Genomic DNA, 115,343 nt, shown 5'->3' on the forward strand with positions numbered 1-115,343 from the left:
TGGGTGATGTCTTGACAGAAATGCGAACTGAGAAGTGCTGAAAAGGAGAGAATCATGAAAGGTTTCAGAGGCATACGCCAACCGGGCAAGAACCGGGAACACGAACAATCCGGGGAACACCGGACGGCCGAAGACAAAAACAACATGAGCATGTCCAACTTCAGTAGTAACAAAAAGCGCGTTCTGGCCTCGCGCAAATGGATCATTACAGCAGCATGTGGTTTATTCATCGCTGCATCGATCGGATTCGCAGGCAAACAATACGTTGCTGCAAACACCGTCCCATATTATAAAGTGATGGTTAAAGGAAATGAGATTGGCACCATCACGGATGAGACGCAATTACAGAAATTATTTGCAGACAAAACTGAGGAATTCCAAAATAAATATCCAGAAGCGGAAATGGTGCTGAACACAGATGGCATCACGACCGAAACCATTAAAGCATACAAACCCGTAGTAAACAGCGATGAGACGCTGGACAAGCTCGGCGACATGCTTACCGCCTATGCCAAGGGTGTAGAGCTCAAGGTAGACGGTGAAGTAATCGGCATTGTGAAGGATCAGGCAACAGCAGACGCGATTCTGGAACAAGTGCAGAACAAGTACATATCGGCATCGGCTGTGCGCAGTTCGCTCAAGACGAAGTCGGTATCGGCAAACTCTTCGAAGAAAGCCGAGGGGCCAAGTACTACGCTGAAGTCGGTGGGTATCAAGGAAGATGTAGCGACAGATGTGGTGAAGGCTGATCCAAACAAAATATGGGATGTATCCGAGGCGGTTGAAGCTTTAACCGTTGGTAAAGACGCGCCTGTAACTTATGTCGTGCGTGAAGGAGATACGATCTCTTCCATTGCTGCCAAATACGAAATTACGCAAAGTGAGATTCGCAAACATAATCCTGGCATCAAAGAAACGTCACTGCAAATTGGGGACGAGCTTACACTGACGGTGCCAAAACCAGCTGTTACTGTCAAATCGGTAGAGCAGGTTGTTGAACAGATTGAGATTAAACCGCAGGTGGAAGTACGCAAAAGTGCTGAGCTCAAAGCAGGCACAACCAAAGTGGTGCGTCCAGGTCAAAGCGGTCTGAAAAGCATGCAATATCGGATAACGAAGGAAAATGGTGAGGTCGTTCAGGAGGAATGGCTTGGCCAGGAAGTCATCAAGTCAGCAGTTACTGAAGTGGTTCTGAGTGGAACCAAAGTGGTCGGTGAAGGTACAGGTGAATTTGCTTGGCCGGTATCAAACGCTACGATGAGCAGCAGCTTTGGACAACGCTGGGGTCGCCAGCACAAAGGTGTCGATCTTGTCGGTAACCGTGACGTGAAAGCGTCTGATGAAGGCGTGATTACTTTTGCAGGACAGAAGAGTGGTTATGGCAATGTTATTATTATTAACCATCGTAATGGATACGAAACACTTTATGGGCACTTGAACAGCATTGGTGTTAAGGTTGGACAAGTGGTTGAAAAAGGTGAGAGCATCGGCGTAATGGGTAACACGGGTCGTTCGACCGGAACGCATCTGCATTTCGAGATTATCAAGAACGGAACGGTGGAAAATCCGTTGACATACTTGAACTAGTTATATCGCAATCCAGGGCAAGGTTGGCAGTTGATGCTGGCCTTGTTTTTTGCTGCTGTAAAAATTTTTCAGTTTGGGCTGCACATTGGCCCTGATCGGGATGTGACGGTGCTTCAGGTATGTTAAACTATAGACTATAGGCAACAAGCCATATGATATGAACTATATTCAATGAAAACGTAGGAAACACAATTTATATAAGTTGATTAAGAGAGATAGACCGCTAAGGCGGATCAAGCAGGATATAGGGGTGAAGACAGCCGATGCAGGGGAAGATTTTGGTGGTGGACGATGAACAGCCCATTGCGGACATTCTGAAGTTTAATTTGGAAAAAGAGGGGTACGAGGTCATCTGCGCATTTGATGGCATTCGTGCGGTTGAATTGGCGTTATCCGAGAAGCCGGATCTGATGCTGCTGGACCTGATGCTGCCAGGTAAGGATGGTATGGATGTGTGCCGCGAGGTGCGTGCCCATCTGGAGATGCCGATCATTATGCTGACTGCAAAGGATGGGGAGATCGACAAGGTGCTCGGTTTGGAGCTAGGTGCGGATGATTACGTGACGAAGCCTTTCAGTACGCGCGAGCTGCTCGCCCGGGTGAAAGCACAGATGCGCAGACGGCAGAAGCCTGCCATTACGGCTGAAGCGCCGGAAGACGAAGAGAAACAGGTCATGCGTTTATTTGATCTGGCGTTTGATATGGACATGTATACAGCTTACAAAGGCGGCGAACCGCTGGATCTGACTCACCGTGAGTACGAACTTCTCTATTATATGGCGAAGCATTCCGGCAAGGTCATGACACGTGAACATCTGCTGCAAGCTGTATGGGGATATGAATATTTCGGGGATGTACGTACCGTTGATGTTACGATTCGTCGTCTGCGTGAGAAGATTGAGGAGAACCCGAGCAAACCAGAAACGATTCTGACTCGCCGCGGGCTGGGTTATCTCGTGCGCAGTCCCAAAAGCGTGGGGATATAATGGGGCGTTTCTCGCGATTTTCGTTCTTTCGAACGATTCAGGCGAAACTGATTATTATCTATGTACTGCTGATTCTGATTGCGATGCAATTGATCGGCGTTTATTTTGTGAGTGCGATGAAGAACTCGTTGACCAGCAACTTCACTGAGGATTTGCAGGCGCGGGCTGAGATGCTGTCTGTGCTTGTGGGAGAGACGATGGCTGGTGGAGAAGCCGAGGCTGGCGAGGACAAAACGGAAAACCTGCGTGTGTTGGTAAACAACCTGTTCAACATCAACGGAGCGGAGATTCAGGTGCTGGATGCCAGCGGCAAAGTGCTGACCACCTCGCTAAGTTCCCATTCAGACTATGTTGGACGCAAAAACACCCAGACCGTTGTCAGCCGTGCGCTGCAAGGCATTCGGGACAATGAGGAATATATCGTGGACGAGGATAATGTTCGCAAAAAGGTCGTTGCCAAGCCGGTGCTGTCCGGCGGCAAGATTATCGGCGCGGTCTACATCGCCGCCTCGATGAATGAGTTATATGCCACAATGGAGGGCATTAACAAGATTTTTATCTCAGGCATTTTGATTGCCTTGGTATTAACCGCAGTGCTTGGTGTCATTCTGTCACATACGATAACGCAGCCTATCAAGGAAGTTACCCGAAGAGCGACGGCGGTCGCGGAAGGCAACTTCGATCAGCAGACGCCTGTATTCGGAACGGATGAGATTGGACAGCTCAGTCGGGCGTTCAACTATATGACTAGCAGATTGCGGGATGCGCTCTCCCAGAACGAAGAGGAGAAGGAGAAGCTGACGTCCATTCTGACCAATATGAGTGATGGCGTGGTCGCAACGGACGAATATGGCAAAGTCATTCTGGTGAACCGCCGTGCTAGCAGCATTCTGGGCATGCGTCCGGCGGACATTGAAGGAAGGCACTTTGCCGTATTGCTGGGCATTGATCCGGAAGATGCTGAAGCGTTAGCCAGTGGTTTTACAGGCTCGACGCTGCTCCAGATTGCGCCTGCGGGACAGGAAGATCCCGTTGTCATCCGCATGACGTTTACACCGGTCCATCGTCGCGAGCTAGGCATTACAGGTACGATTGCTGTGCTTCAGGACGTTACAGAGCAGGAAGAACTGGAAGCTTCACGGCGTGAATTCGTGGCGAATGTCTCTCATGAGCTGCGTACACCGCTGACTACCATTAAGAGCTACGCAGAAGCGCTGGATGATGGAGCTCTCGAAGATCCCCAGCTCGCTGGACGATTCGTTGGGGTAATCCAGAATGAGACGGAGCGTATGATTCGATTAGTTACGGATTTGCTGCATCTGTCCAGGCTCGATTCCAAGGAAGCGATGCTGCGCAAACAGCCAACCGACATCATGGAGATGTTGGAAGAAGTGTCGGATCGTTTTTCGTTCCAGATGCATCAGAAGGATATTCAATCTGTGCTTTCTGTAGAGAACGGGATTCCAGCGGTTCCATTGGATCGCGACCAAATTGATCAGGTGCTTGATAATGTTGTGTCCAATGCGCTGAAATACACGCTTGAAGGTGGCACGATTACAATCGCAGCCAGACGCAATGATGATCATACTCTCGCCATATCAGTGACCGATACGGGGATGGGGATTCCACAGCGGGATCTGGACCGCATTTTTGAACGGTTTTATCGGGTAGACAAGGCTCGCTCCCGCAGTATGGGCGGTACAGGGCTCGGATTGTCCATTGCCCGGGAAATTGTGAAGGCCCATGATGGCAATATCTCACTGGAGTCCGAGGTGGACGTGGGGACGACGGTAACGTTCACACTGCCCATGCGTGAGGAAGGAGGTGAGCACCTTGAAAGAGCGGATTAAATCTCTGGTGCTTGCTTCCCTCGTCGTTGCCAGTTTGGTACAAAGTTACTTCTTGATCTATCGTTTGCCCGGTGGGGGCGATTCGATTGTGACGTCAGAGACGAACTATGTGAAAACCGAGAATATGGGCCAGGAGCGCAATATTGAAGATTTAATTTTCCCTGATCAGATGGTTATTCATCTGGGAGAGGACAAACATACGGTGTTTTATCCGGGCAATACGTTCTATCAGTTGATCTATTCACGGTTGCAGGGACGTACGTTTGATGATTTCCAGCGTCGGAGTGTGCAGTCGGTCAACTGGAATCAGATTCGTAAGGAGAATCCTGGCTTTGAGCTGTCGTTCAAGGAAGGCATCCCTGTAGCGTTGTTACAGCGCGTGATGCGACTCGGGACAGACTCTCTCTTCCAGGGGGAAACGATTAACCGGATCTCGATCTATACGGCCAAAAATGAAACAAAGGCACACGCACTGTTCTTCAGCGCCAAAGGCGACGTGGTCTACGAGGCGACGCAGGCGGATCTGACAGTACAGGACGTGCAGCAGCATGTCGACTTCGGCAGCAGCTGGACACCTTATACGCTGATGGACGGCGGATATTATATCCCGGCTGAAGCACTGGAAACGATTGAGGCTGACGTGCCTACAGGCCAGTTCACTGTCGAACAAATGCAGCGCAGCCTATTCTTTGATCCAAGCATGACCCGAAACATTCGGGAAAAAGATGGCTCGGAGATCTATACAGACAGCAAACGCAGTCTGCAAGTGAAGCAAGAGCAGCGCTGGATTAGCTACACCGATCCAGCGGCGCCGCCTGCGGGACAGATTGACGCAGCGAAGGATGCGCTGTCCGCGGTTGATTTTGTGAATCAGCATGGCGGCTGGAAAGGTCGTTCGCGCATGATGCTGGATACAACCGATACAAAGACGAAACTTCAGTTCCAGCAATATTACAGCAGCTTCCCGATTATGGACTCGATGCAGTTCCGGTTCGGCACGATCAGCATGGAGATGCAGCAGGAGACGGTATCCAGCTATGAACGTTCGCTCGAATATCTGAACGAAGGCGCGGAGACGAAGAAATCGGTCACCCTGCCCGGTGGGGACAAGCTGAAGGCGCTCATCCAGAAGGTGGCGGGTACTAATCGTAAGGTCGTAGACGTGTATCCGGCTTACCGTCCATTCAGCATTGAGGATGGACTGAAGCTCATCCCGGTATGGGTAATTCGATTTGGAAACGGGGAGGAGACCACCGTTTCTTGATGGGTTATAGTCATTAAACATAAGGTGGGCTGCACTATCCACTCCGCGGTCAGAACAACCTTCCGATCGCTGTTATTCCCAGATTTCATTGATTCCCTTTAGTTAAAGGGAGAAATCCGAGAATAAAGGCGAGCACTACGTTTCTCCAGGTTTTTTCTGCCCCCCTCGTTATCGTGGAGCTTTATGTTCAAAGTCTATAAAAGACTAAAGTAGCGGTGGCAGGTTGGGCAACTTTAGAAAGTATTTCAAGAAGTCTAATGATGGAGGTGGATGTTTTGGATTGGGGACGGGCGAAAAATGTATTGATCTATGCCTTCCTGCTGCTCAATCTGGTGCTGGGATACCAGATCTGGATGGATGCGCGGGAGACGGCCGGAGCCAATCTGGACTTCACCTCGCTGGCGGATAATACACAACAGGCAATGGAGGAGAAGGGCATTCAAGTGCTGGCTCCTATTCCGAATGAGACGCCGAAGCTGCCGAAGCTGTCGTATGAGTTCATTGAAGATAACAAGACAGGCATAGAGGTTGAACTGGAAAATAAAGTGGACAGCAAGCTGATCTTCTCGCAAAGCGAGCTGGAGGATGCACTACAGGACGAGATTCCCCAGATTGGTACGTATCGATGGGATCAGCTGATGGCGGAGGATGGGGCATTTGTGCTTCATCCGTTGGTGGATGGCAAATGGCCGCTCTTCAATGTTAGTCTGGAGCTATTCTACAGCGATCAGAAAATTACGGGTTATCGTCAGACTCCGGTGCGGATTACGACAGCGGAGGAAAGCGATCAGCAGGTGCTTCCGGCGTCGAAGGCGCTGGGTACGCTGATCGAGAACTTTTTGCCAAATGATGCGATTGTCAAAGATATTCAGTTGGGCTATTACGGCCAGTTGTTCAATTCAGATATGCAGGTGGCGATGCCGGCATGGCGGTTCGTGCTGGAAAGTGGCGAAGTGTTGTACGTGCAGGGCATCAGTGGGGATGTATTCAGTCCCAAGACAGACAAACCAGGGGAGTAATGCGTTATGGGGATTTATTTTACCGTGTTATCCAGCGGTTCGACAGGGAATGCCACGGTTATACAGCATGGGGGCACATCCCTCATGATTGATGCAGGTCTCAGTGCGAAGCGGCTGGAGGCATTGTTTCTGGAACGGGAGATTTCGGGAACGGAGCTGGACGGGATTCTGGTTACACATGAACATTCCGATCACATTAAAGGACTAGGCGCGATGTCTCGGAAATATAATTTACCAATCTATGCAAATACGAATACGTGGGCGGCACTGGAGAAGTCCGTTGGGGCGATTCCAGAGGAAAACCGAAGGGTATTTGAGACGGGTGAAAAGCATGATTTTGGCTCCCTGCGCGTGGAATCCTTCGGCATCTCCCATGATGCAGCGGAACCGGTAGGTTACACATTCGATGATGGCAGTGAGAAGCTGTCCGTTGCGACGGATCTCGGATATATGAGCGACAAGGTTCGCGATGCGATCTCGGATTCGGATGTACTTGTGCTGGAGGCGAATCATGATGTCGAATTGCTGCGTATGGGGCGGTATCCATGGAACACCAAGCGCCGCATTCTGAGCGACATTGGGCATTTGTCGAACGAAGCGGCGGGAGCTGCGCTTAGTGAACTGATGAACGGACGCATCAAGCGCACGTATCTGGCACATTTGAGCCGGGATCATAATATGATGGACTTGGCGAAAATGACCGTGCGTGATGCGATGGAGAGCCGTGGTTGCTTTTATCGGGATCATGAGTTCAAGCTCTGTGATACGTATTATGATCGGCCTACGCCATGGGATAGGGTGGGTGAGCCATAAAGCTGTCGAGTTCGGTAGCTTTGCGCTCTACTTCTTCGCGGGTCAGAATGCCTTTGTCGACGAGCAGTTCAATAATCGTGCTTAGGGCAAGGGTGTTGCGGTAATGCTCTTCCTTGAGATCGGCCAGCTTGGCCGCCATATGAACTTCATCCATGGCTGTGAGTGTACGCGTGCGATCCATAATGTGAATCCTCCTTCTATGAAGCTTCGAATTGTCTTTTACTATTATTGTAGTCAGGCTTGATGGAAAACATTCCTCTTTTTGCCGCTATAATTACACGTAAGGGACGTGTATGCTGAACCAGGGGCTGCATTTTGCTTAAGAAGATGAAAAAGTTCACGGGAATAGGCAAAATTGCGCTTAGCCAACTGGATTTTGTGGTGATAGATACTAGGGACCTTTATTGTTAAGCGCGTTATAGCGGAAATTTCCGTTAATCTTCGTAATTATGCAACTTTTTAAGATTTGGCGTGTTTAGTATATAAGGAGCTTTTATAGTAGAGGCTGTTTTGCGCGCAAAAAGGCATGTCGTAGAATGCGAGAGCATTTCTGATAGAGTCACAGACAGAATGGGATATTCGTTCTGTTGTACATAGACGCTTCATTCCGAGTTAATGGGAATGGCAGCGATATGCAAAACGATTTTGTATGCAGGAACGCATGGAAGAATGAGTTGGTATTTACGGTACACGCGTAACGGAGGACACAGAACGAAGCTGGAGAAGCGAAGCGTTCGCCTTTATGAACAAATTTTCACCTTATTTAGAGGGTAATTAATAAAATTTGTGAGTAACAGCGATCGGAAGCTCGGCTGTGGCCGGAGTGGGGTAACGTAAGGACACAGTCGTTGGCCATGCGACAACGATCGGGCGGCAGTCAGGGTCTTGATGCGTGACAACGAAGGGGAGAGGATCACGATGGGATTGTTTGGAGACGATTTTTATTCAACCAAAGTATCAAGACGCGCCGAACCTGAACAGAAAGGTAAACTTCAGATCATTCGCCCTGGAGGCAGGGGACGGGACCGCTGGCAGAATCCACGCAAGTCACGCTCGGGTTTTAGCTCCACGGTCAAGGTAGCCGTGATCAGTTCGGTAATCAGCTCCATCGTGACCGTTACGCTGTTCAGCTTTATTATGCAGCCTGCATCATTACCTCTAGCGAACGCTGCAGGGAACGGCGGAGGCGGTACACAGACAGCGCAGGCGGCTGATCCGTACGACCGGATTATCCAGGCAGCTGCGAAGGTTCGCCCTTCCGTGGTGAGCATCGTGAACCATAGAACGGGCAGCAGCCTGTCGATGGAAGATTCTGCGCTGGGATCAGGGGTCATTTTCAAAAAGGAAGATGGCAAAGCCTACATCATGACCAACCATCACGTCGTGGAGGGTGCGAGTGATCTGGAGATTGTTACGGTGGACGGGGAAACGCATAAAGCGAAGCTGGTGGGCAAAGACCGGGTTAGTGACATTGCGGTATTGTCTGTGCAAGATGATAAGGGCATCGGTCCAGCCGCAGAGCTTGGTGATTCCAGCAAACTTCAGCGCGGTCAAACGGTGCTGGCGATCGGGAATCCGCTCGGTCTGGGCGGTACGCTAACATCCGGTATTGTCAGTTACACAGATCGGATTCTGCCGGTATCCATTAATCAGGACGGTGTGTATGACTGGGAACAAAACGTGATCCAGACGGATGCGGCGATTAACGAAGGCAACAGTGGCGGGGCACTGGCCGATCTGAACGGCAAACTGGTCGGCATCAACACGATGAAGATCTCGGATACAGGCGTTGAAGGCCTCGGCTTTGCGATTCCGATGAACGAAGTGATGAAAACGGTCGATTCCCTGCTGCTGAATGGCAAAGTATCTCGTCCATATCTGGGCGTATATACCGTCGATCTGAGTAATCCATACGCCCCACTGGATGACGAGCAGCGTAAAGACCTGAAGCTCCCATCCCACGTGGACAGTGGTGTGGTTGTGCTGGAAGCGTCCGGTCCGGCATCCGATGCGGGTATGAAGCTGAATGACGTCATTACGGAATTTGATGGGCAAAAAATTACCTCTACGCTTGATCTGCGGAAATATCTGTACGATAAGAAGAAGATCGGCGATACGATTGAAATCACCTTTTACCGGGACGGCAACGCCGAGAAGGTGTCGGTGAAGCTGACGGATAAACCGGAGTAAAGGGAATTGCTTTCATGTACATGGCACACAGAAATAGGGTAATAAAGGAGAGTCGATCAACTTGTTGATCCGCTCTTTTTTATTGCACTAATCTTGATTTACATATAAACCACATTCATGAGGTTACAGTGGGGATTTTGTCGTTTCCCAATGATAGGTTAGGACCAGAGCCAAAGTCTCTGTTATAAAGGGTTCCAGTTATGGTAAACTGTTGGGAATGTGTTGGTGATGGGCGGCTGTGCGAGTAACATCTGTTTGTCGATCTGTATTCTCAATCTGGAGCGGAAGGGGTTAATTCAATGAAACGGTTGACGAAAACCATGGTGGGGGGAACAAGTCTGGTATCTGCACTGTTTGTTTTGTCCGCATGTACTTCTGAGGTGTCCCCGTCAGGGACTGCTGATGTTAGTGGTTTACAGGAGCAGATTACAAGTCTGGAGAAGAAGCTTGCGGACCAGAGCGAGAAGAATAGTCAACAGAACAAGAAGATCGCGGATCTGGAGAAAAAGCTGGAGGAGCTGAGCACCACCGTGATTGCGGTGAATGAGCCTGGAGGTAAAGCACCTGTTGGCTCGGGAAACAACGGATCGGCTGGAAAGGGAGATGGGGTGCTGATTACGTTTGCCCAGTATGAAAAGCTAGAGGTTGGCATGGCGGTAGAGGAAGTTATCGATATCCTTGGTGGTGAAGGCGAGGCATTGAGCGAAGCAGAAAATATGGTGGTCTACAATTATAAGGGTACCGGCGGTTCTGGTGCCAATGCGGTTATTGCGTTTCAAGGTGGCAAGCTGCTGACGAAGGCGCAGTCGGGGCTGGAGTAAGATACAATATCCATTGAATATGGATTCGAATACAATAGGACGATGGCTTTCATATGTGCGGTAATATGAATAGTAACGAATGAGTGGGATAGATTAGGAATTTGGAGAAGTGTTACTTTGGGATGCTAACGGGGTGTCGAGAAGTGACGCTTTTTTGGTTTTATTTGTGCTGAAATGAGAGGATTGGTGGAAGTTGGACACGATAAATGGGGGCTAGGGGTTTCTTTTCCGCTGCAGGTGTGATAGAACAGAGAAGTGGCTATCCTGTATGGATAAGCGGTTGTGAATCGGGAGCATAGCTGGATACAGAAAGGATGCTTGAACGGATGTACGTTGTATGCAAAGAACACGTGGACATCGCCATCGACATGTTTGTTGATGAGTATGAGGACGCTCCAGATATCGTTGATCTGAAGGAGACGGAATTTGCCGATTGGGACCCGCCTGCGAAGTGCGCCGAGTGCGAACAAAAGGCCGAGTATCTAGTCGTCTAGCGTACTGTGTAGGCATCCGCAGTTGGTGCGTCTGTCATGGATGCACTCGCTCGCCTGCCATCCGGTATGAACATCACAGGCAAGAAGCAAAGAGAGCGTGTCGGAGCGCTCTTTTTGTGTTTTTGGCGTGTTTTGCCTGAAATAGGGTGTCTCATTTATTTAGATACTACGGTAGCCATAATGGGGCTGGATAAGGTGTGTGGAGTTCGTTAGCTTTAAATATTGGAACAAACGATGTGTTGAAGCATCTTACTTATAGATTATCTCGCAGGACGATTAGGAGGAATGAATCTTCATGTTGATTCAGATTATTGGCGTAGGCAAACTGAAGGAAAAATATTTGACGCTGGGCATTCAGGAATATGCCAAGCGGCTCGCCACGTACATCAAGTTTCAGATGATCGAGGTCGCAGACGAAAAGGCGCCCGACACCCTGAGCGAAGCTGAGGTGCGGGCGGTGAAGGAACGCGAGGGTGAACGCATCCTCGCGCATGTGAAGAGCGAGGCGCATGTGGTTGCGCTCGCATTGGACGGCCAGCTCTGGAGTTCCGAGGAGCTGGCAACAGAGATCGACAAGCTCGGCACGTATGGGACGAGCCATGTCGTGTTTGTCATCGGAGGAAGCCATGGGCTCTCCGATGAGGTGCTGCGCCGCGCGAAGCAGCGCTTGAGCTTCGGGCGCATGACCCTGCCGCATCAGCTCATGCGGCTGGTGCTGGTGGAGCAGATTTATCGCGCAGTGAAGATTAACCGGAATGAACCGTACCACAAGTGACGGCGAAAAATTAAGTGAAAAAGTTAGTCTCGCCATATATTCGCCCTGTTCCCAGTCTTCTTAATCAGTGATAATTACTCTAAAGGGTAGATGAGCGTTAATCAGGGAAACTGTATGCCATAAATGAAAAAATTAGTATATATCGTTACTACATTTTTAAAGATAATGTATAAATGAATTTAAGAGTGAAAGAGGCGATTGTTATGGAGATACAGATTAATTATCCATGGACTGATGAAGAGAAGGCTATTATTCGAGAAGGAATAACTAAATTAGTCGATTCGGTTAGACCTGCACTTCAGTTAGATTCACTCAAACTCATACACATTCCACATGACTTCGGTGTAGGGTTAATTGATTTTCAAAAGAAGAATGGAATGCGTACCGGACATACTGACAATGGTTTGGGACTTGCGGTAGCCAAGGTGCTTAACTATGTCGAAAATGAAGCACTTGTTTGTAACATTATTATCAACCCTGCTATTGTTTTATCTATGTTTAACGAGGAAACGAGTTCAGAAGCGGTACATATTTTTCATCATGAGTTATGCCATGTGCATGATGAAAGTCTAAAATTCGACCTGTTCCATGTGGCTGAGATGGAGGAGCTGTTTGCTGGGGAAAACAGTACTGTTCGTCAGATATCCTATTCACACTCAGATACTATCTGGAGTGAGTATATAGCAACTAGACTATCATCAACTTCTAAGCCATCTGATCATCATATGTATGTTGAATCATTTCTGGAAGCAATTCCTGAGACATTGAATCGTTGTAAAAAAGCCAAAGAAGATTATCAAGAACATCTAGACGTAGGGAAGCTTTTTAGAGAAGTTCAAGGTCATATTTCATATCTCTTAAAAACATATGCATATTTCCTTGGCTATTTCCACAGTATGAATGAGAGTTTTTCAGAAGAACATTATAAAAGGATTCTTGAGTTTTCCCCCTACCTTGAAGGAGTAATAGATGCAATCCCTTTAGAATTACAAAAGTTATATACTAGTTACGGGTCATGGGACGATCATGTAGTATTTCAAAATTTAGCGAATATTGTATTAATTTCTTGGGGGAAAGTGGGTATCCATCCTAGTGACGTATCTGATGGGAGACTATACATTGGTGTCACATATGATGTTTAAGTTCGTTAGTAGTATGATGTTAAATTAAAGCACATAAAGTATTATAGAGTTATGCTCAATCTAAAAGGAGGGGATGGCATGGAAACAAGATACATTGTCTCAGGAGCGGGACTGTCTAAAGAGGAGTATATTGAAATCAGCCGAGAGGAAATGGAAAGGCTTCACGATACCAAAACTCGACTAATTAATCTGATGTATTTTGAGGAGAAGTTCGATATATTGATTGAAAACTTCTTGGAGTATGAACAAGAGGTATTTCGGGCAACGTTAAATAAAATATACTATCCAGCAAGCTCACTAGACTGGAATACAGGTATAGGGGACATTCATGCTGTAAACCGCAGACTCATAAATCTTTTAACAACCACTAAATTGTATTTAGATCAAGCAAAGCATGATTTGAATTCTGTTTTCATGGGAGCTAGTACTACCTTTACTGAACTTACTAGAATAGAATATGACAAAGTGTTAGGTTATAGAGTCTTGGAAGCCCTAAGAAATTATGTACAGCATAGAGGATTACCTATTCATATCTTGAATTATAATGTTTTTCGAAATGAGAAGCGTGTTGAAAGAAGCATGCTACATAGCGTTTCGATACATATTGACTTAAACAAACTTAAAGAGGACGGCAAGTTTAAAGCAGGAGTCCTTAATGAGCTAGTCAATATGGAAGAAGAGGAAGGGCTAAAGAAAAAGCATCGAGTAAATATAGGCAAGCTCCTCCGTCAGTATGTTAGTTCACTTGGAGTCATACAAAATACTATGAGGACAACCTAGCTGAGCAGTTGTGTGAGTTGGATGCTGTGCTTGAAGATCTTTATAAGGGGATAGAAGAGCAGTATAGAAAAACTGAGATGGTGTATGTGGCAGAGATACACCCATTAGGCTTTCATGAGAATAAAGTTTTTATTTCACTCACTCCTATAAATAGAAGAAGATCATTGATGGAGAAGAATAGGGACTTTGATACAATAGATAGCCATACTGCAACTATGGACAGCTGAATATGCCGTTAGTGCTTCACGTGGTTGAAAACCAACCGATGAAACTCGACCATACTAAAAGTTAAAAATGGTTTTTAGTGTGGGAACTTATGGCAAATTAATATATAAAAGTACTGAATATAGGTTATCACTATAAAGTGCAGGGTGGTACCGATTTCTACTAGTAATCCTTTCCTTCGTTCTTGTTCCAAGCCAAATGTGGCGGGGGACATGCTCTTCTGAAGTAGGAGTATCGGACAAGTAGTGTCAGAAGTGACGAAAAAACTGGGAGTAAGAGATTATAAGCAGGGAGTGGGGCGTTTGGCAAAGAAAAGGCCAAAAAAGAAGGATAAAAAGCGCCTTCGTGAGATTGCAAGTATGAAAGAGCTATCCTCGAATGCAACAAGTTTGGTTCATTTAAAGCAGGCTATGCCAATTTTAATGCCACTTCTTAAGGAATTTGGAGCTGAAGTTGATAAGATGGAAGACGCCTTACAAAATGTAGATGGAATGGCTAGACAAACAAGTGAACTTGTTAGTATACCCGACAGATTTAACAACTTTTTTGCCGATCATGGCTGGATAATGTACGGCATGATGAATTTTGAAGTTGCGAAAGAGGCAGTACTAAAAGCCGAAAAAGGTAACTTTAAGGAAGCGCTTAATCAGATCATACAATATTATGATTTAGAGACAATAAGATTTCAGTTAAAACGAATGAACTCGATTAAAGCTTTTCAGTCAAGAATGGAATTGGCTTCAAAAGCATTACTCGATTATGAAGAGAAACGTTACCACGCATGTGTTCCAGTTGTATTAGCTTTAACGGATGGTCTTGTAAATGAATTGCATGAAGATCATAAAGGAATTTCGGCGGGATCAACACAATTAGAGGCCTGGGATTCCATTGCTGCTCACAGTCAAGGATTAGGTAAGCTGGTAAAAATTATACGTAAAGGTCGTCGGAAGACGACAACCGAGCCGATTAGTCTCCCATATCGAAATGGTATCTTACATGGCACAGACCTGAGCTATGATAATGAAACTGTAGCTGCGAAAACATGGGCACTTCTTTTTGCGGTTGGTGAGTGGGCTTCAAAGGTGGAAAGAGGAGAAACCGCAGCCCCGGAAGATAAGCCAGAGGAGTCATTCCTAGATATATTTGAAAAGGTACAAGAAATAGAAAACTTCAAGCAAGAGATTGAAAGTTGGAAGCCACGTGAATTCATCTCTATAAAAAAAATTTATTCATCCAAGGTACTCCTGAATATACATTGAATGAATTTTTAGGGTACTGGTTGCAGAAAAATTACGGAAAAATGACCATGATACTACCACACAAAGTATTTGATACAAAAATAGCCCCATTAAAGATACGAGAGCACTTTAAGAGCGAGTTATTAATTTCATACGAGTTTGTTTCAGTTATTGATGTGGGTTTTTCTAATACGACAGTCTCAGTAAAATTACAAGTTGAAGAGTTTGGACGTCAGTTAGAAAAGGTTCATGATTTTGTAATGATTTGTGAAGATGACCAAGGTAATCTTGTTAGTCGTAATGCGACCAGATCGAAATGGATTAGCTATACGTGGCGTGTTTAAATTTTATAGTGATGTTATCCTATGGAGCAGACAGAGGGTAGTATTCTTTAACTTATCTAATTGCAAATGGAGTTTTCATTCCATAGGAAAAGGACTGGAGAAGTTACCCATAATGTTATAGGTCGGGCTGCCATATTATAGGTGATGTATCTTTATCGCAGCCCCACACGCGCTCCATCAAACCAATACAAAGGAGAATGTCCATTACAGGCGTTCTCCTTTGTATTGTCCTCACGATCTTCCAGCTCCTATCTGTTACTTGTCCCTTAAACTGAGAGTATAAGCGAAACTGTTTTTATAAATTCAGATGCAGATTTCAATTTTATCCCGCCTCCTTACATGTTTAGGCCAAAGTGAATCCCCCGCCGCTACTGCGACAGGAGAATTGGAGAAAGAGGAATCAACGTTTTCGTCGAAGATTAGTTCAATTGTCTCGATCTTCTTGTTTGTATCCATCGTAATTCGCTTGATGAACAGGTGCAGTAACGTTTTTCGTTGTTCAAATGGCGCAGTGGTGAGAACCTGATGGAATCCATAAATCAGCTCCCGCACTTGTTCGAAAACGACAGGAGAACTATTGTCTTCGGTTAGTTCAAGCTCTAACTTGGACCTTTCGGCTTGGAACTTGATTAAATCATCTTGAATCTCTTGCATTCTTCCAGTAAAGAACGATTTGTCCACGTTCCCAAGCTCAAACAGATCGAGGTATTTCTGCTTTCTAGACACAGCTTGTTCTAATTGGCTTCTAATGTGTTCTAGCTCCGATTGGAGCGGTATTGTCCGGGTTGAGAGTCGATGGTTTATTTTGTCCACGATAGCTTTTAGAATGCGGTCTTCAGACAGCACCCGTGCTAACCGATTCATGACTTCTTCTTCAGCTTCCTGTTTACGAATACTATTAGCGGAGCATACACTGCTTCCCTTACTGCGGAACGCTCCACACGAGTAATATAAGTGATTTTTTATTTCTCCAGACTTTGATTTACTTTTAGTACGACTTGCCACCATTGCTGCCCCACACTGGGGACAACGAATCAATCCTGTTAATAGAAATTCTCCATCAAAGATACGAGAGGGTGTAATGCTTCGCTTTTGAATTAGAAACTGGACTTTATTCCAAAGGTCGGCCACTTTGGGTGAGGACATCCCTGTATCCATAGGCAAACAAAAAGCGACCTAGCTTCAGAGAAGCCTGATCGCCAAGGATCGATTGTGTCTTGGGAAGGAGTTGACGGTAAAAGTCACAGTATTTCTCCACAGATGTAGCCACGTCTTTAAGCTCTATGCATTCGTCTGTCAGTTCAACTTCTATGAGTAGGTCGTTCCTTCCCTTGACTCGGCGAGAGTCGGTAAGTTCGATTTGCTCGAAACATAGAAGATGAGCAAGAAAGGCAACGGTATTGAAGGCATATTCACCTGTTCCGAGTAAGTCTGTCCAGTATGTTATGATAGTTGACGGTTCTGGTGTGTACTGCTCTACAAAGTTCTTCCAATTACTAATAACCTTCAGATGAAGCTTTTTGTATGGGTATGGGATGCTTTGTTGTTGCCATTTGCCACAAGACCATGAGAGGGCAGAACGTAGGGTGTGAGCCTCGATGGTGGCAGGATCAGTGAACTGTTTCTTCCAAACCTCTAATGTTTCAATGGGATACTTGGCAAAGGGAAAGCGGCTAAGGCGCTGCTCATGATGTGTTTTGACAAGCACAGCGAGTGATTTTTTCTTGGTATCAGTCAATTGCAAAGACATTTGAAAGATGCTCCTTTCGATAATAGAGTAGGGTTAATCGGTGTTGGCAATGAGCCATTGTTCTGTTTCTACTGAATGGATTCCTTGTAACGTGAAAAACGTCATCCTGCACTCATTGTCCAGCATGACGTAGATTTTATACAAACTGAGTTCTTCTTCATTAAAGGTATATCGTTCGATGTATTCAGGGTAGTAGGTACCTGTTAGGCATGAGAATACAGTTTCATCGTGTTGAATAGGAGTAAGCTCATCGGTAGTTTCTAGGATGAACCATTCACCAGAGGGAAGAAATGCTTCACCTTCATGTGCATCGCGAAGTTTTTGCATGTAATCATGGATGAATGTAAGGCAGTCTTTAGGAAATGAGTTGGTTTGGATTAAGGTAGCGAACTGCACATCAGATGTCAGGTCGATCATTTTTCTGATTCCTCCTGAGGGCTGTTGCCCTCCAGGTTATTATTGTATCTTGGATAGTTGCTAGATTTGGCTGCTGTAAGAGCTTCTCGCGAAACATAGAATGGCTCAGCCAGTTCTGATACCCAACCCAGGGCAAACTCAGTAGGGCTTCCTTCGATTGTTGGAGGCTCTTCCACCCAATCCTTTTCAAGCGCGAATTGGATATTGTCCTCTCCTATGGTTACAAACAGATCTGTACCATTATAATAAGGATTTACTGTGCCTCCTTCCTTAAATGTAAGAGCTACCCGCTCTTGATGCACGGGTAGCTCTTTTTCATTAATTTGTATTTCCTTTTCTGCAATGGCCAGGAAGTGGATATCGTCTTCTGAATTAAAGGTTGACTCCAATAGTGCTAAGAGTTTTCTTTGTGTAATGTTCATTTGTATACCTCCATAGATTGTATTCAAAGGTATGATATAAAAATGAAAATTGGTTTATTACATATTAATATGTATTCATGGTCGATTGAGTATAAAATCAGTAATTGGGACTTATTTTCTTGAATGTAAGTTTTTTATTCATAAAAATGAAAAATGGGACTGGATAAATAGCATCATTTCCTTTGCATTCTATAGGAGGTTTTGTCGAAATAAATGAATAACAAATTTTATCATGTTATCTTTATTTAGATATTATATAAACTGGATCAAAAAATAGGATTGGGCAAAGAAGTGTTAATATTCTTTTTATAGGATATGTAAATTATTTTTTTTATTTGATATATAAACCAATATATAAATAAAAATTTCAATATTAATTATAAATTTAAATTTATTACCTTATTATTGAAATTTAATATAATGTGTGATACCATAAATTTGAACTTAAAATCTACTTTTTGGAGGTAATACCATTTTGAAGAAGAGTATAGTTTCTGGTTTTTTGTCTTTATTCATGTTCTTTGGTTTGATGTCATCCGTAGGTGCCCAATCGAGCAACGAAATCAATGAGGGTATTGTTCCAGCTTTGACTGAGGCAGTAACTGCAAGTGAAGATACAATCGATAATCACCTAAAAGAAATGGGATTCTTTACGAATGAAATCTCAACTATGTCAATTGATATGAAGAGAGAAATTGCTTCTAATGACGGAAAGAAAGTAGCCGCTCAAGAATTAAATACGCTTGTAACAGTTACTGATGAATCAGGTGAAACTACAGTAGGTGTTGCTTCGACTAATCAGTTGAAAGCTGCCGCGAGTGCAACCCCAACCATCTCTGGCTATGCTGTCTATGGAGGCACGTCTAATAACGGAAAAGAGCGGATTTATCAAGTTTATGCTACATATAGATGGAGTAGCAGTCCATTTAACTTCTACACGGATTATCTAGCAATGGCTTGGCAGGCTAATGCAACCCCTACAGGTACACCGAATGGTCAACACTCTGTTCTAGGAAGTACTGCACCTAATAAAGTTGACAAAGAAGAAGTAAGTGGAACTTCATGGAAAGTGGACATTAAGGCTGGAGGAGATACTACAGTTCAAGAAGGCTGGGGACGTCAAGAACTGAGATACCCTACTACTTCGCAAGGGATCAGTACAGCAATTGCAGTAGGTTATTCGCATAGAACCCTTCCTGGATTTACAACAGGAGTAAGTTTGAGTTTTGGAGTCGTATCCTTCTCGGGTACAGGAAAAGTTGATTACACTGGTCGATTTACATTTACTATCTAATATTTATACTTGGATGAAAAAAGCCTAATAAGAAACGAGCCTTAGAAGTACTCTAAAGGCTCGTTTCTTATTAATAATCACAATGACCTAAGTATAGATATTTGAAATTAGGTAGTTTTTCAGTAGATAATTAATGAGATGGAGAGTACTATTTAAGATATCCTATCTTTATGGTTTTTGTTAGCTTATTATAAAATTAGATAGAAATGAATTGAAAGGAGATTTATTTATGGTGTTCCTTTATATTATTGGTAGTTTTATTGGTGTTTGGATACTATCCTGGATATTTTCTATTATTGGTATTAATATCTTCGAGGGGCCCTCCGCAAGTGCATTTTTCTTTTATGGGTCGATAATAATAGGGATTTTGTTATGTATAAATGATAAGATTAAGAACAGTGTTAGAAACGAATAGATCTCGGAAAATTAATTTAGGATCTCGATCTATAGACTGCGGAGTCATCATCTCGAGCCTTTCTTGTTTAAGATTGTATAGACAAGGCAGGGATTATGTATCGGGTCAGTGAGTTATTTGATTCCTTCCCAAGTATCCATACTATCATAACAAGGATCTACTGCTCCTCCTTCCTGAAATGTAAGAGCGACCCACACTTGACATAAGGGCCGCTCTTTTTGTGTGGATTTTTATTCCCTATTATGCAATGGCTAGGGAATAGATGTCGCACACGGGGTTGAAAACCTGACTCCAACAGTGCTAAAAATTGTTTTTGTAATTTATTCGTCTACCTCCAATCAAAAGTGTGGCAGTTTGTTACAACTAAAGAATGAAAAAGGGAGATGCTGTAGCATCTCCCTTTAATTTTCGCCGATAGACCCGTTAAGCTGAACCGTACCACAAGTAGGGCGAAAAGATCTGGTTTAGCCTCTGGTTAATAGAAATATCTTTAATTGTTGATTTTTTTAAAGAAACGCTCCGGTCCCCTTGTTGTTAAGCATTAAAAAGAGCCCCAAATTTGGACTACCCCCTCGTTTGTTAGACAGGGATCCAAGTCTAAGTAGCCAGTTATCGGAAATGAACCGGCGACTGGTTACTTTGTTTCGCATTTTCTATGTTTAGCAAGAATATCGTAATTAGTTTCTTTATAACAGTCATTACAATAATTCATATATTGCCCCTATTCATAGAATATTTTTGCTATCGCTTCGTTATTGTAAATGGGCTTGAAAAAATGAAAAGCACTTATTTATAGAAGAAAGTTCGTGTTAAGGGTGTAGGTACTTTAATTTATTGCAATCGCACATTAGTTGCTTTCCAAGACTCCGCATTTTTCTTTTTATCAAAAGAAGGAATACTATCAAATATGACAATATCATTGTCTTTTATATTGGTTGGTAAGTCTGATTTATAACAAAAAATAGATTCATTATTCGTTAAAAATATGAAACAGAATGGTTTATCATTGTGATTAATTTTTACTCTACCAGATAGGTTGGTTCTTTTATTTTTAATGGCAGGAGTGAGCGTTTTTGTTTCTTCAATGCCATGGGCAGTCTTCCATACATCTCTACATAATTTCAAAGCTTCACTTAATGAATTTGGTTTACTGTTATTACCTATTTGATTATTAATATTATTAATACGAGACAACAAATCTTCAGCTATTTTCCATTCGTATTTTTCCCTAACATAAAGGGTTAAGTATAGATGATTTCTGGAGATTTCAAGATTGTTGTTTTCTTTACAAAGGATACTTATATCTAGAAACAGTGTTACCATTGACTCTAGTCTAGAATTGTTGGCAGCGGCTTTATACATCAGATTTATTGCTTTTGAAGGTTCACCTTTATCTCTGAGAACTTTTGCATACTCATGTAATAACCACCAGTCAGGATTAGGATGAGAACATAATTTTTTATATCGTTCTTCAGCTTTATCATATTCTCCAAGAAGGTAGAAAGATAGAGCTGCAAGTCTTCTGAAAAATTTCTGCTGTCCGCGTGGTATTTCCGGTAAAAGTATATTTAATAATTCAATTGCTGGAGAATAGAGTCCTAATTTGATTAGAGCATTGATTTTATAGTTATACCAAAGTGTGTAATAACTCCAACCTTCTCTTTTACTTTCTAGAATTGGTTCTTTGCTTAATGTTGATGGATCAATTTTAGTAACCCAGTCATTAACTATATCCCATTTATTCGAACCTTTTGCAGATTTCAAAACAGAAAAAACAACTTTATTTAATGCAAAGTCCTCAGGTTGTAAGCTTAAAATTTCATTTGCCACCTCTAATACGTTTTCTAAAGGCTCTTTATCTTTAAATTGTTCTAACTTACCCTCTATATATGTCCAAGTTATCTCAATTCTACACCAGTTAAAGTCTTTGTATTTTAATAGTAACTCATCCGCTAAAGGTAATGCTTCGTCAAATGACTTGAGTTTTCTAAGACAATGTAAAAGACCTGCTCCATCGAACTTATCATTATTTTTACTCCATAATGTTCTATAAATATGAAGAGCGTCCCTAATCTCACCTGCTTTACGAAGTCTGTTTGCTTCTATTTTGAGTTCACTTTTAAAAGCCATAGTTATATTACTCCCAGCTTATTTTTAATATATTTTAATGGTAATATAGAAAATGTAATTACAGTAGTTATACTTTCCGGACCCTCCCGCTAATCCACATATATCCATATTACCACAAGTAGGTAGTGCTAAAGTAGCATTTTTGAGTGGCATATGGTTCACGATATCCAGACTAACAAATATTAAAAATCCCTAAATCTAAGAGGTTCTATCAAACTACAGCTAAAATGTTGCCTAGCAAGAAGTTATGATTTAGATGAGTAGCAATAGTCATTTCACTTAGTTCTAAGTATAACAAAAAAGAATTTAACAATATTATTAATGTTTAATAGTTAAAGTAGGCAAAACCTACTTGATAATAATCATTCCAGCTTTTTCCTGTACAATATTTCCAATTTACATTACTATAGTTATGATAGAAATACGTCTATGCTATATTTAAGTGTTAATGTTGAATTAATAAAATGTAGTGGCATTATCTCTTACTAATGTACATATTTTTTATAGGGTGGTAATTTTTATGAGTAATTTCATGAAGGATTTAAATTTGGATCGATTAAAGATAAAAGAACAAATAATCTCATATTGCCAAGATGAATATAAAGTGTTTGCGGTTAACGATGTTAAACATATGAACAATACACAGTATAGATGTGAATTTGTCGGAGATAATAAAAAAATAATGATTGATTTTTATTTTAAAGGAAATGGAACAACAACAATCAAACCTATTGGTCAAAACTTGGATGATTCTTTTAAAGCTGCTCTAAATATTAAAACAAATCTTTGTCATACAGATATTAAAGGATCTTCATACTCAATACCAAATGTAGAAAATGAAACCGTTAACTTACTTATTGAATACCTTTTAGAATTAGAAGGTGTTAATAAAATTAATGAAGACGTTGTGGAAAGCTATACCCTTTATAGATTAAAAGGTATGGATGGAGACAAAGTAGTAATTAAACACTTCACAAATAGAAGGCTACAGATACAAGGTAAACCATTATATCTTTATCAAGAAATAACTTGTTTTTTGGCTGAGCTCTCACCGTTTGAAGACATTGTTAAGGCGCAATCAGAATTTTATAATGTTTCCGTAACAAAAGAAGAAATCCAAGACGAATTTGATTCTTTGCTACCTAGAGCAAAGGGATTTATAGGTAACAGATTAAAAAGCGTATTATCACCTGCTTTAGCGTATAGACAGATTGATATTACGTTACCTGATTATTCTGGATTTGTATTCCCTGTATTACGTGCATTAGAAGGTTACATTAAATTATTATTCTTGACGAAGGGTATCCGAATTGCTAAGAGAAATGGGTTTGATAATCATATATTTTGTCATGATCAGAAATATTTTTTAAGGCCAGAGAAAAGGACCCTTATAAATTGTGAGGCTACGTGTGCAGCAATTGAAAGATCATTTAATTATTTTAACGAACATAGAAATGGACTATTTCATGCTGATGGAATTGACGCAAATATTCGACTTGTGGAAACAAAACAAGAAGCGGATCGTATCATAAATATAACATTTCAGATAATTGAGGAAACTTATAGTAAACTTCCGGTGGAATCAGCAGTTAGTTAAAAGGAGGGTTGGAAATGAAGACTTATGAGATACAAAAAATTGGTCATAACTCAACTTATTCATTTCTTGTTCTCTCAACAAGTTATTTTAGCCCTCTTGATTATTTGGACGAAGTAGCAGATACATTAGGTAGTGAATGCGAAGGGAAAATACTTTTTGATTTGTTACTTTCTAATGGAAACTCCTCTAATCGGTATATAGAAGCAACATTTAACGGACGGGAATTTGATTATTTCAGCTTTAAAATTCCATCGAATATTGATCTTGAAACCAAAGGGATTTCAGTGTGTTTTTACAAAGATCATAAACAGTTTTGGGAAAGCAACATTGTCAGTAACTCTTTCAAATTTTTGTTAAAAAAAGGTATGCTTTCGTAGGGTTAGCTAAAAAACATCAAGAACAGTACTTATGTTCTTGATGTTTTTTATTATGGAACAATATATATTAGGCCTTGTTGAACAAAAAAATAAAATATTTCTTTCTATTTATGATACGGTAGTTTATTTGATTTTCAGTTTACAACTACCTACTTATTCTTAGATTTGGGAGTATATTGATCCATTACAAAAAGGAACTAATTACTTTGCATAGGATATTTTTTAATAAGATCCAAATACGATTAACGGAGGAGTCCAAGGACTATATGATACACCATTTAACGATTCGAGTTCCATGGCATGATAGTAAATGGAGTGGCAAGGTTTGTGAGGATCCAGAGAGTAATGTGTTTTGCTCAACATTAAAAAGAATCCGAGAGACAAAAAAGCTCAGAGGAGCCACTCTTTTCCGGGAAAAGTTGGAGTGACGTAAGTACCAATGATTTACCGCCCTGTGTTGCTGAATCTGGTGGATTTATGAATTCGAGGGTGTGGGACCGATGGGTTGAGCATCCGTACCAAAAGATTAAATCAACTCGTGATACCCATGGTAATTTGCGAAAGACAAGAATTCCTGTGCCACCTTTTACGACTTTTGCAGTACCTTTTGCATATATGCTGTCAGAGAATCAGAGTGACCTAGACAAACGACAACCCAATAGATTCCCGGAGGACAAGGTAGCCCCGTTTCCAACTGCATGGGTATTCGGTCGAGAAAGGCAGAAGGAACTATTACGCCATTATTTTGAGAATCGCTATTTAAAGAAGGAGCAGTCACTAGTATTTTTTTATACCAATGAAGGACACCCGCTAGGTGATTCGATCAGCCGACTATTAGTTGGGGTCGAAACTATTATGAAAATAGGAGCCCTAGAAGAATATGATACTTTAGAGGAAGGGCAAGAAAGTTATCCACTCTGGGACAGACTTATTACGCACTCAATACGAGAAGAAGGTGAAGAGGGTTTTCTTTTGCCTTACCATGAGTATCTAACGTCCACTGGCGACGAAGCGGAAGATCAACGTAGGGCAGCATTGCTTGAGGAAATTATTGTTACTCCAGACTTGGCTCATAATCGTACATTCTCATACGCTTCAGAGCATGCCACACCAGACGTTGCGCTTTCAGTGCTAGTTCGATGTCTTCAGGCGGTAAAAAAGATTCGGGAGCATGGTATTGCAGAAGGCCCTTGGGAAAAGCGGGAAGATTGGTTAAACCAACAGATTGCAAAAGCCTGGGTTGAGAGAGGTGCATTTCCAGGGTTAGGATCGGCATTGGACGCACTTGGCATGCGGCTTGGTACGGCAATGGCTCTAGAACTAGCAGCCTCAGGTAGAGTGCCGAGTGACGAAGATCCTTGGCCAATAGTAGAGGGTATTTTAAGTGGAGTAATTCCACCACCCCAATCGGTATATGAAGAGAATATAGAAGTAATACGTCCTGTTTGGAGGAGTCTAGAACCATATCGCAAAGAGCTCCTGAGTTTGTTGTCCTGCTTTGCGCTAACCCCGGAGCAATGTTTGCACTGGTACCATCCTGAGAAACGTATTCGTATTACAGGAATGCTAATTGAAGATATAGACATTTTATCAAACCCTTATTTAATAGCGGAGGCGGACCTAGACAACGCTGATCATACTGCAGTTTCTATTGGTATGATTGATCGAGAGTATTTCCGGAGAACCAGTTAAGAAAGAAGCACCCCCTTCCGGAACGATCTAAAGTTGACTCGTATTCGGACATCCGTAGATTAAGAGCTGCAATTGTAAAAGTGCTTCGTGTTGCAGAAGATCAAGGCGATACTTTGCTTGGTGTTTCTGAGGTGGTCGAACGGTTGGGAGAAATTGATATTACCCAGTCATTTGATGTTACCTTAGAAATGGTGGTTGCATTTGTTCAGCAGATGAAGGACACAATCGTGACTGTCTCGGCTAAGGGAAGGCAAGGACAAAGTGATCTGATGGCTCTTCAGTTAAAAGGAATGAATGAGCGGGAGTCGTTATTGGGAAATCGATTGTTAGGTAGAGCGCAGGCAAAGCTACCAAGTCTTGAAGCAGATTGGCCAAATCTAATTAAGCAGGCTATAAGCTCAGCAAATGGGGTTTTTGATGATAGTAGCTCACGACATAGAGAAGCTCTAGAAGATCAAGCACTAGCACTTGAGCGAGTTACTTGTAGCAAGTTGTCAGTTCTTGTAGGGAGAGCAGGAACAGGAAAGACTTCGGTTCTCGGGGCTTTGTTAAGTTGCGAATCTCTAAAGAAGGATGGCATTCTTTTATTAGCACCAACTGGTAAGGCGCGAGTAAAGTTAAGTAAATCTACGCAGAAAGATAGTATGACTATTGCACAGTTTTTAATGCTGTGCAAAAGGTATGATACTCTGCGCCAGCGGCCTTTACTTGAGGTGACAGCTAGTGAAAAGTACCGTAAGGAGAAGACAATCGTTATCGATGAAAGTTCAATGTTAAATACTGAGGAGTTGTATACAGTATTAGACTCTCTAGACTTAGCACATGTACAACGTTTTATTCTTGTTGGTGACCCAAATCAGCTGCCCCCGATTGGGGCGGGGCGACCATTTGCGGATCTTGTCTCTAAGTTGGAAATCGATGGTGCAGATGGAAGGTTTGGCCAAGCTCTAGGGAAGTTGAATGTGGAAGTGAGGTCTCGAACAGGGGACAGCCAATCAGATACACTTCGTTTGGCATCTTGGTATACAAGGGAACTTCAGACAGTCGATGCAGACAAGGTGTTCGGTGATCTAGAACTTGGCGTAGAGTTTAACGATTTAGAGATCTGTCTTTGGAAAAATGCTGATGAACTTCGAGTCCGGTTATTAGAGCAGATGCAAAAGAATTTGGGTCTTAAACATCAAAATGATACGGCTGGTTTTAACAAAACGCTCGGTATGGTATCTGTCCGTCATTCTGACGTTGAATTTCATAACTCTGATTTCTCAGAGTACTTTCAAATACTATCACCCGTACGCAACCATCATTATGGTGTCGGAGAGCTGAACCGATGGATACAAGGGCAATTCCGTGGTGAACAGCTGAGGCGAGCAAAGAAGAAATTAGCCACTGTGCTTGGTGATGAAAAAATAGTACTGGCGGATAAGGTCATCCAGATAAGGAATGGATACAAGGATGGTTGGAACTTATCGTCGAATCGAAAAAATGATTCAATCTATTTAGCCAACGGAGAAATCGGTACGGTTGCAAGAGATAAAAATGGTTACCTGAATGTTATTTTTAACGGTCGCCCTGCTCAAAGTTTTGGGTATAACCATCGCGATTTCCCAATGGGTACTGGTGACTTGGAACTGGCTTACGCGCTCTCCGTGCATAAATCCCAAGGAAGCGAGTTTAACATTGTCTTGTTTGTGATTCCAAAAAAAATGTAAGCTTCTTTCACGGGAATTACTCTACACGGCATTGACTAGATCGAAACAAAAGACAGTGCTTCTTATAGAAGGTGAAGACGCTTCAACTTTGTTTGAATACACGAAGCCAGAGCATTCAGCGAGTTTAAATCGGAATACGAATCTTTTTGACACTGCGGTTGTTAGAGCAAGTCGAGAAAAGATCCCTTATTCTGAGCATTTATTGCACTTGACCGAGAAGGGACACTTGGTTAGAAGTAAATCGGAACTTGTCATTGCAACGAAGTTGTATAATCAGAAGATAGATTATCAGTACGAGAGAGAGCTAGAGGGCATTGATGTATTGGGTAATCGTTCTCGGATTCTGAGGCCAGATTTCTCAATTGAAACAGTAGCCGGTGATCTTCTCATATGGGAACACTTGGGGATGATGAATCGTGAGAGTTATAGGAAGGGATGGGAATGGAAAAAGGCTTGGTATGAACATAATGGATACACGCTGGGAAACAACTTATTTATTACGATGGACGATGAAAAAGGCGAATTAGATGCAAATGAAGTTGAACGTATCGTAACGGTAGTAAAGGAACGGATGAATGAGTTTTAGTTTTGGGCCCTTACGGGAAACCGTAAGGACCTTTATTTAAGGTTCTAAATTTTTACATCAAAGCCATGGAATTTGCCGTAAAGATGTTACGCTGAACCCTACCATAAGTAAGCTGGAGCGACAATGATCAATACAGCTGCTGTGCAGGGTCTCGATTGTTCGGTTTCCTTTCAGTGGCTTCAAGCAAACTGGTATTGGCCGTGAATACGGCGCGAAAGGTATCCTCACTTATACAGAAAAGCATGTCTTCAACGTTCCGAAGACAATGGATCTTCCTTATATAACAGAATAAATCTTATAGCACACAACTTCGACATCGTACAGGGAATGTACATGTGAAATTGAATGTAGGCTCTAACTTTGCGCTTTGTTTACTGATCTTTAGCATCAGTAGACAGGGCGTTTTTTTGTCAGATAAGTTTGACAGTAGCAACTTTTTAGAGAAAAAAATTAACCCATATCTGATGAAGGTGACCCTGACGCTTGATCTTGAACGAATAAGTAGGGAACGCTAGGCTTATTGACGAAGCATGAAGAAAATAAGAATTTGGCGCTAAGACGGTGGATAATGGGTGCTAAAGAGTGAGATGAAATCTGGTGACAATCAAAATAATAAGAAATAAAGAAGCCACTCCATTTTACTGGAGTGGCTTTGTACTCAGCTATTATACGGTGAACGGTATAATAGCGATCGTGATAAAGCAAAGGGTCGAGTTAAAGTTAGAATGTTAAATCAGCCCGATGGAGACTGTCCAAAGTCTACATTGTAGCCTGCACGGCGGCTATCTTCTACCTAGTGTCTCCCAAATTCCATGGAGCCAGGAATCGAACTCAGCATCTTTGTCGCCCTCGTAAGTATCATAAATATCCACACGTGTCTTTTGCAGTTTTTCCTTAAATTCCTCAAATGTGTGACCTTCAGGAAGGCTTTTTTTAATCCGTAGCAAAATTTTGTTAAGACCTTTAAACAGATCGCCTTTGTTTTTAGCAGGCATTTGTACATCTTCATCCAACTGCTTGAGCTTGAGATATGCGGCTTCGCGCACTTGAAACACTTGATCATTTTTCAAAACATAATGTAGCAACTGTATGGTAGGGACTGTATCCCAGTTTCCCAATTCGTTCACCGCATTCAGTCTGTCTCTCCAGCTTGCCGACCGATTAGCCGCTCGTTTGAGCTCTTCAAAGTTTTCCGGTAGTTCGTTAACTGATCCAATATCATGGTTGTTCGTCAAAGTTCAATCTCCTTAATCATCGCCTTCTCGGCAGAATGATGAATGTTAATCAGGTAAACACCATTATAGCACGAACCTGGCTAAACTACTTCATTAAAGCCGAGGTCGGGTAGACGGGGGAAGCCCCCAGTCTCTCACCGAACAAAACTGAAAGGCTCCCTTGCAGCAAAGTTTATGATATTCATCCGGATATGCCGATTATTGCCTTCGAGTTTGTTCATCATGATACCGCGCCCTCCACGACAGTCTTTTTCTCTGCTATAGATGCACCCTAGTGCGCTCCATCCATGCTGTTGCCCAGTCGATCAACGGTCTTTGTTCCAAGAACCGGACATCAGCGTCTCCAACTTTATGAATCTTCACGTTTTTTTCGGTATCGTAGTGCTGCCCTAATTCAATAAAATCTTCGTCGTTTACGGCTTGGGTCTTGTAAGTGACCCATTCGCGCTTGCCGTTAATCATCATGGCGCTACTTTCCTCGGAGTACTTCTTGCCAGGGAAATTTGCCCTTGTTTCCGCCAAATGCAGCGACGTGTTTTTTTCGTAGCCGACGCCAACCAAAAGCACATGGCCGTTTAACTGGTACAGCTTATCCAACGGGGAGCCATCTCCAAAAATGTTGCTTAAATCATGATTTTCCGTTATATATGACGCATGATTGCCCACCGCTGCTATGGAACGCGCAGGATGGTGTGACCTATGAGCTCCCGGCCACTTGCGAAACATCTCGGCTACGACACCCATACCGATTGCGGGGGTAACCTCCTTATCATAAGCGGGCCAGTGTTCTCTAATGGTAGGCCACCACTCTACGGGCTCCTCCCAATGCACACCTGTGGAAGGGTCGAGATTTTTCCATGTTTGGGATGGCATGATCAGAGTTCCTTTTTCTCCAATGATTTCAAGAAGGGATCGAATGAACGTCTCTGCTCCGCCTACAACAAAACCGAGCTTGCTTAACGAAGTATGAACCATGATGGTTTGTCCCTCCATGAGTCCGCAGCTTTTGAACTTGTGAATGAGGTCTTCTTTGGTTAGGATCGCTCTTGTTTCCTTCATGATCATCATTGGAATCTCCACCTTGTCATTTTAATAAAAAAACAAAAAACAACCCGGCTACAAGTAGCGGGGTTGTCTCTAGCAATGCTAGTGAAGCAGTGCCCTAATATTTCATTATATTGTACCAATCCTGTATCTATGCGGCAATAAAATTTACTTTGTTTCAGGAAGGCTGAGAGTGTTTATGGTGATTTTGAGCGTTTTAATCTATGGATACCTTTAATTACTTCGACTCAGTGAGTCGGCCCACAAGCAATCCGTACATCACTAGTGCGAACAAGGTAATGATTGAAAGGATCCATAATACCGTTCCAAAAGATACTACATCCATAAGAGATGCGGTATAGGTGATGCCTATGGAAGCGGATACATTTAACACCAAGTTGTAGAATCCAATGGCTGTTCCTGACTTTTCTGCAGGGATGGAGCGTACACAGGATTCAAGCAAAGGCGCGTACATGAATGCGAATGACCCCGAGAACAGCAGCATGGAGAGAACATATACAGGAATCGAGCCTCCAATAAGGCCGGGTAAAGCCAAGCTGAATACGATTATGCCCATAGCAATGGAAACGGCTTGCTTATTGGTCAATACTTTTGCTATTTTCCCAGACAGCGAACCGACTATTATCGCCGTTACATAGCCTGGTATCAGCAGCAGTGAGATCGTATCGAGCTGAAGATCATACAACTTTTGAAGCAGGAATGGGAAAATAAAGATGTAGCCCAGTTGAACGGAATAAATCACAAAGGCTATGGCAAGTACGGATGCAAACCGTTTATTTTGAAAAAAGGAAATCCCAATGAACGCCTTCTTACTTTTACTGATATAGCCAAGAAAAAGTGCTGCAGTGGCTACGAAACTCATAATAAAGATCCAGTTGAAATCCGTTAAATACATCAACACAGAAGTAGTAATGGCCGATATGAGAATCAGACCGATGAGATCAACATGGCTCTTCCGAGATCGTTCCTTCGGCAAATATTTAAGAATGAAGGGAATTAGGAGTAAGGACAGCAGCGGAATTAAGAATAATGTTGACCAACTTAAATAGGTGGACACGTACCCCCCGGTAATGGAACCGATAACAAGAGAAAGTGAATAGCTGCTTGTGCTGAGACCCAGGAACTTCTTCTGTTCATCTTTGGGCAGGTGTTTCATTACATAGATAACATATAAAGTTTCAGCTGCGGCCAGACCTGCAGTCTGGATCATACGAGCAATAACAATGATTAGATAAGAGTCTTGAAAAATATACCCAATAATCGAACCTATGCAGATTAATATAATCCCTGCAACCAACAGCTTTCTGATACTAATGGAGTCGGCCAAAGAGGCATAGATGACGGCGCCAATCCCAATCACAAGTCCCGCTAATGAAGCTTGCAAGCTAACCATAGTTGCCGAGATTCCCAGATCATCGCCTATTGCTACTGAAACCAACTTGAATGAGTTATCGATGATTAAGGCAAAGACGAAAAAGAGCAGAATGACAGGGACTGCCCTTTTGGCTTGAAAGGGCGGGGTATTTTGCGGTGTATGTTCATTTATTGTAGCCATTCGCCACATTCCTTTCCGGAATCAGATGATCAAGCAAGTTCCAGTGCAATTTCCATCATTTTAGTAAAAGCGGTCTGTCTCTCTTCCGAGGTCGTGGATTCATGTCTGAAAATATGATCGCTGATCGTCAAAATACACAGGGCGTTAACGCCCGCATGTGCTGCGTTCATATACAGGCCAGCAGATTCCATCTCGGCGCATAGAATTCCCATCTCGCTCCATCTCTTCAGCGCCGTTGGGTCCGCATTATAGAAGATGTCACTGGAGAGCACATTGCCTACATGAACCTTCTGCCCCTGCGCATCGGCTATTTTCTTGGCTTTTTCCAAAAGTTCGAATGATGCCGTAATCGAATAGTGACCCGGAAGGTTGTACTGGTGTCCATAATTGGAATCGGTTGCAGAACCCATCGCGAAAACAATGTCATACAGGTTCAAATGATCTTGAATCGCCCCTGCGGAACCAATACGAATGAGATTCTTCACACCGAATACATGAATCAGCTCCCATGAGTACAGACTCATGCTTGGTGTTCCCATTCCAGTACCCATCACTGATATTTTTCTATCCTTGAAAGTTCCCGTATAGCCCAGCATACCGCGAACATTATTGAACTGGACGACATTTTCCAAATAGTTCTCTGCAATAAACTTTGCTCTTAAGGGATCGCCTGGCAATAGAATCGTCTCTGCGATTTCTACTCCTCCAGGTTGAATATGCGGCGTTTCTTTAGGGGATGTGCTCATTTCAAATCTCCTCTTCTTTATGAATTGGTATAGTTGTATAAAAAGTTGTCTAATTGGTATGAGAATAAAGTACCACACATCGCATTCTCTATCAACTAATTTTTTATGGAATAAATTCCCGCATTCTTTCCTGGTAGTCGATCTTGTATGCAAAAGGGCAGTGACCTCTCCTATATGGAGAAGTCACTGCCCTGCAATGATAATAAGTCCTATGGTTTCGAAGCATTAATTACAATCTGGCTAAATTCTTTAGGAATATAATATTTATTGTATACAATAGGGTACTGTTCATTTACATATAGACTTTCCAGCAGCAAATCGCACCCCTCGCCGGCATCCAGTTTATATTTTTGAGATGAGGCATTCATCACGGTGGAATGTCTGACCTCTACCGTTGCAGAGTTAGCCAGCTCATATACCTTGTTCTCAAGCATGTCCAGCAATTGTTCTTCATTCTGGAGATCCAGGTTCAATTCTGTTACGGCCTCAATGGCCATAAAGGTAAATCCGTAAGCCACCGCTTGTCCTTTACTCATATACCAACGTTCAATGGCTACTACAGCTGTGGCTTTTCTTTTCAGAACCTCTTTCGTGTAGTCACTCTCAAGGTCCAGTCTGAACTGGATGTCGACATGATCAATGTCCTCTGTATGGCACTTATAAATAGGATTTCCGATTTTCTCCAGCCCAACATTCCTCTGCACCATTCGAGTTCGGGTAACAAAGTTCCCTTTACCATGAATACTCGTCACCAGACCGTCATCTTGCAATAGAGCTAATGCTTGTCTCAACGTCATTCTGCTTACGTCGAACATTTTGGCAAGTTCAGGTTCAGCAGGCAATTGACTATTGGAGGGGAACACACCACTCATGATCTTTTTGAATAGTTCATCGTATACGGTAAGGTATAGCGGTTTTTTTTCTTTGGGTAGATGTCCCGGCTTTATTTCCATCGGTTCACACACCTATTCTCTTAATTCATCAGTTAGAGCATATTATAGCACACCTGTAATCGTTGAGTTTGGGCGAATCTTATGTCCGAAATTTTGTTTAATCCGGTTCTTACGAAGTAGTGACATATAAAAGTAGGTTCCTTCTCTATCAATCTTTAAAATTTTTTACATCCATTTGATATATTCTACGACTTTTATGAATTGAACTATGGTAAAATATTTCAGGATCTATAATTGGAGAGGGGTTTTGTTAATTCATGTATTGGAAAAAAGTTCTGGGCCAAAGCACAATTCGTGTGGCAACTGCTGCACTACTACTCACCCAACTATTGGGCGCAGCAGGTTCTGTCTCTGCCGCAGGCAAAGATGTAGAAGTACACTTGATTGGTATCAATGACTTCCACGGTCAGTTAGATACCACATCGATCGTTAGTGATAAAAAGGCAGGAACGGCTCCAATTCTAGCAACCTACTTAAAAGAAGCTCAAGCAAAATATGAGCATTCCCTACTCTTCCATAATGGAGACTCTGTGGGTGCATCTGCTCCAGTCTCATCTCTCGATCGTGACGAGCCTACCATGGAATGGATGAATATGATGGGCTTTGATGTAGCTTCTCTAGGCAATCATGAATTCGACCAAGGTGTCGCTGCTTTGAAGGCACAAATCTTTGGTGGCCTTGATCCAAAAGAAGGAAAAGTAACTCATGCTGGTGCAAAATTTGATTACGTCAATGCAAACGTCATTGAAACTGCCACTGGCAAAACATTGATTAAGCCGTATGTTATTAAAGAAGTAGGCGGAGTCAAAATCGGATTCATCGGATTAGTGACGAAATCCACACCTGCCAAAGTATCCCCATCTGGGACAGCTGGTGTGCGTTTCTTAAGCGCAGAAGAAGAAGTTGAAGCCGTTAATAAATATGCAAAAGAATTACAAGATCAAGGTGTAGAAACGATCATCGTTTTGGCGCATGATCCAGCAACAACCAAAGAAGGCGTAACCACTGGAGAAGCGGCTGATTTAGCAAAAGCTTTGCCAGCAGATTCCCCTGTTGACGTTATCGTTGCAGGTGACAATCATGCCTTAGCTAACGGTGAAGTGAATGGAAAATTGATCGTTCAAGCGTATTCTTATGGTACGGCATTTGAAGATATTAAATTGATGATTGACCCTGCAACTGGGGATGTAACCGAAAAATCAGCTACAGTTACATCGACTTTCCAAGAGGGTGTAAAAGAAGACCCTGAATCTTTAGCTATTATTAAAAAATCATTAGACAAGCATCCTGAGCTGACTAAGCCAGTAGGTACAACGGATGGTTCTGTTACCCGTACAGATGCTTATAATAACGAAGCCGCTCTGGGCAACCTCATTGCAGATTCAATGCGTGAAGCAGACTTTGGGGATAAGGCAAGTGCTGCTGACTTTGCATTTATGAATCCAGGTGGTATTCGTGCGGATCTGCCAAAAGGCGATGTGACCTTTGCTGATCTTGCTAAAATCCAACCGTTTGGTAATACTCTAGTGAAACTGGAGTTGACTGGAGAACAAATTAAAACGTTGTTGCAGCAACAATGGGGTACCAACGCTGACGGTACACCAAATACCAAAACTCTACAGATCTCTGGCTTGAAATATACTGCAGATTTCAATAAACCAGTGGCGGAACGTGTTACTGGTCTCACTCTTGAAGATGGCTCACCTATTGATCCTGCAAAAACATATACGGCTGTAGTTAACAACTTTATGGCTGCAGGTGGAGATAACTATAAAGTGCTAGTAGATGCTAAATCATCCTTGGCTGGTCCTATCGATCTGGATGTATTCTACCAGTACATTGTAGATACGTATAAAGGCGCTGACATTGTGGCTAAAACGGAAGGACGTATCACGAATCTAGCTGCATCTAAAGAAGAAACAGAAACACCTGCAACAACAGAATTTATTTCCCGTGCTGAATTTGTTAGTGCTCTAGTAGACCTGTTGAAACTGAACGAAGTAGCTGCAGCACCTGCATTCAAGGATGTTGCTGCTAACGCTTCATATGCAGATGCAATCGCTGAAGCGATTCATGCTGGATTCATTCAAGGCTACGGTGGTAACTTCAATCCTGATCGTGATATCACTCGTGAAGAAGCAGCTACCATTCTTGCTAAATTGGTGAAAGATCAAGCTTCTGACAAAAATGCGGCTACGATTATTGCAGGTTTTGAAGATGGCAAAACCGTTTCTACCTATGCGGTGAAACCTATGGCAAAACTGATTGACAAAGGTATTCTTAGTGCAGCAGAGAAAAATCTGCTTCAACCTAAACAAGGTCTTTCTACTAACGATGCAAAAGCTTTAATTCAAAAAGCTGTTGCAGCAAAAGCTTCATAATTTAAAAAGAATCTATCATTCTCGAACCACCTGTGTAACAACACAGGTGGTTCTTTTTGTTTTGATGACAACCTTATAAGGCCCCTCAGGCCACCGGACAAACGCACTTTTTGTTCCTTGTCCACATTTATACCTTACCAAAACATTTGAAATGCATTTAATAAAACTATCAATAATAAGGAGGTTTTGATAATGGGAAATAGAAGACCTGGAGGACCAAGAGGTGGTTATGACCCTGTTCAGATCTATAACTCTACTTCGTTTAATGCGTCTGGAAAAGTTGAATATGCATCCATCTTTTGTAGTGACGACAACTATAGTGTTTTGCGTGACGAGACTTGGAGAGCTTCCAGCCGTGGAGTCTGCTTGGTAACTAGAATCACCGCAACGGTTAGAACGCCAAGTGGAAATATTGAAGCCGAGCCGTATACTTCTTCCGGTACCTCTTACAGCCAGTTTGCCATTATACAGGTAGGAGTAAATAAATTCCAAGTGACACGTGTTACAAGTGCCACGAGACGCCTCAAGTAATAACTGAAGCGATCATGATCATCATAAGCATCAAAATTTAACCTAAAGAGACGACTGGCCGTAGAAAAAGGCTGGTCGTCTCTTTTTTGCTTTAATGTTTCTTGTACCATAATATTTTGCGATGCATTGAGGAATCTTTTAAAAGCCGGAAAGGCCGTAGGTCGGGTTTATAATTACCTTCGATGATCCAAATTCGATGTTTCCTGTCGATACCTATATCGAACCCGACTTGTCTAAGCGTAGGGTAATGCTCTCCCAGTCGTTTGGCAGAAGATAGTGCAATGTGTTCCGCTTTGACAAGCAAGCTCGGATCTTCGATTCGAGCTAATTTGAGAGCCTCCAGCACTGGAATGGTGCGGCTAGTCACATTCGTGACTAGATATCCCTGCGCCGCAACTTTAGCGTAGGAGCCGGTAACGTTCCAATTGGCTGAAGAGCCTTTTTTGCGCTGAACAATGATTCGAATGTCGAACGGCTTGTGCCCAATTTGGGCGAGATACAGACGTTTTTGGACAATGTATCCATCACTTTTGTTTCTTTTGTGGAGCCATTGGAATACCTTATCGGTGTCTCTCATGATGACCACATTATTTTCATTTTGAATACGATAGGATTTCCCACCGTTACGTTTGATAAAAATGATATCCCTTCCATAACTTCCGTTACGAGGTTTCAGTACGATGCTTTGATATTGAAGCAGCATCTTCGTTAAAGTGTCCTTTTTAAGTAACTGTGTTTCGGGTAACCGTCCGGCGAGAGAGGATGCATTGCGGAGAATGCGATACTGCAGCCACTTATCTCTTTTGATTAACATTGGAATCACAGCCTTTTTCCAGACTTCTACGGTAATTCTAATTCAAATTAGGGATCAGCATAAGCGGCCATTCGTCTATATTTATGAGAAAATGCTAGAACGTTAAAAGGCTACTGACATCACGTTGTCAGTAGCCTTTTTGTATATTAAGAGCATGCGAATAGCGCAGTGCTTTGGAGATAGGGCGACCTTTCTCATCATATGATTATAGAGGTGGAATTTATTTATGAGCAATGTCAAATGGGAAGTGGATCCGGATCACAGCTCTGTTGAGTTTTCGGTGACGCATTTAATGATTAATAAAATCAAAGGTGTATTCGAGCAGTTCGAAGCGGTTTTAAGTTTTGACCCCAACGATGTAACAACTATGGGTATTCAGGCTTCCATCGACACAAATAGTATCACAACTCGCCAGTGGCAACGAGATGAACACCTGAGGAGCGATGAATTCTTTCATACTGCCAAGTATCCAGCGATTACGTTTCAAAGTACCAACTGCGTTCTTACTGGCGAACGGCAATATGAACTTGCAGGCAATTTAACGCTGCATGGCATAACAAAACCTATCACTTTTCATACCGTTTTTGAAGGGTTTAATAAAGACCCTCGAGGCCGGGAACGTGTGGGATTTCATTCGACTGCCAGTATCGATCGTAATGAATTTGGCTTGAGCTTCAACTCTCCTCTGGAAACGGGTGGAATTGTCGTCGGAAATGAAGTAAGCATCGAGCTTTATATCGAAGCAATTCGAATAGAATAGCATTGTTACATGATATCTGAACATGCACTCGCCATAATTATGGCGAGTTTTTCGTTGTGTATACCACAGTCCTATTTCTAGTATTTTTTGCCTATACATTAATGCGAATGTGTATACAACTTTTTTACCAAAATATATACAAGTTGTTCGTTTACTGTATACTCTTTCGATGTTATACTCTCAGTATTCAAAAAGAATTTGTGAAAATATGTCGAATTGAGGCTTAACTAGGATGATTATAGATAAAAGTGAAGACGGCAAAACGATCATCCTTATTCCATCGCTTGAGCCAGATGAGAGACTTCTAGCCTATGTACGGCAATTGCGAGAATATGGCTTGACCCATATTGTCATTGTAGACGACGGATCTGGTGAGGCGTATCAGTCGATTTTCGAAGAGCTGAGTGAGGACGGGTGTGTCTTGCTTCGGCATGCGGAAAATCTAGGAAAGGGTGCTGCACTTAAAACCGGATTTAAGTATATCGGACAGCAGTTCGATGCATCTTCGTTCGTCGTCACTGCGGATTCAGATGGGCAGCATGCAGCAGAGGATGTATACAGACTTGCGAAAGAAGCCAGGCAGCATCCTGATGCATTGGTTCTCGGGGTAAGGAACTTCAGCGAGGGAGGCATACCGCCGAAATCTTTGCTGGGCAATCGGATGACGTCCTTTATTTTTGCTATGCTTTACGGTAAAAAGCTGTCAGATACCCAGACCGGACTGCGAGCTTTTGGCCCCGGACTACTTGCTTTCATGCAAGATGTTCGCGGTATCCGGTTTGAATATGAGCTGCAGATGCTCATCTCGTGTATTCAGTCCGGTATCCCGATTCATACCATGCCGATTCAAGTCATCTATGAGAATGGAAATGCAGGGACACATTTTAAAGCGATTCAGGACAGCGCTCGGGTGATGGGTGTGCTGTTCTCCAACTTCCTGCGGTTTATTTCCTCTTCCGTTGCGAGTTCTGTCGTTGATTTGGGAATTGCATGGTTTTTGATCGACTTTTTGCGGCCTATATTGGGTCAGCAGGATTATCTAAGAATTCTGCTCGCAACCGTGATTGCGAGAATTATTTCTATTGTCGTCAACTATGCACTGAATAGGCACTTTGTATTCCGTAAAGAGGATAGTCAGGGCAGTCTATGGCGCTATTTGACGTTGTGCGGATTCGTGATTGTGCTTTCCAGTACGGGGGTATATTTGTTCCATACGGTTTTCTTCGTGGATGAGAAAATCGCGAAATTTGTCTGTGATGCCTTGCTGTTCCTGCTCAGTTTTCAATTGCAGCGAAGATGGGTATTTGCAGCAAGGAGGAAGCAGCTGTAGTGCAAAACGAAAAAAGGCAACATATTTTCTTTGTCATCACCATGATCTTGATGTCGATTTATTTGCTATGGCGGATGTTCTTTACACTGCCATGGGGCGAAGGCGTTCTGAACGTCATCTTCGGCATGCTCTTAATTGTGGCTGAGACGGTAACCGTACTGACCACCTTTGAATTGTTTTTTCAAAAGATGCAAAAGGAACGTACGCAGCTCGACTTTCCCATCGTCCCTCCCGATTTTTATCCTCATGTGGATGTGTTCATTGCCACCCATAACGAGCCGGTTGATCTTTTGTATAAAACCGTCAATGCTTGTACATTCATGGATTACCCTGACAAGCAGAAGGTTCACATCTATCTGTGTGACGATGGAGCACGACCTGAGGTGGAGGAGCTTGCGAAGCAGTTTGGCGTAGGATATCTAGGTTTTCCCGGCAACAAGCATGCCAAATCAGGTAACCTGAATAATGCCCTGAGCAAAAGCTCTTCTCCACTCATTGCAACCTTTGATGCAGATATGATCCCGCAACACACCTTTTTGATGAAAACAGTCCCGTATTTCCTGCTCTCCACGTTTATAGAAGAGAACGGGAGATGGCGGCTTCGCCGTGAGGATGAAATAGATAAAAAGTTCAAGCTGGGGTTGGTACAGACCCCTCAAAGCTTCTATAATCCGGATCTGTTCCAGTTTAACTTGTATGCAGAGCAAGGAATTCCGAATGAACAGGATTTCTTCTCCAGAGAAGTGAACATCCTGCGTAATGCCTCCAATGCGGTAGCCTATACCGGAAGTAATACGATCATTTCCCGGCAAGGTATGGAAGACATCGGCGGTTTTCCGCTGAATACAATCACCGAGGACTTTGAGACAAGCATCCGCTTACAGCAGGAAGGCTATATTACCTATGCGACTCAAGAGGTTCAAGCTGCCGGGCAGACGACAACAACTGTTCCGAGCATGATCAAGCAGCGAATTCGTTGGGCAAGGGGTATTATTCAGAGCCTGCAGAATACGCGTGCTCCTATATCTGAGAAGCTTCCTTTTTGGACGAGGGTAACCTATTTAAGCAGTTTCTTATACTGGTGGTCCTTCTTTAACCGTTTGATTTTCATTTTGGCACCCATTTTGTTTGCACTATTCGATTTCAAGATTGTAAACACAACCTTCTGGCAAATCTTAATATTCTGGCTTCCTTCCTATTTCTTCTACAGTGTATCGATGCGTTATCTGTCGAGCAATATTCGGAATCAGCGCTGGAGTCAGGTTATTGATACGATATTTATGCCTTATCTGATATGGCCGGTTCTACTTGAAACGCTGGGCATCCGCGAGAAAAAATTCAAGGTTACGAATAAAAGCAGAGCGAACGGTCGGAAATGGATGTCTGCTCTGTTATATGCACTTCCGCATATCTTCCTGCTTTTGCTTTCGATTGCGGCTGTGATTCGGTACGTTAACGGTAAATATGGCATCGCGCTGTTCTTCAGCAGTATCATTATTTTCTGGCTCATTCATAATATGATTGCGCTGTGTTATGCCCTGTTCTTCATGATCGGCCGTCGTGCATATCGGGAGACAGAGCGGATTCGGGCGCAGGAGGATGTCATGATCCACGACCAGGACACGAATGTGCGCTATCAGGCCAAGACAGTAGATGTATCTGAACAAGGTATTGCCTTTTATGTCCCGTATCCCATTTATTTACCTGAACAGAAGACGATCTCTCTGGTCGTAAAATCCGAGCGGTATGAGGCCAATCTTAAGGCGGTCATCGTTTATGTGAAACAGGATGGAGAAGGCTGGCGTTATTCCGCTACGGTTCAGCCGATTGATGAGACGGATAACCGTCAATACATGCAAATCATCTACGATCGTAAACACTCATTGCCAGAGCAGATGAACCTGTGGGATACGGCTTACGACGATATGCTTCGCAATGTAAAAAAACGTATTGTTCAACCTAGATCGGATCAACGAAAAATGCCGAGGCTTTCCCTTCAGCTTCCAGTTCATTTCACCAATCATGCTGAATGTACGCTGCGCAGCTTTAATTATCGTTTCTTTTCCGCCACGGGTCTCCATGGTGATATTGCGGCTGGAGCGATTGTTACTTTTTATACGAAGAGTAATATTGAAGTCATCTTGCAGCATACAGGGAAAACAACAGCCAATCGTCGCGAAGTGCTTCTCTCGGTGGAGAATATTGATGATATCGTGGAGCGCGGTTTGATTGATCAATTGCTGAGTGATTTGACCCATCCACATGCCGAGCGTTTCACCAGAGAGGGTTAGGAGAGATAGATATGCTGTATTTGCTTCAATTTGTGATGGGAGTTTTATTGATATTCTCCTTTATGGGTTACATGCAGTTTGTTCGAAAGGCACTATCTATACGTTGGGAGTTCATCCCTGTATTTGTGTTTTCCTCCATAGCATGTATTGTCTTTCTTAGCGGTTTGGTAGGGCAACTTTACATTGGCAGCCTTGTCCTTCTTCTCGTCGGATTACTATTGTATGGAGGAATGGTGTTTCTCGGAATGCGCCGAGGAGCATCCTTTCGCATTTCTTTTTCCTTATTCCAGTTTTCATTCCTGGCAGGGACGTTCATTTTCTTGCTGGTACTCTTCCAAAATGAACTAACGCACTACGATAATTTTTCCCACTGGGCGATTGTCTTGAAGCAGATGCTCAGCACAGATACTTTTCCGACACCGGATTCGAACCTAATTGATTTTAAAAATTATCCGCTAGGGACCTCATCATTTATTTATTACGTCTGTCGCTTCATGGGACATTCCCAGTCCGTGATGCTCCTGGCACAAGGTCTGCTCATCTTTTCCTGTTTTTACGCCATGTTTGGTATCGTATCCGAGAAGAAACGTTTTCTGCTGTATGCATTTCTTGGACTCGGGTTATCTACACTCTCTTTCTTCAACCTAACGATTCGGATTACCAACCTGCTTGTGGATTTCTTGCTTCCTATCTATGCGCTCGCCATCCTGGCGGTCATATACCAATATCGTCATGATATCAAGCGAGCATGTATCATCATGCTCCCACTTGCAGGTGTGCTGACAGTCATTAAAAGCACAGGCATTATTTTCGCAGCCATCAGCCTGATCTTCCTGGTGTATACATGGCTAAAGCACAAACAAAAGTTCAGTTGGAAAACTGCGCTGGCTGTTATTGGCACCATCTGCGGTTCACTGATTCCATACTTCGGCTGGAGCTGGCGGATGGCAACGGTATTTCAGGGCGTCGATAACAAATTCGATGTGGCCACTTCCGGGATTCAATCCGGCAAAACGGCGGAGCAGATGCATGAGATTCTGTGGCTATTCTTAAAATCGAGTACGGATATTACGACACGGCCGGTCATCGGTATTGTCATTTTCGAGATTGTAGCGATTGCGGCTTCGATATTTGCCTATGTGGTGCTCAAGAAGAAGTGGAATTTGTGGAAAGCACTGATTGCACTGGATGTTGTATTGCTGCTGTATTATGCAGGCATTCTGGCGCTGTATCTCTTCTCCATGCCGATGGATGAGGCGATCGTACTGGCAGGTTTTGAGCGTTATGCCTCGAGTATTGTAGTGCTGTTCGCCGGCGGGCTGGTGCTGTGTGCTGCAATCGACCTGGAGCGTTCATTCCACTATCGGATTGGTGAAGTGCCTGATTATCAAGCCTTTAAGACGGTCGAGACGAAGGGGCACTATCAAAAAGGAATCATCGGCTGTATGGCGATTGCGGCGACCATCCTTTTATCGGAATACAACGGGATTGTCTCGATTGCTAAAACCTACGATACAACGCTCCCTTACAAAATCCATGCGGTTACCGGCGATCGCTGGTATAAAGATGGGCAGGAGGACAACAACAGATATCTGTTCTACGCCTCGGATAGGGACCAGCAGGTCACGAATTATTACATGCAGTATGTCGGGAAGTATTTCTTGTATGCTCCACATGTGGACGGGATCGTGTTGTTCTATGAGGATAATATGGACAATCTCCTGAGTGGATACGATTATCTGGTCGTCGTGGAGACGGATCGTAACGCAAAGTGGTTGCTGAAAAAGCACTATGGCATTGACATGCAGGAGGGGATCTACAAGATTACCCGTTCCGGAGAACAGATCATTCTTACGCTGACTTGAGATATATAGAGTGGATTCTGATTCGGTCAAAATTCTTGGTATAATGTAAATAGCCTGGAAATGAAGGGACTGAACTATGCGCAGATATCAATATCTTAAACCTAACTATTAAATCCTAATGGAGGTAAAAGTATTGATTACAGAGTTACACACAGAACGTTTACAATTGAGAAAAATGAAGGTGTCGGATTCTTCGAGCTTGTTCGCCGTTTGGTCTGATCCCGAGGTTACTAAATTTATGAATGTTAGTTGTTTTACTGACGTAGAGCAAGCGAAAGAAATGATCAAACTTCTGGATGATCTCTCTCAAGATCGTAAGGCTATCCGTTTCTCCATAATTAAAAAAGAGTCCAACGAGATTATAGGTTCTTGCGGTTATAATTCTTTGGATTTTGACAACTTAAAAGCAGAAATTGGATATGATATTGCTAAATCATCGTGGGGAAGAGGATATGCTTCAGAGGCGGTCTCTACTTTGGTAGATCATGCATTCTCATCTTTAAAACTGAACCGAGTCGAAGCAAAGGTTGATCCCGAAAATGTGAATTCGATAAAGCTCTTACAGAAGCTCCGTTTCACATTAGAAGGAACATTTAACGATCTCCATATGTATTCAAGATTAGTAGATACATGAGTTTTATATAGAATTTAAAGAGGCCGTTCCGTAGCTGGAATGGTCTCTTTGTTAATATACAGAGAAACGGATGAGTCACACGATGTCTCGTAGGTGAGTTATTCAATAAGGTTTTTCGTTGCGTGATACATGCTTTCTGCATATTTGTCGACTTCATCTCGGGACATGCGTAGGCGGGCAACAGAGGTACCGTATCCAATTTCTTTATGACCTTCTTGTAATCCTTCGAAAATTCCATCTGCAAAGGCATCCAATGGCTCTCCATGCGTATGCAGGCCTGCTCCACCCAGATCTGTACTTACTGCCGGAGGAGCAACTTCAATGACCTCTACAGACGTATCCGAAAGCTGGTGTCTCAGGCTGATTGTAAAGGAGTGAAGTGCGGCTTTGGTTGCTGAATATATCGGAGCAATGGCAAACGGTGTGAAGGCTAATCCAGAGGTAACGTTAATAATTGTGGCTTCTTCTTTGGTTGCAAGATAAGGAGCGAACAGCATGGATAGATGAAAGGGAGCTTCAATATTCGTTGTAATTTCTTTACTGAAATAACTCCAATCACTCTTCGCATCCGCTGTCAGCATATTAAAGCGTTGTTGGATACCAGCATTGTTAACTAACACATTCACTTCCGGATAGTTTACGGTTACCCAATCTAACAACGCTACACGCTCGGATTCAATATTCAGATCATTCACATACGTAATAAGGTCCGGGTGTGTTTCTTTTGCATGTTGAAGTACTGCTTCACGTCGTCCAGTAACAATGACAGTATTTCCAGCTCTTAAGAAACGTTCTGCAAATGCTAATCCGATCCCAGAGCCTCCACCGGTGATGAGTACTGTATTTCCTGAAAGTTTCATTATAGTATCTCTCCTCTTAGGTATCTTTTTGTTCGTTTCTTTCCTCTATTTGACGGGTGTAACGTGTAATTTTAAAATCAATGCCCTTTAGGGATTCCTGCATCAACGAAATTTCATCCAGCACTGCCTGCTTGTGATTTTGCATCATTTCAAGCCTTGCTTCAAGCGTACAGTTCCCTTGGATGATCCAGTCCATATATTGCTTTATTTGACTAATGGGCATATGCGTGTTTTTTAAACAAACAAGGGTTTCCAATAAGGCCATCTGAACTTCTGAAAATAATCTCCTGCCAGCATCATCACGCTCCATCATGGGCAGAAGTCCTTTTTTCTCATAAAAACGTAACGTTGAATCTGGAATATTCAATTGGGCTGAAGCTTCGCTAATGGAAAAATACTTCATGTTGGAGACCTCCAAATAGGTGTTAACTCTGTCGACAGGAATAGCATACGACTTAAACTATGGTTTAAGTCAATAAGGTAAATAAATTTTCTTTTGGATGGGAGATACCTCACGGGTAAAGGAAAGTTGGACTCAGCTATAGCTTATAACTATAACCTGCTATAGCTCTTTCATAGAACAGTAAATCCGATCGGACATGTTATATTTAATCTTATAATTAATTTACGGGGAGATTAAACGATGAGCATTCAAACAGAACCTAAACAGCGGACCGTCACTCCATTTCGATATGATATTGTGGGCAGTTTCTTGCGCCCAAGCGCGTTGAAAGAGGCGAGAGCGAAATACCAAAACGGTGAAATTACTTCTGGGCAACTAGAGGAAGTAGAAAACGCTGAAATTGTGAAGCTCGTGCAAAAACAAAAAGAAGTTGGCCTTCAAGCTGTAACGGACGGGGAATTCCGTCGCTCTTGGTGGCATCTGGACTTCTTCTGGGGACTTGACGGTGTTGACCGGACCATCATTGATCAAGGCTATGAGTTTAACGGTGCCAAATCCAGACCCGAAACAGCACGTCTGACGGGCAAAGTAAGTTTCAGCACTCATCCGTTCGTTTCACATTATGCATTCTTAAAAGGTATTGCTGGCGATGACGTCGTTGCGCGTCAATCCATTCCTGCTGCTGCACAGTTCCTGTTTGAATTAGACCGGGCAGAAAATAAAGAAAGTACGCAAGCCATTTACCCGAACCGGGGAGAGCTTCTTTCGGATATTGCCAAAGCGTACAAAGAGGCGATCTTGGCCTTGTATGAAGCGGGCTGCCGAAGCGTTCAAATTGACGATTGCACGTGGGGCGCATTGTGCGATCAGCAGTTCATGGCATTCATGGAGCAGATTGGTGTAAATGTAGCCGATTATGCGAACGAACTTGCGAAGTTGAACGAGGAAGTTATATCCGGTTTGCCGGAGGACCTCGTGGTAACGACACATGTATGCCGTGGGAATTACGTATCAACATATGCTGGTGTCGGTGGAGGTTATGAGCCGATTGCGCAAACGCTCTTGAACATTGATAACTACTCCGGCTACTATCTGGAGTTTGATACCGAGCGGGCAGGCGATTTCAAGCCACTTCGTTTCCTGAAAGATAACCAACAGGTCGTGCTTGGTTTGTTCTCTTCCAAATTTGGTGAGCTTGAAAGCAAGGAAGATATTCTGAAGCGTATCGAAGAAGCGAAGCAATATGTGGATCTGGACCGGATTTGCCTGAGCCCGCAATGCGGATTCGCTTCCACGGAAGAAGGCAACCATCTGACAGAAGAGCAGCAATGGCAGAAGCTTGCTTTTATCAAAGAAATTGCTGAAGAGCTCTGGAAATAGTTCATAAGCTAAAAGCATATTTTTACCCAAGAGCAGCCGTACGGACATTGATCCGTACGGCTACTTGGCATTCTAGGCCTTGCATTAGTTTGACTAATGTTGGGTTTATGTTGTTGGGAATCATTTATTTCAAATTTTCATATTGTATAGCTAGTTAAATGAGATACAATGCTATTATAGATAAGGGCATCCAGTGGGATGCCTTTAAATATAGGAATGAAAAGAGCTACATACATACCGAGGTGTCGACATTAATTTAAAGTGGTGAGTGGATGAAAGAATTGTACAGTCAGGTGAACCGAAAAACATATTATATTTCCATGTTAACTCTCATTGCTCTTATGTTATCTGGATTAATCCTATCGACGACAGAATTAAGCGGAATTACAGTGGGGTATGTCATCCATTTTTTTTGTGTGGCCATTCTAGCGGTTTGTTTGTTGATCTACCCGAAGCATGAAACCTATGTTTTCAGAAAGATCATCATCCTGTTTGGCTTTGCTTATTTCTATACCCTGTTCTTCTTATATCCAGTGACCTGGACTACGTACATTCTCATTTGTCTGATTCCCTCACTTGCCATTCTGTTTTTTGATTTAAAACTGTTTTATTTCTCCATCATTCTGAATGGATTTTTAATTTTGATCACATTTGGCTATATCATCCTGATTGATCAAGGTAATATATATTCGTATTTACATCATGACATCCTAGGGAACCTCATTAATATTATAGCGAGTCAGATTTTATTATTTCTCATTTTCCATTTGTCCTTTAGTCGTATGAAAAAGCAACAGCTCTATCATGAACAATTACAACAATCGGAGCGTTTAAAGATGATAGCCCATTTGACGGCTGCTGTGGCGCATGAGATTAGAAATCCAGTCACCGTTGTTCGAGGTTTTTTGCAGTTATACAGAGAAGATCCTGCATTTGATGATCCGGTCAAAAACAAGTTCAAATTGATGATTGATGAGTTGAATACCGTTGAACAGATTACCTCTCAGTTTCTAACCCTTTCCAAGCCGAATAAAGATCAGAAGCCAGAAAAAGTGAATGTGAACGATGCTCTTCAGAGTGTAACAGGTCTGGTTCGTTCCTATGCGATGTTATCTGATAATCAGATGCATATCGAGGCAGAAGAGGATTGCTTCATTTTTATTAATCCCATTGAGTTTAAGCAGTTGATGATGAATTTAATTAAAAACGCATTGGAAGCATCGAATATGGGGAAACCCGTCACTGTGATTGCCAAGAGGAATCAACATTATATTGAGATCAAAATTATGGATGAAGGGAGCGGAATGTCAGAGGATGAGGTGAAGTCGCTCGGGACGCCGTTTTATTCATTAAAAAGTAATGGCACCGGACTAGGATTAATGATCTGTTTTAATATTGTAGAAAAATATGACGGGGAAATTAATTATGAAAGTATAAAAGGTGTTGGAACGACCGTTACGGTACGCTTCTTGGCTACGGATGGGGCTTTTGTGTCTTCTACATGAATAGAGGAGGAATGGGTATGTTGCAGAAGTTTGGTGTAAACGATCAAGTGCTGCATCAGAATATGTTTATGGCCGATGAAGTCCAGTACAATCTTATTCATCGTATATGCGAGTCAGAGCGTTCAACCTGTCTAAAAGCATCTAATGAAACAATGATCTTTGCCCAGACCGAAGGGCACAACGCTTGGTTGTGGATTTCCAAAGAACTTGCAGCTGAACCAAAGAACAAGCTCTTGCAAGAACTTTTAGAATTTCTCAAGGGAAATGAGCTTCCGGGGATATCAGGAGATCAGGCGACTGTTGGACACTTTTCTGAGGTATTCTCAGAGGCTAACGAGGTTCAATCTGTTCCTTATATGATGATGGAATCCTACGTTTGTTCAGAGGTAAGGAAACCAGTTCATGTAGAAGGGACACTGCACCTAGCTACAAGACAGCATTTGGAGACCGTGGCGGAATTTTTAGCTGGTTTCTCAGAAGGGGCTTATGGAGTTAAAGTTGAACCATCTAGTCAACTCTCAGCAGCAGAGTCGGCTATAGAAACAGGTAATCTGTATCTATGGCTGGTAGATGGTTACCCTGTGTCCATGGCTAATATTGCACATCGCTCTCCAAGACATGCGAGAATTAATGCAGTATATACACCATCTGCCTTTCGTAAGAAAGGATATGCAAGTGCAGTTGTAGCAGAATTATGTTCTATCCTCATATCAGAGGGTTTAGATCCGATGCTATATGCTGATTTGAAGAACCCTGATGCGAATAAGGTTTATCAAAATATAGGTTTTGTTGAAAGTGGCCAAGTGGCTGACATTAAATTCAAATAAAGAAAAGTGGTGTAGGGCATGACATCACTGAGAATCAATTTAGGTATGTATAACATTCTTATCTTGATTCTCAGTGGCATGCTTGTCACTCATGTTGGTGAATCTTCTCCATTATCCATTGGATTTCGGGATTGCCAAGGTTCGTATAAATGCTTCTATATTGTCTGTCAGAAAATCGCTATTTACTAATCCAGCATGAGCGATCATGTTCTTGATATCTTGGGCAAACTCAGACAAGCTGGAAGTAGAGGCTTTTTCGAATCTGTTCTCCCCAGCGATATTCCCCGTAGATTTGGCTACGTCCTCTTTGTATTCCTTCAACCAGTCCTGATTAGTCGATACATTTTTGGCGAAGCTTTGAAGAATCCTGTTCCAGTCTTTTCCGTTCACAATTGCATCCTGGAGCTTATCCAGCGTTTTGGGTTCAAATTTCTTCATCATATAGGTTAGATCGATATAATCATCTGGAGCGCCAACAGGTCTCTGAGGAGGAGTCTCATAATGGATTTCTTTCGTCTCAGGATCTACCGTTCTGGTTGTGGAGATGGCGGCGATTTGACGAATCGTATCCATGAATTCCGTCGCTTTATCCCCTTTCATATAGTTATCGGCGATATACTTTGCTTGTGTGAGACCCAATTCCAGCAATGCTGATCTGTCCTCTTCCTCGGTTATGTTAGTAATGAGGTTAGCTTGAATGATGCCATAGACAGCCTCCTTCACCTCCGAGGGTTGATCTGTGAGTAGGCGATTTAAGGAATCATTGATTTGAACGGTTCCAAAATATGTAGCGGAATGATTTACAATATCGGATGCTGCCAACTGCCTGGAAGCCGGACTAATCTCCACTGTGTCGTTGTTATGCGACAGTTCGGGTATCGTGCCAGTGACTAAAGAGGGCTTATCCGCGCGTTGTTTCGATTGAATGTAGGTATTGAGGTCAAACTGAGTCGTACTTTGAACCTTCATAAATACACACTCCTATTCGATTAATGTATTCCAATAATTCACTTCTCTTCATACTATCGGAATAATATTCCATATTTTTAATATGATTGGACAAAAAAGCAACAGGCATGTTGACGAATCGCCCATTGCTTTTTCTTGATCTGTTTAACCTCCGTAAATACTGTAGGCAAAGTGATACACAATATCTGTATCATTTGCACTCGGACGATTCGTTACCTTCGCCAGCACACCACAAATATCATAGTAGTGAGTGAAGCTTATAGCTCCTGGCAAGTATTGACTTATGCTCCCGGTTGAAGGAGGCAGGGATAACGTAGCAGTGAATTGGCCGCTGCTGTTTGTCATAACCTTTGAACTCCGATATCTGTTGTTACTGCCTTCCGTCCAATAATCATTCTCCCAAAGGACTTCTACTTCCGCATTGGCTACCGCATAGTTATCTGAAGTCGCGGCAACGCCAGTCACCGTAAAACTGGTTCCCGTAATCCGGTAGTAGCGTCCATAGGCATATGTGGGGTAGTCATTCGGACCGCCATTAGAATTATAACCTGTGATCACGACTTTATCCGCTCTTAACACTGGTTGAAGGTGTAATGAATAGTTGTTATCCGAATAGTTACTTGCTGTATACACTCGCAAATAATATGTGCCCGTGCCTAGAGACACATTGCCGTTGGTGGAGGGCATTAGTGCCATACGATTGTTGCTTAATGCACCATACAATTCCGCCTTATAGCCATTACCTACAGAGGCTTGATCCAGATCGATATGCATGGCATCGTAATTTCTGCTTTCGGGAACCGTGATCTTATACCAATCCTGATCGACCTCCGAATTAATGGAGCGGCTTGAAAGAGTAGAGCCACCAGTCGCAACCGTGAAAGGATAAGCATGAAGTGCATTTTCATCTGTCTCGTATGAATCATAGGTTGAGCTAGTTGAAACGGTTAGGGTGAATGCTTCATTGATGCTGCCTCCAACTGCGCCGTAGGCTTCAATTAAGTAGGCTTTGGAACTGGCGGTGCTATTTTTCGTGCCGACATTTTCAGACAAGGTTCTTGATCCGTTTCCGTAGTTATTCAGATACGTTCCATATATTGAATAATCAATTGGAGTTGGGTTCAAATCACCAGTGGACATGTCAAATTCGTAGAGATATAGATCGTAATCTAGCTGCGCCGATGCCGGATTATCCATTTGTACTTGCAGTATGCTTCCCGGTTGTACATAAATAGGGTATAAAAAGCTGGACGTACCTTCTTGTTGGATGTAGCCCGTGTATGTATTAGTCTCTGCTGTGGCTGTAGCGATAATCGATTGCGGAGCCGAAATGAGTCCCTTTTGTAATTCTGAAGACGCGGTAGCCGATTCCAAGTTTACAGGTACTTTTACCCGATGATTCTTCAGTTTGGACGAATCCAACTCAGAAACATCCTTGGTAAGTGTGGATATCATTTCCTCACTTGGCTGCATTACCTGTTCTGCGACATGGGCATCAGGGTGAACTCCCGATTCGGCCATGTCATCGTCTGCAAACGCTTGAAAGCCGAAGGCAAAACTGAGAAATAGATTCATGACGACAACCATAGAAAGCGTCTTTTTCAAGTTTAAAATCCCCTCTCGAAATATAATAAAATTTTGCTACAATTGTATAATATACCAGTTTTAATGGTTTGTTAAGAGGTTATTATATGATGTTTTGAAGTTTATTTGAACAAAATAGTTATATTGCTTGCCTGCTGTGTCAGGAGTAGAGGATTTGATTGTTTTGGAAGCTTCCCTTATTTTATTTCTTGGGCGTGTACCTTCTGTTTAAAGTAGCAAGCTGCTGTCTGTAAACCTCGATGGCGTGTTGAATGGTAGTTGGCGGTTTGCTATAATTCACACAGGACGCAACGAAGAAGGGAGCCCTGTACGATGAAAAAGGCCAAACATACCTGTCCCTCCAATAGCAAGGCATTCGGCTTGGCATTGCAGGCCCTTGTGTTCATGTCTAATAGTTCTAACCGCTATCCAAGTAACAATATCGCCGATCAATTATGCTCAGAAGCAACATTGATTCGCCGAATATTGGCGAAACTCGCTCAGGAGAACATTCTAGAGGTTCGTGAAGGACGCGATGGAGGTTATCGCATGAAGCAGCCGCCGGAATCAGTGACACTAGCCGATATATATCTTTCGCTTCAGACCGAGGCATCGCTGTGTGAAGGAATGCTGGATTCCACAGGCGATCACTCCTTTGGTATGCAGATGCATGACATGTTCAACGATATTACGGGGGAAATTAATCATAGCGTGTTGGAAATTCTGCGAAAATACACCATTGCCGACATGGCCAAACGAATGAGTCCGATAATGGAGAATTGACAACATACCCATCCACAGATATACTGTGCTTATATTAGCACAGTTAAGTGGTTTATTTTTTTATCTTTAACTGTGTTAAATAATACACAGTATATAAATGGGAGGCAAAATGGGATGGAGAGCGTAAAACAAGAGCAAAGCTTCATGGAAGTGGTAAAGGAAAGACGTTCTGTACGGCATTACGATCCTGCGGTCAACATTTCAGAGGAGGAATTGAAAGATATTCTGACTGAAGCAGCCCTTGCTCCATCTGGCGCGAATATGCAGCCATGGAAATTCATTGTCTTTAATGATCAGACTCTGAAAGAACAATTGCTTCCCATCGCGAATAACCAGCAGCAGGTAGTAGATGCCTCGGCCGTTATTGCGGTGCTGGGTGATTTGGAGTATATCAAACAGGTGGATTCCGTTTACGACGCTTCTGTAGAAGCTGGTTATATGACGAAGGAAGTTAAGGATTCGTTGGTTACCAACATGAAGGGAATGCTGGGAAGCATGGATTCTCAATATATCAAGGACGGCGTAATATTTGATTGTGGTCTATTATCGATGCAATTCATGCTCGCCGCCAAAGCGCGTGGTTATGATACCGTTCCAATGGCTGGATACGATAAAAATAAATTCATTGAAGCGTTCGATATTCCCGATCGTTATGTTCCAACCATTCTCATTTCCATCGGCAAAGCCTCGCAACCGGGACATCCGACGACTCGACTGCCCGTTGACGAGCTGACGTTCTGGAATGGTATCACAAAATAATGCAGGCCTCTTCATTGGAAGAGACACTCCTTATGAGTTAGTTCCCGTTCTAGCTAAAAAGAATGACTAAAGCAAAACATCTTAGGCTGCCATTATGGCAGCCTCTTCGTATTTCAGCAAGAACATGGTGTCGACGAACAAAAGGCGGGTGGTTGAGGTTGTAATTACCCCTTTTATAGAGCAATCCCCATTAACCAAACCTCGGTCCCAATACTATTCCAACTCAATCTCTTTTACTGTCTCGCCCTCAACCAGCACGGGCTGGTAATAGGTGTTGGTGGGCAGATCCTTTTTGCCTTGCAGTTTCTTGATGACCCAATCCGCAGCGTCACGGCCCATTTGCTCTTGGGGATGAGTTAATGTCGTGAGTTTGATGTTGGCGTTCTTGGCGATATAAGAATTGTCCTGGCCGATAATGGATAACTCGTCAGGAATGGAAATGCCCAGCTTTCTACATGCATGTACGACTTCTAGCCCCACCTCATCGTTGTAACAGACAAGGGATGTTAGCGCATCTTTGTTTTCCTCCAGAAACACCTCCAGATTGGTGGAGAGGTCCGGCTTCGATGCCGTATCGAACGACAGCACTTGCTCGGGATGAAACCGTAACTTGGCTTCGCCCAGCGCTTTGATATATCCCTTCATCCGATACTTCCCTTGTAAATCATCCATTTTCGCGATAATGCCGATCTGGCTATGTCCTTTAGCGATCAGTTCCCGGGTAGCCAGGTAGCTGGACTGCACGTCATCCAGACAGAAGAAAGGCACCTCCAGCTCTTCATAAAAGGCATTGATCATTGTAAACGGTACATCCTGCTCTTTAAAGGAAAGGTAGTACGCTATGTTGGGGTTGTACAAGTTGCTCTTGGTCGGTTCGACGATCAGGCCATCCACACCGTAGGACAGCATCATCTCGAGCGCCTTTTTCTCTTGCGCGACATCGTTGTTGGTGCTGGCTAACAGCAATGAATAATTGTCCTCATTCAATCGGCCTTCAATGCCGCGAATGATGGAGGGGAAGATGTAATCGGAGATGTACGTCGTGATGACGCCGATTGTTTTTTTCATCGTGTTCCCGCCGGTTCTGGATCGATACAGATTGCTTACATAGGTGCCGGAACCCTTCTCACTTCTCAAAAACCCCTCGTTCGAAAGCTCCAAAATGGCCTTTCGTACCGTCTGGCGGCTCACGTTGTAGCTGTCCTGCAGTGCGGATTCGGTAGGGATTTGTTCGCCTACACTATAGGTTCCCGATAGGATATTGCTTTTGATATCGTCAATGATGACCTGATACTTTGGCTTCACGCAGTCCACTTCTTTCATCGTTACTTATCTATAAAAAAACATCGTCATATTCATAGTTGTACGTACATATTTTATCATGATTCGAATGGAATGGCTATGTAACAGCCAGTTTTACAAAATAAACCGTACAATTCCCATCCTTAAACAGAAATGTGTACCCTACAAAATAAGCTTTTAAGCAAAGAAATGAGATCGTATAGACGTTATATCTTAACTAATGTAAGTATAACTATTATATATTATTGACAAATGTACGTACAAAAAATATACTAAGGCTGTCAGAAAAGGAAAGCGCATTCTTTTCAATGAACCGAAATATGAATCTATTTCAATCATCTTTAAGCCAATTATTTTTTACTTTTACCTACTGTGTCAGAGAGGGGACTACGTGATCATGAGTCATGTGGATATGAAAGAAGCGATTACCAAGGGAGCCACTTCACTAGGAATCGAATTTGGATCGACGCGAATCAAGGCGGTGCTGATTGACGAACGTTTTGAGACCATCGCGTCAGGCAGTTATGAATGGGAGAACCTCCTGAAAGACGGATATTGGACATACAACCAGGAGGATATCATCACAGGTCTTCAGACCGCGTATGGTGAGATGAAGCAAGACGTAGAGCGGAAATACGGAATCAAGCTGCAAACGGTAGGTTCCATCGGATTCTCGGCTATGATGCATGGATATATCGCATTGGATAGCACGGGAGAGCTGCTGGTACCGTTTCGGACGTGGCGTAATGCGACCACAGGGAAGGCTGCAAGGGAGCTGACGGATCTTCTACAGTTCAATATCCCGGAACGCTGGAGTATCGCTCATTTGTATCAAGCGATCTTGAACGAAGAGACCCATGTGCCTCGCATTGATCACCTGACAACCTTGGCTGGTTACATACACTTGCTGCTGACAGGCAATAAAGCCATCGGTATCGGCGATGCCTCGGGCATTTTCCCAATCGACGAGTCCACGCATAACTATCACCCATCCATGATCAAGCAGTTCGATGAACTGATTGCAAGTAAAGGTTATCCGTGGAAGGTCGAGGACCTTCTTCCCAAGGTGTATCTCGCTGGTGAGAATGCTGGTGAGTTAACCGAAGCGGGAGCCAAGCTACTCGACCCTTCGAATGATTTGCAGTCAGGCATTCCACTGTGTCCGCCAGAAGGCGATGCCGGAACGGGTATGGTAGCAACGAATAGCGTGAGGAAGCGTACGGGCAACATCTCCGTCGGCACATCCGTATTCGCGATGATCGTCTTGGAGAAGGAATTGTCCAAAGTGTATCCCGAGATCGATATGGTTACGACCCCGGACGGCAGTCCGGTAGGCATGGTGCATGCCAACAACTGCTCCAGTGACATCAACGCCTGGCTTGGATTATTCCGTGAATTTTCCGAGGCGATGGGATACGAAGTGGACACCGGTAAATTGTTCAGCGTGATGTTCAATAAAGCGTTGGAAGCCGACCCGGATGGTGGCGGTTTGCTGAGCTACGGTTATTACTCGGGTGAAAACATTACGGGCATCGACAAAGGCCGTCCATTGTTCGTCCGCTCACCGGAAAGCAACTTCAATCTGGCGAACTTCATGCGCACGCATCTGTTCACCGCGTTTGGTGCACTCAAGCTCGGCATGGACATTTTGACGAAGAACGAGCATGTGGCGATTGACAGCATTTTGGCTCATGGTGGTCTGTTCAAGACCCCTGTCGTCGGTCAGCGGATTGTAGCCGCAGCGATGAACGTGCCGGTGTCAGTCATGTCTACAGCGGGTGAAGGCGGCGCATGGGGTATGGCGCTTCTGGCCTCGTACATGATCAACAAGGATCAGCAGGAGAGTCTGGATGTGTTCCTAGAGCAGAAGGTTTTTATCGATGTCCAGGGTGAGGAAGTTGAGCCGGATGCATCGGATGTCAAAGGGTTTGAAGCATTTATCGAACGTTATCGGAAGGGCCTCGCGATTGAGCAGGCGGCGGTAGATCATCTGGTAGAGGTTGTTCAAAAAGACCGCTTTTGATTACGAAGGATGCCTAGTGGCATCATCAACATCGAATATGGAATTCAGCCGAAATGTCCGTTGCTCACGTAGCTCTATCTACGCTCCGCTACTCCATTTCTAGCTTCATCCCATCTTCTCGGTACTGAAAACCGACTTTTTGAACACGCACTATTAGAGAACGGGAGGGAATAACATGTTAGAACAACTGAAAGAAGAGGTCTATGAGGCGAATCTCGAGCTGCCGAAGCACGGACTTGTGAAGTTCACATGGGGTAATGTCAGCGCGATGGATCGGGATAGTGGCCTGTTTGTCATCAAACCGAGCGGTGTCAGCTACGACAAGATGAAGCCAAGCGACATGGTTGTAGTTGATCTGGATGGCAATGTGGTGGAGGGCGAAATGAGACCTTCTTCGGATACCGCCACACATGCTGTGCTATACAAACATTACCCGGAAATCGGTGGTATTGTGCATACTCATTCCACTTGGGCGACCATCTGGGCGCAAGCTGGTCTGGACGTACCCGTGATGGGGACGACGCATGCTGACACCTTCTATGGTGCCGTACCTTGTGCCCGTTTCTTGAACCAGGATGAAGTTGATCGCGGATACGAAGCGGAGACGGGCCGTCTCATTATTGAAACATTTGAACAGCGCGGGCTGGATGTGATGGCAATCCCGGCAGTTCTGCTTCATGGACATGCACCGTTTACATGGGGGAAAGACGCCAAGTCGGCGGTTGTAAACAGCGTCGTGCTGGAGGAAGTATGCAAAATGAACCTGTATGCGCGGCAATTGAATAACTTTGCAAAAGAACTGCCGCAAGGCATTTTGGATAAACACTATCTGCGGAAACACGGAAAAGACGCCTACTACGGACAGAAGTAATTTGGTTATGTAGCGATCGGTTGATAATAATTCAAGCGAATAAGTTGTTTGTTACTACTACCAATGAAGTTGTATCAAACTTTTACACGATAACGGAGAGTGCAGTACCAATCTGTAGAAGCGAAGCGCTCGCCTTTATAACCGGATATCATCCTTATTAAAATTGATCAAAGAAATCCGGGGATAACCAGCGATCGGAAGATGGTACTGCAATCGGAGTGGTAAGTGTAACCCATTTGTTCAACTATAAAAATGAAAAGAGGATGATTACATGTCAGCAACAGCAGCTAAACAGTTTTGGTTCGTCGTAGGTTCGCAGCATCTGTACGGGGAAGAAGCACTGGGTGAGGTTAAAGCCAACGCACAGAAAATTACGGATGCCCTCAATGCAAGCGGCGTTCTGCCATACCCGCTCGTATTGCAGGATTTGGCGGTAAGCGCAGATAAAATCACGAGCATCATGAAAGAAGTGAACTATCGCGACGAGGTAGCGGGTGTAATCACTTGGATGCATACGTTCTCGCCTGCAAAAATGTGGATTCGGGGTACGAAATTACTGCAAAAACCGTTGCTTCATCTCGCAACACAATTCAATGAAAGTATTCCATGGGCGACAATCGACATGGACTTCATGAACTTGAACCAAGCCGCTCACGGTGACCGTGAGTATGGCTTCATCAATGCACGCCTGAGAAAACAAAACAAAATCGTTGTTGGTTACTGGGAACGCCCAGAAGTGCAGCAGCAGGTTGCGGACTGGATGGACGTAGCGGTAGCTTATAATGAAAGCTTTAACATCAAGGTTGCTCGTTTTGGCGACAATATGCGTAACGTGGGCGTGACCGAAGGCGATAAAGTAGAAGCACAGATCCAATTCGGATGGACAGTCGATTATTTCGGCATTGGCGACCTCGTGCAATATGTGAACGCTGTAACAGAACAGGAAATCGACGATCTGATCGCTCAGTACGCAGACCTGTATGAATTCGATTATGGCACGAACAGTAAGGAAGCTTGGGAAGCTAGCGTACGTGTACAAGCAAGTTATGAAATTGCGATCAAACGTTTCCTAGACGAAGGTGGTTACAGTGCCTTCACTACAAACTTCGAAGATCTGCATGGCATGAAACAACTTCCGGGTCTTGCAGTACAACGCCTGATGGCTCAAGGGTACGGATTTGCCGGTGAGGGTGACTGGAAAACAGCTGCGCTGGATCGTTTACTGAAAATCATGGCCCATAACGAGAATACGGGCTTCATGGAAGATTACACATACGAGATGGCTGCTGGACAGGAAGCGATCCTGCAATCTCACATGCTTGAAGTAGATCCGACACTTGCCAGCACCAAACCGAGAATCATTGTGTCCCCACTGGGTATTGGCGATCGCGAAGATCCGGCTCGTCTTGTATTTGATGGCAAAGCAGGCGAAGGTGTCGTGGTATCCATGGCAGACTTCGGTACACATTACAAACTGCTGATCAACGAAGTATCTGCATTTGAACCGACCGTTCCAGCACCTAATCTGCCGGTAGCCCGTGTATTGTGGAATGTGAAGCCTAACTTCCAGGATGGGGTTAGAGCTTGGATCGAGAATGGCGGCGGTCACCATACCGTAGTATCTTTGAACCTGACTACGGATCAAATCGTGACCTATGCGAAATTGGTGAACCTGGAATACGTTGTGATTAAATAGTTTTGTTATTCATGAACTTATACAAATTCTTTCCTTATGGCCGGGGGGTTCCCCGGCCCTTTGTCTTGCCGTGAGGCGCATGGTGTATGGCCTGAAACGGGTCTCATGCTCTGTCCAATACAAAGGATAACGTTAGTACCGTCGTCTACGTTCTATTTTGCTATAATAGCCCAAAGGAGGTTATCTATTCATGATACATACGCAAGAAAGTTTGCTCCACCAACTGCGTCAGCTCGGTATTGACGACCAAGGGACGCTGCTCGTTCACTCTTCCATGAAAAGCATGGGCGAAGTCGAAGGCGGTGCGGATACGGTGTTGGATGCATTCACCGAGTATATGAAGGACGGACTGCTGGTATTGCCAACGCATACATGGTCCACGATCAATGCGGACAATCCGATGTTCCACGTGGAATCCTCACCATGCTGCGTCGGTATTCTGCCTGAGCTATTTCGCAAACGACCTGAAGTAGTACGTTCTTGGCACCCTACACATTCGGTAGCTGCTCTGGGACGCGACGCCGAAGCATTTACGAAGGACGATCATCTTTTCGATACACCTTGTGCTAGAGGCTCGGCCTGGGGGAAGCTGCTCGATCGGAAGGCAACCATCCTTTTGGTGGGCGTTGATCTGAAACGGAATACGTTTATCCATGGTATCGAAGAATGGGTCGACATCCCGGGCAGATTAACGGATGAGCCTGAGATGTTACGCACGGTTTTGCCCGATGGAACCGAAATTTCAGTGCCTTCTCGGAGACATTGCGGATTGTCGTGGTCGGAGCATTTTTGGAAAGTGGATGACGTTCTTGAACGTAAAGGTGCGATGCGTAAGGGGCAGCTTGGCGATGCGGCTGTCAGAGTGTGTGATGCGGCCTTGTTGACGGAAGTAATCACGAGCATGCTCCAAGATAATCCGGATTTGTTCTCGGACAATTTGCCTTTGACTACTGTACACGAATGAGGAGAGGGCCGTCCGGTGACGGAGGGCTCTACATACGTACCTGCTTGCTTCTTACGACAGCTAACAAGGTCTTCTTTCCTCCCGGTTTACATCTAAACGTTCAATTTCATTCACAAAAACGCAAAAATTGCGCAAAATTCAAACAGAGGTTGGTTGGTTTGCCATTGTATGGGCTACTCACCCCATTAGCGGTGTGATAAGATGTGGTTAAATTAACCAATAGCAATAATATAGGAATATCTTTTATAGGTTTATCGAAGATTCACATAGCGTTAAGGAATAACCCAGTTCAATACTATCCTCGTTGTCGCATACAAAAAGGAGAAGATTCGTGAGCCCATTAGTATGGTATGATCTCTTTCTATTCGTCCTATTGTTTGGTGTATACGTATATGTTTTTGCAACGGTTAGAATTACGAACTTACATAAGGTTTACTTTTTGTTTCATGGGTTGATGATGCTCTGGCCATTCTGTCAATTTGCGAGTACGTTGACGAAGGACCCCGGCTTGCAGTTGTTCTATGTTACGTTATCTTTTGTCGCCGTTTCCTTACTAGGGAGTGGTTGGCTGCTGCTTACGATCTTCATTACGGGTGAAGCGGAGCGATTAGGCCAAAAAAAATCCTTACTATTGTTCATCCCTGCGGTTATTGGAGCGGTTGGCGTGATCCTGAACCCATGGGGGTGGTTTGTAACTCCACTTGAAGGCGGTTATGTCGAGCGGGAATATGGACACTGGTTCTGGGTTGTCATGGCTATACTCGTGAGTTACTTTGTAACGTCCCTCTTTATTTTATTCCGGGCACTTTATTCTTCTCGAACGTCTTCCATGATTAAAAATCAGGTGAAAGTTACGCTATGGGGCATATTCGTGCTGGCTGCTTTTGCAACAATCGACGCTCTGCTTAATGTGGTTCTAAGAGCGTATTTACCGTTCATTATTCCCGGACTGACTTCGCTGGGGATTTTCGTGTCCGACCTTTTCTTCGTCTATGTCATAAAAAGGTACAATGTGTTCGATCTGGTTTCCATCGCCCATGAGGATGTAATCAATACCATTCCTTACGGCATCCTTGTACTGGATGAGAATGAGATGATTATTGAATTGAACAAAGCCTCCCGATCCTTCATGGATCTGCATGTGGGGGATTCTTTTGATATGGAGGCATTTCTGGGTTCTGTTCGTGTAGAGGGTAGCCGCCAGAAGTTCCTGGAGGAGTATAAGCAAAAAGACAATACCTTGTCTCAAATTGAAGTACTCGTGGGGCGGGATGACATCCGTCATTATATCCTACAAGCGTCTCCCATTGTGGATGCTGCGCGCGCACCCAGGGGTCATATCCTTACGTTCCAGGATGTCTCTCAAGAGCGCTTCTATGTCAAAGAAATGAATAGGCAGAATGAGACGCTTCAGGAGCGTAATCATGCCCTGGATCGCATTCGTCTGGAGTTGTCCGAGGCCAATCGCAAGCTGGAAGAACTCGCCCTGACGGACAGTCTAACGAACTGCTACAATCGCCGTTATCTGACCCAACACCTAAATCACGAGGTCATCACCAACATTCAATATAAAACGCCGTTTTCACTCATACTGCTGGATATTGACTACTTCAAAGCGATCAATGATCGCTACGGACATGTCATCGGGGATGAAGTGCTGCATCGCACGGCTCAGGCCGTCAAAGATTCCATTCGGAGTACCGATATTCTAACGCGATATGGCGGGGAGGAGTTTATGATCTACCTTCCGCATACGGAGCATGACGTGGCTAATCAAATTGCAGAGCGCGTGAGATTATCGGTGGAGTCTAACCGCATTATGGTGGATCACGAGATCGAACAGGTGTCCATTACGATTAGTATAGGCATTCTGTCTATTGAGGATTTTGAATTGGAGCATGTACCGGATAACCCGGAGGGGTATCTGATTCAACTGTTCGCTGCGGTGGATAAGGCGTTGTATCAGGCGAAGCAAAATGGGCGTAATCGGATTGAGTTTGCGGAGTTTGAGCGTATATCGCCTTGAATGAATTTATGAGTAGCAGGGGCCATAGGAATTATGTAGATAATCCTATGGGCCCCTACAGAGTCAAAACTGATTTTAATATAATCTCTATAAATAAAGGGAAAGTCTATTTATGGGTGTAAATATTAAAAAGTCCCTACACATTTATTTGGAAAGATACCAGTAATGTGTAGGGACTTTGACACTTGGAAATAAATTCAATCTTCCTGTGATTCGATCAGTTTAATAACATTAATTGCAGGTAATATTAAAGGACTTACATTAGCATTTGCTGTATATGTAGAAACCAGAGATCGTACATAAGGAAATAAAATGGCAACAGCATTGATTTGAGCAAGATTGCTTTTTTGTTCAGAGCTAACCTCATCAATTTCAAAAATTCCTGTCAAACTAACAAACATACTGAAAGGGTAATTATTCTCTTGAGGATTATCAAAAATATTAATGAGTAATGTAACTAACATAGTATTATCTTCATCATCAAGAAACTTGATATCACGTTTTACACTAAAATCAATACCAACGGAAGTTTCTTCATCAAATTCCTCATTTGTGTGAAATTCCACTGTGTTTACAATGTATTGGACAAATCTAAGAGCACTTTGATAATCACTTTTTGTACTTTCATTTTTATTGTTCATTAAGCTACCTCATTTTCAAAAAAAGAGTAGGAAGTTAATTCAGAAGTCCTACTCATTCCTTTCAAAAAACCGTCTGATAAGGAATAAGTATAGCTCATTTCTTTTTCTAATTCATCATTAGTAATAATTTTCATACCACTAACCTTAATTTCTTCAACTCCTGATTTGATTAAATTATTTTCAAATTCTTCAGGTGATAAATTTTTGAAATGTTCAGTAATTTGTTTTAATCTTTCTTCAATACCCATAATGTGAACCTCCTTAAGAAACTTTAAAAACATCATATCCATAATATTTGGTTAGTATGCTTTATTTATGTGATTTTTTATAAGAACTTTTAGGACGAGCACGATAAGAGTTGGATTTATTTTTCATCTTGTTTTCAATATAGCTAAGTTTTGACTCGTAAAAGGAGAAACTTAGTTTTTTAATTGAATCTTTATAAAATGCAATTTGCTCGCTATAATTGAATTCTATAATTTCTTTAACCATTTCTGAATTTTTAACACAAATTTGTTCTTGTGGCATGAAACCTATTCTGGTTTGTGTATTTTTGTAGTTATTCGAGTTTGGTATGAAAATCGCTCTCACAATGTCGAATTCATTGGTATAATTCATCACATCAAACATATAATTAATAACAACACCATCTGCAATTTCCATTTCACGAAACTTATCGCTGTATTCTTTTTTTTGATTGAGTTGCAAATAAACTTGATCAAAAGTAATTTTATGTTCGGCGCTTGTTAGATCAAAAACTCTACATTGGTCATGAAAGTTGGCTTTTAGAATCATGTAGTTTTTAATTAGATTTTCGTCGCTGAATTCTCCGTCGTGCTTTAGAAATCTTCCGAGATACATATCCAAAATCCATTTATATGCATACAATGCCTCTACAAAAAAATAACTTCCGTTACCAAGCCAATGATTATCTCCTTTGCTTATCTCCATCTTATTAGCAAAGATAATTCTTTGGCCTCTTTCTCTGAATGTACCGTGATATAATTTTTCTGCCAGCATACTGTCTCCTTAAACAGATAAAAAGTAATGAAAAATAATTGTTCTTTCTTAAATTTTAGTTCTGTTTAAGCATAAAATCAAGCTTATATTGGTAATATATTCAATACGTTGTTAGAAAATCAATATGTAGATTTCTTAAAAAATGAAATACTAAATGTAGATTTGGAATTTGATTCTAAACTATTATCAACTACCTCTAACATAAGTGAAAGTAATAGAATCGCATATTATTATCTTAGTAGAGTTGCAAGGGAATTTGTCTAGATTTAATAAAGTTTGTATCTCAACTTATAAAGGGAAGATTCAAAATTAGTTTATTACAACTTTCATAGAATCTAACTTTATGGCTAAAATTTTTTTGAATTTAGTTGAAAATTTATTCTATTTGGATTTTGTTCAGAGTCGTAGGCACAGAGTAATGATCAAGTGCATATAGTCCAACCCTTCGCCTTCCGATTTACTTTGATGGGTTTTCCAACCGCACTCCTAATATTGTCACATTTAATGATCTATCCTAAAAGTTAGGAGAGTATTGATGTAATTATCTGATGTATAAAGGCGTCAAAAATATTGAATTAACTGCTATTGATCACGATGTAAAAGTTAATAAGTTGAGTAAATTATAGAACAAGAATATAGGACCACAGCACCGATGATGGGTACAGCTTATGTTTTAGAAATGGTCAAATCAGGATGTTAGCCGGATGGTCTCTGTTACGGACTTCTGCTAACATAGGTTAATCCTATTTTAAAAGAGCGGAGAAGCGTATGAGCACCATCAAAGTGACCCCTGAGCAGCTACATCATGTATCGAACCAGGTGGATCAGGCCCGAGAACAGTTGGAGCATATACGTGGTGATCTGACGAGACAGATCATGTTCATTCAGACAATGTGGATGGGGGCGACGCAGGAGCGGTTTTACTATGAGTTTGAGCAATCACGCCCTATACTGGATAAAGCGCTGGGGAGTATGGTGAACACATCCAAGGAATTGAAGGACATCGCTACGCGCTTCCAGGAGGCAGATGCTCAGTTGGTAAGTCTGGGTGGTGCAACTGGAGCAGTCGGTGCCGCAGCTATGATGACCAAATCATCAGGTGATTCAAATTCGGGTGATAAGGGCTATCGGATGGCGCAAGTTAATATGTTTGGTAAGTGGGTATGGATGCCTGTCAACGAGAATGGTGATGCGGATCAGGCTGCCCTTCAGGCGTATGAGAAGGATCAAGGCCATCTGGATATAAATCGCATGCAAGGTGTGAAGGTTGAACCGCCAGGGGAGGATATTATTTCACTACAGATCAAGGCATTCCATAACGGAATACATCCCTATACAGGAGAACCGGTCTCTGATTCTTATGCTCGAACCATGGTTACCTCTCTAAAGTTTGCCCAAGTGTTCATGGCGATTCAGATGGTTCGTGGGAGCTTTCCGGGGGGCAAGGGTCCATTTCGTTTACCATCATCTAGTCCAGCCGTGGCGAAAATTAAGAAGCATATTGAGGCTGCTAAGGCGAAGAGTGATAAGGCACAGACTGTTGCTCTTGGTAATACACAAAAGATTACAAATAGTGGGACTCTAGTTAAGGAAAAGAGCAAAACAACGTACATTAACCTCACTGGGGCTGAACTCACATGGGTAGGTCAGCATCCAAAGAATATTAATCGGGATGTTGATAACTTTTTGGTTAGCTCCAACATTGGTAAAGCAACCGAAGCAAAGGTTGCAAATTTTGTAAGAGACGAAACAGAAATCATTGGATTTGGACTAAAGATATTAAAAAAAGATGGTCAACCTGCCGGAGATTTAGATGTTGTTACAAAAGATGTAATAATTGAAGTGAAGGCTTCCATTAAAGCTGTAGACTCTGAGCAATTTTTGAAAATGACTCAGCACGATCATCCTGATTTTTTCAATCCTGAAAACAAAAAAGTTGTCCTATATATCGATAAACCCTTAAATAAACTAAGAGATGAGCATAAAAGCATGCTGCAAGATATTGAGTCGTATGGTGTAACCCTTGTTAACTCATTAGAAAAATTAAAGGAGGTAATAAAATAAAATGGGAACCACTGCATTTTTTTTAACGGAGCGTGAGAAGTATACGCCAGAAAAAATTTTGTCAGACACTATGATTGCAGCGTTTAACTCCGACAACCGGATTATTTTTGACAATCATAAAAACCTTGAAAATGGAAAATTCTCTTCTACAACGTTGAACATACTGGCTCATTCCTACAATAGCGGGGAGAATAATCATCAATTCATTATGTATGTGAAGGCAAAAGATAATAAGAGTGTAATATTCAGTGACTATGAAGATCTTGATTTGGATCCTAATCACGAACTCATTCGAGTGGGTACAATAGAAGAAGTGTTTGGAGCAGAAGAGGTCATTCTTCGTTTCGTTTATGAATACCTGAATCTTAATAGATCCGACTATTTCTGGGTGTCTGATTACGATTGGGTCTTCACTTGGGAAGATATACAAAAGATAAACTCAATGACTTATGACTCTGATTGGTGCTATAAAGATCCGAAGATGATTTAATATTACAAATAGAATTGAACCTTTTGTTTTATCTTTGAATAATCCTGCCAGCGGGAAATTAGAATAAATGAACAAGCCAATTAAAGAGATTTATGAACTATATCAAAATATTCAGACCGAAGAATCTGAGTATCCTTTGGATCAGTGGTACAACAGACTTATCGATAAAACAATAGATGAGATAGAACTAGAAGATGTCAGTAGAATGCTGGCTCAAAATATTTTTATGGATCTTGGTATAAAAAAAGCTGTGGAAATTTTAAAAGATGATCCAATTGCTGGGGAAATGTACGATGGTCATTAATTAAAAATACTCTACTCAATTGAATTAAATCAATTTGAAGATTTATCACAGCTTGCATCTTTGCTTCAGGATATTAACATAAACCTGTCTAATATTGAATGGGCTGATGAAGAGGATATGGAAGAGTATACTGAATTATTGACTAATTTCATGAAGAAAATAGAACTGTATCAGAGATAATATCAGAGAGTAGCATCTTGATTTTTTCAGGGGGCTCGAACGAATGACTCTGATTGGTGCTATAAAGATCCCAAGAGGAATTAAGGGAGTACAGGAACTGAGGGAAATATGTGTAAAGACTCAGATTGGGGCTTATTAAAATTAGCTATTGAACGCTTATCATCCATTTCATTTGAAGATATAGAAACTAAATCAAAAGAGTCATATCACGTTTTAATCAAAGAGTACTTTAGGCGGGCCAATTTATTTTTGGATGCTATGGTTACTTCTATAGATCGTTATCCTATAATTAGTTTTGCTAAGATCTTTGGAAAATCTGTAGATGAAAAAGTATATCAAGCCTGCCCTAAACTTGGTGCTCTTAAAAATCCGTATATAAAAGCAATCTGTTATTGTTACTTAGAAATTTCTGAATTGGCAGATCAAGAAGTAAATGAGGCAATGGAATACATTGATTTGTATGAACCGATTATAAAATTCTTCGAAAGAGGTGGGAGCTTTACGATAAGGCAAGGCGAAATGTTTGTAGGCAGTTCAGCGTATCCACTAATGTATTGGAGAGATTTGAATATTCCTATTCAAGATATCAGCGATGAAGCTCTTAATAATATGGATATTAACAGAGAGTAGCATCTTGATCTTTTTTTATAGAACGAATTATTAAAGACAAAGGTACCAGCACGCTCACCTTCCAGAGACAATTCAGGCCGCGCAACCAGAATTGTCTCTTTTTATTGAACAAATTAATCTTTCAGCCCTATAACCGGGTTATCTATCTGACATAAACTAGCGTATACTGAGGGAATAGCAAATATCTTCAAATTGCATATTTAAATTGACCCATATTATTGATACACTAGATCAAGGTTATATTCATTCAGAGAAGGGGCGGGCCTGTTCAAGAATGGGGCTTGCTGCAATGCCAAATCGATAACGCTTACATCCTTTTGGCAAATATAGGATATAAGGACGGTAGACATGAGCCAGGGACAAACGAGTACAGATGTTATCTTGATTGGTGCCGGAATTATGAGTGCAACTTTGGGAACTTTGCTTAAACAATTGGCACCAGACTGGAATATTAAGGTTTTTGAGAAGCTCGCCAGTGCGGGGGAGGAAAGCTCCAACGAATGGAATAATGCCGGAACCGGGCATTCAGCATTGTGCGAACTTAACTATACCGTTGAACGACCAGACGGATCCGTAGATATTAGCAAAGCGATTAAGGTGAATGAGCATTTTCAAATCTCAAGGCAATTTTGGTCCTATCTCGTCAAAAGCAATCTGATTCGTAATCCGCGGGACTTCATTATGCCGCTCCCTCATTTGAGTTATGTACATGGAGAGCAGAACGTCCAGTTTCTAAAAAGACGCTTTGAAGCGTTAGCGAAACATCCGTTATTCGTTGGCATGGAATTCTCGGATAATAAGAAAAAACTGGCGGAATGGATTCCGCTGATGATGAAAAACCGCACGGGTAATGAACCGATTGCAGCCACCAAAATTGACTCCGGTACGGACGTTAACTTTGGTGCTTTAACGCGTATGCTAATGGAACACTTAAAGAGCCAAAACGTGGATATCCACTACCAACATAGCGTGAAGAATATGAAACGCACAAGCAATGGATCTTGGGAATTAGCCGTGAAAAATCTGAAGAGCGGAACCGTCGAACGGCACACCGCGCAATTCGTTTTCATCGGTGCGGGCGGCGGAAGCTTGCATTTGCTGCAAAAAGCCGGCATTCCTGAGGGTAAACATATCGGCGGCTTCCCGGTTAGCGGCATCTTTATGGTGTGCAAAAATCCGAAAGTCGTGGAACAGCATCATGCCAAAGTATATGGAAAAGCTTCGGTGGGTGCTCCGCCAATGTCTGTTCCACATTTGGATACCCGATTTATTGAGAACCAGAAGTCGCTGCTATTCGGACCGTTTGCCGGGTTCTCGCCAAAATTCTTAAAAACGGGCTCCAATGCCGATCTGATTACGTCCGTGAAGCTGCATAACTTGCTCACGATGCTCGCGGCAGGCGTCAAAGAAATCTCACTAACCAAATACCTGATCCAACAACTCATGTTATCCAAGGAACAACGCATGGCCGAATTGCGTGACTTTGTTCCAGATGCCAAGAGTGAGGACTGGGATATGGTACTGGCTGGCCAGCGTGTGCAGGTGATTAAGGATACGGCACAAGGCGGCAAAGGAACCCTTCAATTCGGCACGGAGGTAGTCACTGCGGCGGATGGCTCGATTGCAGCATTACTCGGAGCTTCACCGGGTGCTTCAACTGCTGTTCACGTGATGCTGGAGATTCTCCAGAAGTGCTTCCCGCAGCATATGGATGCCTGGGAACCAAAGATCAAGGAAATGGTTCCTTCCTATGGCGAATCCCTGGTTGACAATCTTAGTCTTCTAAACCAAGTACATGCTTCAACCGCTCGGGTGCTTGGACTGACGGCTGAGAAGTCAGTCGTTCGGATGTAACGAGATATATGTAACCTGTTTACCATGCGTGTGATAAAGAGCTAAGCCGGCTAAAAACCGTGCTTAGCTCTTTTTTTATGTACCATCAGTTGTATGCCCTTCTTCAGTACTACTCGACACAAGTCAGAGAATTCCCCTTAATTTCGCTTGTCGTAATACTTTCGCCCTGTTGGGAGATGGTGGAATCTGAGATGATGGGTTCATCAAAGGTTCGGGTCACAAGCTTCGGACCTTTGGCCTTCAGGCTATGGCGATCCTTCCTTCTAACTTCATTGGCGAACTTAGGGTTGCCGCTTTCCTGAAGATCTCAATTCAGAGAGGAGGCGTCCAGGCTATCATATTCCTTCCTTCTACAGCAGACCACCAATTGTAGGGATATGGCTTTCCTGGACTCTTTTATCATGAACAACACAAACTATTTGCGCAGAGCGAACAAACTCATAATCGAGCAAGAACAAGGGGAGAAACAGCTGCCGAAGGTTTATTTGGCGACTGCCCTTAAAAATATAGAAACGCTTGGATACACATTCTCGGATGAATTGATGCAGGCCGTGCGAACATTATCCAAGGAACAGTTTGAAGCATTGGTGGCCCAGGTTGTGGCTGATCTGAGAATCATGGTCGGTGCACATGTGGACTACAAACCGATGTACCCTGGATTCCCGGCGCAGGTGATGGAGGAAGATGAGGTGGAACTCTACCTGAATGCTATCCTTCATTATCTGACCTTGGTATATCCGAATCGTGAACCGGTGGAAAGGGTACCTTTGCTGGGTAAAGTAAACCTGAAAGTCATTGGCCTCGGCAACAAGGCTGACTTCCAGACGCTCATCCGCCAACTGATCGAAGCCAACGGCTCCATCTCGGAGACAGACAAAGCAGATATCGATACGGTGCTGGAACTTGCGGAACCGGATGAAGTGGATGCGCTGTTGCCGGCCGAGATTCCTTTCAAGGAAAATGTGGGGTTCGTAGTAACTTCCTTATTAAAGTATGAAAAGGCTAATATCGACCGAATCGGCCCGTATTTCAGAACGGCAACGGATGTGCTTCGTCTTGCTGTGGCCTGGTCAGATGGTGATGTCAGCCTGGCTCTGGCTTCGCCTTTTCGCAAATTCAAGCGGCGTGAAAGACGCCTGCTGCTTGGTCTTCTGGAGCAATGCGGTTCAATTACGGAAGACATGCTCCGTTACAAGAATCGCTGGATTCGTCTGGGCGAAATTCTCCATCCATCTGAATATAAGCTTCGTTACCCGCGATGCGAGGAAGCTTTTGATATCTTGCGTCATAACAAGTCGTTTACGACCTTTAACGGAAGTGTGGAGCTGGCCTTCCAATACCATAATGTGTGGAGTTTGATTGAGCTGCTGAAGCAGCGCCCTGGTGAATTTGCGAGAAGATTGGATCACTTGTTGCGCTCTACCACGGATAAGGAGTATGTATTGCTGGCGTTCGGAGAAATTCTGGAGCACGTATCGACCCCGGTTTTGTTGCAGGTGAGGGAGCATTTTGCCCGGCGTAATGAACCGCAGGATATGCGTGTATTTTTCCCGAAAGGCAATGTAGCGAAGGCTTTCGCCATTCCGAATCAGCTTCCCGAGATGGACGATGACACTTGTCGTGCCGTCGTGCAGATGTGTGAGCAGGCGCTGGTGCAGCGTTTCGCCGCCCTTCCTTCGCTTGGAAAGACGTATGTCGATCCACAGCTCCATGATTATCTGGTTCCTTTTTCCCAAAGATCGGCGAGCAAGTCCCTTCATACGATTGTTCGGGGAAGCCGGGTGCCGATGGCCGAGGGAGACACGATTCGTTTCTTCAACTGGTGGAAGGAAGGGAGCGTGAACGGTCAAGCAACGGGGCGTGTAGATATCGATCTGTCTGCGGTGATGTACGATGAGAACTGGAACTATGTGGAGCATATTTCCTATACGAATCTGCGTTCATCCAACTACAAGGCCGTTCACAGCGGGGATATCGTAACAGCGCCTCATGGTGCGAGTGAGTTCATTGACCTGCATATTCCGTCGATTGTTGCTTATGGTGGGCGTTATGTGGTGGCGAGTCTGCTTTCCTTTACGAGTCATCCATATTGCGATTTGCCGGAATGCTTTGTGGGCTGGATGATGCGTAAGAAGCCGGGTTCTGGCGAGATCTTCGAGCCGTCCACGGTGGCAAACAAGATTGATATCACGGCAGATACACAGATTGCCATTCCCGTCATTATGGATCTAGTGGAGCGTACGGTCATTTGGACGGATCTGGCACTGACTAGGCACCCGGAATATTACAATAATGTCGAAGGTAATCAAAAAGGGATGGTCCTGATGGGCAAAGCCCTGACCACGCTCCGTAAACCGGATCTCTACGACTTGTTCACGCTTCATGCCAAGGCCAGAGGTGAACTGGTAGATACGTTGGATCAGGCCGATACAATTTATTCGGTGGAACAAGGAATTACCCCGTTTGATATCGAGCAGATTATGGCTGAATATTTGGCTTAAGTACATCACATATGAATATGGGCGGAAATAGGAAAGAGCAGCGGTGAGCTGCTCTTTTTTTGTTCATGAATGGCGGGATGACCTTGCGATTATGAAATCAAATGATTAAAACGTAGACATGGTTGTAGGATAATAGACCGATTATGAGTGCTGATAGATGTAATTAACAGTAAAGTTAGGATGTCAGAAGGATATGTTGAGAACTGAATTTTTGATAACATGGGTGTTTCCAACTTCACAGGACATCTGAATTCGAAGGCAAAATTACTTATTAAAATGAGAGGTTTTGAATGATGACTATTACACCTTTAATTCTTGTAGTTGTTGCTATATTTAGTTATGTATTTGTATATTTTTTTTCAAAAGTTATCAACCCGCAAGCTTCAAAAAAATATGTAACGTTAGCCAGTATTAGTTTTACAATTCTTGTGGTTATTTTGTTTAGTATGTTGTTGGTGTTTTTTAGTGAACTTGCTCAAATAAATAAATAAACAACATGATTATAAAACTGTATATTATTCGGCGCGAAAAGGCTTCGGTTTATATGAAGCCTTTTTCGCGTTTTGTTTACTGCATGTAACTCAAAATACTTATATCTTGTTTCGTTTCATAATCACTCACTCACTCACTCATTCGCTTCGCTTAGTACTTCCGCGCCGCCTGCGGCCATGAACTCCTCTACGAAATCATCAAATTCGCTCAGCGGTCTCTCGCCAGTAATGAAGGAGATGTAGGCCTTGTTCTTCAGCTTGATCAGCTCTGCTCCGTTTTTGGCAAGGGAGGGGGTTGCTACCTCAAGTGAGTTGTAAATGCCGTCCTGGTCCAGGCCGAGGGTCGAAGCCCATTGCTCTCGTCGTCCGGTCTGCTTCAGGGGCACGGTCATGCCCAGATTGGCGCCAATTCCGTTCTGATAACTGAACATCTTATCGTACGGAGGAAGAATGACCGTGTTCTGCGGAAACGTATCAGTCCAAGTCCAGTGCTTGCCTTTCACGCCGAAGGCCATGGTAGCTGCCTCGTTCGGATCAGGGTTTGCGCTGACATCATCCAGAATTCGAAGGATCGTCGCAAGCTTGCCCGGTTCCTTAACAGCGTCGCCGCCGATGGCTGTGAAGCTCATTAACATATCGTATCCCTTGGAGCCGCGCTGCCCGTATGGTCCGGTAAAAGGTCTGCCGAACACCACCCGGGCCTCCGGGTTCTTGGCGGTCAGCTCCTTCACGTTAAAGGTCGATTGCACCGGAGTCTCTACGGCATGACCATTCGAACCATAACTCCAGTCCAGGTAATCACCATCCTGAATCCAGTGATAATAATTGCCCATCGATGTCATTCCGATTCTGCCGTTAATAAAGGCGTGGGATAGGTGTTTGTAGCTGCCCTTATTCTCCCCGGTAATAAACTCGGGATCGATCACGTCGTCCCGGTACCATTTGCGTAAATATTGCAGTGCTTCTTTCATTTCGGGCTGAAGGGCACCGATGACCTGCTCTCCATCCTTCATGCTGAAGTAGAGTTGATCCGCGAAAACAATTTGCCCAAAGGCGCCAAATACAACGTTCATGCCTTCGCTGGACAGGCCATAGGTATCTTTGATCCCATTGCCGTCAGGATCATCGTTGGTGAAGGCATAGATTACCCTCTCAAAATCAGCCAGCGTTTGCGGCACCGGCAGGCCGAGCTTGTCCAGCCAGTCCTGCCGAAAAACGACCGGAGTGCGATAGATGTTAGTCGGATTAATGACGGGAATACCATAATAGGCTCCGTCAATCCTTCCGGCATTTTCGTAAGCAGGCGCATTTTCCCGGATGATCCGCATTAGGTTCGGGGCGTATGTGTTGAGCATATCCACGGGAATCTCGGCCAGTACGCCTTGCTGCTGGTACTTGAGCAGGTCCTGCGGCTGGCGGATACGGAACAGATCGGGAATGGCACCCTGGGCCAGCTTCATGTCGAGAAGGGATTCATATTTGTTATTTACAAGATTCCACACATCGAGATCGACGTCGAATTTGTCCTCCACGTACTTGAGCATCTCCGCATCCTCCGGCACCGGATAATTCTGATGCATCGTCCATGAAATGTGGTAGCGCGGATTGGGGGAAGCCGAATCGGCTTCTTGCTTATCCGTTATGGTCTTCTGTCCGAGTGGCAGATCGCAGCCGCTGAGGATACTGATCATGCCTACCGGAATCAGCATTGCGAGAAGCGCTGTAGCGCGCAGCCATCCCTTTTTTTTCATCCGCAACCCTTCCTCACCTTAAGATCCCGCTTCCGCGATTCCTGCCGAAGCAATCTTGCGTAAATAATGGCCCGGCGTACAGCCATACATTTCCTTGAACCGTTTAATGAAATAGGCAGTGGTTCCGTAGCCGACGGAGCTTGCGATCCGTTCAATAGTCATGTTGTTGTTCTCAATCAGTACTTTGGCCCGTTCCATCCGCCGGGAGGTGACATAGTCGGTATAGGTAACGCCAAGCTCCTCTTTAAAAAGCTTGCTCAAATATTTGGAACTGATGAACACCTGCGCTCCTACGGCCTCCAGTGACAGATCTTCGGACAGATGCTCCTCAATATATTGTTTTGCGAGCCCGATGGTAGAAACGGCCCGTTCGCTGTTCCGTTTCTCCGTTTCGGAGATAAATACCGTGATTGACTCCACCAGCCAGTCGCGATATGCCACGATATTGGCGATACTGATGTACTCATGATACAGATCGGGATGACCGAGCTGAAGGGGATGCTTGTAACGGACATTTTTCACAACATCCGAGTAGACGAATACCGCATTCACCAGCATAAAATGGCAATAGTCTGCGGGATATAATCCTTCCCTCATCGTGGCAATGAACTGGTCAACGGCGGCAACGGCCTCATCCGGCTGCCTGGCATGAAGCTTGTCCCTGAACTTGGCAAGTATGGTCTGAGGAATTTCATCCATATTGTGCTCCCGCTGGAGAATACTGCGATCCTTCAGGATATAGAGCTCGGGCAGGAAATACGCGTATTTCATCAACGCCTGGGCCTCGCTGAAGCTTCTATGCACATCGGCCAGCTCCTGCACCCAGGAGCCTAACGACAGCTGAATATCAAGCTGGAACTGCTGTTGTGCCTCTGACAATAGAAGCTGGGACAACTTGTCCAGCAGCGGTTCAGACGCTATATCCGTACACAGAATAACCGCCAGCTTCTTGTCCGGCAGCTCCTCGGCAATCAGGCGACTATCTGGCAAGGATAGCGACTCCAGCCCATGGATAAATCTCGATATGACGGATGGCAGATTCTCCGAGCTAAGTCCCATATGGGCTACCCCGGTATTCAGAAGCAAGCAGCTGTATGCGTGATATGGATATGAGATGCCTAGTGCTGTCCGTTCTTCTGCCCACTGTTCTCGGCTATAGCCGCCATGCAGCAGATTCAGTACAGCGTTATGCTTGATTGCCGGACTGTTCGCCAGCAGTGTTTCCTCAAGGCTGCTCACCTTATCGTTTAATTGCATGAAGGCACTGTCGATCAGCCGGTATTCATTCGTAATATGCGTTGTTGCCGGTCCGGATAGGTCCTTAATCCGGCTGACGAGGCGTTTGATCGGGCTGTAATTCGCTCTGAGCAAAACTGCTGACAGCGCCAGACCGATCACGATGGCGATCATGCAGATGCCGAGGATGAGCTTCTGTACCATGATCGACTGCTCATAATAGAAGCTGGCCGGCATTGCGCTATAGATAGTCCATCCTGTCGAAGGCAGGGTCTGGTAGGACACAACAACCGATGTATTGTCGATCTTGTCGTCAAAGCTGCCCTTCGCGTTTCCAGATTGTAGTGCTTTCTTGATGCTCGCACCGTATTCGCCTGGCTGCCCCAGCGTATCGGTATTGGCATTACTAATGGTGTTACCCATATGGTTAACGATAAATGTGCTTTTGTATTGTGAGGGCATCATATTCTCGATGATGCTGCTAACCGCGCTTTCTTTTACATCTATTGCAATATAGACATCACCGGTTTCGCCTGTGGACTGAAAAGGATAGCTGTGCGTGTACGTAAACAGGGCGTTGCTACTGTCAGCTGTACCACCTGGCACGCTGGAGAAAATGTCCTGCGGCACCTGGCGTGAAGCCGTCCACAGGCTATTTTGCTTGCTGGCCCGCATATCCTGAAGCCAATCTGAATAATAAGCCGAGCCTTCCCCTTGATCGGCGTTATAGCGCAGGCCGTATAGCGACGATAGCATGATGTTTTGTCCTGGATAATAAAGATGTATGGCCTGAATCATGTCCGCGTTGCCGGCAACCTTGGACTTAAGTAACTCCTGGAGGTCAATGACGCTGTCTAGCCCGCTTCGAGTAGATGGTTCCGCGAACAGTCGAATATCCGCAGACTTGTCGAGTGACAAGTCCAGGTAGATCTGCTGCACCCTTTGCAGGATCGTTCCTTCAATGGTTCGTGTTGTATTTTCAAGAATCAGCTGATTCTTGTTCTGCAATTCCTCATTGTAACTGCGCGAGAAATAGATATAGAAGAAAGAGCATATAAGCAGCACAATGACGACCACGATGGAACCGTACGAAATCGCCAAACCCGCCCATGCGGAGCTCCATTTTTTCATGAGGCATTCCTCCCGGCGACGATTATACACTACCTGATTCCACCAAAGTTCACGATTTATATGAAGGGAATGTTAAATGTCGAAAACAGGCGATATTGCTCCGAAATTGATACAATGGCGAAATTGTTTTATTGCTGGTTAAACGTGACGGGTGCTACATTGAGACCGATTCGAGACCAACTACCAAACGATGGGAGTCGAAAAGATTTGAAAACGAAAGCCAACAAAAACAAAAAGAAAATGTTGACCGCTGCTATGGGTGTCGTGCTCATATCCAATTCAATTGCATCAACTGCTGCGCTTGCGGCACCAAGTGATTCGCAAGTTCCATTACCGCAGGAGCCGGCTTGGGGTTATTTTGTAGATACGTATAAGAATAATAACTCATCGAACACTACACTTGAGACCAACCCGGCTCTTGGTACATTGTCCAAGTTCCTGGATCTCTGGATACCAGGTTCTTCCTGGAACAATGGCACTAAGGTTCAGCCCGACATACTGGACTATAACATTCAATATGTAGCGGATATCGCAGCAAACCGCACTCAAGCGGAGGAGGAAGCCGCGTACTATACCGATCGTACAAATCAAACTTACGGTGCAACCGAGGGTCTGGGTTCACTGGCTGATGTATATCGTGAAAAATCGAGCACATATACGACCATTACGAGCATCCCGGACGATGCGACAACGAAGAAGTATGACGATGGTAATACCACGAACAAAGCCGGAAATTCCGATTCCGAGCTAGGTAAAATGGTAGATTTGGTTGGAGCCCTGCGCGGTAATGCGGCGTCAACCAACCCTTCCAAAAATTTCTTCAGTTATATGCGTCCGTTCCGCTGGTTGAATACTCATGAGGTTGTCGTGCCAACTCTGAGACCAGCAATCAAAGATGAGGCAGAGGCGGCCTCGGACGGCGGCTTCCCGAGCGGGCATACCAATGCGTCCTACCTTGCCGCAATTGCATTCGCTTATGCCGTGCCTGAACGTTTTCAGGAGTTGGTAACCCGTGCTTCGGAAATGGGCAACAACCGAGTTATTGCCGGAATGCACTCCCCATTGGATGTCATGGGCGGTCGTGTACTTGCAACTGCCCTCGCAGCAGGTGCTCTGAATGATCCGGAGAATGCTGAACTGAAGCAGGCAGCTTACGATCAAGCGCATAATGTACTGCTGAAGGAGACCGGAACAGCAGAAGACCGATTTACCGACTACGAGAAAAACAAGGCCGAGTATACCCAACGTCTGACTTATGGCTTCCCGCAGATCGGTTCCACAACGGAGCCTATGCCAGTCCCTAAAGGAGCAGAGGTGCTGCTTGAGACCAGACAGCCTTATCTTAGTGCGGATCAGCGTCGTGCTGTACTGGCGACAACCGGAATTACATCCGGCTACCCTGTATTGGATGATCCCGAAGGCTGGGGACGCCTCAATCTGTTCGCTGCGGCAGACGGATATGGCGCATTCAACAGTGATGTAACGGTAGTGATGGATGCCAGCAAGGGTGGTTTTAACACGGTGGATGTTTGGCGGAACAAAATCTCCGGTACCGGCAAGCTGACGAAGGAAGGCAGCGGTACATTGAAACTGCGGGGGGCTAATACGTACTCTGGAGGTACTCAGGTTAGCGCGGGCACATTGGAAGGTGATACAGCTACTGCGTTCGGTAGTGGCGATGTGGTCAACAACGGGGGTACGGTTACGGAGAGCGTAACTGGCAAATGGAACATTGAAGGCAACTTCGTGCAGGCTGCTGACGGTACGTTGGAGCTCAACGTGGCTTCCGCAAATGACGTGCTCGACGTTAAAGGTACGGTGAACTCCGCCGGAGCACTGCATGTGAATTTTGCCAGCAGCTATGTACCTGGTGCGGGTGAGATTACGCTTGTAAGCCATGGCGCCAATCAGCAAAGCGGAAAGTTCGCCTCTGTTCAGGTGGATGGCCTGCCAAGCAAATATAATGCCCAGGTGAAATATGAGAGCAACCGCATTGCACTGGCGATTACGGATACAACAAATCCGGGGACTACGCCAACAACGCCGACTACACCTGGTACAGGTGGTGGCTCCGTCACTACACCAACACCATCCACACCATCAATAGGTTCTGGAACAGATTCGGGTACGGTTACCACACCTCCTACAACAGAACCAACGGTACCGCCAGCAACACAGGTTAATCCGTTCAAATCAGGTGTTGTGAGCCAGGAAACGGTACTAAAGACAGTTAATGAAGCCATAGCGGCAACGAAAAATGAACAAAAGACATTCAGCGATATTTCTGGTCACTGGGCCAACCGAAGTATTGGTGCTGCCGTGAAATTACGCATGGTGGATGGTTACGAGAATGGTTCGTTCCGGCCGAATGCGTCCGTCACCCGAGCTGAATTTACCGCAATGATTGCCCGGGCATTTGGCCTTGGCAAGAATTCGGCTTCGGCTAGCTTCAAAGATACGAAGTCTAGCTGGGCAGCTGGATATATCAGCGCTCTGGCTGACAAGGGAGTCATTACAGGCTATGCGGACGGCAGCTTCAAACCTAATGCGACGATCTCCCGCGCTGAGATGGTGACGATTATTGCTCGTGTGCTTAATCTGAATGCACTTGCGACTAGCACTCCGACCAGCTTCAGTGATGTGGACAGCAGTAACTGGGCAGCGGCGGCAATTGCGCAGGCTTCATCGGCCAATCTGGTGCAAGGGCTATCCTCATCCGTGTTCTCGCCGAGTGTCAAAGCTACACGGGCTGAAGCCGTGACGATTATCATCCGTGCACTGGAGAGTGACAGCTCAATCAAGGCACTGATCGAAGGATTGTAAACATAGTGGTCGAAAGAATGTATGCTCTGAGCGAGAGTGGAAGGCTCGGCTGAAGAGAATAGCTTTTCTTAATAAATTCGAAAGGGCGAAAATGGTTCGTGTAATGCGAACCGTTTTTGCCCTTTTACTTTTACTTATGGAGAATGTCCTGTGTTCCGATACAAACACTCATCCTAGGGTAAGGGAGGAATAGAGCTTCCTTAGCAGGATAATATGTTGAAATTGTGGAAGTAGGTATCAGACTGCATCCTAGATTTGACGTTGCAAACGAGATCGGTTTTCATAAGTCTATATTTGGCGGTGAGCTAATTGGATCGATTAAAACACAGTGGATTTTATAAACTGAAATTTTTCATAACACCGGATGAATTCAAAAGCTTGTTGGCACTTTTTGAGCAGAAACGAGCAAAGTTTATCCGTCCTAATTATGATCAGACTCAATATGATACGAATCAGGTGCTTGAAGAATATGAGCAATTTTATCATTTTTTTACCGCGGCAGAGAAAAGGGAGGGGTATCACCCATATCTCGCCTATTCAGTATTGATTACGCTGGATCAGCACAATTCCGGATTTTTCGTCAAAAACGAAGGAATTAACTTCCCCTATGTTGGACAATGGGCTGAGGATGAATTACCGTGCATTACCCTGTCGCTCCCCAAAGGTTATCAGATCAATTTGGAGGATGAGAAGGGGAAATACTATATATACGAAGATATTCGAGAGCATTTGCCGTTAACCTATGCGTTTTATGAAGAGTTGGCGAGCGAGGTTAAAATAATAGCCAAATTGCTGCGTTTCTCCGCACCTGGAGTAGATGCCATGCAAGAGCAGAAGCCATCCGTTCGTGTCAGCCAACGTGCTGTAAACGAGTTGAAGGACTCCTGGATTTTCAATAAGTATTCTCTTGTTATGAATACCAAATAAGAATAGGCAGCTAGGCCCGCTTTAATTCCCGACTAACTGCAGCGCCACTGCCGTCAAGAAGAACACAAAAGCCAAAATTGCCGCCGAAGAACGAACCACATCTAATCGCTCCCATCTTCTCACTAACTGCTTCCAATTGCGTGGTGGTGCATCGGGATTCCAGGCGAGCGCACCTTTGTTAATAGGCACGGTACCGATAAGTGTAGTCAAAATAAATATAAGTAAAGCAAGAACGCCTGCCAAGCGGAAGCCGAATCCGGGTTCGGAACCACTCATTATGAGTACTGCAACGCCTGAAATGGCCGTGGGTAGAAAAATGGCAGGTACAAGTAAACGCAATTTTAGTATTAGTGCTTGGCGAACCCGAATCTGCGAAGGTTCATCCAGCTTAGCCAGGGACACATGCACTCCATACCGTACCACAAACTCTTCACCAGCCAGGATGCCGGCTAGAAAGATACTTACAAACTCAATAATGATCTGATACATAAGGAATATCCTCCTCGTGAATGTTGACGACTGTAGTTGAAGTATTGTTTAACGGTAATACACAATTGTGAATTCAACATGAACGAGGGGAGATAATGAATACCATGGATGTAGGGAGGGGATCTTCATGGCCGAAAAAACACCTATTATTGAGGTCGTTCCATACGATCCGCAATGGAAAGTCACTTTTGAACAGATAAAAGAAATGATAATTAGATATATTGGTGACTTAATTCTAAGAGTAGAGCATGTGGGCAGTACATCGGTTGAGGGTTTATTAGCTAAACCCGTTATCGATCTGGATGTTGTCATTGATAGCTATGATGTACTCCCAGAGATTATTAAGCGGTTGACACTACAAGGGTACGAATACCAAGGGAATCTCGGCATTGAGGGAAGAGAAGCCTTTCAAAGGACATTTCAAGATGAACATATGAAGTATCATTTATATGTTTGTCCTAAGGATGGAAAAGGATATCTGGAACATATCGCGTTAAGAGACCATTTAAGAGATAATGAGACGGCGCGCAATGAATACCAACAATTAAAAATCAGGCTAGCAGAGCAGTATCGATCCGATATCGATCGTTATTGTGATAATAAAACCGCGTTCGTCACAAGGATATTAAAAGAGACACTCTATCGTCCCGAAAGTTGAACATTTCATCTGGAGCTAAGTTGGTGACAATCGCCTTTTTTGGAGTGGGCAGCGCCTAAATGATATAATTTCTACAACGAATAAGACAGGGAGGCAAGATCAATGAATGATGAACTCTTGGAACGGCTAGAGGATTGGCATGAACAGGATGATTATGAAGAGATTATAGATGCGATTACAGAGGTTCCGGAAGAGGAGCGGAATTATATTCTGGTCAACCATCTGGGTAGAGCGTTGAATAATATGGAGCGTTACCAGGAGGCAGTGGAGCAATTCCTGTCGGTTGAAGCAGAGGGACAAAATGACCCGCTTTGGCATTACCGCATTGGTCTGGCGTATTATTATTTGGAGCAATATGAGAACGCGCGTGAAGCTTTCGAAGCAGCGGACCGATTGGAGCCGGGAGATGAGGATACACAGGAGTTCCTGGAATGGATTCGGAATAAAACAGCAGACAAGCTTACAGAAGAAGTGGTAGAGGAGCCCGTGGATACAGTCCACTCGGTGACTGAAATCACCATCGAAGCTGCGCCTGGTATCCATGCCGAATCGACGAGCTTCTGGAATGACAGTCCAGCAAACGTCGATCAATATGTGTTGTCCCCACCTACTGAAGAGCAAATTGAAGCAGTGGAGGATCAATTGGTGTTCAAGCTGCCGACATTCTATGTGAACATGATGAAACTACATAATGGTGGTGTTCCCCACTATCGTTATTTTCCGATTAGTCAGGCGGAGAATGATGAAAAGATTCAAGTTGAAATATCGAATATCCTGGGTATTGGACGGGAAAAGGCACATTCACTGTGTGGAGAAGCGGGCAGTCGAGCGATCATAGAAAAAGGGGGTTACCCCGAGATTGGTGTCATTCTATGTGAGTGTCCTTCCGATTCAGAGGTCGTGATGCTGGATTATCGTGAATCCGGCAATGCCGGTGAGCCCGAGGTTGTCCATGTGAATAAAGCAGAAGGCGACAAGATCACTTGGCTTGCGCCCAATGTTGAGACCTTTATTCAAGGTCTGGTGAATGAGGGAAATCAACCTGCAAACCTTGAGGGTTCACTGTAAAGAAGGTTGTAGCTTCCTGTTATACAAAATATTGAAGAGCTGCATTCGTCACAAAGGATGCAGCTTTTTCAGTTGAAATCCTCTCATTCCATGCGGTAGAAGAAGGACGTAATGTTGATGGTGAGATCACCGTGTGTATTGTTTAGCTGCGTTCAGGCAGCTCAGCCATATTCCACATTGCCCGTAAGGAGTATAAGATACAAAAAAACAGAGAGAGATTACGGCAGGATGATAGCTATTTTCATTGCCACTTTATGTAATATAATGGTATTATTTTAATGATATTACCAGTAAGTTAGTTGCAGATTATTCCTATACAGGAGGTGTTGTTATAAGAGGACGATAGGGAAGAAAGATGACCCGCAGGGATATGCCGCATGCAGCAAGAATACCGAGATGAGACATAGGCTCGTTTGTCATACATTATAATGTAAGCGCTTTACTTTTAGTTCAGCTATCTCATATACGATATTTAAATATCTGATTTTGGCCCATTACGAAAACGTTAAAAAACGATTCCAGGGAGGGATTAGCTCGTGAGCAGACGTTTAGTGAAGAAGGGATTCAGTTCGTTTCTTTTAATGGTGATGATGGCAGCAGCGGTATTATATCCAACATCCACCGGACACGCAGCCACCATCAATGTTACGGATAACGGGTCGAGGATTGAAGTGAACACAGGAGCAGGTCTGGTATACACGGTGAATAAAACCAATGGCGATATCATATCTGCCAAAATGAACGGAACAGAGCTGAACGGCTCCAGCAAGGGGTCCCATATCAGCTCTGGTTTGGGCTCTGCCAATGTAACCTGGAACACATCTCCTTCGGGATCAACCCTATTGATCACCGTCTCAACCAGCACGCTTACCCACTACTATGCATCACGTGGCGGTGAGAACATTATCTATATGGCAACGTATGTCACAGCAGAACCGTCTGTGGGTGAATTGCGCTATATTTTCCGGGGTAACGGCAGCGTGTTAACGGGGGTTCCGGCCAACTCGAATAATCGGAATAACACCGGCGCGATTGAGAGCGAGGATGTTTTTGGTTACGCCAACGGACAGAGTACCTCGAAGTATTACGGCAACGACCAGGCCAAGGATCTGACCATTCGAGGCGTTACGGGGAATGGTGTGGGCGTGTTTATGGCCTATGGCGACCGAGAGAAGAGCTCGGGAGGTCCGTTCTTCCGTGATATTCAGTTCCAGAGTGGTGGAGATACGGAGGTCTACAATTACATGAATTCAGGACATGCCCAGACAGAAAATTGGCGTATGGGCCTGCATGGGCCGTATGCCTTGATCTTCACCACCGGTGCAACGCCAAGCGTACCTGATTTTAGCTGGATGTCGAGTCTGAACCTGACAGGTTGGGTGTCCAGCCGAGGTAATGTCGTGCTTAACGGGCTCTCTGGCATGGATACGGGTTATACATATACGGTTGGTTTTGCCAACAGCAACGCCCAATATTGGGTGAATGCCTCTTCGAGCGGGGCAGCTGCCAAATACAGCATGATTCCAGGTACATACACCATGACGGTGTATAAGGGGGAACTGCCCGTCTATACCGAAAGTGTGAACGTCACTGGAGGATCAACGACAACGCTGAATACGCGTACGATTAACAATGACCCAAGTAAAGCATCCAGCATCTGGCGCATTGGGAATTGGGATGGTACACCGTCAGAGTTCCTGAACGGCCAGACAATTCCGCTCCGTCATCCTTCCGATAGCCGTAATCCAAGCTGGGGACCCGTCAGTTATGCCACTGGCAGTGCAACCAACAAGTTCCCAGCGATTCAGTTCCGGGGACAAAACTCGCCCACAACCGTCACCTTTAGCCTGAACTCTTCTCAAGCTGCCTCTTCGCATGTTCTTAACATCGGTATTACGGCAGCATACAACAATGGAAGACCCAGCGTAACGATTAACGGTCAGACGTTAACCAATCCGGCAGCCTCCTCCCAACCGAACTCTCGTAGCTTTACGATTGGGACCTATCGGGGTAACAATACAACCTTTTCCTGGAATATCCCGGCATCCTATTTTGTTACTGGGGCCAACACGGTAACCATTACGCCAATCAGTGGCTCCAGCGACTTGGGCAATTGGTTAAGTGCCGGGTGGGTGTATGACTGTGTTGAATTGTTGAATTAAAAATGGGTCAACTACATGATCAAATTTAAGCCAACCGGATAAGGTTATTCTTATCCGGTTTTTCCATTCCCATTTTAAACACTTCGCTTGCTTCGCTAAAGGCACCCAAAATAAGGATACAGGGCTGTATGCGTTGCAGAAAGACCATTCCTCTGCTATTATTTAGACATCTAATATTTAGTCATCTAAATAATAGGTTGATTATTTATTTTCGGTTTCTTTATGAAAGGAGCTTGAGAACCATGTTGAGAATGAAAGACAAAGTAGCCCTTGTAACTGGAGGCGCTTCTGGAATAGGATTGTCCGCAGCCCAATTGATGGCGAGAGAAGGAGCAAAAGTCGTTATTGCTGATTTCAATGTCAATGGTGCAAAAGAAGCGGCAGCGGATATTCAGGCTCAAGGCGGAGAGGCAGTGGCCGTTTTTGTCGATGCCGGAGATGAATTTTCGATTAAGGAAGCTGTGGATTTTACGGTGCAGCAATATGGTAAGCTCACGAGTCTGTTCAACAACGTTGGCCTGACTAACCTGAAGAAGGATTTGGACGTGGTTAACGTAGATCTAGACGAGTGGGATCGGCTGATGAACGTGAATCTGAAAAGCGTGCTGCTCGGCTGTAGATTCGCCATCCCTCATATGATTGAAGCGGGTGAGGGTTCCATCATTAATACGGCCTCCATGGCTGGCTTTACAGGCGATGCGGTGCGGGTTGCTTACGGTGCCTCAAAAGCAGGAGTGGTGAATCTAACAAGGTATATTGCCACCCAATATGGCAAACATAACATTCGTTGCAATGCTGTCGCACCTGGATTGATCTTGACCCCGGCAGCCCAGAATAATATGCCTCCGGATGTATTGGATATGTTCGCAAAATATAACGCACTGCCTTATCACGGGGAACCCGATGATATTGGATACACCGTCGTATTCCTGGCCTCAGATGAGTCCAAATTCATGACCGGACAGACCATCCAGGTTGAAGGCGGCCATTATATTGCCAACCCAACCGTTCCGGATTTTAAACAGTTTATGAAATCACACAATACGCCTAGCAACTAAAGCAGCGTCGTACAAATAAATTACGTTAGGAGCGTTTCATATGGGAAGATTAGATAATAAAGTAGCTATCATTACAGGTGGAGCATCAGGAATTGGTGAAGGCATGGTTGATCTCTTCGCAAAGGAAGGCGCCATCGTTATTGCCGCAGACATTAATGAGGAAGCACTGGAGAAAGCGAGCCAAAAAGAGAATGTGTACGGAATGAAGTTGAATGTTTCCTCCGATGAAGATTGGGAGATTTTAGCCAAAGTAGTTAACGAACGTTTTGGTAAAATCGATATTCTGGTTAACAATGCAGGCATTTCTTCAGAGAAGCCGTTTGAGGAAATCAATGCGCAGGATTGGCAGAAAATGCTCTCCATTAATGGCTTTGGCCCATTTGCTGGTATGAAACATGTAGCTCCGTATATGGCAGCACAAAAGAAAGGTTCCATCGTCAATATCTCTTCATACACCGCATTGATTGGACAAGGCTTTAACCACTATTCGGCATCCAAAGGGGCAGTACGCGCATTATCCAAAGCGGCAGCAACAACCTTTGGTCGTCAAGGTGTTCGGGTAAATGCTCTCTTCCCGGGAATCATCGAAACACCAATGACTCAAGCCTTGAACACATCGAAGGAACTGCTTGACCGACTCATTCAGGCAACGCCTCTGCAACGTCTGGGGCAGGCTATCGATATTGCCAACGCTGCACTGTTCCTGGCTTCGGATGATTCTTCGTACATTACAGGATCTGAGCTGGTTATCGATGGTGGATACTCAGCCCAATAGCGTGTAAAATGATGACAGCCCTTAAGTTGAATAAGGGCTGTTGTTTTATTTTTGCGAGGAGGAACACATGGAAGAACAGAACATTTTTGAGCTCATACACAACATGGACAATTTCACCAATAAATTGATTATACAGTGGAACAAATCGTTTAATGAGGACCTCGGCGTCTCTCATGTGCTTGTACTCAGTCATCTCAATCAAAATGGAAAAAGCCGACCTTCGGATATTGCCAAACTATTGGGCCTGACCCCGCCTACGCTCAGCTATTTAGCTGATAAGCTGGTTGCCAAGAAATTAGCCGTCAGAATGGTAGATGAAGCTGACCGCCGTATTATATATTTGAACATTACTGACAAAGGGATCGAAGTCCTCGAAAGAGCAATATTGGAGGGGCAGAAGCTGCGTAAGAATTTATTCCAGAAACTGAACGAAGAAGATCGTGCCCAATTAGTAAACATTTTTGAGAAGATGAATCGGGAGATTGAAAAATAGCCTGGAAGGGAGACAGAGGGTGATATGGAGGAACCGCTCAAAGTATATAACACTGCAGTTGAAGCTTTTCTTGAAGTGATCGGGGGAAAGTGGAAGCCCGTTATTCTATTCCATCTTACCTTTGGCAAGAAACGTAATGGTGAGCTGATGAAGCTGATCCCTGCAATCACCCAGAAAGTGTTGACTCAGCAACTTGGTGAACTAACGGAGGCGGGGGTCATTGTCCGTATTTCCCATCACCAGGTCCCGCCTAAAGTGGAGTATGAATTAACAGAGTATGGGTGGAGTCTTAAAGAGATTCTTCATCTGATGTGTAGGTGGGGCGATATACACGTGGAGAATGTTTATGGTGATCGAGGAAAAATTCTGTTTAAGCCGCCAACTACTACGGACCGTTGAGGAACTTATATAAGCCGATTCTGGAATTCACGAATCGGCTTATTATGCATTTTATTTACTTTACGGAAGGATCTTGCGCTCACGTAGATTTCTGAAAATATCCATAAACATAGCCTCAGTGTCAATAAAATCATGAAATCCGAAGCGGCGAGCTTTGGAACCATCTGCGAAGAAGTCATAATCCCACGAGAAGACAAAGTCACCAAATACCCAGGAAGAGACATCATCATAAGGGGTGTTTACCAAACCATACTTTTCAATCATGGATTTCCAAAGATCTTCTTTATCTGCCATCACTGTTGCAAGTGAGAGGGGGAGTGGAGGTGCGGTTTCCAATTCGAAAAATGCAGCGATTCTGGGCCATAGCTCATTCCAGCGAAACAGATCGCCATTGGTGATATTAAATGCCTGATTGGCACAGCGAGGTTCGGTTGCTGCCCATACAGTTGCATGAGCCAGCAATGTGGCATCAGTCATTTCAAGAAGCGAATGATACGCTCCTGGTTTCCCAGGGAATCGAAGTGGCAAGCCAAGCTCCTTGGAGATAGACGCATAAACGCCAATAACCATGGCAAGGTTCATTGGATTACCCAGGGCAAATCCACATACAACTGACGGGCGCAGGGCTGACCAGGTCCAGCTACTTCCGGGTTGCCGATTCTCGAGAAACATTTGCTGATCGACATTGAATTCAGGGGGCATATGATGTGCATCTGTTTCTTTGGCAGGTGTTTTGAATGGACCCAGATGTGCACCGTACACTTTATAACCTTGCATTAGGCTAATATGTTGGAGATTTGGAGCGATCGGTTCTATGGTATTCACCACATTGACGAGCATGGCCAAGTTGGGCTGTACCAATTCGGCCCAGGTTGGGCGATCCTGATACGCGGCGTAGAAAATATGCGTAACGGTCGTTAAATGACTCAGTTTGTCTTGTGTGTCTGCTTCGTTCAGTAAATCAGCTGATATATAACGTAACTTGGGGGCATCTTCTCCTCCGCGGCGAGATACACCAATGATATCCCATTGCGGAAGTGTCATCAGATAATCGATGAGGTTTCTTCCAATGACACCTCCAGCACCGATGACAAGCGCGGTGTAACGGGTAACCAATTGTTCGGTTTTCAATGGACATGCTCCTCTCTTCTTCTGTTCATATTGTGGGTCAGAAAAAGAAGGATGAGAAGTACGCACCTCAAAGTCATATACGTACTTTGAAGTAATATATGAGCCTGGAGCAGGATATGAGCGTTATAATCTGCACTTCAATGGATGTCACTTGCCTATAACCACAAGAAGCTGTAAAAGGAACAATCGTCCTTTCACAGCTTAGATGTATGTGTCTGTAAATTCGTCCAATTGATCGGATGTAAATAGGGTTACGCTGGGAAACCGCCTCCTGGTGGTGGCCATGCCCCGTAGAAGCGACGCAGCAGCACAATCTCGCCCAGATGGTACGAGTTATGAGATGCGATGTTACGCAAAAGTCCGGCTTTGGTTTCGCCTGGGAAATACGGCAGTGAATCATCCAACTGCACCGTTTCGGCAATCGTTACTGCTCGATCTACCCCGTCCAGGAAGGCCTGAATATCTGCCTCCCACGCTGCTTCATCCTGAGGACCCGTATCTTCTGGCCAACTCTCCATCACATTCGCTGGAAGCTGCGGCTTTCTTCCTTCCAAATGCTCCAACATAAATTGTTGCCAGTAATGCATATGTTTCACCAATTGATAGATACTGTATGGCATATGTTCATGTTTGCGACTAGCTAGTTCTACGCTAATGTCCGGTAGAGCGCGTGCAATACGAATATGTCCGCGTTCTCCGACTAGTGATTTGACTAGGGCTTGTCCGAACAGTTGATTGGTTTCCGACATGTGAAATCATCCTCTCTTTGTTCATCTGGTTGAGCTTAATGGATGTGTAATTAATATTATACAATTAAATTTTGCGAAATCAAAATGTTTAACTATTTTCAGTCACAGGATTTCTAAAGGATTCTTCATATGTTAGTATTTTTAAAATCAGAAGTGCGAATGAAGCTTTGGCGCTTAATTGGGATTATGGTGGGTGGGATAAGATGCGCAATTGGGTTCGTAATGAAAATGTGCAAATGACTGCAGTTGCTTTTGCCACAGCTGTGGGAGCGCTTTTTAAAATAAATCCTTTTCGGGAAGATTACTTCCGGATTGGTCTGGGTGTAAGTATACTTTTATTTTTGCTGATGCTTATGCCGCATCTGTCTTATGTGAAGACGGGGATTTTGGCGGGGATTGCAAACTTCATTTTTCAATCGGCTGACTTACTGAATCATGTGAATTCGATCTCGATCATCGAAAGCATGCAGGATAATCTGGGCGCGGGAATGTATTATGTCGTGTTCACCTATGGCCTCAGCAAACTCAAGAACAGATTCCATGAGATACCGCCTCTTGTGCTAGGTGGATTGATTACGTGTATTGATTTTTCCTCGAATCTCGTGGAGCTATTCATTCGCGGTGTGTTGAGTGGGACCAATATCTTTTATATGAAAGAATGGCTTTATCTGCTGGTGCTCGGTGGTTTGCGAAGTTACTTTATCATCGGGCTGTATAACAGCTTTGCGGTGAGGCAGATGCGACTGCTGCATGCTGAGCAGGAGAAGCGGATGGAGCAGATGCTGAGCGTTAACTCAGGTCTGTACGGTGAAGTCTTTTATCTGAAAAAAGCCATGAATACGATTGAAGGCATTGCCGTGGACAGCTACGACCTTTATCGCGATCTCAGAGAGAAGGACTTGAACCAATACAGCCAGCGGACGCTCGGCATTGCTCAACAGATTCATGAGGTCAAAAAAGACTCCCAACGTATCCTTGCAGGTCTGTTGAAATTGTACGATAGTGAAAAATCAGTGAATATGAGCCTTTCCGAGGTACTGAACTTTGCGACCAAGGGAAATCGGAAATATAGTGAAATGTTGAACAAAAAGATTGAAATCCATATCGAGCAACAATATGATTGCGACTCCCCTTACTATATTCCTCTCTTAACTGTAATGAATAATCTGATCGCCAATGCCGTGGAAGCCATTAAGAACGACGGAACGATTCGGATTCGAGTATTGGAAGAGGGAGCCGATGTGCAATTTGTGGTTATCGATTCTGGGAAAGGTGTACCCGAGGCAAAGCGAGACGTGATCTTCGAACCGGGTTATACAACCAAATTCAATGAAGTGGGCATTGCAGCAACCGGAATTGGCCTGTCCCATGTACGTGATATCGTTCAGTCTCTGGAAGGCCGAATTGGCGTGAAATCAGCGCCGCAAGGCGAAAAGGGCTCCACATTTGTTGTATCGATTCCGAAAGTGAATCTTATTAAGGAAGACGGTGCAGACGACTCTTTCTATCCAGATCGTGGATGATCCAGCCAAATCCCCTTCCGCAGACGATGTATCGTGGCCCAATGGTATGATGGGTTTATACATCGTCGCTATAGGGGGTTTTTATGGATTTAATCCAGAATCACTTTTTTATCGGGCTGGTCAAGAAACTCAAACATGGTTTTAACTTGTTCAACCGTATTTCTTTCTAATGAAAGCTCAGGCAATTCGTCCAATGAGAAGAATTCAACCGCACTGGTCTCCACCCCTGTTTCAGCTTTTCCTCCTACAATCTCACATTGAATAAACATCTTATATACATGATAGGGTTCGGGTGGGTGATCATGAAATTTCTTGTCTAATACTGCTAAAAGTCTTATCGGCAGGACATCGAACCCGGATTCTTCTTTCATTTCTTTCACGGCTACCTCTGATGGCGAGAGGCCGATGTCGCCCCATCCACCTGGTAAAGCCCACGCTCCATCTATTTTTTCGCGAACCAACAGTATTTTACTTTCCCTGAAAACAACACCTCGAATATCAACTTTAGGCGTTGCGTAACCGGAATCACTTGCAAATGAGAGTGAAATTTTTTCTTTGTTAACCGAAGTGTAGTTGGCTAGGATATCGATACTCATCCGTCTCAATTCTTCATAACGTTCAATATCGTAAATATCTTTTGCATAGGTTAATCCGGTTTGGGCGATAGCCTGTATTTGCTTTGCCCATTCTAACCACTTCATGTCCATCAATAACTCCCTCTTTCTGCGAGAAGTCCACAAGAAATTAAGCTTCATAGGAAACATTCCCATTATAGCAGAAGAACTGTTGTAAATAATTACAATCATGGGGATATCCATTGTAGCCGGAGGGTTCAAATGAATCTGTAAACACACTTAAAAAGTCGTTGCTTTCACTATGGAACTGCGAGATATTATAAAAGAAAAGCTGTGCGGAAGGAGAATTAAAATGAATATAACTATTGACCAACAGGGCAGCTCCAAGGTTGCCATCATCGAAAGCAATAACATCGTTATTAACAATGTTCAAGATGCACTGGATCTGATGGCCTCCGTGAAGTATACAGATGACGCCCATAAAATCCTGATTGATAAATCCAACCTCACCGAAGATTTCTTCGAACTGAAGACCAAACTTGCAGGTGATATTTTGCAGAAATACGTGAATTATCAGGTGAAACTTGCCATAGTCGGAGAGTTTGATGGATACAACAGCAAAAGCCTCAGAGACTTCATCTATGAGTGCAACCATGGCAAGCATGTTTTCTTTTTGAATAACAAAGAGGAAGCACTCCAGGCTTTACATAATATCCATTAATCCTTATAGAGGAGGTACCATTATGATTGCAGATTTGAAGCGAGTACCGAATGGCACCCTGGCTTGTTTCGAACGTCATTGGAAGCACGCTGCGGAGGATGTATGGTCCTTTTTGACGGAAAACGAAAAGCTTGCAAAGTGGTTCTCCGAACTCGAAGTAACGGATCTTCGGGAAGGGGGAAGCATCAAGTTTAATATGCCGGATGGTACCTTCAAGGAACTCGATATTATCGAGCTTATCCCTGGCTCTGTTCTAGAATACACTTGGGCAGAAGACCGGGTTCGATTTGAGCTGTATCCAGAGCCGAATGGGTGTCGTCTGCTACTGATCGAAACCATTCATCACATCACAAGCCATACACCTAAGGATCTAGCGGGGTGGCATGTCTGCCTGAACGTCATTGAGGCATTACTGGATGGAAGTACCCTGGAATCTCGCGAAACAGAATGGAAAATCTGGTACGAGAAGTACCAGAAGCATGTAGACCATTTTCTCAAAATCTAGTCATATGAGACTGCCCTTTGTGGCAATAATCATGCGGGAGGAATACATGGTGGGAGTTAATGAGAAATTACAGACGTACGCGTTATCTGATGTCAGCAATCTCAAAGTACATGGCAGAACGACAGGACAACGGTCGCCCTTAACCTTATTTTGGACCGGAAGCGCGGTTGAACTTCATGTAAAAGGCTCTGAGTTGTGGGTAGAAATCGAGTCTGATTATGACCTGTATGAACCTTGGATCAGCATTCTGATTAACGGTGTCCCGGTGAGCAGACAGATGTTAATAGCGGGAAAGTATTGGATCTGTGTATTCCGAGGCATGAACGAGAATGTGGTGAAAAATGTACGCATCGTCAAAGATGTACAGGCCATGAATGGAGATCCGGGCTGTTCCTTGCAGATTCATGCGGTGAAATCAGATGGTGTCTTCGTGCCTGTAGAGGAAAAACCGTACAAGATTGAATTTATTGGCGACAGTATTACATCTGGAGAAGGTGCGATCGGGGCCAAAGCGGAAGAGGATTGGATTCCGATGTGGTTCAGTGCCATACATAATTATACGGCCATGACAGCAGAAGCGCTGAATGCAGAATACCGCGTCATCTCCCAGAGCGGCTGGGGTGTGCTGACGAGTTGGGATAACAATCCGAATGCCAATATCCCTGCTTATTACGAGCAAATCTGTGGATTGGTGACCGGAGATAAGAACGCAGCGCTTGGGGCAGGGGATAAGCATGATTTTAACGCCTGGCAGCCAGATGTAGTGGTGATTAACCTGGGAAGCAATGATGGAGGAGCTTTTCAAACTCCGGCATGGAAGGACCCCGCTACCGGAAAGGTGTACAAGCAACGCCTGAACGAAGACGGGACTTACCATGAAGAGGATCTTGCTGCTTTTGAGAATGCCGTGACCCGCTTCCTAATTCAACTTCGAAAAAACAATCCTGAGGCGCATCTCTTATGGGCATACGGCATGCTTGGGTTCCCGATGATGCCAGCGATTTATCGTGCTGTTGACGCGTATACGAAACAGGCTGGAGATACAAAAGTTACGGTTATACAGCTTCCCAATACGACCGAGGAGACGGTAGGCGCCAGAAGCCATCCGGGTGAGTTATCTCATCGAAGAACTGCTGATGCGTTATCGGAATATCTAAAGGAAATTTTAAAATAAATTTTAATTTACATTTGAAATCGGAAGAGCCAGACCTCTCTTAGTTAGAGAGGCCTGGCTCTTCTTTTAGTACACCTTATACATCGAAAGGGATGTGTTAACTACGCTAAAGTTACTTCCCTTGTACCTGATAGCGGATCGAAATGATCTGCCCCAACGTCTGCGTATGAGCCATTTTGAAATGGGTTGGTACCGTTCCTGTTGGAAAGAGGGGGATTCCATCACCAAGAATTTTCGGAATAATGGCAATCTCAACCTCATCGAGCAGTTGTTGTTCCAGAACGGCTTGCACCAGCTGGCCTCCGCCAACAATCCAAATGTCACCGCTGGAGTCCTGCTTCAAGCGAGGAATCAGGTTCTCCACAGCCTCGTCCGTAAATTGTACATGTGGTGCAGGGGCTTGTTTGGAACGGGAAAGTACATACGTCGGGCGATCCGCATAGGGGAAATCCTCTGACAGCTTGAGCACCTCTTCATACGTAAGACGTCCCATAACCACCGATCCAATCGTTGAATAGAACTCGCCATACCCGTTATCGCCACCATCGCCTTCCACATCAAACAGCCAATCCACCGAACCATCCGGTCTTGCAATGTACCCATCCAGACTCATCGCAATATATAACACAACTTTATTGTTAGACATATCAATCGCTCCCTTCTGAAATGTATGATACACTCCATCTATGACAAATGTTGACGTAGTTAGGTGGGGTGAACATGAATAATCGAAAACTCGCATTGATGCGACTCATGGATTCGAGAAAGAAATTTACGGCTCGTGAATTGGCGGAGCGTTTTCAGGTGTCGATTCGTACGATCCAGCGAGATCTGAATGATCTGCAGGAGTTGGGCTTTCCTTTGTATACGGAGGTCGGAGTGAACGGGGGTTACCGAGTGCTTCCTAATCGGATTTTGCCACCTCTTCAACTTACACAGCATGAGGCTTTGGGGTTGTTTATGATGATTGAATATTTGGAGAACGTCCCGGATTTTCCGTATGGATCGATTCGTGAGCATCTGGCCGAGGAATATTATTCAACTTTGCCTCAGGATGTACAGGATCTGATTACACGGATGAGGCAGCACATTACGTTCCTTCAACATCATGCTGTACAGGTCGAGGCAGTAACAACAGAGATATTAGGCGCGGCAGTAGATCAAAGAGAGATTGAATTTATATATCATTCCCGGCAGGGACATAAAAAAGTACAGGTCTTCCCCATCGGCATCTATTACGATCACGGGTATTGGTATATGCCGGCCAGTAGGAAGGATCGGGTGCTGTTGTATCGGGTGGATCGCATGCAGGAGCTGGTTATGCTGGATTCTATCGACGAGTCGGTTCCTAGTTTGAAAGAGTGGCTGAATTATAAGGAAAATAGAAAAAGCGTAGAAGTGGTGCTGCAATTCACGGATTTTGGGGCGAGACTGGCAGGATCAGATGTACTGTTCAAGTCGGTTGGAGGGAATGAGTGGAGAGGACTTGTCCCGCCTGAGGAGTTTCCTTTTACAGCGCGGAAGCTGCTCTCCTATGGGCCTGAAGTGAAGGTAATTGAGCCTCTGGAGCTGCAACAACAAGTGAGAGAGATGCTGGAACGGAGTTTGAATCAGTATTGAATGTTGTAAAAGGATATCGTGTTCTCATATGGAACATATAAGAGTACCATGAAAGTAACTTAGAATGGGGGGCTACCATGATTCAATTTATAAGAAGTTTCACGATCCGCTCTATGCAGAGTCCATGCGATGAACAACGGCGGTTGTTTGTATAGAGCTTGAAATCTATTTCCGCCACACCACTATAATGCGTATAACAAGTGTTCATCGGTTGACTCTGCTGCCTTAAAGATCTTAACTTTTAAGGAGCGGAGCAAATATGAAATATATTAACGCAGACACGATCTTTCCGGAATCATTACTAAAGGAGATCCAGCGTCATATCCCTGGTGGAATGGTGTACATCCCCAAACCCAAGGAAACCCATCAAAAGTGGGGCGAGAATTCGGGCAGCCGGATGATTTTGAAGCAAAGGAACGATGAGATCCGCCAGCTCTTTGCTGCGGGCATGTCCATCGACCAACTCATTGAACAATTTTGTTTGTCCATCGACAGTATCAAGAAAATTGTATATTCCAAAAAGTGATTAAAGGATTAGAGCTGCACTCGAGAAATCGAATGTGGCTTTTTGTGTTTTCTACGTTTTTAACCCACAGTATTCGCAAGGTTTGTCCTTCCGGAATATGATATAGCATGCCAAGGTCGCAAATCTTCATTATTCTTCTTAGTTTCATCGACTGCTTCTACAGATTTGAATTCTATACTGATCTCAGAAATCAACTTAGGGGGTCGGACAGCATGGAGTGGTTATCTTTTTTGAAGCAATACATCCAGGGTCCCAGATGGATTGGGGCGATTGCCCCCAGCTCAAAATATCTAGCAGCGAAAATGGTGAAAGACATCGCATTTGACCGTGCATCATGCATTGTGGAGTATGGGCCGGGCACGGGGGTGTTTACGGAAATGCTGCTTGCGAATATGCAGCCAGGGACGGTTCTGATCCTGATTGAAAACAACGCCCGCTTCTGCCGGCTGCTTCGCAAAAAGTACGGTCATCTTCCGAATGTACACATCATTCACGATTCTGCCGTGCATGTCGATCAGCACATGCAACAATATGGACTGGACAAGATTGATTACATTGTATCCGGACTGCCTTTTGCGAGTCTGCCTGCGGAGGTATCACTGGACATTTTAGCTAAATCAAGGCAATATTTGAAGAAAGATGGCAAGTTCATTACTTTTCAGTACACGTTACTCAAACGGGGATTGCTCAAGCAATTTTTCGAAAACGTAAGCATGACAAGGGTGTACCGTAACCTGCCGCCCGCTTATGTATTCAGCTGTAGTCGATAACAAGAACGCACAGGATGGAGGATGATTTTGCGTAAATTAAATTATATCATCGGAACAGTTACTCTGATGTCTATCATAATGATGGGGTGTAACGAGTCCAAAAAAATCGAAAATATTCAAGAGTCAGCTCCATCTTCAACTAGTCAGTTGAGTATATTGACGAACCAAAAGGCATCGGCCCAGGAAGAGCAGCAGGCTCTTGAAATGACCTTGGATTATAAAAAGGCGGAGTTTGCAGTCGATAACATGGAGGGTAAAGAATTATTAACCGTAGAAAATGTGCTAGCCAAGAAAGAGATTTTGAAGCCCTTCCTGACTGAACGGAATCTTGAAAGAAATAGTATGGGTTTACCATTCCAGGTGGCAGACAAAGAAGATGCGTCACTGCATGCTAAAGATATAAAAGCGAAGATGAAAGAAAGTAAAAATGATTGGATGCTTGTGGAGTACACACTGAATTTAGTATTTACGAATTATGATGGAGAAGAAACGAAGACCATTCCGTTAGAAGGGGAGATTACCTTTTTACAGGAACAAGGAGAATGGCGTATTCAGGACGACACATACAATATGAAAGAAATCTTGGATATCGTCAATAAGTCATAGTAATTCATTTAGAGTCTGTGAGTCCGATACGTTGTGTACTCCCCATTTGCATATTTCCTCGAGAATCGGCATCAGGCTTTGCCCCCTGAGTGTTAAGGAATACTTTACCTAGATAGGCCCCTTCAAGTAGGTACACACCAATCATAAATTTTATACAGCAAAAGAGGCCACGTCTTCAGTATGAGTTCTGAAGAAGCGGCCTTTTTTCGAGATGTGTATGCTCATTCTCATCTCCGATCGCTAAACTAAAAATCGGTTCGCCCAAACGTGGCGTCACCCTTCACCGTTGTGCTGCTGGAAGCATTGATGGCATCCAGCTGCAATACGTAGTCGTAATGTCGGATGTAATATCCGGGCTGGCTGTACGACTGGAGGGATAATTTGGAGCTGTCAGCCCACCCGGGGCTGCTCAGGAATGTGGCATCTCCTTTATAGGTGGCGGTATCCGTGTATGCCTCAAGTACGATTTTGTTGCTGGCGTTGCGCTTCAGGAAGTAGCCAGGAAAGTTGATAGACTCCAGTGAGATGCCTGTAGAGCTGGCCAAGCCGGGTACGACGCGGAACTGGGAATCCAGTACAGGTGAGACGTTGGTGTCGATCCGTGCAGTGAAGTTGGAATGACGGATGTACCGATCCGGATAATTGAAGGAGCTGAAACGGCTGTAATTCGTCGCATCAGGTGTTGCTGGGCCTAACATTTTGACTTCATGCAGGGTTGGGGTGTACCAGTTACCCGGATTGTTCCATAGGACAGCGTTGACCATATTGATACGTACATACCGGGCGGTAAAATGAACAGCGTCGGTCGTAAACCCATAGGTGGTATTACTGGTTCGATCCAGCGTGGAGTAGTTGACGCCATCGTTGCTGATCTCAATTTTGTATTTATAATAACCTTCCGATCCTTTATACATAAACCAGGAGATATCGATCTCTGTGATGGTCTTCGGTGCACCGAAATCGACCTGCCACCAAGCTGGCCAAGTACTGGACGATGCTGCCCAAGAAGTCTGATAGTTGCCGTCATTGACATTGGATGCAGATGAGCCGGAGGCTGTGGAGATGGCGGTAGCTGTTTTGCCTTGGGCGTGATTAACAAGAGAAGGTGGCGTTACCGTGCCTGTTACAGCATCGATATTCCACTCTTTGTACCATTCCAGTGAGGCGGTTCCGTTTGAATCGTTCAAGGTTAAAGGAAGCCAGATATGCTTATGTTCACCGAGATTAAGTGGATTCCAGCGGTCGCCCATATAAATATAGGATGTGGTGTTGCTGCCTGTAATCGTGGCAATATCATGGATCTGGGAGCCGAAGGCCGATGGATTGCCATAAGGTGTAAGAGCGGACCACGTGCCTGTCATGGACGATGCGGTTGCATACGCGCCCTGGTTTGGATACCAGCCAGCAGCCTGGGAGGTGAAGAGGTAGTATCGATTGCCCTTTTTTACAACGGCAGGAGCTTCACGGTAGGCATTCTCGAATTGCCAACCCACAAAGGATTCCACACCGGTATAGCTGGCGTTCATTTTGAAAATAGCCATGGTATCATTGGCCCCGCCATTCTTGCGGGAAGCTGTGATCAGATAACCTGTACCGTCTGTATCTACGAAAACAGTCATGTCGCGTGACTCGTAATCCAAAGGTCGAAAACTTCCCTCATACGTGAATTTTCCGTTCGGTGTACTGCTGGTCGCTACCGCAACCCGCCCCAGATTGTAATCAGTACCGTTCTCGTAATGCGCCCATAGCACATACTGTTTCGTGGAGGCATTGTAGATGACTTTGGGACGTTCAATTTTGCTGGAGGCTAGCTCGGTGGCCGAATCCTTGGTCAGTATGGCATTGCTGAACGTCCAGTTCTTCAGATCGGTTGAAGTATAGACATTAACGCTGTCAAACTTACCGCTGACTGCATGCTCTCCGTACCAATAATACGTGCTGCCGACTTTCAGAATGTTTCCGCTATTGGCCTGAATGGGGTTGCCTGCGGTATCCAGCCAATCGGAACCGTTGGTGATGGTCACGCTTGCCGCTCTGGTCCGTTCTGGAAGAACACCAAACATGGTTAGCGTGAGCGCGAAGACCAGAAACCAGACTGCTTTCCTGTTGCCCATTACGTACACCTCCTAATATCGGTCCTTTGTGAAGCGTTTACATATTTAGTGTAATAAAAATGGAATCTTGTACAAGTGAACAATGTGTACCCTGATGAACAAATGGAACTTTATCCTGAATATAGCGGCGATAGCGAGTCATTTACCTCATTCAATATATAAAAAAGGGATCGTAGACTTATAAAATAAGCTACGATCCCTTTTTGAATAACACTCTATTTAAACAGGTTCAAAACCTATTTATGACCTTTGCGAACCTTGAGCTGCATCTTTTTGATCGTTGTATTCTGCATGAGCTCCAGTACGAGTGGGCCTTTGCCGTTCAGGATCTCTACATCCGTCACATTATCCAGAATCGTAATGATCCCGATGTCGTCTGCAGTGACGCCTTCAAGCTTGGCGATGGTGCCTACAAAGTCTACCGCACGGAGTTTCTTTTTCTTACCTCCGTTGAAGTTCAACTTCATGATCTGTTGGTTCAACTGTTCACGCTTGTCCTTTTTGCGTTCAGGCACGATCTTCAAACGCTTCTCGAACTCTTCCCGACGACGGTCAACAGCTTCCTCGGAAGGAGCTTTCACGACAGGAATGGCAAATCCGATATACGATTCGATCTCGGCCAGACGTCTGCCATCCTTCGGGGTAACCAAGGTAAAGGCTTTACCTGTTTTACCAGCGCGGCCCGTACGACCTGTACGGTGCACATAGCCTTCTTTTTCCAAAGGAATATCGTAGTTGATGACATGGGTAATATTCGTGATATCAATCCCGCGTGCGGCAACATCCGTTGCAATCAGATAACGGAATTGTCCTCTTCTGAATGCATTCATTACTTCGATGCGCTCATCTTGTTCCATGCCTCCGTGGATACGATCGGCTGGATAATCGAGGTCAGCCATGACACGGAACAGTTTATCGACGTTCTCCTGCGTACGACAGAACACGATACAGCTATCTGGATTTTCAACAATAAACAGGTCCTGAAGCAGCGCCGTTTTGTTCACCTCTGGTACGTGAATCACAGCATGTTCAATCGTGGCTGTGGTAAGACCACTTGCCTTGATCTCAATCTCGACCGGATTGTTCATGTATTTGCGCGACAGCTTGGCTACATCTTCAGGGAACGTCGCAGAAAATAACATCGTCACTCGCTCACTAGGCAGTGCTTGAATAATGGATTGTACCGTCTCGATGAAGCCCATATTCAGCATCTCATCGGCTTCGTCAATGACAAGGTATGAGATCCGATCCAGTGGCAGGGTGCCACGTTCGATATGGTCCAATACCCGTCCAGGTGTACCTACAGCGACATGTGTTCTTTGTTTTAACTCGGCTTTCTGAACATGAAAAGGGGACTGACCGTATAATGCGGTTGCTTTAATACGCTTAAAGCGTCCGATATTGGTAATGTCTTCGTTCACTTGCAAAGCCAGCTCGCGGGTTGGCGTGAGAATCAAAGCCTGCGGTTTATTTTCGTTCCAATCTACCAGCTCACAGACTGGAATGCCGTAGGCGGCTGTTTTCCCGCTGCCTGTTTGGGATTTGACCACAAGATCTTTATTTTCAAGGGCTACTGGAATAACTTTAGTTTGAACCTCAGTTGGGGTTTCATAGCCCAGGCTATCCAGCGCTTTTACAATTTCTTCGCCAAGTCCATAATCTTTAAATTGTTGCTTACTCATCGTTAACCTCTTTTACGTTAGTTTTGAATACAAGAGCATATTGCATAATTCCTTAAAGCGACTTGTACACGGGAGCGTTTGGAATCGAATTATGCAATATGCTTATGTACAAGCATTGCACCGTACATTTATCGTATACCTCTTCATTATACTCTATATGCAGGTGGGTTAACGGAGTAATTCACAATGATGTTTAAATCGTATGATGCAAACCAACTCTTTCTGAACTCCAGTCCCATAATTCTACGGCACGTTCGGGGCTGTAGGATTCCTCGGAAGAAGGCTCCATCCAAAGGGACAGTTACGGTTTCTGAGTCAACAAAGTTCCTACACATCGCTGAAAAAATAACAAAAAACCACCATTTAAGCTGGAATCAAAAAATGGAATATGTTAACATATGGGTAACTTACGGAACGGAGGGATACGTGTGGCAAATTTTATCCGATGGAGATAGTATGGCGAAACGTTTGTTTGCGCTTGCTGTGTTTCTGCCTGTGTGCAGCTCATCGGGATCGGTTTGCCTATTTACACGTATGCCGCTAGTCATTAAAGAAACACTCGTTTAGAGTGGTTCTTTAGTGTACTACTATTTTTCTGCGAGCATTCAGGTACACCCAATATCCGAAATGAACTGCACAGGCATGGATGTCTGTGTTTTTTTATTTTATTGAGGTAAAGGGGAAATCCTGAAATGACAAAATCGAACGTGAATGAGCAGTTTGAATTTCAAAAGGAACTAAAATCTTTAGCTGCACAGAACGGGCTTCATATTGCTGAGGAATCCATGAAAATCAATGAGTCCGGTATGGACTTTCGGGTAGCGTTTGCCACCGATGAACAGGGACAACAGTGGATACTGCGCCAGCCACGGCGTGAGGATGTATGGGAGCGGGCTGAAAATGAGCGCAAGGTGCTGGAGGTTGTAAAAAGCCATCTTCCGGTAGAGGTACCGGAGTGGCGAATTTGTACGCCGGAACTGATCGCTTATCCTTTACTTGATGGAGAACCGATTGCGGTCGTCGATCCGGCAGGGGGAGGGTACGCATGGCGATTTCCACAGGAAAGCTTATCCGATGATTTCTTCGATTCGCTCGCTGCTACCCTTGCCGCATTGCACAACATTGATCCTGATGAGGCGGTAAAGGGCGGAGTGCGCAGCAAGACGCCTACAGAAGCTCGTAAAGCTTTTGCAGCCAATATTGAGGGGATTAAACAAAGCTTTGAGGTGCCAGATCAACTGGCCAAGCGTTGGGAAGCTTGGCTGACAACGGACAGCTATTGGCCTGAGCACTCCAAGTTCAACCACGGTGATCTGCATCCGCCGCACATTATCGTCGACGATGCCCAGCGTGTTACTGGACTTATTGATTGGACTGAGGCGGAGATTGCCGATCCCGGCAAGGATTTTGTTATCTATTATGCACTCTTCGAAGAGGAAGGCTTGCGGGATTTGCTCAATCGCTATGAGAAGGCAGGGGGAAGGGTGTGGCCTCGGATGTTGGAGCATATTCGAGAACAGTGGGCGGCATACCCGGCAATTGTGGCACAGTTTGCGTTAATCACTGGGGAAGAATCCAATATGGAAATGGCGAGAGGCATGCTTGTAAGCTGGGATGTCAAGAGGGATTAATATAAGGTGAGAAAACGCTAGGGAGGAGAAGGATGCGTGACACAACTTCGTGTAATGTGTTGGTTGTTTGCAATCACGTTAACAGTCGGTCTATTGGGTTGCTCGGCCCCTTTTTCTAACTCGGATGATGAATCAGATTTTTTAGATGTTCTCTCCCCAGAACGGTTACAGGAACTGAGGGAGGACTACACATTATCGCCACAGTCTCTCGTGACTCCATGGATGAAAAAAGTGACCTTTAGAGAAATCATGGACTTCTCAGATGCAGTTGTTGTGGCAGAGGTTGTCAACGTCCTGCCGAATCTCAGTATGGTGTTGACCACTGAATCAGATACACCTGAACGCAAAATGGCAGAAAAGCAGGAGAATACGGGAATGACTCCCTACGAAGCTGAGTTCGTCTCTTACAAAGTAAAGGTTCACGAAGTGATTGTAGGAGGAGATGTAGCCAAGGAGACGTTTCTGTTCTATAACGCAGCGTTTGCGGCGCTCGAGCCTAAACTTATGCCTGGTCAGAGAATAGTTACAGCGATCAATAAGGGAGTAGGGTCCGAGCAACATGGAGGTTATTTCTTCTCTCGTTATGGTATGTACTATATCGTCGATGGGGATTATGTCCTTTCTGCCTATGAGGGGTTCTCGAACGAGGCGCTTGAATTCACCAAACAAACGAATGGAATCAGGCTGGAGCAGTTTGTGAAAAGGGTGCGAAGCTTAGCGCAGGAGTAAGTGAACACGTAACATACGGCTCTAAAATCCAAAAAAAGTAAAAGACCTCTTCCACATGCATTGTGGAGGAGGTCTTTCTTATTAATAGATTAATTACCTAAAGTCGTCAATTGGAAGTCTATTTCAGCATAGTTACGTATTTTCCGTAGACATAAGCTACGCGTCCATCCAGTTTCACTTTGACCCAGCCATACTTATCTGTACTGATTACTTCAAGGACGGTGCCTTTCGGTACGGCAGTAACTACTTTGGCTTTGGATGAAGCGCTGGAGCGCATGTTCAGGTAGGCCGCAGTAACCTTGGCTTGTTTACCTTTAACGACTGTACCCGGTTTACTTGTACCTGGTGATGTCGATGGTTTTCCAGGTTTCGATGTGTCTGGTTTCGGTACTGTTGGTGTCGTCGGCTTCTCAGGTGTAGTAGTCTCTTCCTCACCACTGCCAGTGGACGCCTTACGAGCTTTATTCAGCTCTTGATAGAACTCACCTTTGGTTTTCACGCCAGAGAATTTCGCGATACTTACGTTCGCTTTGGAGGCAAGTGCGGTCATTTCTTCTTGAGTCACCGTATCCAAAATGTTAATGGACGCAATATTGGTATACTTGCCATCTTCTGTTGTAGGAACAGACATGATGCCAGCATTAATTAGCTCTACGATATCTGCACGTGCAGGTGCTGTCAGATCAACACCGGTGATTTTCCAGTTGTGCTGGATTTTCGGTTCGTAAACGCCCTTCATCACGTCTTTGAGATAAGCAATGGACAGATTACGGATCGTACCTTGAATCTCGCCAAATGCTGAAGCATCCTTGGAGGACCATAATTGCTTGAACTTACGTCCTTCCAGTGCCCCACCTTTGGCAATCAGGGCTTCCATCCGGTAGGCATTCATGCCGAGCTTGAGCGTATCGTCTTCTTTAACCACTTTGCCATTACTGTATTTTAGGTTCGTAATCCGACTGCCGTAAGGCTTGGTCAGGTCAATCTCATACGTCACTCCGCCGAAGAAATCGTCGGTGCTGTATTTGGAAGCACGTCGTTTCGGATCAAAACTGATCGTTACATCACCAGGACGTGTGGAGTTAAAATAACCCGCAGACCATTCCATGTAATCCTTCAGATCACGTCCGGTCACTTCATATACCGTTACTTCACCAAAGGTATATTGGTAGTTGAACGCGATATCCTTTTTCTTGATCGGTCCGACATCCAACTTGGCCTTATCGTTATCGATCTGATGTGCAACAACATCGGCATCGCTATAATGCATCATGACTTCAGTGAAGAAGTCTGAGAGTGGTGTCTCCTGAATCTGCACAGCAGGAATACCTTTGATCTCATCTGCTGGCACCAGGTTGGTTCCTTTTAGTTCAGCTACTTCAATGTTGGCATCAGCACGAGCGAACTCATGAAACGGATGCAGTGTATCTTCCAGTCCGGGATCGGACACTTCATAAGAGCCATCAGCTGCTTTTACAGCGAGTGCTTGTGCTTCCTTGCTTTTCAGTACAACCTTGTCGCCTTCTTTGGCAAACGTGAGGTCAATCCGTGAAATATGTGAACCATATTTGTTCGGCTCGGAGATCAATACGCCGTTAACCGTTTGGGATTCAATCAGGGTATGCATGTGTCCGGCAAAAATGGCAGCCAGCTCCGGGTTGGCATTGGCGATATCCGTGACCCCGGTTCCCGGGTTCCCGTTCTCGTTATCCAGTCCCATATGCATGAGTCCAACCATGACATCCACTTTGCCTTTCAGCTCAGCGATGGCCTTCTTGGTCTCTTCTACAGGATCTTTGACAATGATGCCATTCAGGTGATCCGTACCTTTCTCGAACTCCGTAATCATAGGTGTGTTCATTCCGATGACACCAACCTTGATACCATCTTTCTCAATAATCGTATAAGCAGGCATGTAGCGGTCGCCGTTTTCTTTGAAAATGTTACCTACCAAGGGTTGTCCCTTGAACTGTGAGGAAATCTTCTCTAATACGTCCAATCCAAAGTTAAATTCGTGATTTCCCATAACCCATGCGTCATATTTCATTTCGTTCATTGCGACCATCATGGGAGATTGAGGTTGATCGTTGAACAGTTCAGCCGAGTTGTCCTGAATCATGTCGCCTGCATCCAGCAGAATCGTATTCGGATTATCAGCACGTACTTTTTTTACAATCGTGTACAACTGCGTCATGCTGCCTGTTGGATTTGGACCGTCCAGGGCATAGTCCCACGGCATAAATCGGCCATGAATGTCTGATGTTCCCAGCAACGTAATCTTGGTTTCCTTGTCTGCTTCAGCAGCCTGAGCCGGAGTGGAGGCAAAAGGTGCGAAGAGGATGGAGGCACATAAGAGGAATGATAAGGGCCATCCGGCGTAACGTTTCGGTGAAAATTTGCGCATGTTGTAATCTCCCTTGTTATCTAGTGTTATGTAAAGATATCTGTAATTGGATTTAATACTAGATTAACAAATGGTGAATGTAAACCACAAAATGACAAATAAAAGAGACTACTCCGATCATTCCATGGAAACACCACAAGGAATGATCGGAGCAGTCACTACACGTTTCTTTTATATGTTTAAACTTCTTCCTCAACCATACCCAAAGCCCGGTTTTTCTCTTTGAACAGCTCATTGTGTGAAGATACATATGCCATTAGTGAAGCATCTGGTTGTATATATCGCTTAGCACTGTTTAGTGCGAGAATACCGCTGGTAAAAGTGCCTGCCAGTAATTCAACTTTACTATCATAGGCTACAAAATCGCCTGCAGCGAATACACCGGGAACGTTGGTCGTCATCTCGGCTCCCACCTCCAGGTTCCACTCACCGAGATCCAGACCCCAATTCCGGATGGAACCATAATTGCACTTCATGCCGTGATTGACGATGACCGCATCAACCTCCAACTGCTCTCGCTCTGACGTCTCAGTATGGAGGAGGGATACACGATCAATTTGTGTCCCGTCGCTGCTGTGGAGCGCTTCAATGGTATAGGGTGTCCGAACCTGGACGGAGGAGTTCTTCATCATCGTAACACTTCGCTCCAGACCGCCAAAATGATCCCGGCGATGAACGATCGTTACGCTGCTGGCAATGGACTGCAACTCATTGGCCCAGTCCACAGCGGAATCTCCTCCGCCCGAAATTAGTACCCGCTGATCCCGGAATCGTTCTAACTCCTGAACCGTGTAGTGCAGGTTGGTCACCTCGAAGCGATCTGCTCCTTCAATCTCAAGCTTGACGTTCTGGCGCTCGCCATAGCCAATGGCCAGAATAACGGTCCTGGTCAGATGTTGCTGACCGTGATCAGCGGTGAGCAGGATGGTTCCATCTTCCTGACGCTCCATGCCGACAATCCGCTGGCCGAGCACAATCGTCGGATCAAATGTGTGGGCTTGTCCAATCAACTGGGCAATGAGTTGTTCCCCACGAATTGGGGGCATGGCCCCAACATCCCATATCATTTTCTCAGGATAGGTCAGGACTCTTCCGCCCAATTCATCCTGTGCTTCTATGACCTTGGTCTTCAGTTCTCTCATTCCGCTATAAAAAGCCGTGTATAACCCGGCGGGTCCTCCGCCGATGATGGTCACATCATATCGTTCAAGTGAATCTTTCATCGCTAACCTCCATGATTCGTTGGGCAGAAACCCTTTATTTTTTGAGCATCACAGGGAGCTGTTTGATCAGTTCTTCCCTCGCCAGCGGATCTGTTGATATACCTAGCCCACCATTCACGAAATATACTTTACCGGCTTTGATAGCGGGTAGTTGGCTCCATACGGGACCCTTGGTCATGTTCTCAACTTCCTTCAATTCTTCGTCACTGTAATACACAATGAAAATCCGGTCCCCGGCAATTTCGGGCAGCTGTTCGGTGGAAATATCGGCATAGCCATAGTCATCCGGGTTATCAATCATTTTCTGAATCGCTGTGGTTGGCTTGAATCCATCCTTGTTATAGACAAAACCGGTCAGGTAACTGGTCGTGTACACACTCAATCTTTTCTGGCCAATCATGTATTGAAATACGGATGCCGTCTCGTCCTTCTGAATGGTGCCATCCTGCTGCAGTGCGGTCCACATCTTCACAATCTCAGCTTCATGACGTGCGAGAAATTCTTCAGGTAGTTGCTTGTTGCCGAGCCACTCGCCCAGTCGCTTGATCCGATCAGGCATAGGGTCCCATTCATTGGTCAGGATAACCGGAGCGATCTTGGAGAGCGTCTCATTCTGCTTTTGGTCGGGAGTTGATGTAATAATCAGATCGGGCTGAAGTTCCACAATCTTCTCCGGACTTGGCGGCCAGCCGATATCTGCAACATCTTTCAGTTCGTCTTTATACGTCGCGTATTGCAGACCTTGCTGTACCACACCTACAGGCTTGATACCAAAAATTAATAGATCCCCAACGGTGTTGTCTGTGTATACGATACGTTTGGGCGCTATGGGAATCTCCACCTGGTTACCATAGGCATCGGTCGCCATTTGGGTTCCTTTTTCCTCAGTTTGGCTGGTGGTCTGTGCTGTATTACTTGTTGAATCGGCTGTTTTACCGCAAGCTGTTGCAACCAATACAATCAAACATAAGGTGAGCAACGTGGTGAATCTCGACATTTTGTGTATCATGAATATCCCCCTGTATGGTTAAACATTTACTGATAATCATTATCAATAAACCAAGTGTAATGCCGTTCAAGGGTGCATTCAATGGAATAATAGGACGTTTTTTTTGCATTAATAGGCTGGTTGTGGGCAAGTTTCGGTCATTGATAACCAAGGAAGAGTTGGGTTATGATGAATCTAATTGATAATGGTTATCAGAAAAAAGGAGAGCTAGCTGTGGATCTGACTCATCTCAAAACCCGGTACGTTGTTCCCGACATTTATTACGAACTTCACGGGTTGGCTCTACAACATCTATCGCTTAATGATGGCATTCCACGACAAACGCTAACCACCGACCTCATGATCGTGGTCGAGGAGGGGGAAGGTCTGCTCATTTGCGATGGTAAGATAAATGAACTGCAATATGGGGTGCCCCTGGTCATCAATGCGGGACACACTGTAGAGATTCGGATGAATGAAGAGGCGTTGTTATCCGTGTGGTTAATTGCATTTACATTGCATGATCCTGAGCGCCAAATGTCCCCTTCCCTTATAGAGACCCGCGAAATGGATACGGCCGGATTTCGATCCATAGTGCAGCGAATCCGGGCCATTGAAAACCGCCGTATGGCGCAGGATCGCAAACAACGAGTCGGCATTCACACCCAGTTTCAGAGATTGATGAGCATGGTACTGAAAGATACCCATGAACACGAAGGAGAAGTCTCCAGTGAGCATACGAGAGCGAACATATCCGAGATCATTACGCAGCTAAAAGGCCGCTACAATGAGGAAATTACCGTGGATGAGTTGGCAGATCAGGCCAGGATTAGCAAGCGGAGGTTTACCCATTGGTTCAGGCAGCTGACAGGAACGAATCTGTCCGATTATATGACAACTCTGCGGATGGAACATGCCAAACAACTGCTATTACGCGGGGAGCGTATGAAGGAGGTGGCCGCTATGGTGGGATATCGGGATGAATACTATTTCAATCGTCGATTTAAACAGATGGAAGGAATCTCACCGGGCCAGTTCATTCTTAACCATCGGAAAAGTTCATCTAACATCTGTGTGATGAGTTGCCTCGGTCATCTGCTTGCCCTTGGGATCCGCCCAGCAGCGGTTGCCAAAAATCTAGCCAATGAGCATTACCTAAGCAAGTTGAGTACGAGTTTCCATAAGGTCAACAGCGTACCGCTGGACCCGCAGGAAATTTCCTATTTGCAGCCAGAGATGATTCTGGTTGGAAATCAGGAGGAGTACGATACGTTGTCGCCAATAGCGCCGACATATATTTTTTCACAGAACGACGACAAGCCATTCGTATTGTTACAGAAACTTGGTGAGGTCTTTGGTAAGGGGACTGAAGCGGAGAAGGTAATGAAGCAATATGAGCGCAAGGCACAGCGCCTGAGATCGCGGTTGAAAGGTATGATTCAGAGTACGGATACGTTCTCTGTGATGGAAATACGCGATGACTCAATCTATGTATTCGGGAATTACTGGTGCAGAGGAGCCTACAATCTGTATGATGGCCTTGGACTCCAGGCACCTGAACGTATACAGAAGGAATTAATTGACCGTCAGGCTTATCTCATGATCTCAGAGGAGCAAGTTGCATCCTATGTAGGAGACCACTTATTCCTGACGGTACTGGATTCGGAGCGGTATCAACATATGTCGAGCAGCATCTGGTGGCAGGAAATGCCTGCAGTGAGGCAAAACCAGGTGTATATGACGGAGTATACGGAATTCGCAGTTACCGATCCCATATCAATGCCTTACCAACTGGATGCCCAGATGAAGTTAATACTTGAACGTAAAATGCTCCATTCCTAATCGGATCACTTAACTCTTATACCGTCTCAATTGAATTACCACTACGAGAGGTGAAAAATTTTATTTTGACAACGATGGATACCAAAGCAAGCAAACCAAAGATGATTCCGCTCCAGATGACCTGATGGATGCCGAGTTGGGCAATGAACCAGCCACCAATGGAGGTACCGAGGGTAATCCCCAGATTAGAGAAAGAGACAAAGAGGCTGTTTCCGAATTCCGGCGCTTCATGAGATTCCGTCGTAAGCCAAGTTTGGCTGACAATCAGACCGCCAGAGTGAATCGCACCCCAGACGAACACCATGATAATCATCGGAATGAAGTAGGTACCTGCATAGAAAACGAGTAAATAAGCCGCCATGTATAGCACCGGGAAGAGGAGAACGGTCCTCGGAATATTCCGATGCAGAAGCTGTCCAAATACCAAATTTCCGGCGATCATAATAACACCAAAGGCCAAGAGCATCACACTAATCCATGAACCGCCCATACGGGTGACTTGCCCAAGGTATTCGGCGAAATAACTGTATACGGAGAACATCGCTGCAAAAATAAAAATGACAGTAGCAATATTTAGCCACAGCGCAGGTTTCCGCAAAATGCCGATCTGTTTGCCATAAGACATCTTCTCTTGCACAGGCATCGAGGGCAACCATATCCATATACCGATGAAAGCAATGATACTGACAACCGCTCCGAACCAAAACGCAGCCTCCAACGAGAATCGTTCCGCAAGATAGGAAGTTAGGGGCACGCCAAATGCAAAGCCGGCAGTGATTCCGGTAAAGACTTTGGCAACGGCCTGACTGCTTTTTTCCGGTGGGACCAGCTTGGCACCCGTGACGAGAGCAACGGAGAAGAAGACTGGATGGAAAATGGCCGGGATAATCCGAAAGATTAGCATCATGTCGAATCGGGTTGTGTAGGCATATACTACGTTGGAAATGGCGAACAATAGCACGGCAGTTAACAAAATGGTTTTACGATTGATACCAGATACGAGCAAAGTCAGGAAAGGGCCAGACACAGCAACGACGAGAGCGAAAATACTTACCAGCCATCCGGCCTGTGCAGCGGTGATGTTAAATTTCTGTGTGATCAGAGGAAGCACTCCGATAATGCCTACTTCTGTAGTGATGATGGCGAATACACCCAGCGCCAGAATGAGGATGAGTAACGGATTAACCTGTTGTGATTTCATGTAAAGCGTACCTCCAATGAATTTAAATATACAGATAAATAGATATAATATATTGAAAATAAATATCGTTGAGCCCTTCTGTAAGATTTGTTCGTAAGGTTTGGTTCACTGGATTACATTATATCTATATTTATAGATTTGTAAATATAAAAGGTAAAAGAACCTTGGCTAATTCAAATAGGGTAAAGCCCAAAATCTATACTTTTCAAAGAAGGTACTATACTTTTTATATGGTTAAAACCATAATTATCCAGTAAAATGATTTGTGTAATCGCTTACATTTTTAGCGTATTTTAACTTTAAAGGAGGAAGATCATGTTCAAGTCCAAATGGTTTAAAACTGTCGGTTCACTGGCGTTGGTAGGTGTACTCGCCGCCTCGGTCTCGGTCGGCAGTGTAAGTGCAGGGTTGTCGAAAGGCAGCAAGTTTTTGGGCAATATTATAGCAAGCAGTGTTCCCTCGAATTTTAGTCCATATTGGAATCAGGTAACTCCGGAGAACTCAACCAAGTGGGATGCCGTTGAAGGCACGCGTAACGTGATGAACTGGTCTCAGGCAGACATGGCGTATAACTATGCAGTTAACAATGGCTTTCCATTTAAATTTCATACCCTTGTATGGGGAAATCAGCAGCCTGGATGGATTAACAGTCTATCCGCTGCAGATCAGAAGGCTGAAGTGACACAGTGGATCCAAGCGGCAGGCCAGCGTTATCCCAAAGCAGCTTTTGTCGATGTGGTCAATGAACCGTTGCATGCCAAGCCTTCCTATCGCAACGCCATTGGTGGGGATGGAGCGACAGGATGGGATTGGGTAATCTGGTCTTTCCAACAGGCGAGACAAGCCTTTCCAAACGCCAAATTATTAATCAATGAATACGGCATTATCGGTGATCCCAATGCAGCGGATCAATATATACAGATCATTAATATCCTGAAGAGCAGAGGTCTGGTCGACGGTATTGGTATTCAGGCCCATTACTTTAATATGGATACGGTTTCGGTGAGCACCATGAACACCGTCCTGAACAAGCTGGCAGCAACGGGCCTGCCCATCTATGTGTCTGAGCTAGACATGACGGGAGATGACAATACCCAATTACAACGTTATCAACAGAAATTCCCTGTACTATGGCAGCATTCCGCTGTTAAAGGTGTAACACTGTGGGGCTACAACCAGAATCAAACCTGGGTATCTGGTTCTCACTTGGTGAACAGCAACGGTACAGAGCGTCCAGCGCTCCAATGGTTGAGAAATTATCTCGCCAATAATCCTTAAGCGAGGCTAGCGTATTCATGTTTTTAACGTAGTTTTGCATAAGAAAATAGCGCCTGTCCCCCACATCAAGTAGGGAACATGGCGCTATTTCTTTGGTTTGAATCGAATTCGGAATGGAGATAAGTGCCTGATGCTTGATTATGCTTTGCTTAATTAAGGTTGTACACTCTCATCCTGTGCTTTGTTTTCGAAGATCAGAATCGTTTTGCTGCTTCCGATATACGCAACCGTCGTATTGAATTGCTCCGAAATAAAGCGTACCGGGACAAACGCCTTTCCATCCTTCATCAACAGGGGTGCATCATTTATAGCAAGCGTATCGTCCACAACCACCTGTTTGTTGCCCACCGTCCAATGAATCGTTGTATCATTCTGCGCAATCTGAACCTCCTGTGTATCCGGATTCCAGTTCACGCTGGCATTCAACTGCTCGGAGACAAAACGGAGCGGTACATAGGTCCGTCCCTCATCGATAAAAGGTGCAGCCTCCAGTGCGTAAGCACGATCCCCGACATAGGCTGTGGTAGAGCCTTCAATAAGCCGCTGAAAATTACCCTGTGGAGTACGTTTCTGCTCCCGCACATTCATTTGGTTTAGAAGCCGCATCGTGTCACTGCCGTTCGCAACATCCAGATAATTATTTTGCACCGTAAGTCCGGCAGGTTCCGGTTCAGAGACCGAGGTCTGCGTACCGGAGGATAAGGAAGTGGAAGCAGAGATATCCGTTATCGTATTAGTATTTGCAGAGCTGTTTCTTGTAAAAGTAAAACCGGCAATCGGTGACAGATTCCACACCCGGTTATTGGACAGTTTCAGTACTTCTAGCTTGGACAGCTGGCGTAATGGCTCCAGATCATAGATCTGATTGGACTCCGCATTCAGTTCTTTCAACCCTACCAGGTCTTCCAAGGGTGCCAGATGCTGAACCTGATTCCCGGAGAAGTCTAGCGCCTGCAGGCGTGTCATATGCTTCAAGGGCATCAGATCGGAGATCTCGTTGCCTGCCACATTCAGCTTCTGAAGTGTATTCGGCAGATCAGCTAGTACATCCAGTGTATGAATGTGGTTGTTGGCCACATTGAGCTGTTTCAGTTTTCTTTTATCCGCCAGTGGTGTCAGGTGCGTTATCGCATTATTCGAGATTTCAAGCCATTGAAGATCATCTGCATCCGCCAGTGCGGAGAGACTAGTAATCTGGTTACCGCTGGCGTGAAACGTATGTAATCGGGTGAATCCACGTACAACTTCTATGGAAGAAATGGAATTGTTGCTGATATACAGCCGTCCCAGGTCTTTCAAATCAGCCAGTGCATCAATCGATGTAATGTAATTATTGCGAACGTCAACCTCGCGAAGCCGAGTCAGATGCGCCAGCGGTGTTAGGTCTTCAATCTCATTGCCATATAACCGGAGGTGAGTCAGATTCGTGGCGTATTCCAGACCGGACAGGCTTTGAATGCCTGCATTGCTCAGATCCACTACGTGCAACTGCTCCAGATCGGAGGAGGTTAGAGGGGCATCTACCGGTTTGTTCAGGATCAGCTTCAGTCCGTTCTCCAGTGCAGGATCTTTGATGATTCCTTCGCCCAAGTCTGCCGTAGTATAGGCCATCGCTTGCCCAGCCGCCCCAAGACTCAGGATGAAGACTAGAAATAGTAGAGTCATTCTTCTCATTGCATGAATTCCCTCCGATTCCGATTTTAAAATACTCCGAACAGATTGATTTTTTTCGATGATATATAAGGTAAGTACAATATTTACACGATAACGGAGAGGGCAGAAATAACCTGAAGAAGCGAAGCGGTCACCTTTATCACGGGATTTCTCCCTTTAGAAAAAGGGAATCAAGGAAATCCGGGGATAACAGTGATCGGAAGGTTGTTCTGCCATCGGAGTGGTAAGTGTAAATGGACCAGTTTAACTTATGCAGGCACGAATAAAAACACATCTATAGTTATTAACCCATCATAGGGCAAAAGGAACAAGAAATTCATGACAGGTAGAACATCTACTTCTATTCTATATGATACAAACCCCATACTGCACTCTTCCAGCCATCTTTTTCAAAAAAAATTGTACAACTCCCCCAGATGCTATTCAACTCCATGGCAGAAAGGGTATAGATGAAGTAAGAATGCCATTTGGAGGAGAAGATGCAGGTATGCGCCAAGCCATGATCATTAGTAATCCATCGTCGGGTAAAGAAGAGGCTCAGCAATATGTGTCCCAGGTACAAGAAATTCTTGAATCACAGCAGTATGAAGTGGTGGTCAATGAGACGGCTGGTGAGGGAGATGCGACCAACTACTGTCTGAGTGCCTGCAAAGATGGCTGTGATCTCGTCATTTCCATCGGAGGAGATGGGACGCTGCATGAGACGATTAACGGCATGATGGATCAGGAGCATCGTCCCAGACTGGGTGTGGTGCCGCTGGGTACGGTGAATGATTTTGCGCGTGCGCTGAATATCTCGCTTGATCCGGAGGAAGCCATTCGGCAGTTACGTTCGGAGCAGATCCATAAGGTGGATCTTGGTAAAATCAATGATCGTCTGTTTGCCAACGTGGTGGCAGCTGGTTCATTGGCAGAGGCGTTGTTTTCGGTATCATCGGAAGAGAAGTCGAAGCTGGGTTCATTCGCTTATTTGAAAGAAGGATTAAAAGACCTGATGAATACACCGGCCAAGCCACTAACTATTGAGTATGACGGGCAGTTTTGGGAAGGGGAGTCTCCACTTTTTCTCGCGGCACTGACCAATTCGGTTGGAGGTTTTGAGAAATTGTCCCGGGAAGCAGCGGTGGATGATGGATTAATACATTGTTTTGTGATCCGTAGCATGAATGTCTTTAATACGGTAACACTCGGAACGTCCCTGTTGTTTGGCAACCTGAAGAACCATAAGGATGTTGATTATTTTACGGCAAAAGAAGTTCATGTCCGTTCTACAGAAGCCATTCGCACAAATGTGGATGGGGAAGAAGGGCCTTCTCTGCCCATTCAAATCAGTGTATTGCCCCGGCATATTGAAGTGATAGTCCCGGAAGAAGTATAGGTGGGGGAACGATGCTGAAAAAAACCTCCATTATTCCATATAAGAATTCTAAAATTCCATTGAAACCGATTGCAGTTCTGTGTCACAATCATAGACGGAAGACAAGTATATACTAGTTGGCA

Annotated in this window: 101 protein-coding genes and 3 pseudogenes; 68 read left to right on the forward strand and 36 right to left on the reverse strand. The window is 44.4% G+C overall.

From position 1 onward, the window contains the following. The first annotated feature begins 54 nt into the window (after positions 1-54). The 6 genes from CRO25_RS26065 to CRO25_RS26090 all read left to right on the forward strand — a co-directional run bounded on the left by CRO25_RS26065 (position 55) and on the right by CRO25_RS26090 (position 7,519). Positions 55-1,587, forward strand: coding sequence for a peptidoglycan DD-metalloendopeptidase family protein (locus CRO25_RS26065; protein ID WP_063567365.1), 1,533 nt, complete (start codon positions 55-57; stop codon positions 1,585-1,587). Positions 1,588-1,850: 263 nt separating this feature from the next. Continuing rightward, entirely contained in the window at positions 1,851-2,573 is a 723-nt protein-coding gene (gene yycF, locus CRO25_RS26070; RefSeq protein ID WP_062327757.1) for a response regulator YycF, read from the forward strand. After that, positions 2,573-4,423 carry a cell wall metabolism sensor histidine kinase WalK gene (gene walK / locus CRO25_RS26075; RefSeq protein WP_063567364.1) on the forward strand — a complete coding sequence of 617 codons (1,851 nt, stop codon included), beginning with the start codon at positions 2,573-2,575 and terminating at the stop codon, positions 4,421-4,423. The genes yycF and walK overlap by 1 nt, the downstream gene beginning before the upstream one ends. Then, the gene (locus CRO25_RS26080; protein ID WP_079696988.1) at positions 4,407-5,687 is read left to right on the forward strand and encodes a YycH family regulatory protein; all 1,281 of its coding nucleotides are present in this window, start codon (positions 4,407-4,409) and stop codon (positions 5,685-5,687) included. Before walK ends, CRO25_RS26080 begins: the two co-directional genes overlap by 17 nt. Before the next feature lie 275 nt (positions 5,688-5,962). Further along, positions 5,963-6,706, forward strand: a complete 744-nt coding sequence (gene yycI, locus CRO25_RS26085; RefSeq protein WP_063567362.1) for a two-component system regulatory protein YycI — start codon at positions 5,963-5,965, stop codon at positions 6,704-6,706. Positions 6,707-6,712: 6 nt separating this feature from the next. Further along, entirely contained in the window at positions 6,713-7,519 is an 807-nt protein-coding gene (locus tag CRO25_RS26090) for an MBL fold metallo-hydrolase (RefSeq protein WP_062327768.1), read from the forward strand. Here the strand turns inward: CRO25_RS26090 and CRO25_RS26095 are convergent. Continuing rightward, entirely contained in the window at positions 7,488-7,700 is a 213-nt protein-coding gene (locus CRO25_RS26095) for a hypothetical protein (RefSeq protein WP_053781978.1), read from the reverse strand. The two genes, CRO25_RS26090 and CRO25_RS26095, sit on opposite strands and share 32 nt — an antisense overlap. A 737-nt stretch (positions 7,701-8,437) precedes the next feature. On the opposite strand from CRO25_RS26095, the gene CRO25_RS26100 reads away from it, so the two are divergent. The 9 genes from CRO25_RS26100 (at position 8,438) to CRO25_RS26140 (ending at position 15,528) form a co-directional block, all read left to right on the forward strand. Beyond that, positions 8,438-9,709 (forward strand): S1C family serine protease, encoded by a 1,272-nt coding sequence (locus tag CRO25_RS26100; protein WP_079696989.1) that lies wholly within the window; start codon positions 8,438-8,440, stop codon positions 9,707-9,709. Between the two features lie 299 nt (positions 9,710-10,008). After that, a complete protein-coding gene (locus CRO25_RS34020) occupies positions 10,009-10,530 on the forward strand; it encodes a hypothetical protein (RefSeq protein WP_231952826.1) in 522 nt (173 codons plus the stop codon). A 326-nt stretch (positions 10,531-10,856) separates the two neighbouring features. Further along, the gene (locus CRO25_RS26110; RefSeq protein ID WP_063870633.1) at positions 10,857-11,024 is read left to right on the forward strand and encodes a CxxH/CxxC protein; all 168 of its coding nucleotides are present in this window, start codon (positions 10,857-10,859) and stop codon (positions 11,022-11,024) included. Positions 11,025-11,319: 295 nt separating this feature from the next. Next, a complete protein-coding gene (gene rlmH, locus CRO25_RS26115; protein ID WP_079696990.1) occupies positions 11,320-11,799 on the forward strand; it encodes a 23S rRNA (pseudouridine(1915)-N(3))-methyltransferase RlmH in 480 nt (159 codons plus the stop codon). Between the two features lie 203 nt (positions 11,800-12,002). Then, entirely contained in the window at positions 12,003-12,941 is a 939-nt protein-coding gene (locus tag CRO25_RS26120) for a hypothetical protein (protein ID WP_079696991.1), read from the forward strand. Positions 12,942-13,019: 78 nt separating this feature from the next. Continuing rightward, complete coding sequence (locus tag CRO25_RS26125) at positions 13,020-13,721, forward strand: hypothetical protein (RefSeq protein WP_079696992.1); 702 nt, start codon at positions 13,020-13,022, stop codon at positions 13,719-13,721. Positions 13,722-13,738: 17 nt separating this feature from the next. Beyond that, complete coding sequence (locus CRO25_RS33720) at positions 13,739-13,948, forward strand: hypothetical protein (RefSeq protein WP_079696993.1); 210 nt, start codon at positions 13,739-13,741, stop codon at positions 13,946-13,948. Between the two features lie 243 nt (positions 13,949-14,191). Beyond that, complete coding sequence (locus CRO25_RS26135) at positions 14,192-15,205, forward strand: hypothetical protein (protein WP_079696994.1); 1,014 nt, start codon at positions 14,192-14,194, stop codon at positions 15,203-15,205. Between the two features lie 41 nt (positions 15,206-15,246). Then, positions 15,247-15,528, forward strand: coding sequence for a hypothetical protein (locus tag CRO25_RS26140; RefSeq protein ID WP_218843450.1), 282 nt, complete (start codon positions 15,247-15,249; stop codon positions 15,526-15,528). Positions 15,529-15,831: 303 nt separating this feature from the next. Here CRO25_RS26140 and CRO25_RS26145 read toward each other — a convergent pair whose 3' ends face one another. From CRO25_RS26145 to CRO25_RS26160, 5 genes and pseudogenes are all read right to left on the reverse strand, one after another. Beyond that, positions 15,832-16,392, reverse strand: coding sequence for a hypothetical protein (locus tag CRO25_RS26145; protein WP_257018778.1), 561 nt, complete (start codon positions 16,390-16,392; stop codon positions 15,832-15,834). Then, positions 16,393-16,686 (reverse strand): annotated as a pseudogene (locus tag CRO25_RS34320) (zinc ribbon domain-containing protein); the annotation flags it as partial. Continuing rightward, positions 16,640-17,278 (reverse strand): hypothetical protein, encoded by a 639-nt coding sequence (locus CRO25_RS26150; RefSeq protein ID WP_079696997.1) that lies wholly within the window; start codon positions 17,276-17,278, stop codon positions 16,640-16,642. The gene CRO25_RS26150 and the pseudogene CRO25_RS34320, both read right to left, overlap by 47 nt. Before the next feature lie 33 nt (positions 17,279-17,311). Beyond that, positions 17,312-17,695: a hypothetical protein gene (locus CRO25_RS26155; protein ID WP_079696998.1), complete on the reverse strand. Its 384-nt coding sequence runs from the start codon at positions 17,693-17,695 to the stop codon at positions 17,312-17,314. Then, positions 17,692-18,117: a hypothetical protein gene (locus CRO25_RS26160; RefSeq protein WP_079696999.1), complete on the reverse strand. Its 426-nt coding sequence runs from the start codon at positions 18,115-18,117 to the stop codon at positions 17,692-17,694. Before CRO25_RS26160 ends, CRO25_RS26155 begins: the two co-directional genes overlap by 4 nt. A gap of 475 nt (positions 18,118-18,592) precedes the next feature. Between CRO25_RS26160 and CRO25_RS26165 the strand changes: the two genes are divergently transcribed. Continuing rightward, on the forward strand, positions 18,593-19,411 hold the full coding sequence (locus tag CRO25_RS26165; RefSeq protein ID WP_079697000.1) for a hypothetical protein: 819 nt from the start codon (positions 18,593-18,595) through the stop codon (positions 19,409-19,411). Between the two features lie 1,246 nt (positions 19,412-20,657). Here the strand turns inward: CRO25_RS26165 and CRO25_RS26175 are convergent. Beyond that, positions 20,658-21,956: a M48 family metallopeptidase gene (locus CRO25_RS26175; protein WP_079697002.1), complete on the reverse strand. Its 1,299-nt coding sequence runs from the start codon at positions 21,954-21,956 to the stop codon at positions 20,658-20,660. Between the two features lie 520 nt (positions 21,957-22,476). Here CRO25_RS26175 and CRO25_RS26180 point away from each other — a divergent pair. From CRO25_RS26180 to CRO25_RS34025, 6 genes and pseudogenes are all read left to right on the forward strand, one after another. Next, complete coding sequence (locus CRO25_RS26180; protein ID WP_079697003.1) at positions 22,477-23,553, forward strand: type II toxin-antitoxin system RnlA family toxin; 1,077 nt, start codon at positions 22,477-22,479, stop codon at positions 23,551-23,553. Positions 23,554-23,567: 14 nt separating this feature from the next. Beyond that, a complete protein-coding gene (locus tag CRO25_RS26185; RefSeq protein ID WP_079697004.1) occupies positions 23,568-23,930 on the forward strand; it encodes a type II toxin-antitoxin system RnlB family antitoxin in 363 nt (120 codons plus the stop codon). 489 nt (positions 23,931-24,419) lie between these two features. Then, entirely contained in the window at positions 24,420-25,622 is a 1,203-nt protein-coding gene (locus CRO25_RS26190) for a hypothetical protein (RefSeq protein ID WP_143806602.1), read from the forward strand. Positions 25,623-25,702: 80 nt separating this feature from the next. Next, the gene (locus tag CRO25_RS26195) at positions 25,703-27,334 is read left to right on the forward strand and encodes an ATP-dependent RecD-like DNA helicase (RefSeq protein ID WP_143813210.1); all 1,632 of its coding nucleotides are present in this window, start codon (positions 25,703-25,705) and stop codon (positions 27,332-27,334) included. 31 nt (positions 27,335-27,365) lie between these two features. Next, positions 27,366-27,920 carry a hypothetical protein gene (locus CRO25_RS26200; protein WP_143806603.1) on the forward strand — a complete coding sequence of 185 codons (555 nt, stop codon included), beginning with the start codon at positions 27,366-27,368 and terminating at the stop codon, positions 27,918-27,920. Positions 27,921-28,031: 111 nt separating this feature from the next. Continuing rightward, positions 28,032-28,212, forward strand: a pseudogene (locus tag CRO25_RS34025) (aldehyde dehydrogenase family protein); the annotation flags it as partial. 490 nt (positions 28,213-28,702) lie between these two features. On the opposite strand, the gene CRO25_RS26210 reads toward CRO25_RS34025, so the two are convergent. From CRO25_RS26210 to CRO25_RS26230, 5 genes are all read right to left on the reverse strand, one after another. Further along, entirely contained in the window at positions 28,703-29,155 is a 453-nt protein-coding gene (locus tag CRO25_RS26210; RefSeq protein ID WP_079697008.1) for an esterase, read from the reverse strand. 258 nt (positions 29,156-29,413) lie between these two features. After that, positions 29,414-30,223: an aminoglycoside N(3)-acetyltransferase gene (locus tag CRO25_RS26215; protein ID WP_072733917.1), complete on the reverse strand. Its 810-nt coding sequence runs from the start codon at positions 30,221-30,223 to the stop codon at positions 29,414-29,416. Positions 30,224-30,437: 214 nt separating this feature from the next. Further along, complete coding sequence (locus CRO25_RS26220; RefSeq protein WP_079697009.1) at positions 30,438-31,775, reverse strand: MFS transporter; 1,338 nt, start codon at positions 31,773-31,775, stop codon at positions 30,438-30,440. Positions 31,776-31,804: 29 nt separating this feature from the next. Then, on the reverse strand, positions 31,805-32,521 hold the full coding sequence (gene deoD / locus CRO25_RS26225) for a purine-nucleoside phosphorylase (protein ID WP_063565775.1): 717 nt from the start codon (positions 32,519-32,521) through the stop codon (positions 31,805-31,807). A gap of 209 nt (positions 32,522-32,730) precedes the next feature. After that, positions 32,731-33,474, reverse strand: a complete 744-nt coding sequence (locus CRO25_RS26230; protein WP_063565776.1) for a GntR family transcriptional regulator — start codon at positions 33,472-33,474, stop codon at positions 32,731-32,733. 257 nt (positions 33,475-33,731) lie between these two features. On the opposite strand from CRO25_RS26230, the gene CRO25_RS26235 reads away from it, so the two are divergent. Together CRO25_RS26235 and CRO25_RS26240 are read left to right on the forward strand one after the other, a co-directional pair. Further along, positions 33,732-35,855: a 5'-nucleotidase C-terminal domain-containing protein gene (locus CRO25_RS26235; protein ID WP_079697010.1), complete on the forward strand. Its 2,124-nt coding sequence runs from the start codon at positions 33,732-33,734 to the stop codon at positions 35,853-35,855. 192 nt (positions 35,856-36,047) lie between these two features. Then, positions 36,048-36,386 (forward strand): hypothetical protein, encoded by a 339-nt coding sequence (locus CRO25_RS26240; RefSeq protein ID WP_063565778.1) that lies wholly within the window; start codon positions 36,048-36,050, stop codon positions 36,384-36,386. A 91-nt stretch (positions 36,387-36,477) separates the two neighbouring features. On the opposite strand, the gene CRO25_RS26245 is transcribed toward CRO25_RS26240, so the two are convergent. Next, positions 36,478-37,200: a YheC/YheD family protein gene (locus CRO25_RS26245; RefSeq protein ID WP_079697011.1), complete on the reverse strand. Its 723-nt coding sequence runs from the start codon at positions 37,198-37,200 to the stop codon at positions 36,478-36,480. 226 nt (positions 37,201-37,426) lie between these two features. Here CRO25_RS26245 and CRO25_RS26250 point away from each other — a divergent pair, with 226 nt between their 5' ends. The 5 genes from CRO25_RS26250 to CRO25_RS26270 all read left to right on the forward strand — a co-directional run bounded on the left by CRO25_RS26250 (position 37,427) and on the right by CRO25_RS26270 (position 44,080). Beyond that, positions 37,427-37,960, forward strand: coding sequence for a YceI family protein (locus tag CRO25_RS26250; protein WP_079697012.1), 534 nt, complete (start codon positions 37,427-37,429; stop codon positions 37,958-37,960). 232 nt (positions 37,961-38,192) lie between these two features. Next, positions 38,193-39,290, forward strand: a complete 1,098-nt coding sequence (locus CRO25_RS26255; protein ID WP_063565781.1) for a bifunctional glycosyltransferase family 2/GtrA family protein — start codon at positions 38,193-38,195, stop codon at positions 39,288-39,290. Beyond that, positions 39,290-41,581 carry a glycosyltransferase family 2 protein gene (locus CRO25_RS26260; RefSeq protein ID WP_179132273.1) on the forward strand — a complete coding sequence of 764 codons (2,292 nt, stop codon included), beginning with the start codon at positions 39,290-39,292 and terminating at the stop codon, positions 41,579-41,581. The genes CRO25_RS26255 and CRO25_RS26260 overlap by 1 nt, the downstream gene beginning before the upstream one ends. Positions 41,582-41,826: 245 nt before the next feature. After that, on the forward strand, positions 41,827-43,446 hold the full coding sequence (locus tag CRO25_RS26265; protein WP_179800953.1) for a hypothetical protein: 1,620 nt from the start codon (positions 41,827-41,829) through the stop codon (positions 43,444-43,446). Positions 43,447-43,579: 133 nt separating this feature from the next. Beyond that, the gene (locus tag CRO25_RS26270) at positions 43,580-44,080 is read left to right on the forward strand and encodes a GNAT family N-acetyltransferase (protein WP_079697015.1); all 501 of its coding nucleotides are present in this window, start codon (positions 43,580-43,582) and stop codon (positions 44,078-44,080) included. Between the two features lie 98 nt (positions 44,081-44,178). On the opposite strand, the gene CRO25_RS26275 is transcribed toward CRO25_RS26270, so the two are convergent. Then, complete coding sequence (locus CRO25_RS26275) at positions 44,179-44,940, reverse strand: SDR family oxidoreductase (RefSeq protein WP_079697016.1); 762 nt, start codon at positions 44,938-44,940, stop codon at positions 44,179-44,181. Between the two features lie 16 nt (positions 44,941-44,956). Continuing rightward, positions 44,957-45,343 (reverse strand): MerR family transcriptional regulator, encoded by a 387-nt coding sequence (locus tag CRO25_RS26280; protein WP_072733908.1) that lies wholly within the window; start codon positions 45,341-45,343, stop codon positions 44,957-44,959. A 240-nt stretch (positions 45,344-45,583) separates the two neighbouring features. On the opposite strand from CRO25_RS26280, the gene CRO25_RS26285 reads away from it, so the two are divergent. The 3 genes from CRO25_RS26285 (at position 45,584) to CRO25_RS26295 (ending at position 49,055) form a co-directional block, all read left to right on the forward strand. Next, positions 45,584-46,723: a 5-methyltetrahydropteroyltriglutamate--homocysteine S-methyltransferase gene (locus tag CRO25_RS26285; RefSeq protein WP_079697017.1), complete on the forward strand. Its 1,140-nt coding sequence runs from the start codon at positions 45,584-45,586 to the stop codon at positions 46,721-46,723. A 272-nt stretch (positions 46,724-46,995) separates the two neighbouring features. Then, a complete protein-coding gene (locus CRO25_RS26290; protein WP_079697018.1) occupies positions 46,996-48,228 on the forward strand; it encodes a HAMP domain-containing sensor histidine kinase in 1,233 nt (410 codons plus the stop codon). Positions 48,229-48,245: 17 nt separating this feature from the next. Continuing rightward, complete coding sequence (locus CRO25_RS26295) at positions 48,246-49,055, forward strand: GNAT family N-acetyltransferase (protein WP_063565789.1); 810 nt, start codon at positions 48,246-48,248, stop codon at positions 49,053-49,055. Between the two features lie 111 nt (positions 49,056-49,166). Here the strand turns inward: CRO25_RS26295 and CRO25_RS26300 are convergent, their stop codons facing one another. After that, positions 49,167-50,024: a hypothetical protein gene (locus CRO25_RS26300; RefSeq protein WP_079697019.1), complete on the reverse strand. Its 858-nt coding sequence runs from the start codon at positions 50,022-50,024 to the stop codon at positions 49,167-49,169. 144 nt (positions 50,025-50,168) lie between these two features. After that, positions 50,169-51,638: a hypothetical protein gene (locus tag CRO25_RS26305; protein ID WP_097115827.1), complete on the reverse strand. Its 1,470-nt coding sequence runs from the start codon at positions 51,636-51,638 to the stop codon at positions 50,169-50,171. A gap of 303 nt (positions 51,639-51,941) precedes the next feature. On the opposite strand from CRO25_RS26305, the gene CRO25_RS26310 reads away from it, so the two are divergent. Both CRO25_RS26310 and CRO25_RS26315 read left to right on the forward strand, forming a co-directional pair. Beyond that, positions 51,942-52,391, forward strand: coding sequence for an Rrf2 family transcriptional regulator (locus CRO25_RS26310; protein WP_064641496.1), 450 nt, complete (start codon positions 51,942-51,944; stop codon positions 52,389-52,391). Between the two features lie 114 nt (positions 52,392-52,505). Then, positions 52,506-53,150 carry a nitroreductase family protein gene (locus CRO25_RS26315; RefSeq protein WP_079697020.1) on the forward strand — a complete coding sequence of 215 codons (645 nt, stop codon included), beginning with the start codon at positions 52,506-52,508 and terminating at the stop codon, positions 53,148-53,150. 213 nt (positions 53,151-53,363) lie between these two features. Here CRO25_RS26315 and CRO25_RS26320 read toward each other — a convergent pair whose 3' ends face one another. After that, entirely contained in the window at positions 53,364-54,455 is a 1,092-nt protein-coding gene (locus CRO25_RS26320; protein ID WP_079697021.1) for a GntR family transcriptional regulator, read from the reverse strand. Between the two features lie 394 nt (positions 54,456-54,849). On the opposite strand from CRO25_RS26320, the gene CRO25_RS26325 reads away from it, so the two are divergent. The 5 genes from CRO25_RS26325 (at position 54,850) to CRO25_RS26345 (ending at position 62,032) form a co-directional block, all read left to right on the forward strand. Then, a complete protein-coding gene (locus tag CRO25_RS26325) occupies positions 54,850-56,475 on the forward strand; it encodes a xylulokinase (RefSeq protein WP_079697022.1) in 1,626 nt (541 codons plus the stop codon). A gap of 175 nt (positions 56,476-56,650) precedes the next feature. Further along, entirely contained in the window at positions 56,651-57,346 is a 696-nt protein-coding gene (locus tag CRO25_RS26330) for an L-ribulose-5-phosphate 4-epimerase (RefSeq protein WP_076287227.1), read from the forward strand. 271 nt (positions 57,347-57,617) lie between these two features. Beyond that, positions 57,618-59,042, forward strand: a complete 1,425-nt coding sequence (gene araA, locus CRO25_RS26335) for an L-arabinose isomerase (protein ID WP_097115828.1) — start codon at positions 57,618-57,620, stop codon at positions 59,040-59,042. 190 nt (positions 59,043-59,232) lie between these two features. Continuing rightward, a complete protein-coding gene (locus CRO25_RS26340; protein WP_072733901.1) occupies positions 59,233-60,006 on the forward strand; it encodes an AAC(3) family N-acetyltransferase in 774 nt (257 codons plus the stop codon). 331 nt (positions 60,007-60,337) lie between these two features. Then, on the forward strand, positions 60,338-62,032 hold the full coding sequence (locus CRO25_RS26345; protein ID WP_079697024.1) for a diguanylate cyclase: 1,695 nt from the start codon (positions 60,338-60,340) through the stop codon (positions 62,030-62,032). 197 nt (positions 62,033-62,229) lie between these two features. On the opposite strand, the gene CRO25_RS26350 is transcribed toward CRO25_RS26345, so the two are convergent. The 3 genes from CRO25_RS26350 to CRO25_RS26360 form a co-directional block, all read right to left on the reverse strand. After that, on the reverse strand, positions 62,230-62,673 hold the full coding sequence (locus tag CRO25_RS26350) for a protein-export chaperone SecB (RefSeq protein ID WP_079697025.1): 444 nt from the start codon (positions 62,671-62,673) through the stop codon (positions 62,230-62,232). Continuing rightward, positions 62,673-62,921, reverse strand: a complete 249-nt coding sequence (locus CRO25_RS26355) for a hypothetical protein (protein WP_079697026.1) — start codon at positions 62,919-62,921, stop codon at positions 62,673-62,675. The genes CRO25_RS26350 and CRO25_RS26355 overlap by 1 nt, the downstream gene beginning before the upstream one ends. A 61-nt stretch (positions 62,922-62,982) precedes the next feature. Beyond that, positions 62,983-63,693, reverse strand: coding sequence for a hypothetical protein (locus CRO25_RS26360; RefSeq protein ID WP_079697027.1), 711 nt, complete (start codon positions 63,691-63,693; stop codon positions 62,983-62,985). A gap of 768 nt (positions 63,694-64,461) precedes the next feature. Between CRO25_RS26360 and CRO25_RS26365 the strand changes: the two genes are divergently transcribed. The 7 genes from CRO25_RS26365 to CRO25_RS26395 all read left to right on the forward strand — a co-directional run bounded on the left by CRO25_RS26365 (position 64,462) and on the right by CRO25_RS26395 (position 72,207). Beyond that, positions 64,462-65,757, forward strand: coding sequence for a WXG100 family type VII secretion target (locus tag CRO25_RS26365; RefSeq protein WP_079697028.1), 1,296 nt, complete (start codon positions 64,462-64,464; stop codon positions 65,755-65,757). Between the two features lies 1 nt (position 65,758). After that, positions 65,759-66,247 (forward strand): hypothetical protein, encoded by a 489-nt coding sequence (locus tag CRO25_RS26370; RefSeq protein WP_079697029.1) that lies wholly within the window; start codon positions 65,759-65,761, stop codon positions 66,245-66,247. Between the two features lie 67 nt (positions 66,248-66,314). Further along, positions 66,315-66,551, forward strand: coding sequence for a contact-dependent growth inhibition system immunity protein (locus CRO25_RS34030; RefSeq protein ID WP_256863752.1), 237 nt, complete (start codon positions 66,315-66,317; stop codon positions 66,549-66,551). 288 nt (positions 66,552-66,839) lie between these two features. Further along, entirely contained in the window at positions 66,840-67,361 is a 522-nt protein-coding gene (locus CRO25_RS26380; protein ID WP_079697030.1) for a hypothetical protein, read from the forward strand. 348 nt (positions 67,362-67,709) lie between these two features. Continuing rightward, positions 67,710-69,215, forward strand: coding sequence for a malate:quinone oxidoreductase (locus CRO25_RS26385; protein WP_079697031.1), 1,506 nt, complete (start codon positions 67,710-67,712; stop codon positions 69,213-69,215). Positions 69,216-69,616: 401 nt separating this feature from the next. Then, positions 69,617-71,716, forward strand: coding sequence for a TerD family protein (locus CRO25_RS26390; protein WP_079697077.1), 2,100 nt, complete (start codon positions 69,617-69,619; stop codon positions 71,714-71,716). A 293-nt stretch (positions 71,717-72,009) separates the two neighbouring features. Continuing rightward, entirely contained in the window at positions 72,010-72,207 is a 198-nt protein-coding gene (locus CRO25_RS26395; protein WP_179818497.1) for a hypothetical protein, read from the forward strand. Positions 72,208-72,341: 134 nt separating this feature from the next. On the opposite strand, the gene CRO25_RS26400 is transcribed toward CRO25_RS26395, so the two are convergent. After that, positions 72,342-73,958, reverse strand: coding sequence for an ABC transporter substrate-binding protein (locus CRO25_RS26400; RefSeq protein WP_079697033.1), 1,617 nt, complete (start codon positions 73,956-73,958; stop codon positions 72,342-72,344). An 18-nt stretch (positions 73,959-73,976) separates the two neighbouring features. Further along, complete coding sequence (locus CRO25_RS26405) at positions 73,977-76,325, reverse strand: AraC family transcriptional regulator (RefSeq protein WP_079697034.1); 2,349 nt, start codon at positions 76,323-76,325, stop codon at positions 73,977-73,979. A gap of 240 nt (positions 76,326-76,565) precedes the next feature. Between CRO25_RS26405 and CRO25_RS26410 the strand changes: the two genes are divergently transcribed. Both CRO25_RS26410 and CRO25_RS26415 read left to right on the forward strand, forming a co-directional pair. Further along, positions 76,566-79,148 (forward strand): S-layer homology domain-containing protein, encoded by a 2,583-nt coding sequence (locus tag CRO25_RS26410; RefSeq protein WP_079697078.1) that lies wholly within the window; start codon positions 76,566-76,568, stop codon positions 79,146-79,148. Positions 79,149-79,457: 309 nt separating this feature from the next. Next, complete coding sequence (locus CRO25_RS26415) at positions 79,458-80,075, forward strand: hypothetical protein (protein WP_079697035.1); 618 nt, start codon at positions 79,458-79,460, stop codon at positions 80,073-80,075. 21 nt (positions 80,076-80,096) lie between these two features. Here CRO25_RS26415 and CRO25_RS26420 read toward each other — a convergent pair whose 3' ends face one another. Further along, on the reverse strand, positions 80,097-80,564 hold the full coding sequence (locus CRO25_RS26420; RefSeq protein ID WP_079697036.1) for a DUF1772 domain-containing protein: 468 nt from the start codon (positions 80,562-80,564) through the stop codon (positions 80,097-80,099). Positions 80,565-80,691: 127 nt separating this feature from the next. On the opposite strand from CRO25_RS26420, the gene CRO25_RS26425 reads away from it, so the two are divergent. The 7 genes from CRO25_RS26425 to CRO25_RS26455 all read left to right on the forward strand — a co-directional run bounded on the left by CRO25_RS26425 (position 80,692) and on the right by CRO25_RS26455 (position 87,177). After that, complete coding sequence (locus tag CRO25_RS26425; RefSeq protein WP_079697037.1) at positions 80,692-81,222, forward strand: GrpB family protein; 531 nt, start codon at positions 80,692-80,694, stop codon at positions 81,220-81,222. 102 nt (positions 81,223-81,324) lie between these two features. Further along, positions 81,325-82,290, forward strand: coding sequence for an SMI1/KNR4 family protein (locus CRO25_RS26430; protein ID WP_079697038.1), 966 nt, complete (start codon positions 81,325-81,327; stop codon positions 82,288-82,290). 536 nt (positions 82,291-82,826) lie between these two features. Then, a complete protein-coding gene (locus tag CRO25_RS26435) occupies positions 82,827-84,452 on the forward strand; it encodes a rhamnogalacturonan lyase B N-terminal domain-containing protein (protein WP_079697039.1) in 1,626 nt (541 codons plus the stop codon). 242 nt (positions 84,453-84,694) lie between these two features. Beyond that, complete coding sequence (locus CRO25_RS26440) at positions 84,695-85,510, forward strand: SDR family NAD(P)-dependent oxidoreductase (protein ID WP_079697040.1); 816 nt, start codon at positions 84,695-84,697, stop codon at positions 85,508-85,510. Between the two features lie 40 nt (positions 85,511-85,550). After that, positions 85,551-86,285: an SDR family NAD(P)-dependent oxidoreductase gene (locus tag CRO25_RS26445; RefSeq protein ID WP_079697041.1), complete on the forward strand. Its 735-nt coding sequence runs from the start codon at positions 85,551-85,553 to the stop codon at positions 86,283-86,285. A 67-nt stretch (positions 86,286-86,352) separates the two neighbouring features. After that, a complete protein-coding gene (locus CRO25_RS26450; RefSeq protein WP_063565813.1) occupies positions 86,353-86,778 on the forward strand; it encodes a MarR family winged helix-turn-helix transcriptional regulator in 426 nt (141 codons plus the stop codon). A 24-nt stretch (positions 86,779-86,802) separates the two neighbouring features. Beyond that, the gene (locus tag CRO25_RS26455; RefSeq protein WP_063565814.1) at positions 86,803-87,177 is read left to right on the forward strand and encodes a helix-turn-helix domain-containing protein; all 375 of its coding nucleotides are present in this window, start codon (positions 86,803-86,805) and stop codon (positions 87,175-87,177) included. A 60-nt stretch (positions 87,178-87,237) separates the two neighbouring features. Here the strand turns inward: CRO25_RS26455 and CRO25_RS26460 are convergent, their stop codons facing one another. Then, positions 87,238-88,308 carry an SDR family oxidoreductase gene (locus CRO25_RS26460; RefSeq protein WP_064641544.1) on the reverse strand — a complete coding sequence of 357 codons (1,071 nt, stop codon included), beginning with the start codon at positions 88,306-88,308 and terminating at the stop codon, positions 87,238-87,240. A 251-nt stretch (positions 88,309-88,559) separates the two neighbouring features. Beyond that, the gene (locus tag CRO25_RS26465; protein ID WP_079697042.1) at positions 88,560-89,057 is read right to left on the reverse strand and encodes a DinB family protein; all 498 of its coding nucleotides are present in this window, start codon (positions 89,055-89,057) and stop codon (positions 88,560-88,562) included. 203 nt (positions 89,058-89,260) lie between these two features. Here CRO25_RS26465 and CRO25_RS26470 point away from each other — a divergent pair, with 203 nt between their 5' ends. Beyond that, positions 89,261-90,580 (forward strand): sensor histidine kinase, encoded by a 1,320-nt coding sequence (locus CRO25_RS26470; protein ID WP_079697043.1) that lies wholly within the window; start codon positions 89,261-89,263, stop codon positions 90,578-90,580. An 89-nt stretch (positions 90,581-90,669) separates the two neighbouring features. On the opposite strand, the gene CRO25_RS26475 is transcribed toward CRO25_RS26470, so the two are convergent. Then, complete coding sequence (locus CRO25_RS26475) at positions 90,670-91,287, reverse strand: NUDIX hydrolase (RefSeq protein WP_079697044.1); 618 nt, start codon at positions 91,285-91,287, stop codon at positions 90,670-90,672. Positions 91,288-91,507: 220 nt separating this feature from the next. On the opposite strand from CRO25_RS26475, the gene CRO25_RS26480 reads away from it, so the two are divergent. Genes CRO25_RS26480 through CRO25_RS26490 form a run of 3 tightly spaced genes read left to right on the forward strand, consistent with a single transcriptional unit; the run spans position 91,508 to position 93,555 of the window. Further along, on the forward strand, positions 91,508-91,876 hold the full coding sequence (locus CRO25_RS26480; protein ID WP_079697045.1) for a DUF4180 domain-containing protein: 369 nt from the start codon (positions 91,508-91,510) through the stop codon (positions 91,874-91,876). A 22-nt stretch (positions 91,877-91,898) separates the two neighbouring features. Continuing rightward, complete coding sequence (locus CRO25_RS26485; RefSeq protein WP_079697046.1) at positions 91,899-92,381, forward strand: SRPBCC family protein; 483 nt, start codon at positions 91,899-91,901, stop codon at positions 92,379-92,381. Between the two features lie 46 nt (positions 92,382-92,427). Continuing rightward, complete coding sequence (locus CRO25_RS26490) at positions 92,428-93,555, forward strand: SGNH/GDSL hydrolase family protein (RefSeq protein WP_079697047.1); 1,128 nt, start codon at positions 92,428-92,430, stop codon at positions 93,553-93,555. A 112-nt stretch (positions 93,556-93,667) separates the two neighbouring features. Here CRO25_RS26490 and CRO25_RS26495 read toward each other — a convergent pair whose 3' ends face one another. Continuing rightward, positions 93,668-94,201, reverse strand: coding sequence for a dihydrofolate reductase family protein (locus tag CRO25_RS26495; protein ID WP_371129267.1), 534 nt, complete (start codon positions 94,199-94,201; stop codon positions 93,668-93,670). A gap of 74 nt (positions 94,202-94,275) precedes the next feature. Here CRO25_RS26495 and CRO25_RS26500 point away from each other — a divergent pair, with 74 nt between their 5' ends. The 4 genes from CRO25_RS26500 (at position 94,276) to CRO25_RS26515 (ending at position 97,077) form a co-directional block, all read left to right on the forward strand. After that, a complete protein-coding gene (locus tag CRO25_RS26500; protein WP_079697048.1) occupies positions 94,276-95,175 on the forward strand; it encodes a YafY family protein in 900 nt (299 codons plus the stop codon). Positions 95,176-95,434: 259 nt separating this feature from the next. After that, entirely contained in the window at positions 95,435-95,701 is a 267-nt protein-coding gene (locus CRO25_RS26505; protein WP_079697049.1) for a CD3324 family protein, read from the forward strand. 212 nt (positions 95,702-95,913) lie between these two features. Then, entirely contained in the window at positions 95,914-96,471 is a 558-nt protein-coding gene (locus CRO25_RS26510; RefSeq protein ID WP_072733877.1) for a class I SAM-dependent methyltransferase, read from the forward strand. Between the two features lie 27 nt (positions 96,472-96,498). Next, entirely contained in the window at positions 96,499-97,077 is a 579-nt protein-coding gene (locus CRO25_RS26515; protein ID WP_079697050.1) for a hypothetical protein, read from the forward strand. On the opposite strand, the pseudogene CRO25_RS26520 reads toward CRO25_RS26515, so the two are convergent. The 3 genes and pseudogenes from CRO25_RS26520 to CRO25_RS26530 all read right to left on the reverse strand — a co-directional run. Continuing rightward, positions 97,072-97,173, reverse strand: a pseudogene (locus tag CRO25_RS26520) (hypothetical protein); the annotation flags it as partial. The gene CRO25_RS26515 and the pseudogene CRO25_RS26520 sit on opposite strands and share 6 nt — an antisense overlap. A 149-nt stretch (positions 97,174-97,322) precedes the next feature. Further along, complete coding sequence (locus CRO25_RS26525; RefSeq protein WP_256863755.1) at positions 97,323-99,140, reverse strand: AbfB domain-containing protein; 1,818 nt, start codon at positions 99,138-99,140, stop codon at positions 97,323-97,325. 287 nt (positions 99,141-99,427) lie between these two features. Continuing rightward, a complete protein-coding gene (locus CRO25_RS26530; protein ID WP_063565829.1) occupies positions 99,428-100,873 on the reverse strand; it encodes a DEAD/DEAH box helicase in 1,446 nt (481 codons plus the stop codon). A gap of 692 nt (positions 100,874-101,565) precedes the next feature. On the opposite strand from CRO25_RS26530, the gene CRO25_RS26540 reads away from it, so the two are divergent. Further along, the gene (locus CRO25_RS26540; protein ID WP_079697053.1) at positions 101,566-102,504 is read left to right on the forward strand and encodes a macrolide 2'-phosphotransferase; all 939 of its coding nucleotides are present in this window, start codon (positions 101,566-101,568) and stop codon (positions 102,502-102,504) included. 36 nt (positions 102,505-102,540) lie between these two features. After that, entirely contained in the window at positions 102,541-103,233 is a 693-nt protein-coding gene (locus tag CRO25_RS26545) for a hypothetical protein (RefSeq protein ID WP_079697054.1), read from the forward strand. Between the two features lie 118 nt (positions 103,234-103,351). Here CRO25_RS26545 and CRO25_RS26550 read toward each other — a convergent pair whose 3' ends face one another. From CRO25_RS26550 to CRO25_RS26560, 3 genes are all read right to left on the reverse strand, one after another. Further along, complete coding sequence (locus CRO25_RS26550; RefSeq protein ID WP_079697055.1) at positions 103,352-105,637, reverse strand: 5'-nucleotidase C-terminal domain-containing protein; 2,286 nt, start codon at positions 105,635-105,637, stop codon at positions 103,352-103,354. Positions 105,638-105,816: 179 nt separating this feature from the next. Next, positions 105,817-106,860: an NAD(P)/FAD-dependent oxidoreductase gene (locus CRO25_RS26555; RefSeq protein WP_064641577.1), complete on the reverse strand. Its 1,044-nt coding sequence runs from the start codon at positions 106,858-106,860 to the stop codon at positions 105,817-105,819. 34 nt (positions 106,861-106,894) lie between these two features. Further along, positions 106,895-107,869, reverse strand: a complete 975-nt coding sequence (locus CRO25_RS26560; RefSeq protein ID WP_063565837.1) for an ABC transporter substrate-binding protein — start codon at positions 107,867-107,869, stop codon at positions 106,895-106,897. Between the two features lie 165 nt (positions 107,870-108,034). Here CRO25_RS26560 and CRO25_RS26565 point away from each other — a divergent pair, with 165 nt between their 5' ends. After that, complete coding sequence (locus CRO25_RS26565) at positions 108,035-109,690, forward strand: helix-turn-helix domain-containing protein (RefSeq protein WP_079697056.1); 1,656 nt, start codon at positions 108,035-108,037, stop codon at positions 109,688-109,690. Between the two features lie 16 nt (positions 109,691-109,706). Here CRO25_RS26565 and CRO25_RS26570 read toward each other — a convergent pair whose 3' ends face one another. Beyond that, entirely contained in the window at positions 109,707-110,891 is a 1,185-nt protein-coding gene (locus CRO25_RS26570) for an MFS transporter (RefSeq protein WP_079697057.1), read from the reverse strand. A 315-nt stretch (positions 110,892-111,206) separates the two neighbouring features. Between CRO25_RS26570 and CRO25_RS26575 the strand changes: the two genes are divergently transcribed. Next, on the forward strand, positions 111,207-112,169 hold the full coding sequence (locus tag CRO25_RS26575) for an endo-1,4-beta-xylanase (RefSeq protein ID WP_079697058.1): 963 nt from the start codon (positions 111,207-111,209) through the stop codon (positions 112,167-112,169). A 153-nt stretch (positions 112,170-112,322) separates the two neighbouring features. Here the strand turns inward: CRO25_RS26575 and CRO25_RS26580 are convergent, their stop codons facing one another. Next, on the reverse strand, positions 112,323-113,843 hold the full coding sequence (locus CRO25_RS26580) for a leucine-rich repeat domain-containing protein (RefSeq protein ID WP_079697059.1): 1,521 nt from the start codon (positions 113,841-113,843) through the stop codon (positions 112,323-112,325). 487 nt (positions 113,844-114,330) lie between these two features. On the opposite strand from CRO25_RS26580, the gene CRO25_RS26585 reads away from it, so the two are divergent. After that, entirely contained in the window at positions 114,331-115,221 is an 891-nt protein-coding gene (locus tag CRO25_RS26585; protein ID WP_079697060.1) for a diacylglycerol kinase family protein, read from the forward strand. Positions 115,222-115,343 lie beyond the last annotated feature (122 nt).

The organism is Paenibacillus sp. RU5M (genome assembly GCF_900221055.1).
In the GTDB taxonomy this organism is placed as follows: Bacteria; Bacillota; Bacilli; order Paenibacillales; family Paenibacillaceae; genus Paenibacillus; species Paenibacillus marchantiae.

Excerpts from the sequence above, each read along its gene's own strand:
- CRO25_RS26065 (WP_063567365.1), top strand. The coding sequence starts at position 55 with ATGAAAGGTTTCAGAGGCATACGCCAACCGGGCAAGAACCGGGAACAC.
- yycF (WP_062327757.1), top strand. The coding sequence starts at position 1,851 with ATGCAGGGGAAGATTTTGGTGGTGGACGATGAACAGCCCATTGCGGAC.
- walK (WP_063567364.1), top strand. The coding sequence starts at position 2,573 with ATGGGGCGTTTCTCGCGATTTTCGTTCTTTCGAACGATTCAGGCGAAA.
- CRO25_RS26090 (WP_062327768.1), top strand. The coding sequence starts at position 6,713 with ATGGGGATTTATTTTACCGTGTTATCCAGCGGTTCGACAGGGAATGCC.
- CRO25_RS26095 (WP_053781978.1), bottom strand. The coding sequence starts at position 7,700 with ATGGATCGCACGCGTACACTCACAGCCATGGATGAAGTTCATATGGCG.
- CRO25_RS26100 (WP_079696989.1), top strand. The coding sequence starts at position 8,438 with ATGGGATTGTTTGGAGACGATTTTTATTCAACCAAAGTATCAAGACGC.
- CRO25_RS34020 (WP_231952826.1), top strand. The coding sequence starts at position 10,009 with ATGAAACGGTTGACGAAAACCATGGTGGGGGGAACAAGTCTGGTATCT.
- CRO25_RS26110 (WP_063870633.1), top strand. The coding sequence starts at position 10,857 with ATGTACGTTGTATGCAAAGAACACGTGGACATCGCCATCGACATGTTT.
- rlmH (WP_079696990.1), top strand. The coding sequence starts at position 11,320 with ATGTTGATTCAGATTATTGGCGTAGGCAAACTGAAGGAAAAATATTTG.
- CRO25_RS26120 (WP_079696991.1), top strand. The coding sequence starts at position 12,003 with ATGGAGATACAGATTAATTATCCATGGACTGATGAAGAGAAGGCTATT.
- CRO25_RS26125 (WP_079696992.1), top strand. The coding sequence starts at position 13,020 with ATGGAAACAAGATACATTGTCTCAGGAGCGGGACTGTCTAAAGAGGAG.
- CRO25_RS26140 (WP_218843450.1), top strand. The coding sequence starts at position 15,247 with ATGACCATGATACTACCACACAAAGTATTTGATACAAAAATAGCCCCA.
- CRO25_RS26145 (WP_257018778.1), bottom strand. The coding sequence starts at position 16,392 with ATGAATCGGTTAGCACGGGTGCTGTCTGAAGACCGCATTCTAAAAGCT.
- CRO25_RS26150 (WP_079696997.1), bottom strand. The coding sequence starts at position 17,278 with ATGTCTTTGCAATTGACTGATACCAAGAAAAAATCACTCGCTGTGCTT.
- CRO25_RS26155 (WP_079696998.1), bottom strand. The coding sequence starts at position 17,695 with ATGATCGACCTGACATCTGATGTGCAGTTCGCTACCTTAATCCAAACC.
- CRO25_RS26160 (WP_079696999.1), bottom strand. The coding sequence starts at position 18,117 with ATGAACATTACACAAAGAAAACTCTTAGCACTATTGGAGTCAACCTTT.
- CRO25_RS26175 (WP_079697002.1), bottom strand. The coding sequence starts at position 21,956 with ATGGCTTTTAAAAGTGAACTCAAAATAGAAGCAAACAGACTTCGTAAA.
- CRO25_RS26180 (WP_079697003.1), top strand. The coding sequence starts at position 22,477 with ATGAGTAATTTCATGAAGGATTTAAATTTGGATCGATTAAAGATAAAA.
- CRO25_RS26185 (WP_079697004.1), top strand. The coding sequence starts at position 23,568 with ATGAAGACTTATGAGATACAAAAAATTGGTCATAACTCAACTTATTCA.
- CRO25_RS26215 (WP_072733917.1), bottom strand. The coding sequence starts at position 30,223 with ATGATGATCATGAAGGAAACAAGAGCGATCCTAACCAAAGAAGACCTC.
- CRO25_RS26220 (WP_079697009.1), bottom strand. The coding sequence starts at position 31,775 with ATGGCTACAATAAATGAACATACACCGCAAAATACCCCGCCCTTTCAA.
- deoD (WP_063565775.1), bottom strand. The coding sequence starts at position 32,521 with ATGAGCACATCCCCTAAAGAAACGCCGCATATTCAACCTGGAGGAGTA.
- CRO25_RS26230 (WP_063565776.1), bottom strand. The coding sequence starts at position 33,474 with ATGGAAATAAAGCCGGGACATCTACCCAAAGAAAAAAAACCGCTATAC.
- CRO25_RS26235 (WP_079697010.1), top strand. The coding sequence starts at position 33,732 with ATGTATTGGAAAAAAGTTCTGGGCCAAAGCACAATTCGTGTGGCAACT.
- CRO25_RS26240 (WP_063565778.1), top strand. The coding sequence starts at position 36,048 with ATGGGAAATAGAAGACCTGGAGGACCAAGAGGTGGTTATGACCCTGTT.
- CRO25_RS26245 (WP_079697011.1), bottom strand. The coding sequence starts at position 37,200 with ATGTTAATCAAAAGAGATAAGTGGCTGCAGTATCGCATTCTCCGCAAT.
- CRO25_RS26250 (WP_079697012.1), top strand. The coding sequence starts at position 37,427 with ATGAGCAATGTCAAATGGGAAGTGGATCCGGATCACAGCTCTGTTGAG.
- CRO25_RS26255 (WP_063565781.1), top strand. The coding sequence starts at position 38,193 with ATGATTATAGATAAAAGTGAAGACGGCAAAACGATCATCCTTATTCCA.
- CRO25_RS26265 (WP_179800953.1), top strand. The coding sequence starts at position 41,827 with ATGCGCCGAGGAGCATCCTTTCGCATTTCTTTTTCCTTATTCCAGTTT.
- CRO25_RS26275 (WP_079697016.1), bottom strand. The coding sequence starts at position 44,940 with ATGAAACTTTCAGGAAATACAGTACTCATCACCGGTGGAGGCTCTGGG.
- CRO25_RS26280 (WP_072733908.1), bottom strand. The coding sequence starts at position 45,343 with ATGAAGTATTTTTCCATTAGCGAAGCTTCAGCCCAATTGAATATTCCA.
- CRO25_RS26285 (WP_079697017.1), top strand. The coding sequence starts at position 45,584 with ATGAGCATTCAAACAGAACCTAAACAGCGGACCGTCACTCCATTTCGA.
- CRO25_RS26290 (WP_079697018.1), top strand. The coding sequence starts at position 46,996 with ATGAAAGAATTGTACAGTCAGGTGAACCGAAAAACATATTATATTTCC.
- CRO25_RS26295 (WP_063565789.1), top strand. The coding sequence starts at position 48,246 with ATGTTGCAGAAGTTTGGTGTAAACGATCAAGTGCTGCATCAGAATATG.
- CRO25_RS26300 (WP_079697019.1), bottom strand. The coding sequence starts at position 50,024 with ATGAAGGTTCAAAGTACGACTCAGTTTGACCTCAATACCTACATTCAA.
- CRO25_RS26310 (WP_064641496.1), top strand. The coding sequence starts at position 51,942 with ATGAAAAAGGCCAAACATACCTGTCCCTCCAATAGCAAGGCATTCGGC.
- CRO25_RS26315 (WP_079697020.1), top strand. The coding sequence starts at position 52,506 with ATGGAGAGCGTAAAACAAGAGCAAAGCTTCATGGAAGTGGTAAAGGAA.
- CRO25_RS26325 (WP_079697022.1), top strand. The coding sequence starts at position 54,850 with ATGAGTCATGTGGATATGAAAGAAGCGATTACCAAGGGAGCCACTTCA.
- CRO25_RS26330 (WP_076287227.1), top strand. The coding sequence starts at position 56,651 with ATGTTAGAACAACTGAAAGAAGAGGTCTATGAGGCGAATCTCGAGCTG.
- araA (WP_097115828.1), top strand. The coding sequence starts at position 57,618 with ATGTCAGCAACAGCAGCTAAACAGTTTTGGTTCGTCGTAGGTTCGCAG.
- CRO25_RS26340 (WP_072733901.1), top strand. The coding sequence starts at position 59,233 with ATGATACATACGCAAGAAAGTTTGCTCCACCAACTGCGTCAGCTCGGT.
- CRO25_RS26350 (WP_079697025.1), bottom strand. The coding sequence starts at position 62,673 with ATGAACAATAAAAATGAAAGTACAAAAAGTGATTATCAAAGTGCTCTT.
- CRO25_RS26355 (WP_079697026.1), bottom strand. The coding sequence starts at position 62,921 with ATGGGTATTGAAGAAAGATTAAAACAAATTACTGAACATTTCAAAAAT.
- CRO25_RS26360 (WP_079697027.1), bottom strand. The coding sequence starts at position 63,693 with ATGCTGGCAGAAAAATTATATCACGGTACATTCAGAGAAAGAGGCCAA.
- CRO25_RS26365 (WP_079697028.1), top strand. The coding sequence starts at position 64,462 with ATGAGCACCATCAAAGTGACCCCTGAGCAGCTACATCATGTATCGAAC.
- CRO25_RS26370 (WP_079697029.1), top strand. The coding sequence starts at position 65,759 with ATGGGAACCACTGCATTTTTTTTAACGGAGCGTGAGAAGTATACGCCA.
- CRO25_RS34030 (WP_256863752.1), top strand. The coding sequence starts at position 66,315 with ATGAACAAGCCAATTAAAGAGATTTATGAACTATATCAAAATATTCAG.
- CRO25_RS26380 (WP_079697030.1), top strand. The coding sequence starts at position 66,840 with ATGTGTAAAGACTCAGATTGGGGCTTATTAAAATTAGCTATTGAACGC.
- CRO25_RS26385 (WP_079697031.1), top strand. The coding sequence starts at position 67,710 with ATGAGCCAGGGACAAACGAGTACAGATGTTATCTTGATTGGTGCCGGA.
- CRO25_RS26390 (WP_079697077.1), top strand. The coding sequence starts at position 69,617 with ATGAACAACACAAACTATTTGCGCAGAGCGAACAAACTCATAATCGAG.
- CRO25_RS26395 (WP_179818497.1), top strand. The coding sequence starts at position 72,010 with ATGACTATTACACCTTTAATTCTTGTAGTTGTTGCTATATTTAGTTAT.
- CRO25_RS26400 (WP_079697033.1), bottom strand. The coding sequence starts at position 73,958 with ATGAAAAAAAAGGGATGGCTGCGCGCTACAGCGCTTCTCGCAATGCTG.
- CRO25_RS26405 (WP_079697034.1), bottom strand. The coding sequence starts at position 76,325 with ATGAAAAAATGGAGCTCCGCATGGGCGGGTTTGGCGATTTCGTACGGT.
- CRO25_RS26410 (WP_079697078.1), top strand. The coding sequence starts at position 76,566 with ATGTTGACCGCTGCTATGGGTGTCGTGCTCATATCCAATTCAATTGCA.
- CRO25_RS26420 (WP_079697036.1), bottom strand. The coding sequence starts at position 80,564 with ATGTATCAGATCATTATTGAGTTTGTAAGTATCTTTCTAGCCGGCATC.
- CRO25_RS26425 (WP_079697037.1), top strand. The coding sequence starts at position 80,692 with ATGGCCGAAAAAACACCTATTATTGAGGTCGTTCCATACGATCCGCAA.
- CRO25_RS26430 (WP_079697038.1), top strand. The coding sequence starts at position 81,325 with ATGAATGATGAACTCTTGGAACGGCTAGAGGATTGGCATGAACAGGAT.
- CRO25_RS26440 (WP_079697040.1), top strand. The coding sequence starts at position 84,695 with ATGTTGAGAATGAAAGACAAAGTAGCCCTTGTAACTGGAGGCGCTTCT.
- CRO25_RS26445 (WP_079697041.1), top strand. The coding sequence starts at position 85,551 with ATGGGAAGATTAGATAATAAAGTAGCTATCATTACAGGTGGAGCATCA.
- CRO25_RS26450 (WP_063565813.1), top strand. The coding sequence starts at position 86,353 with ATGGAAGAACAGAACATTTTTGAGCTCATACACAACATGGACAATTTC.
- CRO25_RS26455 (WP_063565814.1), top strand. The coding sequence starts at position 86,803 with ATGGAGGAACCGCTCAAAGTATATAACACTGCAGTTGAAGCTTTTCTT.
- CRO25_RS26465 (WP_079697042.1), bottom strand. The coding sequence starts at position 89,057 with ATGTCGGAAACCAATCAACTGTTCGGACAAGCCCTAGTCAAATCACTA.
- CRO25_RS26470 (WP_079697043.1), top strand. The coding sequence starts at position 89,261 with ATGCGCAATTGGGTTCGTAATGAAAATGTGCAAATGACTGCAGTTGCT.
- CRO25_RS26475 (WP_079697044.1), bottom strand. The coding sequence starts at position 91,287 with ATGGACATGAAGTGGTTAGAATGGGCAAAGCAAATACAGGCTATCGCC.
- CRO25_RS26480 (WP_079697045.1), top strand. The coding sequence starts at position 91,508 with ATGAATATAACTATTGACCAACAGGGCAGCTCCAAGGTTGCCATCATC.
- CRO25_RS26485 (WP_079697046.1), top strand. The coding sequence starts at position 91,899 with ATGATTGCAGATTTGAAGCGAGTACCGAATGGCACCCTGGCTTGTTTC.
- CRO25_RS26490 (WP_079697047.1), top strand. The coding sequence starts at position 92,428 with ATGGTGGGAGTTAATGAGAAATTACAGACGTACGCGTTATCTGATGTC.
- CRO25_RS26495 (WP_371129267.1), bottom strand. The coding sequence starts at position 94,201 with ATGTCTAACAATAAAGTTGTGTTATATATTGCGATGAGTCTGGATGGG.
- CRO25_RS26500 (WP_079697048.1), top strand. The coding sequence starts at position 94,276 with ATGAATAATCGAAAACTCGCATTGATGCGACTCATGGATTCGAGAAAG.
- CRO25_RS26505 (WP_079697049.1), top strand. The coding sequence starts at position 95,435 with ATGAAATATATTAACGCAGACACGATCTTTCCGGAATCATTACTAAAG.
- CRO25_RS26510 (WP_072733877.1), top strand. The coding sequence starts at position 95,914 with ATGGAGTGGTTATCTTTTTTGAAGCAATACATCCAGGGTCCCAGATGG.
- CRO25_RS26525 (WP_256863755.1), bottom strand. The coding sequence starts at position 99,140 with ATGTTTGGTGTTCTTCCAGAACGGACCAGAGCGGCAAGCGTGACCATC.
- CRO25_RS26530 (WP_063565829.1), bottom strand. The coding sequence starts at position 100,873 with ATGAGTAAGCAACAATTTAAAGATTATGGACTTGGCGAAGAAATTGTA.
- CRO25_RS26540 (WP_079697053.1), top strand. The coding sequence starts at position 101,566 with ATGACAAAATCGAACGTGAATGAGCAGTTTGAATTTCAAAAGGAACTA.
- CRO25_RS26550 (WP_079697055.1), bottom strand. The coding sequence starts at position 105,637 with ATGCGCAAATTTTCACCGAAACGTTACGCCGGATGGCCCTTATCATTC.
- CRO25_RS26555 (WP_064641577.1), bottom strand. The coding sequence starts at position 106,860 with ATGAAAGATTCACTTGAACGATATGATGTGACCATCATCGGCGGAGGA.
- CRO25_RS26560 (WP_063565837.1), bottom strand. The coding sequence starts at position 107,869 with ATGATACACAAAATGTCGAGATTCACCACGTTGCTCACCTTATGTTTG.
- CRO25_RS26565 (WP_079697056.1), top strand. The coding sequence starts at position 108,035 with ATGATGAATCTAATTGATAATGGTTATCAGAAAAAAGGAGAGCTAGCT.
- CRO25_RS26570 (WP_079697057.1), bottom strand. The coding sequence starts at position 110,891 with ATGAAATCACAACAGGTTAATCCGTTACTCATCCTCATTCTGGCGCTG.
- CRO25_RS26575 (WP_079697058.1), top strand. The coding sequence starts at position 111,207 with ATGTTCAAGTCCAAATGGTTTAAAACTGTCGGTTCACTGGCGTTGGTA.
- CRO25_RS26580 (WP_079697059.1), bottom strand. The coding sequence starts at position 113,843 with ATGAGAAGAATGACTCTACTATTTCTAGTCTTCATCCTGAGTCTTGGG.
- CRO25_RS26585 (WP_079697060.1), top strand. The coding sequence starts at position 114,331 with ATGCGCCAAGCCATGATCATTAGTAATCCATCGTCGGGTAAAGAAGAG.